Source organism: Dactylosporangium siamense, assembly GCF_016862795.1.
In the GTDB taxonomy this organism is placed as follows: domain Bacteria; phylum Actinomycetota; class Actinomycetes; order Mycobacteriales; family Micromonosporaceae; genus Dactylosporangium; species Dactylosporangium siamense.
Genome location: NZ_BONQ01000084.1, coordinates 1 through 113,935 on the forward strand (window position 1 = coordinate 1; position 113,935 = coordinate 113,935).

Consider the following 113,935-nt stretch of genomic DNA (forward strand, 5'->3'; position numbering starts at 1 on the left):
GACAGCCGTCCACACGACCATCCCACGCCTTCGATCACGAAGACCGCCCGCGTCCGGCAGTCCGGCCGACGCGACTCGTCAAAGCAAGGAACCTGCCAGCATCGAGCGGTCCAGAACAGCTCCGGGTGGATCACCGGATCTCGGCAGACCGCCCACAGGACTCGGCGCGACCGCAGCTGTACACCCGCCCGGCCCGCAGCCCGACCGCCAGCGACAAGCCTCGTCACGGAACGGCGGGTGCTGAAGGGCATCGGCTGCGCGCCGTCGACGGCCGAAGCGCCGAAGTTGCCACGGGCGGGACAGACGAAGGCGGGGCGCCCCAAGAGGAACGCCCCGCCAAGTGGCAGAACCAGAGAGCCGACCGGAAAGCGGCCGTCAGGCGACGGGCCGCACCACGATCCGCCGCGCCGGCTCGACGCCTTCCGACTCGCTCTCCACGCCCGGGAGCGCGTTGATCACGTCGTGGACGCACTTGCGCTCGAAGGCGCTCATCGGCTCGAGGCGGACGGCCTCGCCGTACTCCTTCACCTTCTCGGCGGCGTTCTTGGCGATCGCGCCGAGCTCCTTGCGGCGCAGTGCCCGGTAGCCGCCGACGTCGAGGAGCAGGCGGCTGGGGGAGCCCGTCTGCCGGAAGACCGCGAGGCGGCTCAGCTCCTGCAGCGCCTCAAGGGTGGCGCCGCGCTGGCCGACGAGCGCCTGGAGCCGGCGGCCGGAGCCGTCGCCGCCCTCGACGACCTCGACCACGGGACGACCGCTGACGACGAGCTCGTCGATGTCGCCGTCGTAGTCGAGGATGTCGAGGAGGCCCTCGACGTAGTCGGCCGCAATCTCGCTTTCCCGGAACAGGTCGGCCGCAGCTCGGCCGTTCCCGCCGGAGGCTGCCGGCGCGGCGTCGCCGTCGCTGCCTTCGCCTTCGCCGGCGTCGTCGCCGTCCTCGACCTCGTCGAGTTTGGCGTCCTGATCCAGAGCGTCGCCATCGGTGCCGCGCGCGTCGAGATCACTGGTGGTGTCGGTCACGAAACTCATCTCCGCTTGTTTGGGGCGCCGAGGCGCCGTCACAGGTCGTCGGTGAGGGGTGGTGGTGCACAGGGAGCGCCACTCGCCGGCCCGAGGTGAGGGGTGGGCCGGCGGGGTCGCATCAACCCGACTGCCGCTTCGCGGCGCCACCCTTCTTCGGGTTGATCGGCTTGGCGCCGGGCTTCGGGGCGAGCGCCCGGCCGTTCGCCTTGGCCGCGGCAGCTTCGGCGGCTGCCGCCTGCTGCGCCGCCGCCTCGTCCTTGGCCTTGCTCAGCAGTGCCCGGAACCCGCCGGCCGACTTGGCCGCGGGGGCGCCGCCCTTGGTCAGGGACGTGGTGCCCGGCTTGCCGCCCTTGTACGGGGTGGTGTTCGCGCTGGCGCTGGGCGGCGGCGGGTACTTGTGCAGGACCCAGTACTGCTGGCCGAGGGTGATCGCGTTGTTGGTGACCCAGTAGATGATGACGCCGATGGGGAAGTACCAGCCGGACGTCAGCGTGAAGAACGGGATGCCGTACAGCATGAACTTCTGGATCATGCGCTGCTGCGGGTCGCTGTTCCAGCCCGTCTTCATAATCATCTGACGCTGGGTCAGGTAGGTCGTCGTGATCATCAGCGCGACCAGGATGGCGGCGACAATCTTGACCGTGGTCGAGTTGGCGTCGATCTTGGCGAGGTCCGAGGCGCTGCTGCTGAACTTCGCGACGATCGGGGCGTCGAACAGCCGGGCGTCGACGGCACCCATGAACTCGGGGATGCTCCAGCCGTACAGCTCCATCTGGTGGTTGGAGGTGCCGGGCTTGAGGTGGCGCAGCACGTGCAGGAGGCCGATGAAGACCGGGATCTGCAGGAACATCGGAAGGCAGCCCATGAGCGGGTTGACCTTCTCCTCCTGGTAGAGCTTCATGACCTCCTTCTGGAGGGTCTCCCGGTCGCCCTTGTGCTTCTCCTGCAGCTCCTTCATCTTCGGCTGGATCGCCTGCATCGCACGCTGCGACTTGATCTGCTTCACGAAGATCGGGAACAGCACGACGCGGACCGTGATCACCAGGAAGACGATCGCGAGAACCCACTGCCAGTTGGTGCCGAGCGTGCGGTGGTCAGGCACGACCTTGTCCCACACGGTGTGCCAGAACAGCATCACCTGCGAGATCAGCCAGTAGATCCCGCCCATCAGCTTGCTAATCACGACACTGCTCCAGTCACGTCGACTCGGGCTCGGGCGAGGCTCCCCGGCGCGGTGGCACCGGATCGAACCCACCGGGGTGGAATGGGTGGCAGCGCAGCAGCCGCCAGATCGCGAGACCGATTCCCCGGATCGCGCCGTGAGTGCCGACCGCCTCCAGGGCATAAGCGCTGCACGACGGGTAGAACCGACAACGCGCCGGCAACGCCGGGCTTATCCAACGACGGTACGCGACGATGGGAGCGGCAACGACCCGGGCTCCGGCGTTCATCGACGTCCTTCCCGGCTCCTGGGACGGCGCGCGGCCGTCAGTGCTGCCTCGAGATCACGGCCGAGGTCGTCGAAGCCCGCGGTGGCCGACGTCGGCAGCGCCCTGACAACGACCATCGACGCCGGCGGGAGGTCCGCCAGGTGCGATCGGATCAGGTGCCGGAGGCGCCGCTTCACCATGTTACGAACGACGGCGTTGCCGACGGCCTTGGACACGACAAAACCGGCCCGCGCCGGTGCGGCTGAAACCACGTCGGCCGGCGCAGACACGACGAAGCCGGCGCGTGCAGATGGTTGATCTGCTGGCGCCGGCTCGATGGTCGACTGCAGGAAATGCACCACGAGGGCTCCGCGACCGGCTCGGCGGCCGCTGCGAATGGTGACGGCGAAGTCTTCACGCCGCCTCAGACGCTGAGCGGCCGCAAGCACGCTGCCTCCGAAGAGCCCGCGTCGGCTCAGGCCGAGCCGGCCGCCAGGCGGTCGCGCCCCTTGGCGCGGCGCGCCGACAGGATCGAACGGCCGGCACGGGTGCGCATGCGCAGCCGGAAACCGTGGGTCTTCGCGCGCCGGCGGTTGTTCGGCTGGAAGGTGCGCTTGCTCACGTCGGGCTCCGTCTTCGTAGCGGCGTAGGGCTGGTCACTGGAGTTTATCAGGGAAAGCTTCCCCAGCCGAACCAGGGTACGCGCGGCCCTACAGACCGTCAACGATGGCTGGGTACGCCCCGAAATCCACAGGTTACTTGTGGACAACGGTTGAGTGGTTGTGGACAACGCTGTTAACGTGCCCGGTTGCCGGTAGACACCGCGACGACCGGCGACGGGACACAAAGGACTTTCCGCAACTAATCGGATGCGCCACAGGGGGCACGGCACCACATCCGACCTGCAGAACCTCGCAAACTCGGTCGAAAACCGCCAGGCCGACACGGGGCGAGAGGGAATCAGGACGATCCGTCCACGGCACATGACTCGTTGATACACAGGTTGTGGAAAACCTGTGGACAATGGGGGCCGGGACGGGCGGAACTTCCGGCGCACGGTCCACTCGCGGTGGGGGGCGACGATGGGGGTGCGCGAACGGTGACTGACACCGACCTCGCAGCGGTATGGCATGCGGCAACGGACGAGCTCGCAGACGAGATCGTGTCGGCGCAGCAGCGTGCCTATCTGCGGCTGACGAGGCTACGGGCCATCGTCGAGGACACCGCGCTGCTCTCCGTGCCTGATGCGTTCACCCGCGACGTCATCGAGTCGCGACTCCGCCCGGTCATCACCGAGGCGCTGTCCCGGCTGCTCGGCCGGGCGATCCAGGTCGCCGTCACGGTCCGGCCGCCGGAGGACGCCCCGCCGCTGCCGGCCCCGTCCGCCTCGCACTGGTCCAACGGCACCGCCGGCCTGCTGGCCGAGCCGGCCGCATACCAGGACCAGCCGCAGTACCAACCGCAGCCGCAGTACCAGCAACCCCAGTACCAGCAGCCGCAGCAGTATCAACAGCCTCAGTACCAACCGCAGCCGCAGTCCGATCAGTCCAGCCAGAACAGCGGGCAGCAGGCGCCGACCGTCCGCGAGGGCAGCGACCGCCTGTTCGACCTGCCGACCGAGACGGGCTGGACGCCGGCGGGGCGCACGGAGCACTCCGGCACCGCGTTCGAGGCCGGCCGCGACGAACGGCTGCGCCGCTCACCGCAGCAGGACGAGGACCCGCTGCCGCCGCGGCCGCCGTCGAACCCCGGCACCGGTCGCGAGGACCGGCGCAGCGCGCAGACGCCCGCCGGCGACTCGGCCGGGAACCGGCTGAACCCGAAGTACACCTTTGAGACCTTCGTCATCGGTTCCTCGAACCGCTTCGCGCACGCCGCGTCGGTGGCCGTGGCCGAGTCGCCGGCCAAGGCCTACAACCCGCTGTTCATCTACGGCGGCTCGGGTCTGGGCAAGACGCACCTGCTGCACGCCATCGGCCAGTACGCCACGATGCTCGGCAACGCCCGGTTCGTCCGCTACGTGTCGACCGAAGAGTTCACCAACGACTTCATCAACTCGCTGCGGGACGACAAGACACAGGCGTTCCAGCGGCGCTACCGCGACGTCGACATCCTGCTGATCGACGACATCCAGTTCCTGGAGACGCGGGAGCGCACGCAGGAGGAGTTCTTCCACACGTTCAACACGCTCCACAACGCCAACAAGCAGATCGTGATCAGCTCCGACCGCTCGCCGCGGCAGCTCGCGACCCTCGAGGACCGCCTGCGCACCCGGTTCGAGTGGGGGCTGCTCGCCGACATCCAGCCGCCGGACCTCGAGACCCGTATCGCCATCCTGCAGAAGAAGGCGGCGCAGGAGCGGCTGTTCGCGCCGCCGGACGTGCTGGAGTTCATCGCGTCGCGGGTCGCGTCGTCGATCCGCGAGCTGGAGGGCGCGCTGATCCGCGTCACCGCGTTCGCGAACCTGACCCGCGCGCCGGTCGAGCTCGGGCTGGCCGAGGAGGTGCTCCGGGACTTCATCCCGGACGGTTCCGGGCCGGAGATCACCGCGGACCAGATCATGGCGTCGACCGCCGACTACTTCGGGGTCAGCCTGGAGGACCTGCGCGGGCACAGCCGGTCGCGGGTGCTGGTCAACGCGCGCCAGGTCGCCATGTACCTGTGCCGCGAGCTGACCGACCTGTCGCTGCCACGCATCGGGCAGGCGTTCGGCGGGCGGGACCACACCACGGTCATGCACGCCGACCGCAAGATCCGGCAGCAGATGGCGGAGCGCCGCTCGCTGTACAACCAGATCGCCGAGCTGACGAACCGCATCAAGCAGACCACGTAGGCGACCACAGCGCGCCCTGGAAGAGGGCCGGATCGGGGGTGTGACAGCCCCGGTCCGGCCCTCTTTTTCGCATCGGCGGCAGGTGTACGGACACCGCCGGCGGACCAAACGTGAGCAGATCTCAGCAATGGCTTGTGGATACCGCTGTGGGTAACTGCTCCCGGGTGCGCCGATATGCGAAGAATGTACTGTCCACCGGCGTTGCCCACAGCCTGTGGACTGCGGCGGTTATCCACTGTTTCCACAGGCCTCCGACCTGGGATCCAGGCGCTTATGGACATAAGATGTCCACAGCTCCGTCCCCAGGATGTCCACAACATGTGCGCATATACCCCCGTGGGGTTTGTCCAAGTTATACACAGACTTTGTCCACAGAACCTGTGGATAACTTCGATTGTGCCAACTCTTGGCCACGGACCGTGATCGACCGCTCACAAGTGACGAAACGGCTACGCGTTGCACACAGGCGTCGTCCACAGTCTGTGGATAACTCCTGGGGAGGACGTGTGGACGGCATGTGGAAACATCCGAAGAGTGATCGCCACGTGCACAGAACGTGAGGACGGCTCGGGACGAGTTATCCCCAGATCGTGGACGAACCCTGTGGATTGCCGGTGGATAGCCGGTGGACAACGCCTGTGGATGACCGCTTATCCACAATCCACAACCTTGTACACAGGGGGTTATACACACTCCATACCCAGAGACATAAGTGCTCTGAGCTGCTAAAACGAGGGTTGTCCACAGAATCCACAACACCTATGACTACGAAGTAAATCTCTTTAAAAGAGAGAAAAAAGCAATCATCAGCAAGTGGATAAGTTCTCGGCTCGAAATTTGGAGGGGTCGGTGCACGGCACCGCTGTGGAAGCCCTAAGGTTCGATGCAGCACCACGCTTGAGACGAGACGACGCGGGAGGACCGCGATGAAGTTCCGAGTCGAGCGCGACGCGCTCGCCGATGCCGTCGCCTGGACAGCCAAGAGTCTGCCCAGCCGCCCTTCTGTGCCGGTGCTTGCCGGTGTTCTGTTGAGAGTCGGTGACGGCCGCCTGCAGGTGTCCGGCTTCGACTACGAGGTGTCCAGCCAGGTGACCGTCGAGGTCCAGGCGGACGCCGACGGCGCGACGCTCGTCTCCGGGCGGCTGCTCGCCGAAATCACCAAGTCGTTGCCGGCCAAGCCGGTCGACGTCGCCGCGGTGGGGTCGCACGTCGAGATCACGTGCGGCAGTGCCCGGTTCACGCTGCCGACGATGCCTGTCGAGGACTATCCGACGCTGCCGGAGATGCCCGAGCTGGCCGGCACGGTCGACGCGGCCACGTTTGCCGGTGCCGTCTCGCAGGTGGCGATCGCCGCCGGCCGGGACGACACCCTGCCGATGCTGACCGGCGTGCGGATCGAGCTCGAGGGCAGCAAGCTGACCCTGCTCGCCACCGACCGCTACCGGCTGGCCGTGCGTGAGCTGGAGTGGCGCCCCGACGAGGACGACGTGAGCCTCGCCGCGCTCGTCCCGGCGCGCACCCTCGACGACACCGCGAAGACGCTCGGACCGGTCGGTGGTCTGGTGTCGGTCGCGCTGTCCCGGGGCAAGCTCGGCGAGGGGATGATCGGTTTCGCCGGTGGCACCCGGCGCACCACGTCCCGTCTGCTCGACGGCGACTTCCCGAAGGTGCGGGCGCTGCTGCCCGACACGCACAACGCCCAGGCCCGGATCCGGGTCTCCGCGCTCAACGAGGTGGTGCGGCGCGTCGGCCTGGTCGCCGAGCGGTCCACCCCGGTGCGACTGTCGTTCAGCGCCGACGGTCTCGTCGTCGAGGCCAGCGGCAGCGAGGACGCGCGGGCCAGCGAGGCGATGGACTGTGCCTACGAGGGCGAGCCGATGACGATCGCCTTCAACCACCAGTATCTGCTGGACGGCCTGAAGGCGCTCGACGCCCCGATCGCCGTGCTGTCGTTCACTGACCCGAAGAAGCCTGCGGTCATGTCCCCTGCCAAGGATGATGGAGAAATCGTCCCTGGATACTGGTACTTGATCATGCCGGTTCGCATCGGCAGCTGAGTTTCGGAGGCACCAGACATGCAGCTCGGTCTCATCGGCCTGGGCAGGATGGGCTTCAACATGCGCGAGCGGCTTCGGGCCGCCGGGCACGAGGTCATCGGCTACGACCACCACCCAGACGTCACCGACGTGGCGTCGCTCAACGAACTGGTCGAGAAGCTCGCCGCGCCCCGAGTGGTGTGGATCATGGTTCCGGTGCAGTACACGGAGCCGACCATCGACGAGCTGTCCGGCCTGCTGTCGGCCGGCGACATCGTCATCGACGGCGGCAACTCGCGCTTCAGCAACGACCGCCCGCGGGCCGAGCGGCTGGCGACGAAGGGCATCGGCTACCTCGACGTCGGCGTGTCCGGCGGGGTCTGGGGCCGGACCAACGGCTATGCGTTGATGGTCGGCGGCGACAAGAAGCACGTCGAGCACTGCAAGCCGATCTTCGAGGGCCTCAAGCCCGAGGGCGAGTTCGGTTTCGCGCACGCCGGCGGGGTCGGTGCCGGGCACTACGCGAAGATGGTCCACAACGGTATCGAGTACGGCATGATGCACGCCTATGCCGAGGGCTACGAGCTGCTCGAGGCCTCTGAATACGTCGAGAACATCCCCGAGGTGTTCAAGTCGTGGCGGGCCGGGTCCGTCGTGCAGTCTTGGTTGCTGGACCTGATGGACCGGGCCCTCGACGAGGACCCCAACCTCGACGGTCTGCGTGGCTACGCCGACGACACCGGCGAGGGCCGCTGGACGGTCGAGGAGGCCATCCGGCTGGCAGTGCCGATGAACGTGATCGCGGCGTCGCTGTTCGCCCGGTTCGCCTCGCGTCAGGACGACTCGCCGGCGATGAAGGCCGTGGCCGCGCTGCGCAACCAGTTCGGCGGCCACGCGGTCAAGAAGGGCTGAGTTTGTACGTCCGGGGTCTCGAGCTCGTCGACTTCCGCAGTTATGAGCGGGTGGTCGTCGAGTTCGGGCCCGGGGCGTGCGTGCTCGTCGGCCCGAACGGCGTCGGCAAGACCAACCTGGTCGAGGCGCTGGCCTACGTGGCCACCCTCGAGTCGCACCGGGTCGCGACGGACGCACCGCTGGTCCGGTTCGGTGCGACCCGCGCGGTGGTGCGGTGTGCCGTCGTCCACGAGGAGCGCGAGCTGCTCGTCGAGCTGTCGATCGAGCCCGGCAAGGCCAACAAGGCGCGGCTGGGCCGATCGCCGGTGACCCGTACCCGCGACATCCTGGGCGCACTGAAACTCGTGCTGTTCGCGCCGGAGGATCTTTCCCTGATCCGGGGCGACCCGAGCGAGCGCCGGCGGCTCCTTGACGAGTTGCTGGTGGCCAGGCAGCCACGCTTCGCCGGGGTGCGCTCCGACTACGACCGGGTGCTCAAGCAGCGCAACGCGTTGCTTCGCAGTGCGTATCTGGCCCGCAAGACGGGCGGCAACCGTGGTGGTGACCTGTCGACCCTCGACGTGTGGGACACCCACCTCGCGCAGCACGGCGCGCAGCTGGTCCGGGCCCGGCTCGACCTGGTCGCCGCGCTCGCCCCGCACGTCGCGAAGGCATATGCGGCGGTCAGCGCCAGCCGGTCCGACGCCCGGATCGCCTACAGCCCGTCGTTCCCCGTGCCGGACGCCTCGTCGGCGCAGGCGGACATCGAGCAGGCGCTCCTCACCGCGCTCGGTGAGGCCCGCAAGCAGGAGGTCGAGCGCGGCGTCACGCTGGTCGGCCCGCATCGCGACGAGTTGACGCTGACCCTCGGCGAGCTGCCGGCCAAGGGCTACGCGAGCCACGGCGAGTCCTGGTCGTATGCGCTGGCGCTGCGCCTGGCGGCCTACGATCTGCTGCGGGACGACGGCGTGGAGCCGGTGCTGGTGCTGGACGACGTGTTCGCCGAGCTCGATGTGGGCCGGCGGGAGCGGCTGGCCGAGCTCGTGAGCGGCGCCAGCCAGGTCATCGTGACCTGTGCCGTCGACGACGACGTGCCACGGGCGCTGCGCGGCGCACGGTACGAGGTGGGCGGAGGCGAGGTGCGACATGGCTGATGGCGATGACGGGGCGGCCGGCAACGAGAAGACCGGCCCCGAGCTGGCGCGGGCCGCGGTCGAGGCCGCGCTCGCGAAACGCAGGGCACAACCACGCCGCAAGGCCGTCACGGACCCGGCGACCGGGGAACCGCGACGGCGCCGGGGGTACACGGGACCCGGGCCCGACCCGAGGGATCCGCAGCCGTTCGGTTCACTGCTCGAACGGATGATGAAGGCGCGCGGCTGGCAGAAGCCGAAGGCCGAGGCGACCGTGTTCGGGGAGTGGGAGCGGGTCGTCGGCGCCGACATCGCCGCCCACTGCCGGCCGATCAAACTGGAGGACGGCGAGCTGACCGTCGAGGCGGAGTCGACCGCGTGGGCCACCCAGCTGCGGATGCTCGCCGGGCGGCTCATCGCCCGGATCGCGGGTGAGGTCGGTCACAACGTCGTCAAGAAGCTCCATATTCAGGGGCCGAGCACGCCGTCCTGGAGCCGCGGGCCGATGCGGGTGCGCGGGCGCGGGCCGCGCGACACCTACGGCTGATCGGGCCGGTCAGAAATCCGCGTAGACGGCGAAACCGCGGTTCGCGCAGCGGCGGTAGAACTTCGCGAGGACGTCCAGCTCGGCGATCGTGTAGCTCCACTGCGGAGCGTTGCCCGTGTCGTCGCTCAGCGCGTCGAGCCGGCTCTGCAGCCATCGCAGCTGCTGCTCGGCCAGGCGCGAGCCCTCCAGAGCGCGGCGCAGCACGGTGCTCACCGTCTCGAAGGTGATCTCGTCGCCGAACTCCTGGTGGCCGTTGACGAAGCGCTCGAGCCCGCCGGCGATCCAGGCGCAGTCGTCCGGGCTGATCACCGGATCCTCGTCCTCGGCGGCCGCATCGGTGGCGAAGAGCACGCCGTTGAGCCCGAAGAGCAGGTCGACCAGCTCCGTATATCCGGTCACGCGCACCGTGCCGGTCTTCGCCACGTGATCCGCCAGCGCCGCCGCCGGCCCGGCGTGCAGCGGCAGCTTCTCGGCCAGCCCGGCGAAGTCGACGAACTCGGCCGGCGCCACCGGGTCGTAAAACCGCCCGGTGCGCGGCCACTGCACGGCGACGTTGTCCAACCCCATCGCGGACCCCTCGCTCTCACACTTACCCCGCCCCGCGGCGGGGAACATACGGCACGAACGGTCGCTTGCGCGACCCCCGCAGGTGCCGAACCCGGGGACAGCATTCCAGCGCTCGCCGTGCCGCCCATCATCGCCCGCCTGACCCCCTCCCGCGTAGGGGGACCTTCAACCCGTACCGTTCGGGCCGCTACGGGGACTACAGCGCCGTCCCGATGCGAAAATGTCGCACGGGCACAGTAGGATTGCCGCAGGAGCGAAGGCTCTGAGAACCAGCCGACACAACCCGCGTGCACGCGTCCGCGGTGTCGGCCCGCCGGTGGTCGCGGCGCCCGCTCGGTGGGGCGCAGGACTCCGGCGTGCCTGCGCCGTGACCGTAGTGCTCGCACGACTCCGCACGAGACCCGGGGCGCCGAGCGGCGCGGCCGGCCAGTGTGAGAAAGCGACCGAGGGTGGCAGTAAACAAGGCCGAACCGTCGTCCTACGACTCCTCATCGATCACGGTCCTTGAGGGGCTCGACGCGGTCCGCAAGCGGCCAGGTATGTACATCGGCTCGACCGGCGAGCGCGGCCTGCACCACCTGGTGTGGGAGGTCGTGGACAACGCCGTCGACGAGGCCCTGGCGGGCTTCTGCGACACGATTGAGGTCACGCTCCTCGAAGGTGGCGGGGTGCGCGTCGTGGACAACGGCCGTGGCATCCCGGTCGACATGCACCCGAAGGAGAAGCGGCCGACCGTTGAGGTCGTCCTCACGATGCTGCACGCCGGCGGCAAGTTCGGCGGCGGGGCCTATGCGGTCTCCGGTGGTCTGCACGGCGTCGGCATCTCGGTCGTCAACGCGCTGTCCACGCGCATCGACCTGGAGATCCACAAGGACGGTTCCGTCTGGCGGCAGACCTATCGCAACACCGTGCCCGACCCGCTGCAGAAGGGTGAGGCGACCGACCGCTCCGGCACCAGCGTCACGTTCTGGCCCGACGGCGCGATCTTCGAGACCCTCGACTTCAACTACGAGACGGTCTACCGGCGCATCCAGGAATATGCCTTCCTCAACCGGGCTCTCAAGATCACGCTGCGCGACGAGCGTGCCGACACCCCGGAGGAGAAGAAGGAGGTCGTCTTCTGCTACGAGAACGGCATCGCCGACTTCGTGCGTCACCTCAACGCGACGAAGACGCCCATCCACCGCTCGGTCGTGGAGTTCGGTGCTGACGGCGACGGCATCTCGGTGGAGATCGCCATGCAGTGGAACGAGTCGTATGGCGAGAGCGTCTACACGTTCGCCAACACGATCAACACGCATGAGGGCGGCACCCACGAAGAGGGCTTCCGCAGCGCCCTGACCTCCGTGGTCAACAAGTACGGCGCGGACAAGAAGTTCCTCAAGGGTGACGAGAAGCTCACCGGTGAGGACATCCGTGAGGGCCTGGCCGCGATCATCTCGATCAAGCTGACCAACCCGCAGTTCGAGGGCCAGACGAAGACCAAGCTCGGCAACACCGAGGCGCGCAGCTTCGTGCAGAAGGTGTGCAACGAGTGGCTGGTCGACTGGTTCGACCGCAACCCGGCCGAGGTCAAAATGATCATTACCAAGGCCTCGCAGGCCGCGCGGGCCCGCCTCGCCGCCTCGCAGGCGCGCAAGCTGGCCCGGCGCAAGTCGCTGCTGGAGTCGGGCTCGATGCCCGGCAAGCTGGCCGACTGCCAGTCCAACGACCCCCGGGTCTCCGAGCTGTTCATCGTCGAGGGCGACTCCGCTGGCGGCTCGGCCAAGCAGGGCCGGGACCCGAGGGTCCAGGCGATCCTGCCGATCCGCGGCAAGATCCTCAACGTGGAGAAGGCGCGCATCGACCGCGTCCTGAAGAACAACGAGGTCCAGGCGCTGATCACCGCGCTCGGCACCGGCATCCACGACGAGTTCGACATCGAGAAGCTGCGCTATCACAAGCTGATCCTGATGGCCGACGCCGACGTCGACGGCCAGCACATCCAGACGCTGCTGCTGACGCTGGTGTTCCGGTTCATGCGTCCCTTGATCGAGCTCGGCCACGTGTATCTCGCAGCGCCCCCGCTGTACAAGATCAAGTGGAACAAGAAGGGCGACGACGCGCAGTACGCGTACACCGATCGCGAGCGCGACGGTCTGATCACGCTGCGCCAGCAGAGCAAGCCCAACGCCAAGCCGGACGACATCCAGCGGTTCAAGGGTCTTGGGGAGATGAACTACCCCGAGCTGTGGGAAACCACGATGAACCCGGAAACCCGCATGCTCCGTCAGGTGACATTGGATGACGCTGCAACCGCCGACGAGCTCTTCAGCGTCCTGATGGGCGAAGACGTGGAAGCACGCCGCTCGTTCATCCAGCGCAACGCCAAAGACGTTCGGTTCCTCGACATCTGACCTGCGGATACTGAGAAAAGGGATAAAGAGTGACGGAACCGACTTCCACCCCGGAGACTTCCGACGAGGGTGGTTCAGCGGTCGCGAGCAGGATCGAGCCGATCGGCATCGAAGTCGAGATGGCGCGGTCCTACCTCGACTACGCGATGAGCGTGATCGTCGGGCGTGCCCTGCCGGATGTTCGTGACGGTCTCAAGCCCGTGCACCGCAAGATCCTCTACGCCATGTTCGACGGCGGCTACCGCCCCGACCGCGGCTACGTGAAGTGCGCCCGCGTCGTCGGCGACGTGATGGGTAACTACCACCCGCACGGCGACGCCTCGATCTACGACGCGATGGTCCGCATGGCGCAGAGCTGGTCGTTGCGCTACCCCCTGATCGACGGCAACGGCAACTTCGGCTCGCCGGGCAACGACCCCGCCGCCGCCATGCGGTACACGGAAGCCCGGCTCGACCCGCTCGCCATGGAGATGCTGCGGGACATCGACGAGGACACCGTCGACTTCGTCCCCAACTACGACGGCCGGGCCCAGGAGCCCACGATCCTGCCGTCGCGCATCCCCAACCTGCTCGTCAACGGCAGCACCGGCATCGCCGTCGGCATGGCGACGAACATCCCGCCGCACAACCTGCGGGAGATCGCCCAGGCCGTCCAGTGGTGCCTGGACAACCCGGAGGCCGACGAGGCCGAGACGCTCGATGAGCTGATCAAGATCGTCAAGGGCCCCGACTTCCCGACCAAGGGCCTCATCGTCGGCACGTCGGCGATCATCGACGCCTACCGGACCGGCCGCGGCTCGATCCGCATGCGCGCCGTCGTCGAGGTCGAGGAGGACACCCGCGGGCGGACCATCCTCGTGGTGACCGAGCTGCCGTATGCGGTCAACCCCGACAACCTCGCCGAGCGCATCGCCGACCTCGTCAAGGAGGGCAAGCTCGCCGGCATCGCCGACATCCGCGAGGAGTCCTCGGGCCGCACCGGCATGCGCCTGGTGATCGTGCTCAAGCGCGACGCGGTCGCCAAGGTGGTGCTCAACAACCTCTACAAGCACACGCAGCTGCAGGAGACGTTCGGCGCCAACATGCTGGCGCTGGTCGACGGCGTGCCCCGCACGCTCAACCTCGCGCAGTTCGTGCGGCACTACGTCACGCACCAGATCGAGGTCATCGTCCGGCGGACCGCATACCGGTTGCGCAAGGCCGAGGAGCGCGCCCACATCCTGCGCGGTCTGGTCAAGGCCCTCGACATGCTCGACGAGGTCATCGCACTCATCCGGCGCTCCCCGAGCGCCGAGGAGTCGAAGAACGGCCTGATGAGCCTGCTCGACATCGACGACATCCAGGCCGTCGCCATCCTCGACATGCAGCTGCGCCGGCTCGCCGCACTGGAGCGCCAGCGCATCTTCGACGAGCTGGCGAAGATCGAGATCGAGATCGCCGACTACAAGGACATCCTGGCGACCCCGGCCCGGCAGCGGCAGATCGTCTCCGAGGAGCTCGCCGAGATCGTCGCCCGTCGCGGCGACGAACGGCGCACCCAGATCATCCCGTTCGACGGCGAGGTCTCCATGGAGGACCTCATCGCGCGCGAGGACGTCGTGGTCACAATCACCCGCACCGGATACGCGAAGCGCACCAAGGTCGACCTGTACCGCTCGCAGAAGCGCGGCGGAAAGGGGGTCTCCGGTGCGACACTGAGGCAGGACGACATCGTCAGCCACTTCTTCGTCTGCTCCACGCACGACTGGATGCTGTTCTTCACGAACAAGGGCCGCGTCTACCGGGCGAAGGCATATGAGCTGCCGGAGGCAAGCCGGGTCGCGAAGGGTCAGCATGTCGCCAACCTGCTGGCATTCCAGCCCGACGAGCACATCGCCCAGGTGATCGAGATCCCGAACTACCAGGTGTCGCCATACCTGGTCCTGGCCACCAAGGACGGCCTGGTCAAGAAGACCAAGCTGGAGGAGTTCGACTCCAACCGGTCCGGCGGGATCATCGGCATCAACCTGCGCGACGAGGACGAGCTGGTGGGCGCCGCGCTGCTCGGCCCGGAGGACGACCTTCTCCTGGTCAGCAAGCAGGCGCAGGCGATCCGCTTCACCGCCAACGACGACACGCTGCGCCCGATGGGCCGCGCAACGTCGGGGGTGATCGGGATGCGCTTTGCCGAAGGTGATGAACTGCTGGCGATGGAAGTGGTGCGCGAGGGGATGGACCTGGACGTGTTGGTGGCCACCGACGGTGGTTTTGCCAAGCGGACTCCCATCGAGGAATATCCGGTGCAAGGACGCGGCGGCAAGGGCGTCCTGACGGCTAAAATCACGTCTCGGCGCGGCGGCCTGGTTGGCGCAGTGGTGATCGATCCGGACGATGAGCTCTTCGCCATCACCTCAAATGGTGGCGTGATCCGGACTCCCGTGAAGCCTGTACGACGTACGAGGGATCGGAACACAATGGGGGTCAAGCTCATGGACCTGCCGGAGGGTGTGACCATCGTCGCGATCGCCCGCAACGCCGATGAGCCCGACGAACAGGACTAGTTGATGACAGACACACAGGCGAAGTCGGGGACCGCCTCGGCAGCAACCGATGAGGCCAAGCAGGCCGGAGAGGCTGCCATGACGGGACTTGACTCGGGGGCGCCTGCCGCCGGCGGGGACGCCGGCGCGGTCAACGGGACCAGCACGCCCGGTGAGACCACCATCGGCGGCACGCCGAAGTTCCAGCGTGCCCCCGGTATGGTGCCGCCGCCCGACTCGTTGACGGTGCCGATCCAGTCGCCACCGTCCGTCGGCGTGGCGAAGGGCAAGGCCGGGGTCGTGACGCCCCCGCCAGTGACGCTCGGTTCCGCGGCGCCCACCAGCGGCGCGGCGACCGGCACGGCGAGCGTCGCGGTGGCCCGTGCCTCCGTGCGCCCGACCAACGCCGGCGCCACTCAGGCGCTGAACGCGCCCGCGGCCGCGCCGGCGGCGAGCGGGTCCGCCCGCGTCACCGAGGCCGTCCGTGCGGCCCGGAAGACGGTCAGCTCCGCGGTGGGCCGCGGCCCACGCCGGGCCCGGCTGCACCTGAAGCGCATCGACCCGTGGTCTGTGATGAAGTTCGCGTTCGCGGTCTCGTTCGTGCTGTTCGTCGTCGTCATCGTCGCCACGTCGGTGCTCTACCTGGCCCTCGACGCGATGGACGTCTTCAACAGCGTCAACAAGGCCCTCGCCGACATCGTCAGCTCCACCGGTGGCCAGGCCGACAGCACCTTCCGCATCACCGCGAAGGGCGTCATCGGCGGCGCCGCCCTGCTCGGCGTGGTCAACGTGGTCCTCTTCACCGCGCTCGCCACCCTGGGCTCCTTCATCTACAACGTCTGCGCCGACCTGGTCGGCGGCATCGAGCTGACGCTGGCGGAGAAGGACTGACCTGCTGTTTTTCCCCACGGCGGGCCGTTCGGCTCGCCGTGGGGGGAACCGGTTTGAGGCTTCGGTGCCGGGTGCGGTAACCTTGGCCGTCGCGCTGATACGCCGCTTTTCGCGGGGATCGGTGTAACGGGGCTATAGCTCAGTCGGTTAGAGCGCAGAGCTGATAACTCTGAGGTCGCTGGTTCGATTCCAGCTAGCCCCACATGTGGAAAAAGGTGCTCCTGGTGGTCGCAGTCGTCGGTGCAGCTGCCTACGTCGCCAAGCGCGTGAAGACCGCGAGCGAAGAGCGCGCGCTCTGGCACGAGGCCACCACCGCCCCGGACCTGCGCTAGTCACACCGAGGGGTTCCCCTCGCCCGGGGGCGTAGCTCAACTGGCAGAGCACCGCCTTTGCAAGGCGGGGGTTAGGGGTTCGAGTCCCCTCGCTTCCACGTTCCGCCAACCGGCGCGGCCTGCTCATCGGCTGCGCCGATTCGCCGTTGTGGCTCCACTTGTCCCCGCGCGGCCTTTCGGCCGCTCCCCGGTGGGGGAGCTTCGCTCCACCCACACCCCCTCAAACCCTTCCGGGGCTGAGCCGGGTTCGGACGGGTGACGATGCGGGCCGGCGCCGGAAGTCCGCTCGACCGGGACGCCGCGTCCGGGCCGAGCAGAGGCACTTGAAACTGGTCAGCTGACAGTTGCCGCGACGTTCGTCGGGCAGCAGGCTGTAGCTCCTGCGGGCGCTTTCTCCGCATGTAGCTTGCCGATTTTGACCGGCTCGGGGTGATCCGCGGTGGAGGACAGCGCAAGGCGGGAGTGACGTCCGGATCAGGTCGCCGAGATCCTGCCGGTCGCCAACGCGCCGGTGTCGAGCCGGATGGCGAACGGAGCGTCCGTGGTCAGGATTTCGCCGTCACTCACAACCGCGTGCTTGACGTAGTGGCCGCCGTCAAGGCGCAACAGGTGCAGTTCCACCGAGGTCAGGGAGCCCTGCTCCACGAGCAGGTACCAGCCGATTCCCGCCTTGGCGTAGAACCCCATCTTCGAGACCCGGTCCGTACCCGCGTTGCTGGGCGACACGATCTCGCCGACCAGCGCCACGTCGACCGCGTCGATTGTCGAGCCCTCTTCAACATCAGTCACGACAAGGTCGGGGATAACGATCCGGCCGGTCTGCAAGCGGACGTTGACAGCCTCCAGAACTACCAGGCCGGCTGCTGACGCGCCGGGGTCGAGGGCGTTGGCGATGCGGCGGGACAGGATCTGGTGCCGGATGGCCGGCGCTGGACTTACCAGCAAGCTCCCATCAATCAGCTCAATCCGGGTTGGTGTCTCGCCGAGTGCGAAGTATTCGTCTTCGCTCCACGGCCCGACATGCTCCAGGACGTCAACCCTCACCGGCGACTCGCCTCCACACGCATGCTCTCACCAGGCTCCCACGCAAGCGCGCCCCATGACGACACCAATCCGGACGACGGCTCTGCCGGGCGGTCTTGTGGCTCGAAGTCATGGCGTGGACCAGTGTGGTTCACGGCGCTTGGACACCTGTTCGGCTGCGAACGCAACAACGGCGTTGAACTGTTCGACCTCCAACGGCGCGACCGCCAGGATCAGCTCTCCGATCGTCCAAAGCCACGGAACCGTTTTCCGCGCGGACGCGGACGGTGGCGGTCCCTCGGCCGGACGAGCTGCCATCGCCTCGAGGTCGTCGGGCCGGATGCAGAGTATTGCGGCGAGGAGCTCCAGGCGTTCCGGGCTCGGCAAGCGGCCGTTGCCCATCGCCATGGCAACCGTGCTGATCGACGAGCCCGTTGCGCAGGCCATTCCCTCGTGGCTGAGGTTCCGGACCTTCAACAGCCGTCTGAACACGGCTCCGAACGTCACCGTCTCCAGTGTCGGTAGGCCGGTCGGACCGCCCCTGATGGAGGTTCTGGGCAGCGACCGGGCGAAGTCTCGGGCCGCCGCGGCCTCGGAAGTCCGCAGGCCGTACCTGATCAGCGACTCGATCGGGCGGTCCAGGTCGGGAACGGTGGGCATGAACTCGGCCGGGATCTCACCGCCGGCGATCGCCAGCAGGTCGACGGCCCGTATCTCGAGCACCGGCGCGAGATCGAGCAGTCGTCCTGCCGGCGGCACCACGACGCCGCGATGTTCGCAGAGCCGCTCCAGCGGAGTGTCCGACATATTGACCAATCTAAGCGTCCGCGACGCCGTACCGGATTCAGACCGGCTGGTAGGTGAGGTGGACGACGCCGGTCGGGAAGGTTTCCGAGGCGGCGAGCCGCAACGGGGTCCGCTTGCCGTCGTCGTCGAAGAGGCGCTTGCCGCTGCCCACCACGATCGGGCAGACCATGAGGTGCAGCTCGTCGACCACGCCGGCGTGGACCAGTGACCGGACCAGCGTGGCGCTGCCCGTGATGGTGATGTTGTCGCCCGGCTCCTGCTTGAGCGCGGTGAGTGCGGCGGCCACGTCGCCGTCCAGGAGCGGCAGCAGCGTGGCGCCGGACCAGTCGACCGAGGTCAGGGTCGTGGACGCGACCAGCTTCGGGGTGTTGTTCATGAAGTCGGCGATCTCGCCGTTCTGACCCGGCCAGATCGCCGCGAACTCCTCGTACGTGCGGCGGCCGAGCAGCAGGGTGCCGGTGGCGTCGCGGCGAGACTTGATCGACTGGCCGACCTCGTCGCAGTAGAAGTCGAAGCTCCACTTCTCCGGCGACTCGATGACGCCGTCAAGGGACATGTGCAGGCCGGCGACGATCTTCCGCATGATGTTCTCCTCCAGGTCAAGGCGTTCTCTACCAACGCGTCGAACGGGCCGGCGGTCCTTCGACACGGGAGGCACGGGGAGGCAAAGAAATTTTCTGCACGCCTGTCGGTGGTGGCAGAAAATGCATCATGACCACGATCTACGTGCCGTACCACCTCGATGAGCGCCTCGACGGGCTGGTCGATGAGCCGGCGGACGTCACCGTCATCGCCGAGTTTCCCGAAGGGCCTGACATCTGGGGTCGGCTGGCGGTGCTGTACGACCGGGTCGCCGACGAGGTCAGTCGGGCCGAGTCACCCGTCGTGATCTCCGGGGACTGCACCACCGCGCTGGGGACGGTCGCCGGGCTGCAGCGGAAGGCGCTGGACCCGGCGATCGTGTGGTTCGACGCGCACGGGGACGTGCAGACCCTCGAGACGACCACCTCGGGATACATCGGTGGGATGCCGTTGCGGGTGTTGGTGGGGTACCGGCCGGAGCTCATCGCCGATCGTCTGGGCCTCCGGCCGTTGGCTGAGGAGCGGGCCGTGCTCGTCGACGCCCGGGATCTCGATCCGGCCGAGGCGGAGTATCTCCACGGGTCGGGGATCCGGCGGTACCAACTCCAAGATCTTGAGCTTCCCGACGGTCCGTTGCTGGTGCACGTGGACCTCGACGTCGTGGACGGGGCCGAGTTGCCGGGGCTGCTGTTCCCGGTGCCGGGTGGTCCGTCGATGCGCGACGTGTTGGCGAAGGTGGAGGAGATCATCGCCACCGGCCGGGTCGTCGCGGTGGACCTGGCGTGCACGTGGCGGCCAGGGAGCGGGGCCGAGGCGCGGGCGTTCGTCCAAACGGTTTGCAAAGCCTTCGGAAAGGAACCGAACAACTTTCGGACGCAACGTGATCATTGAAATGCGGAGTGTACTCGTGTCGCGCGAATCCGTGTGACGAATACCCGAACGCGGGACCCATTTACCTCGTATCTAGGGAATATTGGTACCCGTGAGAGGACGGCACGCAGCGGCGGACCTGAGGAGTAACGGGTTCGTCGCACTCGCCGCCGGCATGATCCTTCCCCTCGTTGTCATCGGTGCCGTCTACGGCGGCTACCAAGTGATGGCGTCGACGGGGTGCTCGGGCACGGTGCGGCTCTCAGTCGCGGCGAGTCCGGAGATCGCGCCGGCCATCAAGGACGCCGCGGCCCGGTGGATCAAGACCGAGCCGCGGGTCGACAACGAGTGTGTCGCGGTCGACGTCGTCGCCGTGGGCGCATCCGAGGTCGCCGCGGCGATCGCCGGTGAGCACGGCGTCACCATCAACACACTCGGCCAGGCCGACGGCAAGACGCAGGTGCCGCACGTGTGGATCCCGGACTCCTCGATCTGGCTGCAGCGCATGCGAGCCGCCCGCGAGGACCTGGTGCCACAGAACGCGCCGTCGCTGGCGCGCAGCCCGATAGTGCTGGCGGTGCCGGAGCCGACAGCGAAGTCACTCGGCTGGTTGGAGAACAAGCTCACCTGGAAGCAGGTGCTGCAGCAGATCGTCGGCGACACCCGGATCACGCCCGGCATCGTCGACCCCAACCGTGATGCCGTCGGCGTCTCCACGATGGTGGCGATGGCGTCGGTACGCGACCAGTTCGGCCCTGAGGGCGACGCGCTGACCGTCGGCGCGATCAAGGCGTTGACCACCGGCAAGTCGGAGCAGCAGTCGGGGCTGATGGCACGGTTCCCCCGAGACGCCGACCCGCGGACGCTGTCGACCGCGGTGACCCTGGCGCCGCTGTCGGAGCAGGCGCTGCACGCGTACAACGCGACCGGACCGGCGGTGCCGCTCATCGCGGTCTACCCGGATCCGGCGCCGATCGCGCTCGACTACCCGTTCGCCGCGATGCCCCGCCTGTCGCCGAACCGGGCCGCCGCCGCGGAGCAGTTCCGGGCCGTCCTGGCCGGGGCCGACTTCCGCAACCTGCTCTCCACGCACCAGCTGCGCGCCAACGACGGCACCGTCGGCACCGGCATGACACTCGGACCCAGCGCGGCGAGCAGCAGCGCCGTGACGCCGGTGCCGGATGCCAAGGTGATCAACACGGCGCTGCAGATGTGGATCGAGATCACCCAGCCGTCGCGGATGCTGGCGGTCGTCGACGTCTCCTCGGCGATGAAGCAGACCGTCCCGTCCGCAGGCGGCCTGAGCAAGGAACAGATCGCTGTCCAGGCCGCGTTGGGCGGCCTGGACATGTTCCCGGAGAGCTGGGCCGTCGGGCTCTGGTCGTTTTCGACCGGGCATCAGCAGTTGGTGCCGATCGGCCCGCTCAACGCGCAGCGCGACCAGCTCCGCGGAGCCCTGGGCGGCCTGAAGCCCAACCCCAAGGGCGGCAGCGGGCTGTATGACACGGTGTTCGCGGCGTACCAGTCGGTGCAGCAGGGCTGGGACGCCACCCGTGGCAACTCGGTCGTGGTGATCACCGGTGGACGCAACAACAATCCGGCCGGGATGTCGCTCGAAACGCTCGTCAGCTCGTTGAAAAAGGCGGAGAACAAGGACCAGCCGGTGCAGATCATCATCATCGGTGTCGGCTCCGAGGTGAACCAGGGCGAGATGCAGAAGATCGTCGACGCCACCGGCGGTGCGGTCTTCGTGGCCCAGGACCCGTCGAAGATCGGAGACATCTTCATGAAGGCGCTCGCACTGGACGACGGCCGTTGATCGGGAAGCTCGAGACGGTGCCCGCCCTGTCGGCCACCGACCTGCTCGCCGCACCGGTTTCCGCCGCTCTGCACGACCCGGACATTCTGGTCGCGCCGATCGACCCCACGCTCGCTGACACTGCGGAGTTCTGCGCCGCGTACGACGTCGGCCTCGAACAGTCGGCCAACTGCGTCGTGGTCGCCGGCAAACGCGAAGGCGAGCTCCGCTACGCGGCCTGCGTGATCCTCGCGACGACCCGGGCCGACGTCAACGGGGTCGTCCGCAAGCGGCTCGACGTGCGCAAACTGAGCTTCGCGCCGATGGACGACGCGGTGTCGCTGACCGGGATGGAGTACGGCGGGATCACCCCCATCGGCCTCCCCGCCGGCTGGCCCGTCCTCATCGACTCGCGCGTGGTCGACGTGCCCCAGGTCATCATCGGCAGCGGTCTGCGCCGCAGCAAGATCGTGCTGCCCGGCGCGGCCCTGGCCCGCCTCGCCTCGGCCGAGGTCATCCCGGATCTGGCCCGGTGACACAGCTTCCCAAGGGCGGCAACACCGCGATCCAGGCCGGCACCGTCCGGGTCGTCGTCGGCTGGCAACCGCGGCCCGGGGCGCCGGACGTCGACTGCACGGCGTTGCTGCTCGACGCGTCGGGCAAGGTCCGCGGCGACGCCGACATGGTCTTCTACAACCAGCCGAGGCACCCGGGTGGCGCCGTCGTCCACGACGGCAAGCAGCAGGCGGGCGGCTCGGGTTTCGACGCGGTCAGCGTCCACCTCAGCGCCGTGGAGCCGGGCGTCGACCGGGTCGTGATCGCGGCCTCCGCCGACGGCGGCACCTTCGGCGCGGTCGCCGGCCTGCACGCCGTGGTCTACGACAGCGCCGGGGTCGAGCTGGTCCGATTCACCGACATGCGGGCCGCTTCGGAGACCGCGTTCGTCATCGGCGAGTTGTACCGCCGGCAGGGCGGCTGGAAGTTCCGGGCCGTCGGCCAGGGCTGGGACACCGGCCTGGCCGGGCTGGCGACCGCGTTCGGGATCTCCGTCGACGAAACCCCGGCGCCGCAGCCTGCCCCGACGCCGCGGCCCGTGCCTGCGCCGCAGCCCGCACCCGCGCCGGCGTCCGCTCCGGCGGGGGTTCGCTTCACCAAGGGCGAGGATCGGTTGCCCGCCGCCGACCGGCACCGGCTCAACCTGCGCAAACAGCAGGTCCTGGTGTCCCTGTCGAAGCGCGGCGCCGCCGGAATCCAGGCCCGCGTCATCGTCGTGCTCGACGCGTCGGGCTCCATGCATGGGCTGTACAAGCGCGGCGTGGTCGCCCAGGCCGTGGAGCGGATGGCCGCCGTCGCCGCCCAGCTCGATGACGACGGCACGATGCAGGTGTGGTCGTTTGCGAGCCTTGCCCGCCAGCTGCCCGACCTGACGATCGCCGACCTGCCCAGGTGGCTGCACGCCAACGCCTCGGCCCGGCCCAAGGACGTGGGCGGCAGCAACAACGAGCCGGTCGTCATCGATCAGGTCCGTCGCTGGCTCGCCGCAAATCCCGCCGCGGACCCGACCCTGGTGCTGTTCTTCTCCGACGGTGGGGTCCATCGCAACGCCGAGATCGAACGCCAGCTGCGCGCCGCCGCCCAGGAGCCGACGTTCTGGCAGTTCATCGGGCTCGGCCGGGGCAACTACGGCATTCTTGAGCGCTTCGACCGGATGCCGGGCCGGGTCGTGGACAACGTCGGCTTCTTCGCCGTGGACGACATCTCGACGGTCAGCGACGCCGAGCTGTACGACCGGCTGCTTCAGGAGTTTCCGACCTGGATCCCGGAGGTCCGCCGCCTCGGCATCCTCCGGTGATCAGCAATCGGTGATCATGATGTTGCACGTGAAACAGTGGCCTCGCGGACCTGGCGCTGGAGCCGGTTGAGGACTGCCGTGCCGCCACGGACGCGCAGCGGGCTGATCGCCGTGGCGAGACCCATCCGCTGGTACAGGTCCGACGGCACCGCCAGGACCTCTTCGGTGCTGGCCCCTTCGAGCCCTTCGCTCAGGATGCCGGCGAAGGCGCGGGTGGTCGGCGCCTCGGGCGGGCAGTCGAAATACAGCTCCACCTGATCCTGCGGGGTGACGACCGCCTTGAGGAAGAACGGCGTCTGGCATTCGGGCACCTGCTCCATGCCCTCGTGCCCCTCGAGCGACGCGGGCAGCGGCTTCACCGCGTCGGCGAACTCGAGCATCATCTCCAGCACCACCTCGCGGGGCGCTGACGCGAACTCGTCCACGATGGCGGCAAGTTTGTCGGGCATCTCCACGAGTACCAACCTAGCCCCGGACACCCGAAACCGGCCGCTCGGAAGTAGCGGGCGGCCGGTTTCGCGGTGACTCAGTTGTTCGGTGCGGCCTTGCTGATGCCGCCGAGCACGGAGTCGGGGTCGATCTCCCCGGCCAGATCGCCGATCGACACGATGCCGACCAGCCCCTGGACGTCGTCGCAGACGAGGACGCGGCGCACGGCCTGGTCCCGCATCAGCAGCGCGGCCGCGTGGATCGAGTCCTCCGGCCGGATGGTGACGAGGTCGCGGGTGACGATCTCGCCGATGGTCGTCGCCGCGGGATCGCAGCGCTCCGCCACCGCACGCACGACGATGTCCCGGTCGGTGACCACACCGGTGAGCCCGGGACCATCGGCGACCACGACATCGCCGATGTCCTGCTCGCGCATGGTCCGGGCGGCTTCCGCGAGCGTGGTCTCACTCGGGAGGTACACCACATTGGTGGTCATCACATCGCGGACGGTCTGCATCGTCATGGTTGTCCTCCCAGATGTTTGCTGCCCGTTTGTTACCCCCGGGTGGAAAGGCTGAACCAGGTGTGGCGTGCGGCAAAGTCGCTTCCAACGCTCCGGGAGCCCTGAAAGGATGCGAAGCAGGGCAGCAGCAGACCATGGGGAGGTATGCGGTGGCGGGGTGGACCAGCTACGTGGCGGTCGGTGACAGCTTCACCGAAGGCATGGACGATCCGAGACCCGACGGCAAGGGCTACCGGGGTTGGGCCGACCTGGTCGCCGGTTGTCTCGCGGCGGACCAGCCAGATTTCCGCTACGCCAATCTCGCGGTGCGGGGACGCCTGTTCGACAACATCGTCGCCGAGCAGGTGCCACTCGCCACGGCGATGAAGCCCGACCTGATCAGTTTCGCCGGCGGCGGCAACGACGCGCTGCGGCGGGGATTCGAGCCCGAGGTGCTGGTCGCGCGGTTCGACAAGACGATCGAGCGGCTCAGGGCGACCGGTGCCGACGTGATCCTGTTCCGTTGGGCCGACCTGACCGGGCGGATGCCGGGCGGCAAGATCCTGCGGCCCCGGGTCGACGCGCTCAACACGGCGGTCGACGGCATCGGGGCGAAGCACGGCGCGCACGTGGTGGATTTGTGGGATGACTGCGAGTTCCTCAACCCGCGGCTGTGGGGGATCGACCGGCTGCACCTGTCGCCGGCCGGGCACCGCCGGGTCGCCGGCCACGTGCTGACCGCACTCGGCGTCACCTGTGACGCGTCGTGGCTGGCCGCGCCGCCGCCGCCGGAGGACCTGTCGTGGATGTCACGGAAGGCGGCCGACGCGCGCTGGGCGACTTCTCACCTGGCCCCGTGGGTGAAGCGGCGGCTGACCGGAAAGTCGTCCGGAGACATGGTGACCGCCAAGCGTCCGGAGCTCGCGCCGCTAGATTGAAAGGATGTCTGCGACAAAACTCGTCACCACGGAGTGGCTGGCGAAGCGACTGGAGTCCGGTGACACGCAAGGCCTCGTCGTCGTCGAATCCGACGAGGACGTGCTGCTGTACGGCACCGGCCACATCCCGAACGCGGTGAAGGTCGACTGGCACACCGAGCTCAACGACCAGGTCACCCGCGACTATCTCGACGCGGCGGGGTTCGCCGCGCTGTGTGAGGCCAAGGGCATCGGGCCCGACGACACGATCGTGTTCTACGGCGACAACTTCAACTGGTGGGCGACCTACGCGCTGTGGGTCTTCTCCCTGTTCGGCCACCGCGACCTGCGCATTCTCGACGGCGGCCGGGCGAAGTGGATCGCCGAGGGGCGGCCGGTCACCAAGGAGGTGCCGGACCGCGCGAAGACCAGATACCCGGTGCCGACCAGGGACGACGCCGGGATCCGGGCGTTCCGCGACGACGTGCGGGAGCACATCGCCGCCGACCGTCCACTCGTCGACGTGAGGTCGCCGGGTGAATACACGGGCGAGCTGCTGCACATGCCGGACTATCCGCAGGAGGGTGCGCTGCGCGGCGGGCACATCCCCGGCGCGGTCAGCAAGCCGTGGAAGCAGGCCACGCAGGAGGACGGCACGTTCAAGCCGGTCGACGAGCTGCGCAAGATCTACGCCGACGAGCTGGGTCTCGCGCCGGACGACGACATCATCGCCTACTGCCGCATCGGCGAGCGCTCCTCGCACACCTGGTTCGTGCTGACCCACCTGCTGGGCTACCAGCACGTGCGCAACTACGACGGCTCGTGGACCGAGTGGGGCAACCTCGTGCGGGTGCCGGTCGTTAAAGGCAGCAGCCCGAAGTAGTGACAAGAGAACGGCGGCCACTGCAGGGGCCGCCGTTCTCCATACCAACGTGTCACTCGTTTTCGGGTGGCAGGCTCACCAGGTAGTCGACCACCTCGGAGAAGCGGGCGCTCGCCATCGCGACGCACAGGTCGGCGGCGCCGTAGTACAGCCGCAGCTCGTCGCGCGCCTCGTCATGGACGAGACCGGTGGGGAAGACGACGTTGGGCACGTCGCCGACCCGCTCGTATTCGGCGTCCGGCCCAAGCACCCAGCTCGGTGTCCGACGGATGATCTTCGTGGGATCGTCCAGGTCGAGCATGATCAGGCCGACGCGGTACAGCGACGTCGCCACCATCTGCTTGACGCCGTGATACACGCACAGCCAGCCGTGCGGGGTCTCGATCGGCGGCGGGCCCATGCCGATCCGGGTGGCGTCCCACCAAGGGCCGGACCGTGACTGCATGACCGGCTCAGGGGTCGTCCACGCCTGCAGGTCGGCCGACTTCGACAGCCACACGTCGGCCCGCGCCGACAGCACCGACACCGGCCGGTGGAACAGCACGTAGTTGCCGTCGATCCGGCGGGGCAGCAGCGAGGCGTTCTTGTCCTCGGGCGGCATGACGATCCCGAGCGGCTCCACCGTCTCGAAATCCTCGGTGCGGGCGAGCGCCACACACGGGCCGCTCGGACCGTATGCGGTGTAGGCGATCACGTAACCGCCGAGTTCGTCGACGTACGTGACCCGCGGATCCTCGACCCCCCAGCAGCTGTGCTGGTCGGTCGGGTCGTCGGCGATGAGCGGTTTGGCGTCCACGACCCAGTTGGTGCGACCGTCCTTGCTGCGGGCGACGGTCAGGTGCGAGATGCCTCGACGGTCCTCGATCCTGCAGAGCAGGACCGTGTCACCGTTGTGCAGGCAGGCACCCGGGTTGAACACGCTGTTGATCGGATAGGGCCAGTCCCCCGCGGTGAGCAGGGGGTTCGTGGCTTCCCGGTGGAACAGCTCCGCGTCAAAGTGCATCGGAATGGCCCTCCGTGGTGCGCGAGCGGGGCGGCTGGGCGGTCGCGCTGAAGCCGGCTGAGGCCCGTCCGACGGCCCGGGTGCCCGTCGGTGCCTTGTTCGGCGTCGTCCGGGACGGACCGGTGACCGGCAGTGATGTCGGCACCGGGGTCGTGGCGACCACCGGATGGGGCAGAGCGGCCAAACCGGCCTTGAGCAGGCTGAGTAGCGCTTGGTAATAGGCTAGCGTGGACTCGGCGCCCTGGTTCCCATTTGGTTCAGTGGCAGACAAACCATCGTGGCAGGCGCCCGTCGCGTCGACGTAGAGCCGCGCGCCGGCCCGGTTCCGGCCCAGGAACCAGGAGTAGCCCCAACCGGCCAGCCGCGCCGAGGTCGGTTCCGCGGTGTGCTGCCAGGCGTCGACCATCGCCTCGGTGATCGCGGCCGCGTCCAGTGGCTGCTCGTCACCGTCGTCGGCGAGCCAGACCGCCGGCGACTCACCCCGCCGGTGCCACCGGTTCCCGACGCACCGCAGGGTGCCGTCGGCGAGTCCGACGTGCTGGGCGTACCAGTCGAGGGCCGCGATGGCACGCGCCGCCGCCGCGTCGTCCTCCAGCAGCGCGGCACCGAGCAGCATCGCCTGCGGCAACCGGGCGTTGTCGTAGGTGAGCTCCGGCTCGAACCAGCGCCACGACGGGTCCACCGCCGAGGTCGTCACCAGCGCCTCGTCCAGCCTGCGCATGAGCGGCGCGGCCTGGTCGGTGCGCCCCGCCCGGGCCAGGCCGATCAGCGCGTACGCGGCGGTCCGCAGCCCGATCTCGGGCAGCTGGTGGGTGCGCGGGCCCAGCTCGTCGAGCAGTGCGGCGGCCGGCCGCCGGATGTCGTCGGGCACGGCCGGCGTGCCGACCAGGACCCCGAGGGCCCAGACCGCCCGGCCGACGTGATCGCCGTGATGCGGCCAGTCCTGCCACGTGCCGCCGTAGCTCAGCACGTTGTGCATCGCTCCGGACGGGTCGTAGGCCGCGGTCAGGAACCGGATCGACTGGCGCAGCCAGCGGGTGGCCTGCGCGGTCTGCTTGGCGTCGGTGCCGACGGCGAGCAGGTCCGCCGCGACGATCGCGAGCCGGGCGACATCGTCGACGCAGTACCCCGATGCCAGCTCCGGGTTGGATCCGCGGGAGAACTGGATGATGCCGATCTCGTCGGTGAGCCGGTCCAGGTGCGCGAGGTTGAGCACCGGCGCGGCCGCGGTCGAGTGACCGGGGCGCGCCGTGGCCGCCTGGGTCTGGCGCACCACATCGGCGACGAGCTCGGCCTCCCGAGCGGCGACCACCGGCCAGGGCAGCCAGGCCGCGCACGCCTCCGCCACCGACTTCGCGGCCGCGAGCGCGCGGCCGTCGGTGAGCAGGTCGTTGATCTCGGTCGCGAGCGCCGCGTCGTCGCCGCAGGGCACCACCCGGCCGGCGCCGCCGGCGAGCATGTCCTCCGCGTAGCTGTAGGACGTCGACACGGCCGGCAGTCCGGCGCCGAGGGCGAACGTCAGGGCACCCGAGCAGATCTGCTCCGGTGACCGGTACGGGGTGACGAACAGCGTGCTGGCGTGCAGGATCGCCGACAGCTCGTCCTCCGCCAGGAAGGCGTCGACGAAGTGCACGTTGTCGGTGAGCCCGAGCAGCTCGACCCGGGCCTGCAGGCTCTCCCGGTAGACCTCGCCGTCCCGCCGCTTGATCTCCGGATGGGTCGCGCCCGCCACGATGTACTGCGTGTCCGGGTGCTCCTTGACCACCGCGGCCAGCGCGTCGATCGCGATGTCGATGCCCTTGCCCTCGCTGAGCAGGCCGAACGTCGTGAGCGTCGGCTTGTCCGCGACCGCTGCGAGCAGCTCGCGCAGGTCGGTGCGCAGCGTCGCCGGGTCCGGCGCCTGGCGCATCGCCTCGGGCGCGCCGTGCGGGACCACCACGAGCTGGTGACCGGCGGCCACGCCGGTGCGGATCGCCACCCGGCGGGCGGTCTCGGTGAAGACCGTGACCCGCGCCGCCCGGGCGCACAACGCGCGCAGCGTCGCCGCCTGACCGGAGGAGGGCCGCGACAGCACGGTGTGCAGCGTCAGCAGGTAAGGGATGCCGCACGCGTTGAGCGCGCGGGTCAACTCGAGCAGGTGAGAGCCGTCGGTGCCGCCGAAGATTCCGTACTCGTGCTGGATCAGCACGACCTGGACGCCGGCCTCACGCAGTGCGCGGGCGGCGGCAGAGTAGTCCTCGATGCGGTCCTGGTTGATGGTGACGACGACCTCGTCACCGAAGCTGTGCCCGTCACGGTCGATGGCCACGACGACTGTTTCCAGATCGTCGCTGGCGACACCAAGTGCCTCGCGCAGGTCCGCGGTGTACGTCGCGAGCCCGCAACGGCGAGGCAGATAGGTCGACACGATACCGAGGCGATAGGTCGCGGCAGGGTGTGACATGTGCACATTGTTACCCCGGGCCCCGCCAAAAAACCTTGATACGCCCGGATGGGTGTCTGGGGCGAATGTGCAGCTCAGTCCGGCTTTAAGGAAACCCTTTCGGGCATGATCGTTTGGGTGAAAACGGTTCGCTGATCACGTAGAGTACTTAGATCCAAGTGGGCAGCGGCTCACGGTGCTCGATCCACTGCGGCGGAACGCCGATCGTCCCGCGGGTGGCGTCGTCGCCGATGCCGGTGTGCGCCGCGATGATCCCGCCGGTGATCGCGCACATCGAGTCGGTGTCGCCGCCGGCCTGCACACAGGCCGCCATCGCGCTCGGGTAGTCGTCGAGGTGGGTCGCGGCCACCCACAGCGCGAAGGGCACGGTGTCCTGCGCCAACGCGTGGGAGCCGTTGCCGAGGTCCGCCGCCACGTCGCGTGGATCGGACTTCTCCGACATGCGCACGGCCCGGCCGATGCCGTCGCGGACGTCGGACGGCGGCAGCTGGTTGAGCACCATCCGGAGCAGTGACTCCCGCGGCGTGTGCCGGGCGGTCAGGGACGAGGCCAGGGCCACCGCCACGGCGCCGGACACCCCTTCCGGGTGGCGGTGGGTGACCTCCGCCGACAGCGCGGCCTGCCGGACCGCGACGTCCGGGTCGTCAGCGAAGAACGCACCGAGCGGTGCGACCCGCATCGCCGCGCCGTTGCCCGACGAGCCCCGGCCCGAGAACAGGGCACCGGCCGCGGTCTGCCACGGGACCCCGTCGCGGATGCTGGACAGCAGCGAGACCGAGCCGCGGCCGTAGCCCCGGTCGGCGCTCCACCGCTGCGCGAACGCGGTCGCCAGCCAGCTCTGATCGACCCGGCCGTCGCGGCGGAGCCCCTCGAACAGGGTGCAGGCCATCTCGGTGTCATCGGTCCAGCGCCACGGCGCCGGTGGCGGGGCGAACACCGCGCCGTCCTCGAACGGCGGGTGCATCTCGAACGGTGCGCCGAGCGCGTCACCAACGGAGAGTCCGGTCAGGCTGTCGACTGCGGCACGGAGATCCACCTGCCGAAAATAGTCGATGCCGGTCGGGAACGAGACCTGCGGATCGCGGCTCGTGCTGGACATGAAGCGTCGTGAACTGTTCGGCCTGGGCGGGGCCGTCCTCGTGGCCTCCTGCGGGTCGACACCACCCCGTCGGGCCGAGCCCGGTGAACTGCTCGCCGTTGCCGTCAACGACGGCCTGACCGTCGTGGAGTCCGGCACCGGGCGCCGGATCGTGGCACCCGCCGCGACGCTCGCGACGGCCGACCGCCGGCGGCTCGTCAGCGCCGTCGCCGAGTCGGGCGTGTCGCGGGTCGTGACCCGCGACGCACGCACCGGCGACCTGGTCACGCAGACCACGGTGCGGGGCGCCGGGCGGCTCGCGGCCGTCGCGCCGGACGCCGGCCTCGTCGCGCTCGTCGACGGCGACCCCGACGGGCGGCTGGAGACCACGATCATCGTCGCCGGGCCGGCGGGGGAGCGGCACCGGCTGAAACTGCCCGGGTTCGTCCAACCGGAGGCGTTCTCCTCGGGTGGAACGAGCCTCTTCGTGCTGGACATGCTGCCGCCCGAGCACCCCGACCACTACCGGGTGCGGGTCCTGGACCTGGCCGCGGGGCAGGTCAACGCCTTGAACCTGCCAGGGGAGAACGCGGGGGTGAAGGTCCTCGTGCCGGAGGGCGCGGAGGAGGAGATGCGGGGCGAAGGCCGGCAGGCGGTCTTCGACGCGAAGCGGGAGCGGCTCTTCACCCTGTACAGCCACCAGCCGGACCACCTGCACGTCCGGGACCTGCTGCACCCCGAGACCGGGGCGCGCGACGGCAAACCCGAGGTGCACGCGTTCGTGCACACGCTCAACGTCGCCGACGCGTGGGCGGTCTGCGTCGACCTGCCCTCGTCGTTCGGCACCGGGGCGGTCGAGGGTCTGACGATCGCGCAGCACAACGACGAGGTCTGGGTCGCCGACGCCGGCAAGGGGGTCCTGGCGGTCATCCACGCCGACGCCCTGGCGGTCATCCACGAGCAGGCGTTCCAGCCGGTGACCGGCCGGGCCCGGCTGGCGGTGACGGGGTCGGCGGCGTATCTCGCGGCCGGCCGGCAGGTCCAGGTGTTCGACGTCGGTGCCAAGACCGTCCGGGCCACGTGGGCCCTGCCCGGCGACGCGCGGGGCGTGGCGGTGTCGGGGACGCAGGTGTACGTGGGGCAGCCCGACGGCGTGCACCGGCTGGATCCGTCGACCGGCGCGACGACCGCGACCGTTTCAGTGCCGGGTCTCACCGCCGTGGAGGGCGTCATCGGGTGAGAACGGGGCGGAGAATGTCGGTGGGTCGCGGTAGCGTGCGCCCGTGGATCGGACGTTCCAGGTGGACCTGCGCGGGGTTGTGGACCTGCTCAGTCACCACCTCTATGCGAGCCCTCGCGTCTACGTGCGTGAGCTGCTCCAGAATGCCGTCGACGCGATCACCGCGCGGCGCGTTTCGGCCGTCGCCGGGGATCCACCCGTGCCGGCCCGGGTGCGCATCGAGCCGCCGGATGTGACCGGCGACGGCACCCTGCGCGTGTCCGACACCGGCATCGGGCTGACCGAGGAGCAGGTCCACCAGTTCCTGGCCACGATCGGGCGCAGCTCCAAACGCGACGACTTCGGCTTCGCCCGCCACGACTTCCTCGGACAGTTCGGCATCGGCCTGCTCTCCTGCTTCCTGGTCGCCGACGAGATCCGGGTCCTGACCAGGGCCGAAAACAGCCCGACGGTGCTGTGGCGCGGCTTCGCCGACGGTCGCTACAGCGTCGCGCTCGCCGGCGAGGACCGCCTGCAGGTCGGCACGACCGTGACGCTGGTGCCCCGCCGCGACGCCGACCAGTGGCTGGTGCGGCGGACCGTGGTCGAGCTCGCCACGCTCTATGGCTCGCTGCTCCCGGTGGCGGTCGAGGTCGGCGACGTCGAGGTCACCGGCGACGGGCTGCCGTGGCGCCTCGGCGGCGACGAGCGCCGGCAGCGGCTGGTCGCACACTGCCAGGACGTCTTCGGGTTCACCCCGTTCGACATCGTGGAGCTGGCCGTGCCGGAGGCCGGGCTGACCGGGGTGGCGTTCGTGCTGCCCACGCCGGCCAACCCCGCGGCGCGGGCCGGACACCGGGTCTATCTGAAGCGGATGCTGCTCGCCGAGGGCGCCGAAGGTGTCCTGCCCGAGTGGGCGTTCTTCGCCCGCTGTGTCTTCGACGCCGGTGAGCTGCGCCCGACCGCGAGCCGCGAGGCGTTGTATGAGGACCAGCTGCTCGAGTCGACCCGCGAGGCGCTCGGCGACCAGCTGCGTGGCTGGCTGGTCCGGCTCGCCACCCGCGACCCGCGGCGGCTCACGGAGTTCCTGGAGATCCATCACCTCGGGGTCAAGGCGCTCGCGGTCCACGACGACGAGATGCTGCGCCTGGTCGAGCGCTGGTGGCCGATGGAGACCAACACCGGCCGGATGACCCTCGCCGACTTCCGGGCCCAGCACGGCCTGGTGCGATACACGGTCCAGGTCGACGAGTTCCGCCAGATCGGCGCGGTCGCCGCAGCGCAGGGGATGCCGGTGGTCAACGCCGGCTATGTCTATGACGCTCAGCTCATCGAGCGGCTGCCGCTCATCGAGCCGGGCGCACTCATCGAGCGGGTCGAGCCCAGCGACCTGACCACCCACTTCGACGCGCTGGAGCCGGGGCTGGAGCTGGCCAGGCGGCCGTTCGTGGCCAGGGCGCAGCGGGCCATGGACCGGCTCGGCTGCGAGGTGGTCCTGCGCTCGTTCGACCCGGCCGGCATGCCGGCGATGTATCTGGTCAACCGCTCGGCGGCGTTCGCCGCGGAGCTGCGGGCGACCCGGGAACGGGTCGACGAGGTGTGGGCCGACGTCCTCGACGCGCTCGCCCGCACCGACGAGGAGGACCGGCCCCAGCTGGTGCTCAACCATCGCAACCCGCTGGTCCGGCGGGTCAGCGAGCTGGCGGACGAGGACCTGGTGCGGCTCGCCGTGGAAGGGTTGTATGGCCAGGCGCTGCTGCTCGGCCACCATCCGCTGCGACCGGCCGACGCGGCCCTGCTCAACAGTTCATTCCTGGGTCTGCTCAACAAGGCGGTCGCGCATGAAGACTGAAGACGAGCTGTGGGGTCTGCTGCGGGAGGCCGACCACATGCCCTATGGCAGCGGGCAGATCGCGCTGGTCGAGCAGATCGTGCAGCACGCCGACGCGGGCGGCTTCGACGAGCTGCGCTTCGCGGCCAGGATGCAGGCCACCACGGCATACGTGCACGGCGGGGAGACCGCGAAGTCGTTCGTGACGTTCTCGTGGTGCCGCGCGGAATATGACGCGCACCCGGATCGCTTCGACCGGCACGCCGAGAGCCTGCTGCTGTGGCAGTTCAAATACATGGTGTCGGGGCTGCTGAAGTTTCCCGAGGTGCCGCTCGGGCGCACCCGTGACGTCCTCGACGACATGGAGCGCCGCTTCCGGGCCGGCGGGCACAGTCTGCAGGCCGTCCATTCGTATCGGCATGCCGTGGCCGCGCACGTCGGCGACCCGGCCGCCGACGAGTGGTATGAGAAGTGGTGCGCGACGCCCCGCGACGAAAACTCCGACTGCGTCGGCTGCGACCCGACCTCGAAGGTGTATCACCTGGTGTCGGCCGGCGACGACGAGGCGGCGGTCGCGCTCGCCCAGCCGGTGCTCGCCGGCCAGCTCACCTGCGCCGAGCAGCCCCAGTCGATCCTGACGTCGTTGCTCCTGCCGTATCTGCGCACCGGCCGGCTCAGCGAGGCCGCCGACGCGCACCGCCGGGCCTATCGCAGCCTCCGTGGCAACCTGGCCGACCTGCAGCGCATCGGCGAGCACGTGGTGTTCTGCGCACGGACCGGCAACGAGACCCGCGGCCTGGAGATCGTCGAGCGGCACCTGAGCTGGCTGGACAAGGCGCCGCACCCGCAGGCCGACATGTGGTTCTCCGCCGCGGCGGCGCTGCTGCTCAGCCGCCTGGACGCCGACGTGCTGGTCGGCGACGTGCCGGCGCCCGAGCTCGCCGAGCGGCTCGCCACCCGGGCCCGGGCCCTGTCGGCACGGTTCGACGCGCGCAACGGCACCGCCAACATCGGCACGCTCATCGAGTCCCGGCTGCACGCGCAGCCGATAGTGGAGCACCTGCCGCTCAGCGCCGTCGCCCGCACGCTGCGGGCCGGCGCCACCGTCCCGGCGGCCGCCCGGGCCACGGCGGGCCCGTTGCCGAGCGACCCGGCCGGCCTGCTCGACCGTGCGGAGGAGCTGTTCGACGAATATCGCTTCACCGAGGCCCGCGCCGCGTGGCAGCGCTTCGACGAGTTGCACCCGGAGCCGCCGTTTGCGCTCGCGGTCCGGCGGGTCGAGGGGCGCGGCCGGATGGCCGGCGTCGACCAGGCGCCGGAGCAGGCCGAGGCCGCGTTCCGGGAGGCCGCCGCCGGCTACCGCACGCTCGGCGACGAGCTGGCCGCGCTGGTCGCCGAGGCCCGCGCGATCCTCGCCCCGGACGCGGAGGAGCGGCAGGAGGAGGTCCTGGCCGAGCTGACCACGGTCACCGAGCGGATCGTGGCGATCGGTGACGCCGACGCCCGTGCGGAGGCGCGGCTGCGGCTGGAGTATCCGCTGCTGGCGCTCGACCGGCTCGACGACGCGCTCGCCGCGGTCGATCGGGCGATCGCCGAGGAGCCGCCCCGACCGGCGCTGCGGGCGGAGCTGGCCGGTCGGCGCGCCCGGTGCCTGCTGGTGCTGGAGCGTTTCGAGGCGGCGGCGGCCGCCGCCGCCGACTGCCGGGAGCAGTATGGCCGGCTCGGTGACCCGCCGCCGGTCGCGCTCGCGGCGCTGATCCACGGTCACGCCCTGGCCAACCTCGAGCAGTTCGACGCGGCCGTGAAGGCGTTCGACGCGGCGCTCGGTGCCGCCGTCGAGCGCGACCCGCGGCTGTCGGCGCTGGTCGGCCGGGCCAGGGCCAGGCTTGCCGGTGGCCAGCCGGCCGAGGCCGTCGACGACCTCGTCGAGGCGATCGCCGACCACGTCGCGCACGGCGAGGACGCCCCCGCCGCGATCCTGCGGTTCGACCTGGCCAGCGCCTATGACCAGGCGGGTCAGCCGCTCGACGCGGCCGAGGCGGCGGAGAGCGCGATCGATGTGCTCGACCGGATCGGCGCGCAGGACCACGCCGACCAGACCCGGTATCTGCTGTCCCGGATCTACCGGGAGCTCGACGAGCCCGACCAGGCCCTTGCACTGCTGGAGACCCTCGCCGACAACCTGGACGGCTTCGACAACCTGCAGTCCCGGGGCAGGATGCTGCAGGAGGCGGCGCAGCTGCTCTACCGGGTCGACCGCGACGCACAGGCGGCCGGGAAGTTCGCCGCGGCGGCGGCGGCGTTCAAGGCGGCCGGGTCCAAGGCGTCGGGGGCAGTCCAGGCCGAGCTGTATTGCCGGCGGATGCGGGCGCTCGCGCTGCGCTGGGCCGGCAGCGTCGAGGACTCGCTCGCCGCGCTCGCCGAGGCCGACGCCCTCGTGGCGGAGCTGGCACTCACGGTCGAGGCGTCCGAGGCGTGGCTGGTGTGGCACCGTGCGATGCTCGACTGCGACGGGGCCCGCGTGCACCTCGGTGCCGGCCAGGGCGACGAGGCCCTGGTCAGGATCCAGGGGGCGGCCCGCGCGCTGCGCGGTATCGGTGCGTTCGGTGACGCCCTGGAGGCCGACCTGCTGCACGCCGAGCTGCTCATGCGCTCCGGTGAGCCGGCGACCGCGGAGCCGTTGCTGCGCTCGGTGCTCGGCACGGCACCCGCGGGCTCGCAGGCGGGACAGAACGCGGCCTGGATGCTGGCCGAGGCACTGGAGGCCCTGGACCGCCCGGCCGAGGCCGCCGAGATCCGACAACTCCACCTCGAGCAGTGATGAACTTAACGACCGTTCAGCACTTGCCTTGACACCCGGTTAGGCTTTGCCAATGACGCTGGAACAATCGGCCGTCCGCCCACCTGCACAGACTCGTGGCGCCGGCCCCGCCGGACAACGCCGCCGCTCACGGCGCGAGGAGATCCTCGAGATCGCCGTGGGCCTGTTCGCGACCCGTGGCTACCACGGCGTGTCGATGGACGACATCGGTGCGGCGGCCGGCGTGACCGGCCCGGCGCTCTACCACCACTTCGCCGGCAAGGAGGCGATGCTGGCGGCCGCCCTCATCCCGGTCAGTGAGCAGCTGCTCGCCGGCGGTCAGAAACGCATCGCCGAGTCGTCGGAGGACCCGGCCGCGGCGCTCGCCGCGCTGGTCGACTTCCACGTCGAGTTCGCCCTGGCCAACCCGGCGGTCATCGCCCTGCACCTGCACGAGCTCGACCGGCTGCCGGAGGAGCCGCGGCGGCAGATCCGCCGCCTCCAGCGGCTGTATGTCGAGGAGTGGGTCAACACGCTCACCGTCCTGCGCGAGGAGCTCAATGCCGGCGAGGCCCGCGTCCTGGCCCACGCCGCCTTCGGTCTCATGAACTCCACGCCGTTCCTCGGCGGTGAGGTCGATCGGGCCCGCCGCGCCGAGCTGCTCCGAGCCGCGACACTCTCCGCGCTGCAAGGGTGACCCTTCGGGGGTTATCCACAAGCCAGTTACGTGTAAACCCACAGAGTTATCCACAGGAGACGCTCCGCATGCTGAGTTCTCTGCTCGTCGCCAACCGCGGAGAGATCGCCCGACGGATCATCCGCACGGCACGCAGGCTGGGGATCCGCACCATCGCGGTCTATTCCGAGGCCGACGCCGGGCTGCCGTTCGTCAGCGAGGCGAACGAGGCGGTGCTGATCGGCCCGGCCAACCCGGCCCAGTCGTATCGCAGCGCCGAGGCGATCCTGGCCGCGGCCAAGTCGACCGGCGCGGAGGCGATCCACCCCGGCTACGGCTTCCTGTCGGAGAACGCGGCCTTCGCCGCCGCGGTCGTCGAGCACGGCCTCATCTGGGTCGGTCCCGGCCCCGAGGCGATCACCGCGATGGGCGACAAGATCAACGCGCGGAACCTCATGTCCGCCGCCGGGGTGCCGGTCGCGCCGGGCACCACCGACCCCGCCGCCACGGTCGAGGACGCCCTCGCCGCCGCGACCGGGATCGGCTACCCGGTGATGGTGAAGGCCGCCGCCGGCGGCGGTGGCATGGGCATGGCCGTCGCGACCGACGAGGCCGGCCTGCGCACCGAATATGAGAAGGTCCGTGGCTTCGCCGAGCGGATGTTCGGCGACGGTGCGGTGCTCATCGAGCGGTATTTCCCCCGGGTGCGCCACATCGAGGTGCAGATCCTCGGCCTCGCCGACGGCCGGGTCGTCGCCCTGGGCGAGCGTGAGTGCTCGGTGCAGCGCCGCAACCAGAAGCTGGTCGAGGAGACGCCGTCGCCGGCCCTCGACCCCCGGCAGCGGGCCGACCTGCTCGCCGCCGCCGTCCGGGCCGGTGAGGCGGTCGGCTACCGCAACGCCGGCACCGTCGAGTGCCTGTTCGACCCGACGTCCGGACAGTTCTTCTTCCTGGAGATGAACACCCGGCTCCAGGTCGAGCACCCGATCACCGAGGCCGTGTTCGGCATCGACCTGGTCGAGGAGCAGCTGCGGGTGGCCTCCGGCCTGGCGCCGACCTTCGACCCCGCCGCGCTGCGGGTCACCGGGCACGCCATCGAGGTCCGGGTCAACGCCGAGGACCCGAAGCGCTTCCTGCCCGGTCCCGGGGCGATCACGTCGTGGGTCGAGCCGACCGGTGCCGGCGTGCGCGTCGATGCCGGGTATGGCCCGGGCACTGTCGTCACGCCCAGCTACGACTCGCTGATGGCGAAGCTCGTCGTCCACGGTGCCGACCGGGCGGATGCCCTGGCCAGGCTGCGGACCGCGGTCGCCGGGTTCGAGGTCGTCGGGCCGAAGGTCAACCTGCCGTTCTTCGCCGAGCTGCTCGACAACACCGAGTTCCTCTCGGGCGACTACGACACCGGCATCGTGGGCCGCATGCGCAGCGGAGGTGTGCGTTGAGTCTTGTCTCCATCCGCGAGGTCGGTCCCCGTGACGGCCTGCAGAACGAGGACCCGGTCCCGGCCGCCGCCAAGGTCCGGCTGCTCGACGCGCTGTCGGCGACCGGGGTCGGCCGCATCGAGGCGGTCTCGTTCGTCCACCCCAAGGCGATTCCGCAGATGGCCGACGCCGACGAGGTGTGGGCGGCCGCGCGGAAGAACCCGGCGGTCCACTACTCGGCGCTGGTGCCCAACTCGAGGGGCGCCGAGCGGGCGCTCAAGGCCGGCTTCGGTGAGATCGAGGTCGTCGTCTCGGCGTCCGAGACGCACAACCAGCGCAACGTCAACCGGTCGACCGGCGAGTCGCTCGACGACATCGCCGGCCTGATCGACCTGCTGCACGGGGCCGGCGCCACCGCCGAGGTGATCATCTCGACGAGTTTCGGCTGCCCGTTCGAGGGCGACATCGACCCGGCGCGGGTGCTCGGGATCGTCGACCGGGTCGTCGCCGACGGCGCCGACCGGATCGCGTTCGGCGACACGACCGGTATGGCCACGCCCCGCCGGGTGCAGGACGTCGTCGGCCTGGTCCGGGACCGCCACCCCGACATCCCGTTGCTGCTGCACTTCCACAACACCCGCGGCGCGGCCCTCGCCAACATCCTCACCGCGATGCAGATGGGGATCACGGAGTTCGACGCGAGTGTCGGCGGGCTCGGCGGCTGCCCGTACGCACCGGGAGCCACGGGCAACGTCGCCACCGAGGAGGTCGTGCACCTGCTGCACGACATGGGTCACGAGACCGGCATCGACCTGCGGGCGTTGATCGAGGCGGCCGCGATGGCTCAGGAGATCGTCGGGCGGGAGCTGCCATCGGGCGTGCTCAAGGCCGGTCCGCGAATCCCTTTCTGACGCTCGCTGTCCCACTTGTGTCCGATTCGCCGGGATAGTGGCGTGTCCCCGGACGGGACGGTTCGTTGCTCAGTACGGAAACAGTCACATGTGGGGCGTCAAGCCCGACATTGAGCCCGTACTGAGAGGCGGCCATGGCCCAGAGGAGCGAGCGCAACCCGCGCACGACCCGCTGCGCCCGGTCTGCTGCCCGGATCGCCGTCAAGGGTCTGGTCGTCGCCGGTTTCGCCGGTGTGGCCTGGCTGCTGTCGGCGTCGGCGGCACACGCCTCCGACTCGTCGGGCTCCGACGGTTTCTCGTCCGGGGTCTCCCTGATCGCGCCGGTGACCAACCTGGTCACCGGGGCCGGCGGCTCAGGACTCGACCTGCTCGACCTCGGTGCCGTCGGCAACCGTCACGGCGCCTCCAGTCACATCTCCGGCGGTCACATCGGGTCCACCGGTGCGTCCTCCGGCGCGACGAAGCATGAGTCGAGAAGTGACCTGCTCACCGGGACGGTGCTGACCGTCCTGCAACCGGTGGCGGGCACCGTCCTGACGACGACCGACAGGGCTGGGGGTCCTCAGGACAAGGCGGCCAGCAAAGCCGTCACTCCGGCATCCGTCAAGATGTCCCGCTTGACGACGGTGAACGCGTCGAGCGCCACGAACTCACGCACCAAGAGGCCGGCAAAAGCCGGCATCAAGAACGCCCGCAGGACGCAGACGCAGGAGCCGGCCGTCCAGGCCGAGCCGGTCGGCGTCGGGTCGACAGGCGACGTCGTAGCCGCGGCGACCGGCACCTCCCGTGCCGGCGTCGACTCGACACGCGTCGTCATGTCACGTGCCCTGGACCAGTCCGACCGGCTCGACGCCGGCGGCGCCACGCACGTGAAGCCGGTCGCGGACCGGACTGAAGCGCAGGGTACGCGCCACGTACCGCTGCTGCCCCGCCCGGCGCCCGTTCCGGCGCCGGCGGTCGGTATCACCTCGGGAGCCCCGGGCAGTGGCTCGGGCCTCAACCACGACGGTGGCGCCGCCGCCACGCTGCCCGCCGCACCGGCCGGCACGAAGGTGCTCACCTTCCGGCTGGACGCGGTCGAAGACGCCGAGCTACGGCTGCTCGCAGCCGAGAGGCCGACAGTCTCACCCGACTGAGGCCGGCCGGCCAGCCGACGCGAAGCGAAGCGGGCCGAGCCGGAGCCAGCCAGGGTCCGTTGACCCGTATCGACCACATCGCGGCATCTCGCAACACCGAACACGCACCATCCGGGCGCACGTCGACAGGGGCGGAGCCGGGCAGAGCCTGCCCGCACGCAGGTTCACGGCTCTGATCCGCGCCCATCAAAGCAGCACTTCAAAAGCAGCACTTCAGCAGCACTGAAGAGAAACACCTACCGAAGGGTCTCACTTTCACCATGAAGACGTGGGTTCGTAAGTCGCTCAACGTGGGCGTGCTTTCCGCGGGCTTCCTGCTCATCTCGGGCGGGGCCGCGCACGCCGACTGGACGACTGGCTACAACGCCGGCCTGCTCAACGGCAATCAGTTCGACACCACCCTCCAGCTGCCGGTCAACGTCTGTGGCAACTCGATCGCGGTGCTCGGCTTCGCCGACGCGTCCTGCGGTGGCGGCGCCGCGGCGATCGACACCGAGAGCGCGACGACCGAGGACTGGACCACCGGGTACAACGCCGGTGTCGCCAACGGCAACCAGTTCGACACCACCATCCAGGCCCCGATCAACGTCAGCGGCAACGCCGTCAGCGTCCTGGGCTTCTCGCAGGCGTCCAGCCAGGGCGGCGCGTACGCCGTCAAGGGCGGCATGGCGTCGGACAACGGCCGGGGCAACGGGCACGGCCACGGCCGCGGTCACGGGCACGGCGGCGGCGGCAACGGTGGCGGCAACGGCAACAACAACGGCGGCTACAACGCCAACAACAACGGTGGCTACGCCGCCGACGCTGACGCCGACGGCGACTACACCGAGAGCGCCGGCAACCGCACCGAGGACTGGACCTCGGGCTACAACGCGGGCCTGCTCAACGGCAACCAGTTCGACACCACGCTGCAGCTGCCGGTCAACCTGAGCGGCAACGCGATCAGCCTGTTCGGCTTCTCCAGCGCCCAGAGCGCCGGCGGTGCCTGGGCGGTCAAGGGTGAGAGCGCCTCCACCGAGAGCGCGAACACCACCGAGGACTGGACCACCGGCTACAACGCGGGCCTGCTCAACGGCAACCAGTTCGACACCACCATCCAGGCCCCGATCAACGTGTGCGGCAACGCGATCGCGGTGCTCGGCTTCTCCAGCGCCTCCTGCGGCGGCGGCGCGGTTGCCGTCGACGGCGACGGCTGGGGCGGCGGCAACGGCAACGGCGGCGGGCACGGCCACGGTCACCACGGCAACGGCGGCGGCAACGGCGACTGGGACGACGACTGGGACGACAACGGCAACGGCAACGGTGGCAACAACGGCGGCTACGGTGACGACGACGCCGACACCAACGGTGGCTACGGTGACGACAACGCCGACACCAACGGTGGCTACGGCAACAGCAACCACCACGCCAACCCGAGCGCGTACGGCAACGCCGCGGGCAACGCCAGCAACATGAGCTCGAACGGCGCCTCGGCGTCGCACGGCAAGGCCAAGCCCAAGGCCAAGAAGGTCGCCAGCGAGCACGGCCGCGGCAACGGCCACGGCACCGGCACCGCGAACGACGACGGCTACGGCGGCCAGAACAACGGCGGCTACGACAACGGCAACGCCGACGACAACGGTGACGACGACGGCTACGGCGGCAACGGCAACGGCGGGGGCAACGGCGGGGGCAACGGCCACCACGGCAACGGCCACCACGGCCACGGCAACGGCAACGGTCACAACAACGGCGGCTGGGGCAACGGCAACGGCGGCGGCGGCGCCACCGCGGTCAAGAACTCCTGCAGCGACTGGACCACGGGTTACAACGCGGGCCTGCTGAACGGCAACCAGTTCGACACCACGCTCCAGGTGCCGATCAACATCAGCGGCAACGCGATCAGCCTGTTCGGCTTCTCGCAGGCGTCCAGCCAGGGCGGCGCGGTCGCGTACTCCTGCTGACAGCGGTACCGGGGTCCCTCTGATCCGCAGGGGGACCCAGGGCCCACGCCGGGTACACACCGACCCGTGCCCGACGAGCCATTGGTACTTGACCTCCGCTTCGGCTAACCTGAACGATCGTTAGGCATAACGATCGTTCAGGTTGCTGACGCGGAGGTCGCGCCATGGTGGAGGGTCTTCGGAAGCGGGTCGAGGCCGGCGGTGCCGAGAAGTATCACGCGGCCAATGCCGCCCGCGGGAAGCTCTTCGCCCGCGAGCGGGTCGCGCTGCTCGTCGACGAGGGCACCTTCGTCGAGGACGGGATGTTCGCCAACGTCATGGCAGAAGGCCTCCCGGCTGACGGCGTCATCACCGGCACCGCGACGGTCGACGGCCGGCCCGTCTGCCTGATGGCCAACGACTCGACGGTCAAGGCCGGCTCCTGGGGAGCCCGCACCGTCGAGAAGATCATCCGGATCATCGAGAAGGCGTACGACACCGGCGTCCCCATGGTCTACCTGGTCGACTCGGCCGGCGCCCGGATCACCGACCAGGTCGACCTCTTCCCCGGCCGCCGCGGCGCCGGGCGCATCTTCCACACCCAGGTCCGCGCCAGCGGCAGCATCCCGCAGGCCTGCGCCCTGTTCGGCCCGTCCGCCGCCGGCGGCGCCTACATCCCCGCCTTCTGCGACGTCGTCGCGATGGTCGAGGGCAACGCCTCGATGTACCTCGGCTCGGACCGCATGGTCGAGATGGTCACCGGCGAGAAGACCACCCTCGAGGCCATGGGTGGCGCACGGGTCCACTGCGCGGAGTCCGGCGTCGGGCACTTCCTGTGCAAGACCGAGGCCGAGGCGATCGAGACGGTCCGGCGCTATCTGTCCTACCTGCCGTCCAACTGGACGCAGCCGGCCCCGGTCGCCGCCGCCGCGGACGCCACCGGCCTGCCGGAGATCCCCGCGAGCGAGCGCCAGGCCTTCGACATGCGCCGGTTCGCCAAAGGGCTGGTCGACGAGGGCTCGTTCTTCGAGATCCAGGCGCTGTGGGCGCGCGAGCTCACCACCGGCTTCGCCCGCATCGACGGCAAGCCCGTCGGTGTCGTGGCCAACAACTCGATGTTCAAGGGCGGGGTGCTCTTCGTGGACTCCGCCGACAAGGCGACCCGGTTCGTCCAGCTCTGCGACGCCTTCAACGTGCCGCTGCTCTTCCTCGCCGACGTGCCCGGCTTCATGGTCGGCTCAGCGGTGGAGAAGCAGGGCATCATCCGGCACGGCGCCAAGATGATCACCGCGATCTCCGAGGCGACCGTGCCCAAGATCTGCGTCGTGGTCCGCAAGGCCTACGGCGCCGGTCTCTATGCGATGGCGGGACCCGGCTTCGAACCCGACGCCACCATCGCGCTGCCCACCGCCAAGATCGCCGTCATGGGGGCGGAAGCCGCCGTCAACGCGGTCTACGCCAACAAGATCGCCGCCCTGCCCGACGACGAAACGCGTGCGGCGTTCGTCGCCGAGAAGCGCGCCGAATATGAGCGCGACATCGACATCATGCGCCTGGCCAGCGAGCTGGTCATCGACACGGTCGTCGAGCCGGGCGCGCTGCGCGACGAACTGGTCCGCCGCTTCGCCGCCGCCACCGGGAAGAACCGTCAATTCTCGCGCCGTCGCCACGGCGTGACGCCCGTCTGAGAGGCATACCTGCCATGGTCGACTTCACCCTCGGCGAGGATCTCGAGGCGCTGCGATCCAGCGTCCGGGAGTTCGCCAACGACGTCGTCGCGCCCGTCATCGGCGACTACTACGAGCGGCACGCGTTCCCCTACGACATCGTGCGCCAGATGGGCAAGATGGGCCTCTTCGGCCTGCCCTTCCCCGAGGAGCACGGCGGCATGGGCGGCGACTACTTCGCCCTCTGCGTCGCGCTGGAGGAACTGGCCCGGGTCGACTCCTCGGTCGCCGTCACCCTCGAGGCCGGCATCTCCCTCGGCGCCATGCCGATCTACCGCTTCGGCACCGACGAGCAGCGGGCCCAGTGGCTGCCGCGGCTCGTGTCCGGCGAGGCCCTGGCCTCGTTCGGGCTCACCGAGCCGGGCGCCGGCTCCGACGCGGGCGGCACCCAGACCCGCGCCGTGCTGGACGAGGCCACCGGCGAGTGGGTGATCAACGGTACGAAGGCGTTCATCACCAACTCCGGCACCGACATCACCGCGCTGGTCACCGTCACGGCGGTCACCGGCGTCAACCCGGACGGCTCCAAGGAGCTGTCCGCGATCATCGTGCCGAACGGCACCCCCGGGTTCACCGTCCAGCCGAGCTACTCCAAGGTCGGCTGGTGCGCCTCCGACACGCACGAGCTGAGCTTCGACGACGTGCGCGTGCCGGCCGCGAACCTGCTCGGCGAGCGTGGCCGCGGCTATGCGCAGTTCCTGCGGATCCTCGACGAGGGCCGGGTCGCGTTCGCGGCGCTCGGCGTCGGCCTCGCCCAGGGCTGCGTCGACGAGTCGGTCGCCTACGCCAAGCAGCGCCGCGCCTTCGGTAAGGCGATCGGGGAGTATCAGGCCATCCAGTTCAAGCTCGCCGACATGGAGGCCAGGGCGCACACCGCCCGGCTGGCCTACTACGACGCCGCGTCGCGCCTGGTCAACGGCCGCGACTTCAAGCGGCAGGCGGCCATCGCGAAACTGCAGGCGAGCGACGCGGCGGTGACCAACGCCCGGGAGGCGACCCAGGTGCACGGCGGCTACGGCTTCATGAACGAGACCCCGGTGGCCCGCATGTGGCGCGACGCGAAGATCCTCGAGATCGGCGAAGGCACCTCGGAGGTCCAGCGCATGATCATTTCTCGTTCACTGGGTCTGTAGCGACATGGGGGATGTTGCCCCGCTTCGCCATCGTGCTTGCATACTCCGATGTTCGCGAAACTGGGCACGTTCATGGACCGCCACCGCTGGCCCGTCATCGGGGTGTGGCTGGCAGTGACCGTGGCGGGTGCGGTTTTCGGTGGTGGGCTGTTCGACCGGCTCACCACCACGACCACCAACCGCGCCGACAGCGAGTCGGCGATCGCCCAGCAGCGCATCGACGAGCTCGCCCCCAAGGGCTCGTTGGTGATCGCCGTCATCGAGGGCAAGGACGTCTACGACCCCGGGCTCAACGCCAGCGTCACCAAGGCGAGCCAGGAGATCAAGGGCATGGCCGGGGTGGTCGAGGTCAACGACCTCTACAACGGCCCCGGCGGGCAGATCGGCGCCGACAACATGAGCTCGACGGTGCGCGTCGAGCTCGACCCGAAGCTGGGCGAGGACGCCCGCGAGCGGCTCGAGGACAAGGTCAAGGCGCGCCTGAAGCTGATCGAGGCGCCGAAGGTCACGGTCGGCGGCACGAAGATCGCCGAGCGGGCGTTCGGTGAGCAGTCGGTGCGTGACCTGGCGATCGGCGAGAGCATCGCCCTGGTTGCCCTGCTCGTGGTGCTGGTGCTGATCTTCGGCGGGGTGATCGCCGCCGGGTTGCCGCTGGCGGTCGCGCTCGTCGGCGTGGCCGGCTCGCTGCTGCTCCTGCTCGGCCTGAGCTTCGCGACGAAGGTGAGCGAGTACTCCCTCAACGTCGTGACCCTGCTCGGCATCGGCCTCGCCGTGGACTACTCCCTGCTCATCGTCGCCCGGTTCCGTGAGGAGCGGCTGCTGCGCGAGCCGACCGAGGCGCTGGTCGAGGCGGTCGCCCGGTCCGGCCGGGCGGTCGCGATCTCCGGCATCGCGGTCGCGGCGACCCTCGCGGGGCTGACCGTGTTCGCCGAGCCGCTGCTCGCGGCGGTCGCGCTCGGCGGCGCCGCCGTCGTCGTCCTGGCGACGGTTGCCGCGTTGACATTGGTACCGGCGCTGCTGTCGCTCGCGAAGGACCGGATCCCGGCCGCCGGCGCCGGGCGGTTCACCTTCAAGACGGACCTGCTGGCGAAGCTCGCCGCGAAGGCGCAGCAGTCGCCCGGTCCGGTCGCGCTCGGCGTGATCGTCGGCCTGCTGGTGCTGGCCGCACCGCTGCTCGGCGCGAACTTCGCCAACTCCGACGCGCGGGCGCTGCCGCACAGCAACGAGGCGCGGCAGGCCTACGACGCGCTGCAGGCGAAGTTCAACAACGATCACCCCGAGGACGTCGTGGTGCTGCTGCAGGCCGGCCCCGAACGCGCCGACGTCCGCATGTTCATGAACCAGATCAACAGCCAGCTCAACGCGCAGGTGTTCCGCCAGGAGGTGCGGCCCGACGTGCCGAAGGGCTGGACGGTCCTGGACCTGACCCCGAAGGGTGAGGTCGGCGGGCCGGAAGGCCTGGACCTGGTGCGCAAACTGCGGGCCATGTCGACGCCGTTCCCGAAGTGGGTCACGGGCTCGAGCGCTGAGGTCGTCGACTATCAGGAATCCCTCGCCCGGCGGCTGCCGATCGCGGCGCTCGTCGTCCTCATCGTGACCGTCGTGGTGCTCTTCATGCTCACCGGCTCCGTGGTCATCCCGCTCAAGGCCGTCCTGATGAACCTGCTGACCCTGATCGCCACCCTCGGCGTCCTGGTCGTGGTGTTCCAGTGGGGTTGGGGGCAGCTGCCGCTCTTCTTCGACTCCTGGGGTGGCATCGACCTGACCACGCCGGTGCTGCTGTTCGTGTTCATCTTCGGCCTGTCGATGGACTACGAGGTCTTCCTCCTGGCCCGGATCAAGGAGGAGTACGACCAGCGCCCCGACACCAACCGGGCGGTCCTGCGCGGCATCACCAAGTCCGGGCCGGTCGTGACCGCGGCGGCGATCTGCATCGTCATCGTGTTCCTCGGCTTCGCGGTCGGCGGGCTGGTCGCGGTGAAGGAGATCGGCGTCGGCATGACGGTCGCGGTGATCATCGACGTGACGGTGGTCCGGGGGCTGCTGCTGCCGGCCTTGATGACGATGCTCGACAGCTGGAACTGGTGGGCGCCCGGGTTGCTCAGGTCGCTGCGCGTGGCTCCGGCCGTCGCGGCGCCGCAGCGGAAGAAGGCCGCGGTGCCCAAGCAGCCCGTCAAGGCACCCGCGGCCGTGGGCCCGGCCCCGGACGAACGGACCGTCGAGGTGCCCGCGTCCAGCCTTGCCGGGAAGTCGCCCGCCGACGCGCCGCCGGCGCCGTCCGACCCGCCGTCAGGTAACGCATAGATAACCGTCGTAGTTCCGACGCCCGCCTTCTTCGCAACGACTCCGATTAGTACTGTTCCTCAACATGTCTCCAGTTGCGGATCATGATCCGCGGGGCGCCGGGGCAGGGTTCGCCGCCGCGTTGCGGGCCCGCCGCCTGGCCCGGGGACTGACACAGGACGAGCTGGCCGCCCGGGCCGGCCTGGGCGTGCGCACCCTGCGCGAGCTGGAGCGCGGCCGGGTCGCCCGGCCGCAGCGGGGGACCCTCACCCTGCTCGCCGACGCGCTGGACCTCGTCGGCATGGACCGGGAGGACTTCCTCGCCGGGACCGTCACCTCCGCCCCGACGACCCTCCCGCTGCCCACCGTCCCGACGCTGATCGGCCGCGACGCCGACATCGCCGAACTGCTCGACCTGCTGGAGCGCGCCGACCTGGTCGTGCTCGTGGGCCTGGCCGGCGTCGGCAAGACCGGCCTCGCCCACGCCGTCGCGCACGCGGTCACGGGGACGGCGGTCTCGGTGACCGTCACCGACGTGTCGCAGCCCAACGACGTGTTCGCCGCGGTCGCGGCCGTCTTCGGGGTCGCCCGCGCCGAGGAGCTGGTCGACCGCCCGGCGCTGCTCGTCCTCGACGGGATCGACCGCTCGCACCGCAGCGCGGTCAAGGCGATCGCGTGGCTGCGCGCCAGGGTGCCCGCGGTGAAGATCCTCGCGACCAGCCGCCGCCCGCTCGCCGGCGTGGTGCCCGGCGCCGTCGACTGGCGGGTCGAGCCGCTGGACCTGCCGCACGCGCCGAGCCCGCCGAGTGAGGCGCGCCGCGCCCCGGCCGTAGCCCTGTTCCTCGACCGGCTCCGGCAGGTCCGCCGCGAGCCGGTGCCGGACGCGGAGATCGCCTCCGTCGCCGAGTTGGTCCGGCGGCTCGACGGCCTGCCGCTCGCGATCGAGCTCGCCGCCGCCCGGGGCCGCGTCCTGGAGCTGCCCGAGCTGTTGTCCCGGTACGGCAACCGGGTGCTCGACCTCGCCGCCACCGATGCGGACGGTCAACGGCTGCGCGACGCGGTCGCGGCCAGCTACCACCTGCTGGACGAGCCGGGGCAGACCGCCCTGCGCTCCCTCGCGATGTTCCGCGCCCGCTGGTCGCTCGAACTGGCGGAGTCGCTGCTCGGGTACAACGCCGAGGCGGTGCTCGACCGGCTCGTGGGGCTCGGCCTGGTCAGCGTCCGGGGCCCGGGCGACCTGCGGTTCCGCCTCCTCGACGTGGTCCGCGACTTCGCCACCGAACGCTGCGTCGAGCGGGGTGAGCTGCGCGGCGTCCGTCTCCGGCACGCCGAGGTCATCACCAGGCTGGCGGTCCGGCTCGCGGCGGACCTCACCGGTTCGGCCAGCGCGGCCGCCGTGTCCCGGCTCGACTACCTCAACAGCGACATCCGGGCGGCCCTGCGCTACGCCTCCGTCCGCGAACCGGTGATGGCGCTGCGCCTCGCCGGAGCGATCCCGCGGTGGTGCCGGCTGCGTGGCCGTGACGTCGAGGCGCACAAGCTGCTCCGGCGGCTGCTCGACGATCCTCGCACCAGCGGCTGCGACGTGTTGGTCCGGGCGAACGCCCAGGTCGCCGCCGGGATGCTGGCGATGGCGCACGGGCGTGGCGTGGCCGAGCTCTGGCCGACCGAGGCGGCGCTCGAGGTGCTCGTCGCCCGCGGCGACACGGTCGGGGAGCTGGCCGCCCGCGCGGTGCTCACCGGGGTCTGGCAGGCGGTCGGCGGCGCCGAGGAGTCGCGCCGGCACGGTGAGGCCACGCTCGGTCTGGCGATCCGTACCGGACGGGTCCGCGAGATCGCGGTCTCGCAGAACAACCTGGCGTGGCACGACATCCGCGCCGGCGATCTGGCCACGGCGGCACGCCGGCTGGTCGCCGCCGGTCGCCGCGCGCTCGAGGCCGGTGACGCCCGCATCCAGGCGTTGGCGCAGGCGAATCTGGCCGAGGTCGCCCGGCTGGACCGGCGCTTCGACGAGGCGGTCGACCTGGCCCGCCGGGCCGCCACCGCGTCCGCGGAGGTCGGGGACCCGACGCACCGCGTCCGTGCGCTCGGCACCCTGGGCCAGGCACTCGCCGAGTCGGGCCGGCTCCCGGAGGCGGCCGACGTCCTGGTCGAGCTGGCGGAGCTGCCCGGCAGCGCCGGCATGTCGGCGATGATCGGCGGCTACCTCGCGCTCGCCCGCGACGACCGTCCGGCGGCGGCGACCGCGTTCGAGGCGGCGGCCAACCTGCTCGCCGGTCGCGATGACATCCGGGACGTCCTGGAGGCGCTCACCGGGCTGGCCGCCAGTGCCGAGCCGGCCGATCGCGAGCGGGTGCTGGGCGAGCTGGACGGCATCTGTGCCCGGGGTGGGCTGGCGCTCCTACCGCGCGAGCGCGACCTGCTCGGGATTTAGGGCACGGACGAAGACCCCCCGGGCGCGTGTTGCCTTCCCACCTGCTTCGTCCGTGCCGGTCCCCGTAGTGGTGCCTCCCCGGGGCGGACAGTAACGAAGCCGTTCGTCCGGAATGCGGCTTTACCAGCTATTCACCGTGAAGAACCGGCAGAAGCTGCCGGTGATTCTGCCGGTCGCGTTCCAGGATTTTCATGGTTCGCGTCAGGCGGCCGCGGCGGTCGTCGCGGCGCCGGAGGTCGCGCCGGGGCGCACCGCGTCGCGGACCGTGCGGAGGCTGCACAGCAGGGCCTCGAGGGCCTCGGGAGACAACCGGCCGGTGAACCACTCCTCGATGAGGGCGAGGTGATCCGGAAGGACCTCATGCATCTTGGCCACGCCGGCGGCCGTCACCACGGTGAACGAACCGCGCCGGTCCGTCGGGCAGGCCCGGCGGGTCGCCAGGCCGTCGCGCTCGAGGCGGTCCACGACCCGGGTCACGCCGCTGGTCGACAGCCCGGTCTGTGCGGCGAGGTCGGTCATCCGCAGCTCGCCGCCGGGCGAGCGGGACAGCCTGACCAGCACCTCGAAGTCGACGTTGCCGAGGCCGTGCTCGGCCAACTGGACGTTGAGACGCGCGGTCACACCGGTGAAGGCCTCGACGAACAGGCCCATGGCGGTGATTCGCGGATCTTCCAGCATCTCGTCGGTCACAGTGGCAGTCTAACAGAAGAGCTTGACAAACGAGAGTCTGCTGAGCGTATATTTGCTCCAGCAAACATCTTCAACACCGCTCATCTGGAGGGCATCATGACCGCAGCGGTCAACACCCGCGAGTTCAACGGCGTCACCATCCCCACGCCGGGCAAGTTTGACCTCGACCCGGCCCACACGCGCGTCAGCTTCGTGGCCAAGCACCTCATGGTGAGCAAGGTGCGCGGGGGCTTCACCAAGGCCAGCGGCAACATCGTCATCGCCGAGGACCCGCTGCAGTCGCACGTCGAGGTCGACATCGACGCCGCCAGCATCGACACCGGCGTGGTCGACCGTGACGGTCACCTGAAGAGCCCCGACTTCCTGCACGTGGAGCAGTGGCCGTCGCTGACCTTCAAGAGCACCCGCGTGGTCGGCTTCTCCGGTGGCGAGTTCAAGCTCGTCGGCGACCTGACGATCCGCGACGTCACCCGCGAGGTCGAGCTCGATGTCGAGTTCGAGGGTCACGCGAAGAGCCCGTGGGGCCAGGAGGTCATCGGGTTCAGCGCGACCACCGAGATCGACCGCGAGGAATTCGGCATCACCTGGAACCAGGCGCTCGAGACCGGCGGCGTCCTGGTCGGCAAGAAGATCAAGATTGAGATCGGTGCCGAGGGTGTGCGCCAGGGCTGAGTCGGCCCAGGCCGGCGGCGCCAACTGTAAGACCTGCGGTGGGGCCGATTATGGCTTATGCCGGAGTTTGACCATCGTGCAGAGGGTGGGCGAAATCTCCCACCCTCCGCAAGGTTTCGATCACCCTAGGCTGAGGTTGCGCCCGTTTTGTCCCTAGCGGTACACCCCGCCCACTCTTAACGTGGAGGGTCCACGGGGTCGGCCGGGGATTTGGGGAACGCAATGGGGCAAGACGTCATTCGGGGGGCATTCTCGCGTGAGGACCGTGCCCGATATCGGTATAAAGTCCGCCGATGTCTTGATGTCTTCGCGCTGATGCTCAACGACTTCCGGTTCGATTCGGACCGGCCGATGACGGGGCTCGAGATCGAGCTCAACCTCATCGATCCCGACGCCCAGCCGGCCATGCGCAACGCCGAGGTGCTCGCCGACCTGGCGGACCCGTCGTTCCAGACCGAGCTCGGCCAGTTCAACCTCGAGATCAACGTCGCGCCGCGGGTCATCGAGGGCGACGGCCTCGACGTCTACGAGCGGGAGGTCCTCGCCAGCCTCGTCCACGCCGACGAGCGCGCCCGCAAGTCCGACGCCCAGCTGGTGCTCATCGGGATACTGCCCACGCTGCGCCAGGAGCACACGGTGCTGGCGAACCTGTCCAACAACCCGCGCTACCAGTTGCTCAACGAGCAGATCATCAACGCGCGGGGTGAGGACATCGCCCTGGACATCCGCGGCCAGGAGCGGCTGGAGGCGGAGTCCGACTCGATCGCCGCCGAGTCCGCGTGCACCAGCGTCCAGTTCCACCTGCAGGTCGCGCCCGAAGACTTCGCGATGCACTGGAACGCGTCCCAGGCGATCGCCGGCGTCCAGGTCGCGGTCGGTGCGAACTCGCCGTACCTGTTCGGCAAGCGGCTCTGGGCGGAGACCCGCATCGCCCTGTTCGAGCAGGCCACCGACACCCGGCCGGAGGAGCTCAAGGCGCAGGGCGTCCGGCCGCGGGTGTGGTTCGGCGAGCGCTGGATCACCTCGATCTTCGACCTGTTCGAGGAGAACGTCCGCTACTTCCCGCCGTTGCTGCCCATCACCGACGACGAGGATCCCGTCGCGGTCCTGGAGGCCGGCGGCGTTCCGCACCTCGGCGAGCTGCGGCTGCACAACGGCACGATCTACCGGTGGAACCGCCCGGTCTACGACATCATGAACGGCCGGCCGCACCTGCGCGTCGAGAACCGGGTCCTGCCCGCCGGCCCGACCGTCGTCGACCAGGTCGCCAACGCCGCGTTCTACTTCGGCCTGGTCGGCGAGCTGGTGCAGCAGGATCGCCCGATCTGGACCCAGATGACCTTCTCCGCGGCGGAGGAGAACTTCCACACCGCCGCCCGCGAGGGACTCGACGCGCAACTGTGGTGGCCCGACCGCGGCGAGGTGCAAGTTGCAGATCTGGTGCTGGACGAGCTGCTGCCGCTGGCATCCGCCGGCCTGGACCGCTTCGGTGTGCACCCCGGCACCCGCGACCGGCTGTTAGGCGTGATCGAGGGACGCTGCCGGACCGGCCGCAACGGGGCGGCCTGGCAGACCGAGACGGTCAACGACCTGCAGTCCAGGCATCACCTCGACCGTCGCTCGGCGCTGCGGGAGATGCTGCAGCGCTACAGCGTCGGGCTGCACGCCAACGAACCCGTCCATACCTGGCCGATCTAGCGCCGATCTGGGCGCCGAATCGGTTCAGCACTTCCCGGCGGCCGTCTTCCGCGGCAGCGGGCAGTACCGGGTGGGGCCGGGTGGCTACTCGCCGGACCGACCGCGACCGCGACCACGGCCGCGGCCCGGAGCGGGCTTGGGCTCGGTCGGGGCGCCCGTCCCGGTGTCCGACGGCCAGAGCGGCTCGACCGAGCCACGCGCCGCGGCCGGCTTCGCGGGCTCGGGGTCGTCGTCGGTCACGGTGTCCTCGGCGTACGCCCGGTTCGCGGACTCCGACGTGTACGTGCGGCCGGACGACTCGGTGCCGCCATAGGCGCGGGCCGGTGCGTACGCGTCGGATTCCAGGTCCTTGGCCGAGTCCAGGTCGGCGCTCTTCGTGCTGACGTTCGCCTTCGCGGCGGTGACGCTTGCCTTGCCGGCCGGCGCCGCGGTCTTGCTCGTGCTCTTGCTCGTGGTCGCGGCCTTGTTGCCGGTGGCGGCCGGGGACTTGCTGCCCGCGCCGATCGTGACCGGCTCGGCGGAGCGGTCCGGTGCGGCGGCCCACGGGTCGTCGCCGTCCGGCTGCTCGCCCGTCTCGGTGCGGCGGCGGGCCTCGGCGGCGTCCGCGTCGGCGAGCGCCTGGGTCCAGTCGGCGATGTCGGAGGCGGCCCGCGCATCCCGGTCCGCGGCGGCGGCCTTGCGGTCCGCCCGGGCCTGCGCGCGGGAGCCGCGCGGGCCGATCGCCGACACGATGACCGAGCCGGCCAGGCCGGCGAGCACCGCATACGGGGCGATGACGAACGCGGACAGCTGCTGGTTCTGCTCGCCGACGGCGGGCGCGGCGAGGAAGTAGGCGAGGGCGACGAGCAGCGGGCCGGCCGCGCCGGAGACCGCCACGCCGACCCGGTTGTCGCCGCGCCGGCTGGCGGGCCAGGCCGCGAGCGCGCCGATGACCAGTGCGATGGCGAGCATGAGCAGCGCCCCGGGCAGGTTGACCATGCCCCGGATCCAGGTCGCGTCGGTGAACTGCCAGGTGCCGAGCTGGGCGGCGGTGGCGAGGTTGCCGTCGGCGCGGACCACGTCGATGACCGCGACGACGGCGAGGATCCACAGCCACGCGGAGGAGGCGATGACGTTGGCGGCGATCGCCCGGGCCGCGAGGGCACCGACCGCGATCAGCAGCCCGACGATGATGCCGGCGATGGCATAGCCGCCGGCGGTGAAGTAGGGCGCGACGTTGTCGGGCCGGGGCGTGCGGGACGGCACGGCGACCAGCGGCACGATGATCAGGGCGCCGACCGCGGCGGACAACGCGATCACGATCCGCCAGGCGGCGGTCAGGGCGTGCTCCGCCGGGGTCGAGGCATCACCCAGGACCGGGGTGTCGGCCGGGCTGAGCCGGTCGGCGCACAGTGCGCCGATGACCGTCGAGGACGCCGCGAGCCACGCCACCCAGGCGAGGCTGCTGACCCAGACGGTCGCGCTGTTACCGGTCGGCTGCCAGGAGATGATCCCCAGGCCGTAGCCGAGACCGAGCTGCGCGGCACCCGCGCCCGCCGCGACACCGATCGCGGTGAATATTGAGGTTGCCCAGCTTCTTGCGGCCATGCCGCGCAGCGTACGCCCAGCAGTCCAGCCGGGCGAGTCGATGTCAGAGGAACGTCAGGCGGTGCCGCCGGCGGTCGCGGAGGGTGGACCTGAGGTGGGCAACCTGTGCACAAGCACGCGACATGTCGGACAAGGTGGTGAACTGGGAACCATGCCTGACGAGCCGGACGCCACCGCCCCGTTCGATCGACCGGGGCCCTCGGGAGAAGACCCGGACGCGACCAGGATCGGCCCGTCGGAGCCGGTCGACCCCTGGGCGAAGGACCCGGACGCGACCGGGACCGGGCCGTCGAACGCCGACCCGGACGCGACCAGGATCGGCGGCGGCACCTCGCCGCTTCGCCCGGACGACAGCGGTGCGACCAGGATCGGCGGCCCTCTCGGCCACGACGAGCCGCCCCGGTGGACGGCGCGCGCCAATGTCCCCCAACCGGGTGACCCTTCGCTGCGCCAGCCGACCCCGGAGGAATGGGTCGAGGAGGACCCGTATCAGGGCCGGTCCTGGTTCACCCCGGTGATCGTCGGCGTCGTCGCACTGGTTCTGGTCGGCGCGTTGAGCGTCGGGCTGTACCTCATCTATCAGGCGACCGCAGACGGCGACAACGCGCCGCCGAACCAGCTGCCGACCGCGGGCGGCAACACCAGCGCCGTCGTGCCGTCGCCGACGCCTACCCCGCCGCCGACGAGCGCGGCACCCTCGTCGGCGGCCCCGTCCGAGACGACGGCCGCACCGCCGACCGCCGTGGCGATCCCGCCGCTGCGTGGCAACACCCTCGCCCAGGCGACGGTCAAGCTGCAGCAGCTGGGCCTCGAGGTGAAGGTCGTCCGCCGGGCCGACGGCTCCGTGGAGCCCGGCGAGGTCCTGGAGTCGGACCCGGGCCCGGGTGAGATGGTCGCGACCGGCGAGACCGTCACGCTCTACGTGGCGACCGCCCCGACAGCCGCGCCGTCCAAGAGTTCGGTGTCCCCCTCCGCGAAGTCGACCTAGGCGGAGACCGGCACGCGGCTGGCCACCCGTTGCACGGCCTTGACGAATCCGGGCTGCAATCCCTGGAGCTGGACGAAGATCGACCGGCGCTCGATCGCATCGCCCGCGGCGTTGAGCTGGTATCCGTCCAGCCACGCCCATCCGTCATAGGTCTGCCAGTCGTGCACCCGGATCACCCGGAACAGCATCGGCTGCACGAACTGCACGCTAGCGGCCTTGGTCACGCGCAGCACGTCACCGGTCTTCGGTAACACAGTTGGGACTCCCGTCATCCGTCGGCATGGAGAAGGCCGGTTACGAGCTTGCCGTAACCGCCGATCGGCTCGATCGTTTGTCGCTGCGTCCGCGGTGGTGACCAGGTCGTCTCGATGGCTCGAAGATGAACGGACCGTGACCGCCGCCACACCCACAGATTGCCCGAGGACAGTGATCAATGCAACTTGCAGGGCGAAAATTCCATCCCACGCATGAGTGAACCGCTCCCAGGTGGCGGAGACTCCAGACGATGGCGAAAATGTCGTGCCGGAGCCGGGTTGCGCAGCTTCATGAGGTTGCGCTGATCTATACGTATCCGATTTACGTGGCTCGGCGGAGGTGCGACGCGTGGCAAGTCGACGAGGCAGCCCGACGCTTCGACGGAGACAGCTCGGTATGGAATTGCGACGCCTCCGCGAGGCGGCGCACGTCACCATTGATCATGTCGCCGAGCGGTTGGAGTGCTCCGGATCCAAGATCTCGCGGATCGAAACGGGACAGACCGGCGTCACTCCGCGGGACGTCCGGGACATGCTGGACATCTACAGCGTCGAGCCGGAATACGCCGACCAGCTGTTGAAGATCGCCAGGGAGGCGCGCCAGAAGGGTTGGTGGCAGCTCTACGGTGACGTGCTCACCGGCGCCTACGTCGGCCTCGAAGCGGCCGCTGATCACATCCGCTCCTATGAGGCACTCGTCGTGCCGGGTCTGCTCCAGACCGAGGAGTACGCACAGGCCATGATCCATGCGGCCCGCCCGGACATCAGCGTCACCGAGGTGGAGAAACGCGTGCGTGTCCGTATAGGCCGCCAGTCGTTGGTCACTCAGGATGACCCGATTGATCTCTGGGTGGTGCTGGACGAGGCTGTGCTGCGCCGCCCGGTCGGTGGAAGAGCGGTCATGCGCCGCCAGCTCGAGCATCTGAGCCTGGCGGCCGGGTGGCCGAATGTGACCCTTCAGGTCCTGCCCTTCTCCGCCGGTGCGCATGCCGGGATGGACGGGACATTCACGATGTTGCTGTACGACGAGTCCGCCGGGCAAAACTTCGTGTTCGCCTCGAACGCGGCTGGCGGTCTCTTTCTCGAGAAGGACGACGAGCTTCAGCGCTACGGATTCATCTTTGACTACTTGCGCGCCAACGCACTCCGTCCGGACGAGTCAGTGTCAATGATCGTGAAGCTGACAAAGGAGCTGTAGTGGAAATCGAAGCCAAGGGCTTCAGCGTGAATCTCGAGGGTGCCGCTTGGCGCAAGAGCACCCGCAGCGGTCCGTACTCGGACAACTGCGTCGAGGTCGCGTTCGTCGGCGGGGCTGTGGCGCTCCGTGACTCGAAGGACAAGGCCGGGGCCGTTCTGCTGTTCACTCCGGAGGAGTGGCTGGCCTTCGTCGGTGGGACCAAGGACGGGGAATTCGATCTCGCGTAAGTGAAACGCCAGGTCTTGAAATCGACCGGCCCGGCCCGCGACGGTGGCACCGCCGTTGCGGACCGGGCCGGTCATCGTTGTATTCGATGAGCGCTCAGGCACTTTCCACTGGAGACCCGAACACACCCGAGTCAGATAAGGCTTGTATCCGATGAACAATGGCCCCGACAACTTCGGCAACGGATCGTCGAAGACCGACGACCGTTTCTCCGGGCAGCTCGGAAGCTACCGCCCGGGCGGGCGCCGGGACGTCATCGGCGACGGGCCGATCGACGACCTGTCGCCGCGCAACGGCTCGCCGCTGGACCGTGCGTCGCTGCCGCTGGACAACTCACCGATCGCCGCGTCGTTGACGCCGCCGAAGCTGCCCGAGTCCTCGCTGGTGGCGGACCTCGGCCCGCTGACCGAGCCGATGTTCGGCCGCACGGGCGTGCTGCAGGACTCCTGGCTGGACGGCCCCGCTGTCTCGATGGCCGACCATCCGCTGCTGCGGGGTCTGCTGCTGGAACTGCCGCCCAAGGGCACGATGCCGCAGCAGGAATGGCTGGACCGGTGGTTCGAGGCGGCCCGCTCGATCCTGGAGCTCATCTACTCCCAGGAGGCGCGTGGGCTGAAATAGCGCCCACCAGTGCATGCCGGCGCACACCAGCGCACCAGCTCGCCTGTCGACAGGTCGAATCCCATGCCGTAGAAACGCAGGGAGACTCGACCTGGGGAGGTCGGATGGGCTCCGGTGCGCGCGTGCGTGCCGGGGCCCGTCGCTATTTTGAACGGATGAGCTTCCCCAAGATCGAGCTGCACGTGCACCTCGAGGGGGCGATCCCGCCCGCGACGCTGCTGGAGATCGCCCGCCGCAACGACCTGCCGCTGCCGGTCGACACCGTCGAAGGCATCCGGGAGCTCTACGAGTTCACCGACTTCAAGAAGTTCGTGGAGGTCTGGATCCTCACGACGAACTGCCTGCGCACCGCGGCCGACTTCCGGCAGATCGTGGTCGACTACGCCGGCGTGGCGGCGTCGCACGGCGCGGTGTACCTGGAAGCCATCTTCTCTCCCGGCGAGCGGGCGCAACGCGGTGTCGCCTGGGAGGACCTGTACGAGGGCTACACCGACGGCATCGTCGAGGCGCAGGAGCGGTACGGGGTGATCGTCCGGTTGACCCCGGACCTCTACCGCGGCATGCCGGCGGACCTGGCCGAGGACGTCGCGCGGTGGAGCGTGCGCTACGCCGACCGGGGCATCGTCGGTCTCGGTCTGGGCGGCAACGAGCAGGCCGGCCCCGCGGTGACCTACGCGAAGGCGTTCGAGCTGGCCCGTGACGGCGGACTGGCCATCGTGCCGCACGCCGGGGAGTCGGCCGGCGCCGAGTCGATCCGCGAGATCCTGACCTTCGCACCCGACCGATTGCGTCATGGCATCCGGGCCGTCGAGGATGCCGGTGTACTGGCGGAGATCGTCGATCGTGGCCTGGTCCTTGACGTGTGCCCGACCTCGAACGTCCGGACCCGTTCGGTGCCGTCGCTGGCCGAACACCCGCTTCCCGCGCTGCTGGCGGCCGGTGTGCCCTGCACGGTCAACACCGACGACCCGGCGATGTTCAACACGGATCTGGCTCAAGAGCACCGGGTCGCTGCCGATCTCGGTCTTGGTGCGAGGGAGGCCTACCTGGCCGGCGTCGCTGGCGCGGCCTGCGACGACGCCACCCGGACACTGCTGACAAGCAAGATCAGTGATATCGGCTGAATGTCCGATTGGCTAGCTACGTTCGGCTTAGGCCGGTGTCGCAAAGTTGATGGTCGATCTTGAAATGTCCGCTTAGCTTTGGGCAGGTTCGCTGGTGGTAACGGGGAGGCAAGGGTGAGTGACGTGTCTGATCTGATGTTCGCATTGATGAGTGGCGGCGGCCTCCTGGCCCTCAGCATCGGCGCGTTCGGCGTCCTTGACGCCTACCACAAGCGGGGAATCGGCGAGAAGCGTGTCGATTGGCTGATCGCGCTCTACGCGGCCGGTGTCGTCATGAACATCGTCGCGTACGTGATGCTCGACCGCTGGTACATCGCGGCGCCGCTGGCGCTCATGTTGGTGCCGGCCGAGCGCGCGCTGGAGAAGCGCGGCACCTTCAAGCGCCGGGCCGTCAAGGTCGACGCGATCACCGGTCGCTGAACCCGAATGATTGAAGCCGGCTCCCCGAACGGGGGCCGGCTTCAGACCGCGCTCAGACCGCGAACGTGACTTGTGCTCAGACCGCGAACGTGTTGAGCGGCTCGGTTGCCGGCGCCGGCGGCGTCGCCCGCCACAGGTGCGCCTTCTGCGCGCCGAGCCGGGCCAGATACGCCGGGTTGAGCAGCACGTAGCGGCGCCAGAGCCGCTTGGGCTCCAGTCCGAGCCGCCAGAGCCACTCCAACGCGTACTTCTGCATCCACGCGGGCGGGTTCTTCAACCCGCCGGCGTGATAGTCGAACGCCGCGCCCACGGCCAGCATCGGCGCGTCCACCAGGTGACGCATGCCGTAGACGAAGATCTCCTGGCGGGGGCAGCCGAGGCCGACCATGACCACGCGGGCCCCGGACTCCTTGATCCGAGCGGCGATCTCCTCGGGCTCGCCCGGCTGCGCCGGACGGAACTTCGAGGCCTCCATGCCGGCGATCTTCAGCGCCGGGAACCGCTCGTGCAGCTTGCGCACCAACTGCTCGAGCGTCTGCTCGGTCGAGCCGTACAGATACACCGGCACGCCCTGCTCGGCGCTGGCCCGCAGGACCCGCAGCGTGAGCTCCGGCCCGTAGACGCGGTCGGCGAGCCTGGCCCGGTGCAGCAGGTTGAGCGCCCAGCGCACCGGCTGCCCGTCGGGCGTGACCAGGTCGAACGCGTTGAGTCGCGCGCCGTGCGCCTTGTCCTGCACGCCGGTCATCACGCCGTGCACGGCCAGCGCGGTCACCGCGAGCGGCCGCCCGTCCCGCGCGGCGCTCATGACCTTGTCGACGGCGCTGTCGTAGTCGACGGCGCTGACCTGGACGCCGAGGACGTTCTGCTTACCCTGGTCGATCACGGTCAGGCTTCCGGGGTCCACTTGTCGACGTTGGCCTCGTAGATCTCCTGGCAGATCATCGGCACGTCGTAGACCTGCTTCCAGTCCGGGTAGTCCAGCTGGAAACGCTCGTTGGACCCGATCCACCACTGGTGGTCGCCGACCCGGTTGGCCTCGTGATACTCGGTCACCATCTCGTTGCCGGTGATCCGCTGGGCGAGCGAGAACACCTCCAGGTGCGAGGTGTTGGAATGCCGCCCGCCGCCGAGGTTGTAGACGGCGGCGCTGCGCGGCGCGCGGAAGAAGGCCTCGAACGCGGCGACCACATCGTGCGAGTGGATCGCGTCACGCACCATCTTGCCCTTGTACCCGAAGATCTTGTACGTGCGCCGCTCCATCGCGCAGCGCATGACATACCCAAGGAAGCCGTGCAGCTCGGTGGCCGAGTGCGCCGGCCCGGTCAGCGTCCCGCCCCGGAAGCACGCGGTCTTCATGTCGAAATAGCGACCGTACTCCTGCACCATCACGTCAGCGGCGACCTTCGACGCCCCGAAGACGGAGTGCAGACACGCGTCGATCGACATGTCCTCCTTGATGCCGTTCTCATATGGGTGACCGGTCTCGATCTCCCACCTGGTCTCCTGCTCGACCAGCGGCAGGCTGTTGGGCCGATCGCCGTAGACCTTGTTGGTCGAGCAGTGGATGAACGGCGCCTCGATGCAGTGCTCCCGCACGTTCTGCAGCATGTTGAGCGTGCCACCCGCGTTCACGTCGAAATCCGTGAACGGGTCCCGCACCGCCCAGTCATGGCTCGGCTGCGCCGCCGTGTGCACCACCAGCGCCACGTCGTCGGCGTAGCGCTTGAAGATGGCCGCGAGCGCGTCCCGGTCCCGGATGTCCACGTCATGGTGCTTGTACGAGTCCCCCAGATCACTGGTCAACCGCACAACGTTCCACGCGGTCGAGGCCTCAGCCCCGAAGAACTGCTTCCGCATGTCGTTGTCGATCCCAACGACATCCAGCCCCAGCGAGGCGAAGTGCCGAACAGCCTCGGACCCAATCAACCCGGCAGACCCGGTGACGATGACGACGCTCACGACACGCTCTCCTCGCGGCTCCAGCAGGACCGGCCGAGCATACCCCGCGGCCAAGAGTCACCTTTTTGACGCACAACCCAGCCAGCACACCCCGTACCAACGCCAAGAGGAAGAACACAGGGGCGGGACGAAGAGCCCAGCCACCGAGGTCTTGAGGGGGTGTGGGTGGAGCGCAGCTCCCCCACTGGGGAGCGAAGGCGCAGCCGAGCGCGAGGAATGACGGAACGAAAAGTGAGCGCACTCCGCGAACAGAGTGCGCTCATCGTTCTGTGGGGAAGGGGGGAGTTGAACCCCCACGCCCTTTCGGGCACACGGACCTGAACCGTGCGCGTCTGCCATTCCGCCACTTCCCCTGGCAGTGCTCAGAGTAGCGTGTCTCAACTCGGCGATTTCACCGGGTTAGTACTACGCTGCCCTGGGCGCCACGGAAGAGTAGCACGGGCTAGCCGGTGAGGTTGCGACCGGGCGTGCGGGGTCCGGATACCATCATGACCTCGGAACCCGAGGAGGAACCGGTGAGTGTGCTGCAGCGCTTCGAGAAGCGCCTAGAGGGCCTGGTCGAGGGGGCCTTCGCAAAGGTCTTCAAGGGGGTCGTCCACCCCGTGGAGATCCTCAACGCCATGCAACGGGAGGCGGAAGCCCACAAGGCGATCTTGGCTGGCGGGCGCACGCTCGTGCCGAATCGCTACGTGATCGACCTTTCGCCCTATGACCACAGTCGGTTGGCGCCGTATGCCGCCGCGCTCGCCCAGGAGCTCGCCCAGTCTCAGGCGGAGTTCATCGGCGAGCAGGGCTGGACGGTCTACGGCGACGTCATCGTCGAGATCGAGCGGGGTGACGGCCTCGACACCGGGATGTTCCGGGTGACTGCCGAGGTCTACACCGGCGGGGAGGTGGCACCGCAGGCCGCGCCCGATCCGTATGGCGGATACAACCAGGGTGGCGGCTACGGGCCAGGTGCCGGCGGCCCCGGTGGGCCCGCCCGCAACGTACGACTGGTGTCCGGCGACGGGCGCAGCTACCCTCTGTCGATCGGCTCGACCGTGATCGGCCGGGGCGACCAGGCCAACATGCGGCTGCCAGATGTCGGCATCTCGCGTCGTCACGCGCGACTCGACTTCGACGGTGCGCAGGTGGTGCTCACCGATCTCGGCTCGACGAACGGCACGATGGTCAACGGTCAACGCGTCTCTGCGGTCGCGTTGAATCCGGGTGACATGATCCAGCTCGGCACGACCACGCTCACCTACCGCGTGGATGGCTGAAGTTCCTGCACCACGTGGTCGACGTTAGGCGGATCTGGATGAGCGCACCTGCTCGACCGGGCCTTCACCGGGCCCCTGATAGGTCGTAGATGGAATTTGTCATTACGGTCGCCCGCTACGGGTTGCTCGTGCTGCTGTGGATCTTCGTGTTCACGGTCGTGGGAGTGATCCGGCGGGACCTGTTCGCGGGCTCGCAGTCGAGCCGGATCGTCGCCGCGCCCCGGGGGGTTGGTGCGGCGACGGCTCCTGGCCGTCCGGCGAAGGTGAAGCGCGGCAAGGCCGCTCACCAGCTGTTTGTCACCGCCGGTTCGCTGGCGGGCACCCGGATCACCCTCGGTGAGGCACCGATCACGATCGGCCGCGCCGAGGATTCGACGTTGGTGATCACCGATGACTACGCCTCGGCGAAGCACGCCCGCCTCGTGCCCCGAGCCGGCCAGTGGTATCTCGAGGATCTCGGCTCCACCAACGGCACCTACCTGGACAAGACCAAGGTCGGTGCGCCTACCCCCGTCCCCCTCGGCGTGCCGATTCGCATCGGCCGCACTTCTCTCGAGTTACGGCCATGACCCTCACCTTGCGCTATGCGGCCCGCAGTGACCGCGGTCTGATTCGGAGTGGCAACCAGGACTCCGTCTACGCCGGACCGCGGCTGCTCGCCGTGGCCGACGGCATGGGCGGCATGGCCGCCGGTGACGTCGCCAGCAACATTGTCATCGCCACCATGGCGCCACTCGACGAAGATGTGCCCGGCAACGCCATGATCGACACGCTTCGCGGCGCCGTCGACCTGGCCAACCAGCAGATCCGGGACGCGGTCGAGGAAAACCCCGCCATGGAAGGCATGGGCACCACCCTCACCGCCATGCTGTTCTCCGGCAGCAAGATGGGCATGGTCCACATCGGCGACTCCCGCGCGTACATCACGCGCGACGGGGAGTTCGCCCAGGTGACCAAGGACGACACCTACGTCCAGATGCTCGTCGACGAAGGCCGGATCAGCCTGGAGGAGGCCAACAGTCATCCCCAGCGTTCCCTGCTGACGCGGGCCCTCGACGGCCGCGACGCGGACCCCGAGTATTCGGTGCGTCAGGTCAAGACGGGGGACCGCTACCTGCTGTGCAGCGACGGGCTCTCCGGCGTGGTCAGCGCCGAGACCATCGAGTCGACGCTGCGCGAATACGTCGACCCCAACCAGTGCGCCGGCCGGCTCATCGAGCTGGCGCTGCGCGGTGGCGGTCCCGACAACATCACCGTGATCGTCGCCGACGTCACCGACGAGGACATCGTCGAGGAGCGGCCGATCGTCGGGGGAGCGGCCGCCCAGGACCGGGGCATGGCCACGTCCGCGGACCAGTCGATGTCCTCGGCCCGGGGTGCCGCGCTCGCCGCGCCACGCCCCCCGGTGCCGGAGCCCGAGGAAGAAGCGCGGAACCGGGCCGCGATCAACGCCCGCGACGAGGCCGCCCGCCCGAAGCGCCACCCGGTGCGCACCGTCCTCCTGCTCGTGGTGCTGCTCGGTCTGCTCGGCGGTGGACTCTGGTACGGGTGGAACGCCACCCAGTCGCGCTATTACGTCGGCGCGACCGACGACGGCACCGTCGCGATCTTCAAGGGCGTCCCCGGCAAGATCGCCTGGATCGAGCTCTCGGAGGTCTACGAGCCGAGCGCGCTCAAGCTCGACGATCTCACCCCGGCCGCGCAGGGTACCGTCAAACAGGGCATCCCGGCCGACAGCCTGGCCGAGGCCGAGGACAAGCTCGCCGCGCTGAACGACCCCGAGAACCCGTCGCGGAAGCAGGCCTGCCCGACCGGCGAGCCGACCACGAGCCCGACCCTGAGCTCGACCGGCGCGGCGGTGCCCGGCACGACGGTCAGCGGCTCCGCGGTCCCGACCACGGCGGCCACCACCGAGGCCCCACCGACCATGGCGTCGGAGACACCGACCCCGAGCGCCAGTTGCTGATCTGACGATGATCCTGACCGCGAGGCCAAGAGGAATCCTGCTGTGACCGCAACAGCCATCCCTTCCCCGTCGCCCACGAACCCGGGTGACGGGGCGGGCGCGCCGCGGCCCCGCACCCGACGCAACGTCGAACTGGGACTGCTGCTGTTCGTCGCGGCGATCCTGCTCGTCTACGCGGCGGTCGTCGAGGGCAACGCGATCGGTGAGGTCACCCCCGACTTCTGGGTGCAGGTCGCGATCCTCGCGGTCATCTTCGGGGCCGCGCACGTGGCGATCCGGTTCGTGGCGCCGTATGCCGACCCGGTCATCCTCCCGGCGGTCGCGCTCATCAACGGGATCGGCATCGGGTTCCTGCGGCGGCTGGACATCGGCCGCGCGAAGGCGCCGCTGCGCGCCGACCTGAGCGTGTTCGGCGGTGACGGCTTCCGGCAGCTCGGCTGGACGGCCGCCGCGATCGTCGGCGCGGTCATCCTGATGCTGATCGTGCGGGATCACCGGTCGCTGTCGCGATACGCGTACACGCTGGGACTCGCCGGCATCGTGCTGGTGCTCATCCCGGCGGTCCTGCCGGCCAGGTTCTCCTCGATCAACGGCGCCAAGCTGTGGATCAAGTTCCCCGGCTTCTCGATCCAGCCGGGTGAGTTCGCCAAGATCTGCCTGCTGGTCTTCTTCGCCTACTACCTGGTGCGCAAGCGTGAGGTGCTGTCGCGGGCGAGCAAGCGCATCCTTGGCATCGACTTCCCCCGCGGCCGGGACCTGGGCCCGGTCGTGCTCGTCTGGCTGCTGTCGCTGATGGTCCTCATCTTCGAGAAGGACCTCGGCACCTCGCTCATGTACTTCGGCATGTTTGTCGTGACGCTCTACATCGCGACGGTCCGGGTCAGCTGGCTGATCCTCGGTCTCGGGTTCTTCATCGGCGGCGCGTTCCTCGCGTACTTCCTCGGCAAGACCGTCGGCGGGCCGTTCCTCAACTTCTCCGAGCGCGCGACCACCTGGCTCGACCCGTTCGCCGACGCGGACAACAAGGGTTACCAGCTGGTCCAGTCGCTGCTCGGGCTGGGCACCGGTGGCCTGACCGGCACCGGTCCTGGGGCCGGGCAGCCGCTCAACGTCCCCGAGGTCCGCACCGACTTCATCTTCTCCGGCCTGGGCGAGGAAATCGGCCTGTTCGGCCTGACCGCCCTGCTGGTGATCTACCTGCTGCTGGTCGAGCGGGGCCTGCGGGCCGCGATCAACGTGCGGGACTCGTTCGGCAAGTTGTTCGCCGGTGGCCTTGCGTTCACGCTGGGGTTGCAGGTGTTCGTCATTGTGGGTGGCATCAGCCAGCTCATCCCGCTGACCGGGCAGACCACGCCGTTCCTTTCGGCGGGTGGCTCGTCGCTGGTGGCCAACTGGCTGCTGATCGGCCTGCTGCTGCGCATTTCCGACGCGTCGCGTCGCCCGGCCGGCGGTGCGCCGTCGATCGGGCTCGGCGGGGCGTCCAGCGGTGGTGGTGGCGGCGCGCCGGTCCAGATCCAAGAGCTTCCCACGGAGGTCGTGCGATGAACCCCCCGCTTCGCCGGGTCGGTGTCGTGGCGTTGGTGCTGTTCGCGATGCTGTTCGTCAACCTGAACTACCGCCAGGTCGTGAAGGCCGACGACTACCGGACCAACGCGCGCAACGGCCGGGTCCAGGCCAGCGAGTACGAGCGCGCCCGCGGCAAGATCATCAACGCCCAGGGCATCGCGGTCGCCGACTCGCAGGAGACCGGCGACACGCTGAAGTTCCTCCGCACGTATCCGGCCAAGGACAAGTACGCGCACGTGCTCGGCTTCAAGCCGGTCAACCTCGGCGCGACCGGCCTGGAGAAGCTCAACAACGACTTCCTGATCGGCACCTCCGACAAGCAGGCCGCCGACCGGATCGCCGGGCTGTTCACGGGCAAGGACCCGGCCGGCGGCAACGTGCTGCTGACGCTGTCGCAGGCGACGCAGGAGGCCGCGTACACCCAGCTCGGCAACAACAAGAAGGGCGTGAAGAGCGGCGCGGTCGTGGCGCTCGACCCGTCCACCGGTGCGGTGCTCGCCGAGGTGTCGCTGCCCAGCTACGACCCCAACCTGCTGACCGTGCACGACGGCAAGTCCGCCAGTGCCGCCTACAGCAAGTTGGACGGCGACCCGGCCAAGCCGATGCTCAACCGTGCCGTGCAGGAGATCTACCCGCCCGGCTCGACGTTCAAGGTCATTACTTCGGCGGCGGCGATGACCGCGGACTCGTCGCTGACGCCCGACTCGACCGTGCAGGGTGGCGAGTTCTACACGCCGCCGCAGGTGTCGGACTTCCGCATCAAGAACGCGCACGAGGGCATCTGCCCCGACCAGATCACGCTGAAGCAGGCGCTGACCGTCTCCTGCAACACCGTCTTCGCCCGCATGGGCGTCGAGCGGATCGGTGCGGAGAAGCTCAAGGCGATGGCCCAGGCCTTCGGCTTCGAGACCCAGCCCCGCTTCATCGAGGACCAGGAAAAGAACTACTGCAATGTCGCGGCCAGCCACACCGGCCCGATGACCGCGGGTGCGGACAACCGCGTCGACCCGCCGGCCGTTGCTCAGTCGAGCATCGGACAGCGGGAAGTGAAGATGTCTCCGTTGCAAGGCGCCATGATTGCGGCGACGGTCGCCAATGGGGGGCGCGAGATGCGTCCGTACATCGTCGACCGTCTGCAGAACGCCGACCTGTCCAACGCCGACCGGACCGACCCGAAGGAGCTGGGCCGTCCGATCAGCGGTGAGGTTGCCACCGCGCTGCAGCAGATGATGTTCAGCGTCGTCACCTCGCGTGACGGCACGGGCCGTAGTGCCAACATCGCCGGTTTGCAGGTGGGTGGTAAGACCGGAACGGCGGAAGACGGTGACGACGCCGGTGACCACGGCTGGTTCATCGGCTTCGCAATGAAGGACGGCAAGCCGATCGTCTCGGTCGCGGTCTTCCTCGAAAACGCTGGCAAGGGCGGCAGCGCCGAGGCGGCTCGCATCGCCGGCCTGGTCATGAAGGCATACGCGGACGAAAAGGGCATCAAATAATGAGGTGCGCGACATGTTGAGCGCCGGCACCACGTTGGGTGGGCGCTACCGCCTGGACGAGCGCATCGCCGGCGGTGGGATGGGTGACGTGTGGCGTGGCACCGACGAGGTGCTCGGCCGCACGGTCGCGATCAAGGTGCTGCTGCCCGCACTGTTGGAGGAGCCCGGCTTCGCCGAGCGCTTCCGCGGCGAGGCGCGCACGATGGCCACCATCAACCACCCCGGCGTGGTGGACATCTACGACTACGGCAGCGAGAACGGGACCGCCTTCCTGATCATGGAGTACGTGGAGGGCGACGCGCTCTCCCGCACCCTGTCCCGGGTCGGCCGGCTCACCCCGGCCAGGGCCATGGCGCTGGTCGCCCAGGCCGCCGACGCGCTGCACGCCGCGCACGAGAAGGGCATCGTCCACCGCGACGTGAAGCCCGGCAACCTGCTCGTGCGGCCCAACGGCACCCTGGTGCTCACCGACTTCGGCATCGCCCGGTCCGCCGCCATCGCGCAGCTGACCGCCGCCGGATCGGTCCTCGGCACCGCCTCCTACATCTCGCCCGAGCAGGCCTCCGGCGCGCAGGCGACCCCGCTGTCGGACGTCTACGCCCTGGGCGTGGTCGCCTACCAGTGCCTGTCCGGGCAGCGGCCGTTCGAGGGTGACAACCCGCTGCAGATCGCGATGCGGCACGTCCGCGACATGCCGCCGCCGCTGCCCGCGGACATCCCGCCGGCGATCGTGCAGCTCGTCGAGCGCGCGATGGCCAAGGACCCGGCGGCCCGGTGGCCCAGTGCCGCCGCGCTCGCGCAGGCCGCGCGGAGGGTCTCCGGCGGCGGCACCTCCGCCAGCCCCGGCATCCCGATGGCGGCGCCGCTCGGCCCGCCCGGGTCGCCGGTCGGCATGCCCGGCTCGCCCGTCGCGTACACCCCGGTCTCCGGCCCGCCGGTCTCCGGTGGTCCGATGTCAGGAGCGCTGGGCTCGCCGATCTCCGGCGGAGCGCCCGTGTCTCCCGGCGTCGGCGCCGGCGGCACGCGGATCATGCCCGGCGGTGCGGTCCCGCCGCCCCCCGGTGCCCCGACGTCCGGGCACGCCGCGCGCGGCGCGGCGGGCGTCCCGCCGCCGCCGAGCAACGAGACCGCCTACTTCGCCGGTGACACCGGTGGTTACCAGCCGCCTCCGGGCGGTGGCTACCAGCCCGCGCCGTCCCGCAACAACAAGCCGGGCGGCAACCGCAACCTGATGGTCGTCCTCGGTGCGGCCGCGGCGGTGCTGGTGCTGCTCATCGGCGTCGGCGGCATCTGGTATGCCACGAGCGGCGACAAGACCGAAGACCCGAAGGCCGAGAGCACGACGGGGGCCGCGACGAAGGCGCCGACGGCCAGCGTGAAGCCCACCGGCAAGATCGCGAAGGTCGACTGCGAGAAGATGATCGGCAAGTCGCGGGCGATCGTCACGCCGCAGTTGCGCAAGTTCAAGGTCAAGCTGGTCGAGCGGGACGACAACAAGCCGATCCCGGGCACCGTCCTCGATGTCAGCCCGTGCGGCGAGGTGGTCGAGGGCAGCGAGGTCACGCTGACCTACCAGTCGGGATCGAAGGGGCCGAGGACCACCGAACCCTCGACCGTCCCGGCGGAGCCCGAGGAGTCCGGAGGGGCTTCGACGCAGCCGAGCGCCGGGGCCAAGCCGTCGTGCACCCCACCGGCGATACTCGTCGGGAACCAGTGCGTGGGTTAGGCCGGAATGGGTTCTCGTCGCAAGACGTGGCAAGGTAAGAGTCGATGACCGAAGGACGACACGACATGACCGCCCAGCCTCGCCTCCTCGGCGGCCGATACCAGGTCGGGGAGCTGCTTGGCTATGGTGGCATGGCCGAGGTCCATCGGGGCCGTGACCTGCGCTTGGGCCGCGATGTTGCGATCAAGACCCTGCGCACCGACCTGGCCCGCGACGCGACCTTCCAGCTGAGGTTCCGCCGAGAGGCGCAGAATGCCGCCTCGCTCAACCACCCCGCGATCGTCGCCGTGTATGACACGGGCGACGAGCGGGGCCCGGCGGGCGAGGAGCTTCCCTACATCGTCATGGAGTTCGTCAACGGCCGCACGCTCAAAGAGGTGCTCGCGGCCGAGGGGCGGCTCATGCCCAGGCGGGCGCTGGAGATCACCGCCGACATCTGTGCGGCGCTGGAGTTCAGCCACCGGCACGGCATCATCCACCGCGACATCAAGCCCGGCAACGTGATGCTCACCCAGACCGGCCAGGTCAAGGTGATGGACTTCGGCATCGCGCGGGCCCTGGCCAGCGGCGCCACCACGATGACGCAGACGTCCGCGGTCATCGGCACCGCGCAGTACCTGTCGCCGGAGCAGGCCCGCGGCGAGCCCGTCGACGCCCGCAGCGACGTCTACGCGTCCGGCTGCGTGCTCTTCGAGCTGGTCTGCGGCCATCCGCCGTTTGTCGGGGACAACCCGGTGTCGGTGGCCTATCAGCATGTCCGGGAAGACCCGCGGCCGCCGAGCAGCAGCAACCGCGACGTGACCCCCGAGATCGACGCGGTCGTGCTCAAGGCCCTGGCCAAGAACCCGCTCAACCGCTACCAGAGCGCCGGCGAGATGCGTGCCGACGTCATGCGCGCGGCGGCCGGCCGGCCGGTCTCGGCGCCGCCGGTCATGACCGAGGACGAGATGGCGACCGTGATGGCGGCGCAGACCGCCTACCGTCCGCCGCCGGCCTCGCGTCAGCCTGCCCGCGCCGCGCAGCGGCAGAAGCGCAAGAGCTCCACCGGCATCGCGGTCGCGCTCACGGTGCTGAGCCTCCTCGCGGTCGCCGCCCTGTCGATCGGGCTCTACCTGGCCAACCAGGACCCGATGGTCCCGGTGCCGGACCTGGTCGGCAAGACCTCGACCGAGGCGGCCACCTCCCTGCGGCTGCTGAAGCTGGAGGGCGACCCGCGCACCGGCTCGAGCGAGAACTGCAAGGCCGGCACGGTCATCTCGCAGAACCCCGCCAAGGGCAAAGAGGTCAAGGAAGGCGCCCAGGTCGACTACGACATCTGCGGCGAGCCGGCGTTGATCGCCGTCCCGAACCTGGTGAAGTCCCAGGCGGACGCGGCGAAGCAGCAGCTGACCAACCTGAACCTGAAGGTCAACGTCGTCGAGAAGGACGGGGCGGCGCCGAAGAACGAGGTCATCGAGTCCGACCCGCCGGCGGGCAAGCAGGTGACGCCCAACACGGTGGTCACGCTGTATGTCTCGAAGTTCAACCAGGCGATCATGCCCGAGGTCACGAACAGGACGCTGGCGCAGGCGCAGGCGGCGCTCGAGCAGGCCGGCTTCACGTCGACGGCGAAGACCCAGGAGGTGCAGGTGACCGATCCGACCAAGGACGGTCTGGTCATCAGCGCGACGCAGCCGGTCGGCAAGGCGCTGCCGAAGACCGCCGAGATCACGTTGCGGATCGGGGTGCTGGCGGGGACGAACCCGTCGGGCTCCCCGAAACCGAGCGGGTCCACGTCGCCGAACAATTAGTCCGAGTTTAGGCCGGTATTACACCGGTCACCGTGCGTACCCTGTGGATAACACGGTAGTTATCCACAGGGTTGTGCACAGGAGCACCTAGGCGAACGCCGCGACGCGGCGCGCCTCCACCTCGGCGACGAGTTCCGGCGCCCGGTCGAGGGCGGCGGGAAGACCGCAGGCCGCCAGCCAGTTCGCCAGCATCAGATGCCCGCCCTGGGTCAGCACGGACTCGGGGTGGAACTGCACGCCCTCGATCGGCAGCTCACGGTGGCGCATCGCCATGATCACGCCGGACTCGGTGCGGCCCGTGACCTCGATCTGCGGGGGCAGCGTCGACTCGACCACCGCGAGCGAGTGGTAGCGGGTCGCGATGAAGGGGTCCGGCAGCCCCCTCAGGACGCCCTGGCCGCTGTGGCTGACGAGCGAGGTCTTCCCGTGCAGCAGCTCCGGCGCGCGGGTCACGGTGGCGCCGAAGGCCGCGCCGAACGCCTGATGGCCGAGGCACACGCCGAAGATCGGGATCTCGCCCGCATACCGCTCGATGACCGACATGCAGATCCCGGCGCGTTCCGGGGTGCCCGGGCCGGGGGAGAGCAGGATCCCGGCCGGCTTGGCCGCGCCGACCTCGTCCACGGAGATCTCGTCGTTGCGCCGCACGTCGCAGTCGACGCCGAGCTGGCCCAGGTACTGGACCAGGTTGAACACGAACGAGTCGTAGTTGTCGATGACAAGGACGCGCAAGCGGCTCACCTAGCTCGGTAGGACCTGGGGGGCGGAGGGTGTCTTCGTGGGCAGTTTGGACGGCAGCTTCGACGGCCCACTGGACGGCAGCTTCGACGGCCCGCTGGACGGTGCGGTCGACGGTGCCGTGCTGGGTGGCTCCATCTGCCCGCCGGCCGGGTCGGTGGTCTCCACCTGCACGTCGTCGAACGGCAGGATGGGCTCGACCGCCGGGAAGATCTGGTACCAGAGCAGCGCGCCGACGGCACCGATCAGGACCACCGAGACCAGCGACTTGAGCTGCCACTGCTTGAACGGGATGTGCCGCCAGATCCATGCGTACACCGCGGCTACCCCTTCAGCTCGGCGGGGTCGCCGTCGGCGACCGGTTGGGTCCGGTTCAGCTCGGCGTGCACGACCAGTCGCTGGTAGTTGTTGAACTTCGGGTTGCACGTCGTCATCGTCAGCAGCGCCTTCGTCGGCGCTACCCCGGGCTGGTCCGGCACCGGCGCGACGACCTGCACCGCGGTCGGCAGCACGATCTCATGACCGGTGACGCGGTAGACGTACCACGTGTCGGCGGTCTTGACGACCACCGGATCGTTGGGCTTGAGCTGGTCGAGGTCCCACCAGATCGCCGGCGTCCGGTGCCCCGCCATCGAGAAGTTGCCGATCTGACCCGGCAGCGCCGTGTCCGGGTAGTGCCCGGGTGCGTAGCGGATGTCCGCGGGGGTTACGCCCTGGACCACGGCCCACTTCTTCTTCAGCCGCGGGATGTGCACGGACGCGATCACGGCGCCGTTGGCGGGCTTGGCGACCGGGCTGGGCGGTCCGGACGGCGACACCGTGGGATCGGAGCCAGGTTGGGCCCACTGCTGCTCCAGCTGACGGTTGAGCTCGTCCTGGTGCGCATCGACGATCGCCGACTTGCCCCAGACCTCGTAACCGGCGAAGAGCAGCACGATGAGGCCGAACGTGATGAGCAGCTCGCCGGTGCCCCGGCTGACCGCCCGCACGACCGTGCCGAACGTGGTCCTCGTGTATTCGGAGTACACGCTGCGATAACCCTCCTGGGTGCGGACCGGCCGCAACGGCACGACCTTGACACCCTTTTCGGTGTCAGGGTCGGGAGTCGCTTCCGGTTCATCCTGGGGGGTGGCATTTATAGCGATTTCCGGGTCTGCGGGCAGTTTCGGCAGCACCGTGGTGGCATCCGCTTCCGGCTTCGCCGGGATCTTGGGCAGCACCGTGGTCGCGTCGGCCGGCTCCGCGGGGCGCTGCTCCGGAGATCTTTGTTCCGCGGGGCGCTGGTCCGTGGGTTGCTGCTCCGCGGGGCGTTGCTCGGTGAACCGCGGGATGTAGGCCGTGGCGTCGTCGGGGACGGCGATGGCGGCGGGGGCGGCGGAGAGAGCGATGCCCGGCTCGGCCTCCGCCGGTGGGTGGTCGTCCCGGATGCGAGGGATCAGCCGGGTCGCGATGTCGTCCTGGTCCAGCGCGCGGTGGCGTGGGCGGTGTGAATCGCTCATGTCAGGACCCGGTCGTCGCCGAGTGCAACGCGGTGGAGCCGTCGTAGGCCTTTGCCTGCACGTCTGCCTCCATCCGGACCTGATAGCCCAGGCCGAAATTGTCCGCGGCGTCCCTGAACAGGGCAACTCCCTCCGTCTCGTCGAGCGAGCGCTGGAGGCGCGCCTGGTCGCCGATCGCGGCGATCTCGAACGGGGGTGAATACACCTGACCGTCGAGCAGCAGCGTGTTGCCAACGCAGCGTACCGCGCTGGTGGAGATCACCCGGACGCCCATGAGCGTCATCGCCTCGGCCCCGCCGGCCCACAGGGCGTTGACCACGGCCTGGACGTCTTGCTGGTGGACCACCAGGTCGTCCGGGCGCGCGCCGGCGGGACGGCTGCCGTCCGGCCGCCTGGGGGCGTCGTTGAGCACGACCACGACACCTGGACCGTGCACCGCGGTCAGGCCCGCGGCGGCCAGCTGGCTCTCGCCGCGGCGGCGCTGCTCGTCAACGGCGCCGTCGGCGCCCGCCTGACCCTGCTGCTGCGCCTCGATCTCGGCGCGCAGCCGCCCGGCCCTGGCGCGGGACGTGGCGATCTCCTGTTTTCTTTCAGCGATCAAATTTGTCAGCTCGGGCCGGCGGTCGTCGCGAAGGTCCGTGCCGTGCGCCGCCGCGGCCGTCAGTGAGAAGAGCAGCCCGGCCGCCCCGAACACCACCGGAGTCGCCACTGACCAGCCAAAACGTCGGTCCTGGCGGCGGCGGGGCAGCATAGCGCGACCGAGCCTGCGCAGGGCGCGAGCCCACGAAGAGTCGCCCGATGTGTACTCCACCACGACCCCTCCCCGCAGACGCGTGCCGACTTGACTACGCTAGACGTAGAACATTATTCAGGCCGACGCTGGCGGAGGTGGCGGCGTCACGTGGATAGTGTTGGCCAGACGACCCCTCCAGGAGAGCGCCGTGCCGAAGTCGACAGTTCGTAAGAAGAAGGTGTACACGCCACCGGCGGAGTTGCGCCCACAGGAGACGGTGGCCGCCAAGCGCCGTCCGAGTCCGGTTTGGGTGCCGATCCTCGCGGTGAGTTTCATCGTGATCGGCATCGGGTGGTTGGTCGCCTACTACCTGACGCAGGGCTTCTTCGACGTGGATGCGTTCTCCGCCGTTGCCAAGCTGCAGTACTGGAACCTGGCCATCGGGTTCGGGTTCCTCGTGGCGTCGCTCGGCGTGCTGTCCAAGTGGCGTTGAGCTAGGGCCTGCTTCATAAGGGGGGTCGGTGCGAGGCGAGGTCCAGGCGTCGGCTGGGGCCGCGCCGGGCGCGTCCGGATACCGGGGTTGTATCCGGGCGTGACCGGGGTGGTTCCAGGCGGCGCCTGGGCCCGCCGCAGCCCGGCCATCCCTTATGAAGCAGGCCCTTAGGCTCAGCGTCGAACCTGCGGCCCCTTCGGCACACCAACGTGCTGAAGGGGCTTCTTGGCGTGCGTTCCGGTCGTATGGTGCGAATGTGTCACAACTTGCCGAGTCGACTGTTTGCCCTGCTGGCGGGTGTCTTAGCGTTTGCTGCGAGAAACTTCACGTTACTCGCGGGTAACGAGGGGGACTAAGGTCCTTCCAAGGACCAGCAGCGTTGGAGGCATCGGCATGGGCCCAGTGCAGATCATCGCGACGAGCGTCGCGGCGGCTATCACCGTCGTCGCCACCGTGCTCGTTGTGCGCACCGTGCGGCGCATGATCTCCGTGGTGCGGCTCGGCCAGCCCGATCCCGACCGCGGCGGCTCCCGTGGCCTGCGCCTCAAGACGATGCTCACCGAGACCCTGGGTCACACCAGGATGCTGCGCTGGACCGTCGTCGGCGCCGCGCACTGGTTCGTCATGATCGCGTTCATCGCGCTGTCGTCGCTGGTGCTCGAGGCCTACTTCGAGGTCGCCGTGCCCGACCACGGCCTGCCGCTGATCGGTTCCTGGAACGTCTACGGCCTGGTCACCGAGTGGATCGGCGTGCTCGGCTTCATCGGCATCCTGGTCCTGATCGGCATCCGGCTGCGCAACCTGCCCGGCAACCCGAACCGGCGCTCCCGGTTCGCCGGCTCGACGATGTGGCAGGCCTACTACGTCGAGTACACGATCCTCGCGGTGCTGCTCTGCGGCTTCTTCATCCGTGGCTTCAAGGCCGCCAACGACACGCTCGAGTGGCCGGTGTGGGCCGCGCCGGTCAGCCACGGGCTCGGGGCCGTGCTGCCCGCCAGCGCCGCCGCGGTCAGCCTCATCGCCATGGCGAAGATCATTGTCTCGATGACCTGGGTCATCGTGATCGCCAGCAACATCACGATGGGCGTCGCCTGGCACCGCTTCCTGGCATTCTTCAACATCTACTTCAAGCGCAACCCGGGCCGCGCCGGCTCCGGCCTCGGCGGGCTCCGGCCGATGATGAGCGAGGGCAAGCCGCTCGACTTCGAGGAGGCCGACCCGGAGAAGGACCAGTTCGGCGTCGCGCAGGTCGAGCAGTTCACGTGGAAGGGCATGCTCGACTTCTCCACCTGCACCGAGTGCGGGCGGTGCCAGTCGCAGTGCCCGGCCTGGAACACCGGCAAGCCGCTCTCCCCGAAGCTGCTGATCCTCAGCCTGCGCGACCACGCCTACGCGAAGGCGCCCTACCTGCTGGCCGGCGGTTCGTCGGCGAGCGAGGAGGCCCTGGCCAAGGTCGACGTCCTCGCCCTCGCGGAGAAGGACCGGCCGCTGATCGGCGGCGTCGACGAGCTCGGCGTGATCGACCCGGACGTGCTGTGGTCGTGCACCACCTGCGGCGCCTGCGTCGAGCAGTGCCCGGTCGACATCGAACACGTCGACCACATCGTCGACATGCGGCGCTACCAGGTGCTCATCGAGTCGAACTTCCCGACCGAGGCGGGCGTCATGCTCCGCAACCTCGAGAACAAGGGCAACCCGTGGGGTGCCGCCCAGTCGACCCGCGACGACTGGACCAAGGGCCTGGACTTCGCGGTGCCCAACGTCGCCGACGGTGGCGACTTCGAATACCTGTTCTGGGTCGGCTGCGCCGGCGCCTTCGAAGACCGCGCGAAGAAGACGACCCGCGCCGTCGCCACCCTGCTCAACGAGGCGGGCGTGTCGTTCGCGATCCTCGGCCAGGGCGAGACCTGCACCGGCGACCCGGCCCGCCGCATCGGCAACGAGTTCGTCTTCCAGATGCTCGCGCAGCAGAACGTCGAGACCCTCAACGAGGCCGGCGTCAAGAAGATCGTCGCGACCTGCCCGCACTGCTTCAACACCCTCGCCAACGAGTACGGCCAGCTCGGCGGTCACTTCGAGGTCATCCACCACACGCAGCTCCTCGCCCAGCTGGTCTCCGCCGGCAAGCTGACGCCGGTGCAGCCGCTCGACGGCGCCATCACCTACCACGACCCGTGCTACCTGGGCCGCCACAACCGGGTCTTCGCGCCGCCGCGCGAGGTGCTCGGCGCGGTCGCCTCCTCGTCGCCGTCCGACGACGCGGGCCTGGTCGAGATGGACCGCTTCGCGGAGCGTTCGTTCTGCTGTGGCGCCGGCGGCGCGCGCATGTGGATGGAGGAGCGCATCGGCAAGCGCATCAACGTCGAGCGCGTCGAGGAGGCGCTGTCGACCGGTGCGAAGACCGTCGCGGTGTCGTGCCCGTTCTGCCTGACGATGCTCGGCGACGGTGTCACCGGCAAGAAGGCGGCCGGTGCGGCGCCGGACGACGTCGAGGTCGTGGACGTGGCGTCGGTGTTGCTGCGGTCGCTGTCGTCGTCATGACTTCTATGGACAAAACGGACTTTTAACGGTACTTTCAGGCGTCGGAGTCAGCGCTGCCCGATGACGTTCATCGCCATCGCGAGCGCTACCAGTACCGCCGCCGCCGTCGCAATCACACGGAGGCCTTTGAGGCTCTCGGACCATGCGGCCTTCCGCGCCGATGGCACGAGCGCCTTGGTGCGGCTGTAGTCCAGCCTGGCCCGTCTGGCCTTGGTGTTCGCGCTGCCGGCGGCGAACCCGGCGATGACCGCTACGCAGACACCGATCAGTGCCGCTCCCATGTCGCCTCCTCATGTCGTTTCCACAGCATCCGCGCTGCCCGGGAAGGCGAGAAGTCCCCGAAAGAGGGAGGGTGATCTACGCCTCTCGATGCGGTGCCAGCCGCCGTCAGCGGTCCATGGGTTCACGTGGAACAATCGGCTGTCACCTTGAAGGGATCGTCGCGCGCGCGTGTTCACCACCCTGTTGCCCCTGTTGGCCTTCGCGCTGCTCACCGCGGCGAATGCGGGCTTCGTCGCGGCCGAGTTCGCCCTGGTCACAGTCGACCGGGCGGAGATCGAGCAGCAGGCCAGCGGGGGTGACCGCAAGGCGCGGACCGTCCGGCTCGCCCTGCGGGAGCTGTCGTTTCAGCTGTCCGGCGCGCAGCTCGGCATCACGATCACCGCGCTGCTCGCGGGCTACCTCGCCGAGCCGGCCCTGGCGCACATCTTCGAGCCGGTGTTCAAACCGGTGTTCGGCACCATGACCAAGGGCGCCGCGCACGTCGCCGCGCTGGTCCTGGCCACGCTGCTGTCGATGCTGTTCGGCGAGCTCGTCCCGAAGAACGCCGCGCTCGCCAAGCCGATGCCGGTCGCCCGCGCGACCGCCGGCCCGCAGCGCATGTTCTCCAAGCTGTTCTCGTGGCTGATCCGGCTGCTCAACGACTCCGCCAACTGGATCGTGCGCAGGTTCGGCGTCGAGCCGCAGGAGGAGCTGGCCAGCGCCCGGTCGCCGGAGGAGCTCGGCCTGCTCGCGGCGATCTCGGCCCGGGCCGGCGCCCTGCCGCGCGAGACCGCGGTGCTGTTGCAGCGCACCATCCGCTTCGGCGACAAGCGGGCCGCCGAGGCGATGACCCCGCGGGTCGACGTCATCTCGCTGCGCGCCGACGCCACCGTCGCCGATCTGCTGGCCACGTCGGTGCAGACCGGATACAGCCGCTTCCCGATCTACGTGCAGACGCTGGACCAGGTCACCGGCGTCGTGACGGTCACCGACGCGCTCGGGGTGCCCCCGGTGCGCCGGCCCACCACCAGGGTCGGCGCGGTCGCCCGGGAGCCGGTGTTCGTGCCGGAGAGCCTCGACCTCGACGGTGTCCTCCAGGCACTGCGCCGCAGCGGCTCCGACTTCGCGATCGTCGTGGACGAATACGGCGGCACCGACGGCGTCGTCACCGTCGAGGACCTGGTGGAGGAGCTGGTCGGCGAGATCGTCGACGAGCACGACATCGAGGAGGAGCCGACCACCGCGCACGGCATGCCTGACCTGACCGCCCCCGGCGATGAGCTCACCATGCTCGTCGACGGCGTGCTGCGGGAGGACGAGCTGGCCGAGGTGACCGGCTTCCGGATGCCCGAAGGACCCTACGAGACGCTTGCCGGCTTCCTGATGGCCCGCCTGGGCCGGATCCCGGCCGTCGGGGAGACGTGGAAAGAGGACGGCTGGGAGTTCACCGTGGTCGAGGTCGAGAAGCGCCGTATCGAGCAGGTCCGCGTCGTGCGCCCGGAGCCCTTCGATGAGTGACCTGCTGATCACCGTCGCGCTGTTGCTGAGCAACGGCTTCTTCGTCGCCAGCGAGTTCGCGCTGATCGCGTCGCGGCGCACCGTGATCGAGCCGATGGCCGCCACGTCCCGCCGGGCCCGCACCGCGCTGCGGGCGATGAACGAGATCCCGCTGATGATCGCGGGTGCCCAGCTCGGCGTCACGATCTGCTCCCTCGGCCTGGGCGCGCTGGCCGAGCCCGCGCTCGCGCACGGGCTTCAGGGGCCATTCCACGCGCTGCACGTGCCGGAGCAGCTGATCCATCCGGTGGCGTTCATCCTGGCGCTCGGCGTGGTCGTGTTCGCGCACACCGTCATCGGTGAGATGGTCCCGAAGAACCTGACCCTGGCCTCGCCGGAGAAGGCGGTGCTCTGGCTGGGCCCGCCGATGCTCGCGTTCTGCATGGCGCTGAAGCCGGTCCTGGTCGCCATGAAATGGGCGTCCCGCACGATCCTGTCGCTGTGGCGGATCGAGGCGACCGGCTCGGTCAAGACCGTCTTCACCGCCGAGGAGCTCGCCGGGCTCGCTGCCCAGGCCACCACGGAGGGGCTGCTCGCGCCCGAGGAGCACGCCCGCATCACCGGCGCCCTCGCGCTGAGCCGGCGCACCGCCCGGGACGCGCTGCGCCTCTGGTCCGAGATCACCACGGTGGCGGAGGACGTCTCGCCGGCCTCGCTCGAGGTCCTCGCGACCCGCACCAACCGGTCCCGGTTTCCCGTCGTGGAGCGCTCGTCCCGGCGCGTGCTGGGCTTCGTCCACGTGAAGGACGTCATCGGGTTCGTCGGCCCGCAGCGGCGCGCCCCGATCCCGCTCGACCTGATCCGCCCGCTCGGCATCGTGCCGCCGACGCGGACCCTTGCCGAGCTGCTGCTGGCGATGCGCCGCGAGCGGCAGCACATCGTGCTCGTCAGCGACGGCCGGGTGCCGATCGGCGTGGTCACGCTGGACGACGTGCTCACCGCGGTCGTCGGGCAGCCGGTCTCGCTCTAACGTGTGGTTCCGCTGCGGTGCGCCGGCTCTTGGTGTCCGTTCCTCGGCATAATGTCCGGCTATGCGTACGTGGCCCCGCCGGCGACGGCTCATGATTCTTGTTGCGCTCGCATCGGTGGTCGCGGTTCTTTTCGCGCTCGCGCTTCGCGGGGGCCCTTCGGGGCAGGCTGAGTCTCTGCCGTCCGCCCCGGCCTCCTCGCCGCCGCCGTCTCCTGCCGCCCCTGGGGTCGAGGCCGTGCATCCGTCCGCCCCACCGCCCGTGACGCATGCGGTGCCCGGTGTGCGGTACACCTTCGACGGCGGGATCGCCGGGCAGGTCCAGGACGGCTCGGGCCGGCTGCCGCTGCGGGTCCGCAAGTCCGGCGGCGAGCTGTCCACCGTGCCGCACGGCGCCGGACTGGCGGTCCGATTCCCGCAGCGGTGTGAGCATTACGGTGCGGAGAGTTGTGCGCGTGCCATCCTGCAGAGCGGCCCGGCGGAATTTCTCAATCCGGGCCAGGGTGCGTTCACCTATGGCGCGAGTGTGCTCGTCACGCCCGATGAGACTTCCAAGGGCGCCAATGTCATCCAAAAAGGGTTCTCGGTCGGTGACAGTCAGTTCAAGTTGCAGGTGGACGGTGCCGCCGGACATCCGAGTTGTGTGATTGTCGGCACTGCCGGACCTGCCATTTACGTAGCTCTCGCATCGCTGACGGTGGCCGACGGGCGGTGGCACCGGGTGGAGTGTTCGCGCAGTGACGCCCTGCTCACGGTGGCTGTGGACGGCAAGCTCAAGGGGCGATCGGCAATTCCTTCGTCACTGTCCATAGTGAACGCGGATCCGCTCTGTATTGGCGGCAAGGGGACCAGCGCGAACAACGATCAGTTCGCCGGCGCAATTGATGACGTGTTCGTCACTTTACCCTCGTGACTTTTCGCCCAATTCGGACAACAATCGTTCGTTGACTTGCCGGTTGGGAGCGCTCGCCATACCGTAATTTCCGGTCGGATGGATGTCCGCGCCCAGCACGGGTGCGCCAGACGGCACCGCCGAGTCGAATTTTTTGAGCCGGGGACCCAACTGCGCCATCGGGGTGAATCCGCGACCAGGTCGCGGTAGGACGACCTTCTCCGTCCGAACCCGTCAGCTAACCCGGTAGGCGGCTGGAAGAAGGAGCCTCTCCTCCGTGGAGACCCATACGAGGCGTTTGTTGCGACTCGTCGTTGCCACGCTCAGCGGTCTGTCGCTCGCCGTCGGGATCACCGGTGCCGCCCACGCGGAGCCGACCCCGGCCGAGCTCGAAGCGCAGATCGACAAGAAGTGGAACGAAGTCGAGCCCATCATCGAGCAGCACAACCAGCTCAAGGGCGAGCTGAAGGCCAACCTGGCCAAGCAGGCCCAGCTGAAGAACCAGATCGACCCGCTGCAGGCGCAGGTCGACACGGCGCTGATGCGGGTGAGCGCGTTCTCGGTGCTGCAGTACAAGACCGGCCGCGTCTCCACCTTCAACGCCCTCATGACCACCGGCTCGCCGGACACGTTCGCCGAGCAGTTGGTCATGCTCAACATGATCGCCAAGGACGAGGCCGCCGGCATCAAGGACGTCCTGGACAGCAAGAAGGTCCTGGACGAGCAGAAGAAGCCGCTCGACGAGCTGATCGCCACCCAGAAGGCCGCCGAGGCCGAGATGGCGGCCAAGGAAACGACGATCAACGCCGAGATCAAGACGCTCAACGACCTGCGCACCAAGGCGTACGGAACCAGCGGCGCCACCGGCGAGCTGCGCCCCGTCGCCTGCCCGGTCGAATACTCCGGCGGCGACGCCGCGAAGGCCGCACAGGTCGCCTGCCAGCAGATCGGCAAGAAGTACGTGTGGGCGGCCGAAGGCCCCAACACCTTCGACTGCTCCGGGCTGACGCTCTACGCCTGGAAGCAGGCCGGCCACACGCTGCGGCACTACACCAAGTGGCAGTACTCGGACACGAAGCGCGTCTCACGCGCCGACCTGAAGGCCGGTGACCTGGTCTTCTTCTACAGCGACCTGCACCACGTCGGTCTCTACGTCGGCGGAGGCTGGATGGTCCACGCACCGACCTCCGGCGACGTGGTCAGGATGAAGAAGATCGACTCCGCACCGATCGCGGGGTACGGCCGGGTGGCGTGACGCCCGTGCTCATGTCGCGGTGGGCCAGGTCCGCCAGTTCTGGTAGGACCGGCTCGCCGTCGGGCCGCGCTGTCCCTGATACCGGGAGCCGTACACCGCGGCCCCGTACGGGTGCTCCGACGGGCTCGACAGCCGGAAGATGCACAGCTGCCCGATCTTCATGCCCGGCCAGAGCATGATCGGCAGGTTGGCCACGTTGGACAGCTCGAGCGTCACGTGCCCGGAGAACCCCGGGTCGATGAACCCCGCGGTCGAGTGCGTCAGCAACCCGAGTCGCCCGAGGCTGGACTTGCCCTCCAGCCGGCCGGCCAGCTGATCGCCGAGGCTGATCACTTCGAGCGTCGAGGCGAGCACGAACTCGCCCGGGTGCAGCACGAACGGCTGACCGTCCTCGACCTCCACCATCGCGGTGAGATCGTCCTGCTGCGTCGCCGGATCGATGTGGGTGTACAGGTGGTTGTTGAACACCCGGAACCACCGGTCGAGCCGCACGTCAATGCTCGACGGCTGAACCAGGTCCTTCTCGAACGGCTCCAGCCGCAACTGGCCGTCGGCGAGTTCTTTGGTCAGGTCACGATCGGAGAGCAGCACGTCCCTGACCCTATTACGCCGTGCTTCTTGCTTCGTCGGCGGCTTTTGCGGTTGCCTTGTTGACCCTGATCAGCACCCTGGTCGCGGCGTCCAGTGCCTCGTCGTCGAACTCGTCGAACGCCGCCCGCAGATGCTGCCCCAGCGGCGTGAAGAACGCCTGCGCCAAGGCCCGTGCCGATGGCTGCATTTCGAGGTGCACCCGACGCCGATCCGCCGTGTCGTGCCGCCGCTCGACATGCCCCGCCCTCGTGAGCCGGTCGAGCAGCGCGGTCGTCGCCGCCGGGCTCAGCCTGAGCTTCCGGGCGAGCTCGCCCGGCGTGAGGGGCTTGTCCTCCTCGGCCGCCCGCCAGATGTACGCCACCGCGTTGAGATCCGTCCGATGCAGCCCGTGCGCCCGCGTGAACACCTCGACGAACCGATCCGCCTCGAGGTTGAACGTCCGCAGGAGGTCGATCAACTCACCCGCATCACCCACAACGTCATTGTCCTCCATTCGAGGAATCACACACTCTTCGTACACGTGTACGAGTAACTTGGAGGCATGGCGACGTGGGCTGAATTCTCCGCGGCCGAGCCCCTCCTGGCGACGGCCATCCGCACCTTGATCTGCCAGTACGGGCCCGGCATGGGCTACCTGGCCACCATCCGCCCCGACGGAGGACCCCGCGTCCACCCCGTGATGCCCGTCATCACCGACGAGGGCCTCTACTGCTTCATCCTGCCCTCCCCGAAGCGCCACGACCTGGACCGCGACGGCCGCTACGCGCTGCACAGCTTCCCCGCCGAGGACACCTCCGACGAGGCATACCTCTCCGGCCGCGCCGCCCCAGTCATGGATCCCCTGGTCGTGGCCTCTCTGGCCCTCCAGATGCGAGCCGCCCAACGGGTCGACTGGAAGCTCTACGCCCTCACCATCGAGGTAGCGATGATCGTCCAACGCGACTCCCCGCTCACCTCCACGAAGACCCTCTGGCGCGACCGCTTAGCCCGAGTTCCGCGAGCCCGCCGGAATGGTCCGTGCACGGCGGCCGCGGATTCGGTACAGTAGGCGTCGCTCGCGGGTGTAGTTCAATGGCAGAACATCAGCTTCCCAAGCTGACAGTGAGGGTTCGATTCCCTTCACCCGCTCAATCCCGGGGTCCCCCTGGTTCGCGGAGAGCGCGAACCAGGGGGATTTCGCATAATCCCTGGGGCCCGAGCCCCAGACCCCGCGATCTGTGGTCGCCCTTCGCGGTGGTCGGTCGTACTTCGTCTCCTTCACGTGGACTACCGTGAACGTGGGGCTTGTGGCGATGGAGGTGCTGGGATGAGCGAGGACGGTCGGCGCGCTCCGGTCGGGTCGCGCTACGCGGACCAGCGTCCGTACGTCGTCGTGACCGACCTGGGCGAGTTGCGCGGGCCGACGACCGGCGAGGCTCAGCTTGACCGGCGGTTGAACTGGTCTGGGCGGGCCGTTTACGACCTCGGCAACCCGCGCCGGCTGGCGAGCATGTACGAGACCGTGCTTCGTGAGGCCACGCATGTTGAGGAACTGCAGACGTGGCTTGACGGGCCGACGTTGCTGAGGCTGTGGCCTGATCTCGTGCTGCCACCCCAGGTTCGGCAACTCTGGGAAGCTCAGTTCCCCCATCTCGCCGCCCTGCGGCGGCCTGCTGCCTAGTGATGCTCGACAAGGCGTCGACGCATCGACGGCTCGCAGAGATCGGGCTGCGTGCCGGAGGCGAGCACGGGTTCGCGTTGGCCGGCGGTCACGCCGTTGCCGCCCACGGCATCCTGCAGCGTCCGAGCGAGGACGTCGATCTCTTCGCCGACTGGCAACGACGGGCCGACTTTCCCGCCGCGGTCGAGGTCGTCATCGCCGCCTACGTGGCAGCCGGCTACGAGGTGGAGGTCGACCACCGCACGGAGACATTTTCCCGGCTCTATCTCACGGACCCAGCGGAGCGAAGCGAGCACCACCGCGTCGAGCTGGTCGCTAACTGGCGCTCGCAGCCGCCGGTGCAGATGGACATCGGCCCGGTACTGCATGCAGACGACGTCATGGCCGGCAAGATAGATGCGCTGTACAACCGTGCTGCCGCCCGCGACTTCCTTGACATCGATGCCGCGATCGCTAGCGAGCGTTACACGCTGGAGCGGTTGTGCGAGCTTGCCGAGGCGGTCGACGCAGGCTTTGACCGAGCAGTATTCGAACAGATGCTGCGGTCAATCGTGCGCTTCGATGACGAAGACTTCGCGGAGTACGGCGTCGAGCCCGCCGCGGTTTCGGCGCTACGGAAGCGCGTCGACGGATGGCGGCGACAGTTGTTGAACGTTCGGGACGCGCCGGGCCGTTAGCGGGCTACGAGTCCACGCAAACCCTGGCCGCTCCACGCCGTTAGGCTGCAGAGCGCGGAACGATGTCGGCTCGGAGGGACGTTCTCAGAGCTTCGCTGGGCTGATTTTGGTCGTGCTGGTCGCCTGCAGCGGCAGGTGGTTCTGGCAGGCCAGTCGGCCTAGTGTTAGGCAACAAGATCGACGAGCTCTGTCCAGCCTTGGCCGATTGGTCTGCCGCCTTCTGCATGTTACGCGTCAGGCGTAACCACGTCTCTTATGCTGGTTGCGCATCAGTGACGAACTGATTCCAGGTAAATCAGTTTGGTCGCTTCGGGGTAACTGGAGGGGAACTCGAAATGGTATTGAACAAGAATCGGCGGATGGAGCGCGCCGCCGTGAATGCTCTTAGAACTCTCTTGGAGGCTCATGATCACATCGTTCAGGAAATCGATGGCGGGAACGATCACGGTGAGGATCTATACGTTACTTTGACCGAGGGTGCCCGTCGAACCGGCGATACGATTGCAATTCAAGCTAAAGGAGGAAGGTCGTTCGCGGCGAAGGGTGGGTACAGGGTGCCGGCCGGAGATCATGCGGAGTTTTGGCTAAAATCTAACGTCCCAATAGTCTGCGTGGTTTTTGATCCGGATTCTGGCGCTCTGCACTGGGGAAATGCTAGCCAGCAGCTTCGACAAGCGGCGCGTGACGGTGTTGCGCGCAAAAGCATCTCTATCCTCTCAAGTGACGTGCTCAGTGATGTTGGCGTTGGCAAATTTGTGAGACAAATGCGTGGCTATATATCCGAGACGGCGGAGTTGCACAGATTTCTGACGAAGATTTCTGGGAGTGTTTTCGACACCACGGACTTTCTATCCTACTTCGAGAACGAGGACGGCGAGCGGCTCATATTTCAACAACGCCGAGGGGTGTCGTCTGCGTCCCTGCTGCACAGTGATTTGGATTGGCAAGCGGAAGATGTGACGTTAGAAAACTTTCACCTTGGAGTGCCCGGTATGACTAAGGAGCGCAAGATGGATGCATTCTCCAACGTCTTCACCGCAGGGAACGCAATACTTGATCCGAGCGAGGGGTTCTGGCTAATGGCTTGCCTCCTTGCCAGCGTCTGGCATCGTCAACAGCCGCCCATGAGGCATTAGTGATCTACTCGAAGAGCTGCGGTTTCATGTGGAGCGTGACGCCGTGCGGATCACGTACTGGATCGTGTCGGCGGACCGGATCATTCTCATGGTGTTCCTGACGACCGGCCGCCATGACGCAGTCCGCGATCGCACGCTTCGAGGCGGGTGGCACCGTGCCGACGCTGCCGGTTCTCGAACGCCTCGCACGCGCGCTCGACGTCGAGCTGGCGGTTGGCTTTCAGGCCAGGCCTGACGCGGCATGACCAACTCGGCGTGCCATTAGCGTGCCATTACGGCAGGCGACATGAGGTCGCTCCAGGCCACTCAGAACACTCGCGCCAACCAGTGGGCAGCGACTTCGCCGCAACCTTGTCCAGTTCCCAAGCTGACAGTGAGGGTTCGATTCGCTTCACCCGCTCCACGACGAAGGCCCTGGTCAGGACATAAGTCCAGCCAGGGCCTCTTGCATGTCCGGTCACTCGAAACCCGCTGCGGGCCATTGGCGTGCCATTAGCCCGACTGTCAGCTGTCCTGATGCGACTCAGGCGGCAGCGTCGCGGTGGGGCTTGAAGGTGATGTCGAGCTCCGCGTCGAGTGCTGCTGCGAGTCTGGCCAGCAGTGGCACGGTGGGTGTGGCGCCACCTGATTCCAGGCGTGACAGCTGCGGTTGGGTCATGCCGGCGCGTTCGGCGAGTTCGCCTTGGGTGAGTCCGAGTTCGGTGCGGCGGTCGTAGACCATCTGGCCGAGCAGGAGCGCTGCTCGTGCCTCTTCGTAGGCGGAGTTGTGCTGCTCGGCGCCGGTGCGCTCCCAGCGAGAGTGACGTGCCGTCATGGTCCTTCCGCCCTTCCGTTGTGCTTCATTGCCATTTTCGCTCGAAGATCTCGGTCGCTGGCGCATGGTCCTCGTGTCCCAGTTCGCACGTCTGCTGAGCGGCGATAGCTCGCATGACCTCGGCGCGTTCGACCTGGCGGGACTTGCGGAACACCGTCAGTAACACCACCCGGGTTTGGGGTGCGAGCCAGTAGCTAATGCGGACGGCCGACCTGTCGAGGTGGAACCGCAGTTCACGTGTCTTGCCGCCGAGATGACGTGAGTAGGGCTCGCTAAGCGTCTCGGCGCGCTCGGCGAGGATGTCGGCCATCGCCTCTACCTTGGCGTACTCCGTGAGGCGCAAGGTTTCGAGCCAGTCGCGCACCTCTGGCTCCAGCTCGATGACGTAGCGTCTCACCTGCTGACGGTATACCGTTTTTGGTATATCGACAAGCGGTGTCCGGGCCATTAGCGGGCCATTAGCCCAGGCGACGTCTGGCCGCTCCAGGCCGCTCGCCGCAGGCGCGTCCTGGAGGTTTACACATCTGGTGAGGGCCACCTGTCTGGTTCCCAAGCTGACAGTGAGGGTTCGATTCCCTTCACCCGCTCAGACAGAGAAACGCCAGGCCAGGGCATCCGCCCGGACCTGGCGTTTCTGATCTCTACGGCTCCGCAACGGGCCGTGGGCCATGAGCCTGGGGTAGCGACCGACATCTCGAAGCAGCAGGTCAGCCGATTCCGTCGAACCAAGGTTCCCGCCTGGCCCACCCGAGAAGCGAACTGCGCTCCGAGTCCTGCCATGCTCGAAGGATCTCGGCCAGCCTGGCGCGGCCCCTCTGGTCCATCACTGAGCGGCCGGGACCGCACGCGGCTAGCCCAAAGCCAGCGTTACCGCACCGAACACCTGATCGCCGCGAGGTCGCATGGTGAACAGGTCGGCGAGGATGCGGCACTCGAAGCCGGCATCAGCCTGTCCAGCGAGTTCGCAGAGGCGTTCGCGGCTGTAGCGTCCGGATGTGACGGCAACGTCGACGTCGAGGAAATCTCTGGGTTCGGCCCTGGTGTAGAGGGCGGACACCTTGCCGGCTACAACATCGTCAACGTGCAGGACCGAGCCGATGTCCATCTGGACGGGCGGTTTGGGTATGCCAGTTCGACCTTGTACGAGTGCCCGAACTGCGTGGGGTGGGCAACTGCGAGCACTGAACACTCCAATTCGGCGACCTGGCGGGCGTGGGCTGAGGGTCGCAGTAGGCCACACGGTTGGGCCAGTGTCGGGTTTCGGGCGATCATGGCCGAGGGCGAGGCCTTCACAAATCTCGGCTCGTCATGGAGCATTTACTCATTGTCGACCTCGAATGAGATCGGAGCGGGGACAAATGGGGGCGCCGGATCTGCTTGGCCATGGGATCGAACTGCGGGCCGAGGACCCTGACGATCTCGACTATGTCTACGGCGAGCTTCGTGGCGCACCGGGGGTCAGTGTCGAGGCGAAGCATTCTCCGGCCGAGGCCGGAGATCAGGGGTGGGAGCTCGAGCTGCTTCTGGTCGCCTGCTCCAGCGGGGCGGTGGCCTCGTTGTTGCAACTGCTGCGGGCGCTTGTCGAGTCGCGCGGGCCGAAGTTCGTTCTGAAGGTTCAGGGCCGAGGGCAGCAGCTCGAGATCAAGGCGGACACGGTCGAGGAGGCCTTGCCCTTGCTGCGGGAGATGCTGGGTGAGCCGTGATCTCTCCCAGTCTCGCGCGATCCTGATCGGTGCCTCGGAGTATCGCGACGACCGAATACCGGATCTACCGGCTGCGGGCGCCAGCCTTAGGGCGATGGAGGCGTTGCTTACCGGCCAGTGGTGCGGGTGGCCTGGCGACCGGGTGACGGTTATCGCCGAGCCAGGTTCTCCCTCCGAGTTGGCCAGTCAGCTTGTCGCCACCGTCCGCAATATCCGCGATACCGTGCTGCTCTACTACGTCGGGCACGGACTGCGGACGTCTGAGGGGCAGCTCGCGCTCGCGGTGCGGAACACCGAGGCCGCGGCCGAGTCGTTGCCATACACCGCGCTGCTCTACGAAGCGGTGGCCAAGATCCTGCGCGGCTGCCCGGCGCTCACCAAGCTCATCATTCTGGATTGCTGCCATGCCGAGCTCGGGACGCGGTCCAACTTCCATTTCCAGTCCGGTGACCTCCTCGAGGCGTATCCAGTCGACGGGCTCTACTTCGTCGGCGCGAGCCGGATCCACATGAAGGCAAAGGCGCCACTCAACGCCGAGCCGACCCACTTCACCCGCGCGCTCGTCGACGTGGTCAACGAGGGCATCCCAGGGCGGCCGGCGACGCTGCGGCTGGACCAGGTCTTCGTTGAGCTGCGCTCGCGGCTACTGCGAGCCGACCTTCCCGAGCCGGTTGAGAGCGGTCTTCGCAGCGCCCATCGGTTCCCGTTCGCGATCAACGCGGCACCGCCAATCAGCTATGTCGACCCGGAACGAGACATGGAGCGAGTCACGGCGCTCGTTGACGGCGGCGCGGCCGGGCTGGCTGGCGTGTCCGTTCAGGACCTGGTCCAGGAGTATCTCAACGACCTGATCCGATCGACTTCGACGCTCGCGTTCGGCGACCCGGTCGCATCCACCGGCGACGACGGCGGGGTGGTCACGCTCGAGCAGGTCTGGACGCCACTGCGAGTGGTCGACTCCCAGGCCTTGTCCGCCGACGGACCCATGGTCGGGCTTACCGACGGGACTGACCTCGGCGAGCTGCTCGACGCCACGTCGGACTCGGTCGTCATCCTCAGTGATCCCGGCGGCGGCAAGTCAACGTCCGTGTCCGCCATCGCGTTGAAGCAGGCGCGCCGTCACCTCACCACCGGGGGGACGCTGCCGATCCGGGTCCGGCTCGGCAGCGTCGTGGCCAGCGAGACCGGCGACCCGACGCTCCTGCTGTTGTCCGGGGTGCCAGAGGTCCAGCTCTGCATCGCCCGCGACGGCCGCGGGGCCGGGGCCGCGTTGGTCGCGTACCTGCGCTCGAAGGTTCAGCGGGGCGCCGCGCTGCTGCTACTTGATGGGCTGGACGAGGTCGGCGAGGCGTTGATCGGAAGCGTGCGGCGGGCCATCTCGCAGATCGTGCTGCCCGCAAACGGCATCCGCGTGATTGTCACCTGCCGCAAATTCGACTACCGGCAGAATCGGCCCCCACGCAAAGTAGCCATCTCGCGGGAGTTGGAGCTCCTGCCGTACACCAGAATCGAACGTAATAGGTATGTGCAGCAGTGGTATCGTGCGGCCGTCCAGGTCGGCCGGTTCGAATCGGCCGAGGGTGACCGGCTGGCCGCCGGGCTGAAGCAGGAGTTGCTCAATCCGGAGCTGGCCGAGCTGGCCGGGCTGCCGCTGCTGCTGACATTGCTGACGCTGATCCATTCCGAGGCGGGGCGGCTACCTGAGGTCCGGGCGGTCGTATGCGACACCGCGATCCGGCATCTGCTGGCCGGAAAGGCCAAGTGGCGCACCGTCGGCGACAACGACACAGCGGTCGCGGCCAGCGCGCTCTTTGCACTGGCCCAGCGCTGCGCCCACTTCATCCACAGCGCTGAGGAGAACGTCGAGGGCACCCTCGAGATCGGGCTTACCCGGCTGGACATCGCCGCAGAGGCCGAGGCGCTGTGCACGGAGTTCGCCCGGCTGGGAGGTCGTCCAACCGACCCCGAGCAGCTCACCAGCCAGTTGCTGCGCAGTCATGGCCTGTTGGCCGAGATCGCGCCCGGGCGATACCGCTTCGCCCATCGGTACTTTCAGGAGTTCTTGGCCGGGCACTACTACGCGAATGGCGCACGGGCCGACGACGCCTTGCGCGTCGCCCGGGAGCCGCACTGGCGCGAGCCCTTCCGCCTGATGGCGGGCTTCGCCGGGCACGAGGGCGCAGACATCTTCTACGTGCTGACCCTGGTCGGCGACCTACTCGACATAGGCAGGCCAGATGCGGCGTCTGTGGCCAGCTCACAGCTCGCGGCCGAGATGCTCACCGAGATCGGCGTTGAGCGCCTCACCACCCTGGGATTCGGCCGCGTGCTCGCCCCGGATGCCGACGGCCGTGGCATGGAGGGCCTCTGGCGGCGGGCGGAGGACACCGTCGCCCGGCAGGTCGAGAACGAGCGGCTGACACTCGCCGAGCGCTTCCGCGCTGCCTCGGTCGTGGCGCACCTCGGCGATCGCCGGTTCGTCACGGTGGGTGGCGATACTCGCCCACCGTGGAAAGATCTCGTCGTCATCCCGGCAGGCCCGGCGGCGATGGGCAGTCGGCGGTTGGACAGCGAGCGGACCCTGGCTGCCGGCACTCGCGAGGTGGTGTTTCCGGCCTTCGGCATCGGCCGCTATCTCGTGACGAACAGTCAGTACGCGCGGTTCCTGGAGGACGGTGGATACGCCGAACCCGCCTACTGGCCGGGCCGGTACGCAACCGGGTGGGTTGGCGGCGACCCCGGTGTGCTCGCCGAACTCGGCGAGCACTGGCTGGAGACGGTCCACGAACACCACGCAAAAGAATTGCGCGATGGCGAGATCCTTGTCGACGACCTGCGGGCCGAGGCGGTCATCCGGATCGGGACCCGCCTGCGACCCTTCTACTGGGGTGATCGGCGATTCAACCAGCCCAACCAGCCGGTGGTGGGCATCAACTACTGGGAGGCGTCGGCGTACTGCGCCTGGGCCACAGAGAACGGCCACCGCACCGGCACGCTGCCCGAGGACGCCATCATCAGCGTCCCGACGGAGTTCGAGTGGGAGCGGGCCTGCCGGCCTTCCGAGGACGACCGCATTTATCCCTGGGGCGACGACGAGGCAGACGAGAAGAGCCATTTGCGCTCCAACGTGCTCAACATCCGCCAGCCCAGCCCTGTCGGCATCTACCTGCCGTCGTGGGATGGGGGGCCCTTCGACCTCGGCGGCAACGTGTGGGAGTGGACCAGCAGCCTGAACCGCCCCTACGCCGCTGTGCACGACGTCACGCGTGACGCCTTCGACAGCCTCGACGAGCACATTGTGCGGGGCAGCTCCTGGTACAACACCTTCGAATTCGCCGCCTGTAGCTCCCGCGCCGTGGACCGGTCCTACAACCTCTTCTATGACGTGGGCTGCCGAATTGTTGTCGTATCGGCTTCGGCTGATCGGCCGGGTGCACCGCCGACGGAGTGAGGGGTCTTGGCTGAGATCACGCCAGGTCTGGAGAAGCGCCTGATCGGCGCGTTGCAGCCCATCCGTGGGTTCGTGCTCGCGCAGGCGCTGCATCAGTTCATGGACACCGGCATCCACGACGCGCTGACCAAGCACGGCGCGCTGCCCGTCGACCGCTTGGCACAGCTCTGCGGACTGTCGGCCGATCGGCTCGGTGGGTTCCTGCTGTACCTCGCGAACGAGGACTTCGTCGTCATCGCGGTGGACGGGACGGTGGGGCTCACGTCGGCGGGGGCCGAGATCGGCGTGTTCCAACCCTGGTACGCGCTGCTCGTCGGCGGTTATACGCCGGCCTTCGCTGGCCTGCGCGAGGCGTTGGCCGACCCTGCCGCCTACGCGTCTCGCAACGCCGCGCAGGTGGGCGTCGGCAGTTGCGGGATCAGCGAGTACGACGCGCTTCCGATAGCAGAGCGGCTCTTCCAGCAGATCCCGGGGCGAGTCGGCACAGTCGTCGACCTTGGCTGTGGCGACGGCCGCTACCTCGCCGAACTGTGTGACCGCAACCCCGGCCTGCGCGGCGTCGGCGTCGAGCTGGCCGAGCAGTCGGTGACCAACGCGCGGCGGCTGATGCAGCAGCGAGGGCTCGCCGAGCGAGTCGCGGTCGTGGCCGGCCGCGCCGACGACCCACCGGACCTCGCCGACCGGCCGGGACCGCTGTGTTTCATCACCGCCTTCGTACTGCAGGAAATCCTGGAGCAGCGTGACCGTGCCGCCATCCTTGAGCTGCTGTGCAAAGTCTTTGCGCGCCATCCCGACGCAAGCTGGATTGTGATCGAGGTGGACCACCGCCCAGCCGACCCGGACGTCATGGGCCACGATCTCGGGCTTGCGTACTACAACCCGTACTACCTGATCCACCGGATCACCGAACAGCGGCTGGAGACCCGGCGGTTCTGGGAGGACCTCTTCGCCGAGGCTGGGCTGAGCGTTGTCGGACCAGAGGTGCCCGACCCGGTGTACGACTCGCTCGGGCTGAAACTTGGCTACCTGCTCCGCGCGGCCGGTGCGCCCGCCATCCGGGCCGATCTGTAGATCAGAGGCGGACGTGAGCGACGTTGCAGCGATCCCCGGCCCGGCCCGGGACGTGCGCGAATCGATGCTGGTGCTGCCCACCTGGCTCCAGCCAGTGCTCACCTGGGTCACCGGCAAGCCAACGGTCACGGAGAATAGCTGGCGGCTGCGGCCCGTCGACCATCTTCTCGCCTCGATCGCTCCACTGCTTTTCGGCGTCGCCGTCGGCTGGGCCGCGGTCCTGGCTGGCGGCTGGTGGCTGCTGGTCTTGCCGGTCTCGTGGCTGTCCAGCGTGCACGGCATGCGCAAGCTGGGGTCAGTGATCCTGCACCAGTGCACCCATGCGACCTATTCCCGGCGGAAATGGGTCAACCGCCTGCTTGGCGGCGCGATCGCGGCCGGGCTCGGCGTGCAGGAGTACGAAGACTACTCTCGCGAGCACGTGTCGGATCACCACTCGCTGAGTCACATGACGATGGCCGATCCTACTGCCCGCTTCATTGTGGAGACCATGCGGTGTGAGCCGCTGATGAGTGGCCGGCAGATGTGGCTGGCGATGTTCCGCACGATGCTTTCGCCAGCGTTCCAAGTGCGGCAGATGTTCTGGCGGCTGTCCACGCACCGCACCGCCGTCCGTGCGGCGTTGCTGATGCTCACGCTGGCGGCCGAAATCGCGCTGTTCGCGGGCGTTGGGTCGTGGTGGATCGCGCTGCTGGTCTGGGTAATTCCGTTGACGGTTCTCTACAACTGGGCCGCCGTGCTGCGGGTCTCGTGCCGGCACCTGTTCCCCGCGGCAGGGCACCCGCTTGAGGGGCGGGCCGCCATTGCCCTGGGGACGCATGGCATCTTTCTGGGCGAGGCGGTGCCCGACCCGGCCCTACGCGGGATGCGCCGTGCCCGGGGCTGGGCGTCCTGGTGGCTGCGGATGCTTTTCGTCCACCTGTTCAACCGGCTGTTCGTGCTGGTCGGCGACGGGCCCTGTCACGACTACCACCACCGTTTCCCCCGATCGGCGCAGTGGGTGAATTATCCATTCGCCCGGCGAGACGACATCGCCGCCGGTCATCCGATGTGGTTGGCCTACACCGAGGTGTGGGGCCTGCGGGCGGCGATCGACGAGGTCTTCTCATCCCTGCGACAGGCAGACCCGGCCATTTACCGTCGGGAACCTGTCGTGGTACGACTGCCGAGCCGGCCGCCGCCCCATCTCACCGATTAGGCGACGTGAACCACCATTTCGATCTCAACCGCCCAGTTGTACGGCAGCACCATGCCCACTGCCGAACGGGCGTGCCGACCGCGGTCGCCGAGAGCGTCGAGCAGGAATCGGCTGGCCCCGTCGATGACCTTAGGCGTGGAGTCGAACCCATCGGCCACGTTGACCATGCCGAGCACCTTCACGATGCCCTGGATCGATTCGATGTCCGCGACCGCGCCGACCGCGCGCAGGCAGTTGTACGCCGAGAGTTCGGCCGCCTTGGCCGCCTCGTCGATGTCGAGATCTTTGCCGACCTTGCCCTTGATTTCCACGCCGTCGTGAGTGGAGATCTGACCGGACGTGAAAACCAGATCGCCGACCCGTCGAGCTTGTTGGAAAGGCGGAAACTCCAGGTGGGCAGGTTCGAAGCTGTAACCCATCTCGGCAAGCTTCTCGATGATCGACATGGAATGGTCCCTTCTGGTCGAAACCGTTGGAGGCATTGCCCGTCGATGAATGGCCATAAGGTTTCCGACGATGCAACCCGCCGCAATGTTACCACCGATCGGTGGGGTCTCATCGGCACTAACAACGAGTATCGCGGCGGGCCGGCATGAAACTTATTCGCCGGACGCTTGGCCTGCCGGTTTCGCCGATCGATGCGATTCGCGAACTGTTCGCCGAGCAGCGATCCGCTAAGGCGATGATCAATCTGTCAGAGGGTGTCCCGGCCTACGGGCCGCCGCCGGTCATCACCGAGCGGTTGCAGCAGGCCGTGAGAAATTCGCAAACCGCCCGATATGCTCCCCGTGCTGGGCTGCCGGAACTCCGCAACCTCTTTGCCGGGGAGCTCTCGGCGGCCTACGCCGCGACCGTGCGGGAAGGCGAGGTGCTCATCACGGCCGGTTGCAACCAGGCATTCTGTGTGGCAGTGTCGGCTCTCGCGGCGGCCGGCGACGAGGTGATCCTGCCGGCCCCCTACTACTTCAACCATGAGATGTGGCTGCGGCTCGACCAGCTGACACCGGTGTTGCTGCCCACCGGCGACACCTTTATTCCCGATCCCGTGGCGGCTGGAAAACTCATCACGCCGCGGACGAGGGCCATTCTTCTGGTTACCCCTGGAAATCCGACCGGAGTCACCGTTCCGCCAGCCGTCATACGAGATTTCGCCATGCTGGCGATACGTCATGGAATTGCGCTCATTCTTGATGAGACGTATCGAAACTTCCGCCCGACGTCCGAGCCGGCCCATGATCTCTATCGGCTGCCGAAATGGCAGGAAAACGTCATTACCTTACACAGCTTCTCGAAAGAGTATGCGATTCCGGGATATCGGGTCGGTGCGATGGTTGGGCACCCCGACCTGCTGGCGGAGGCGGGCAAGCTGGTGGAGTGCATGGTCGTGTGTGCGCCCCGGATCGGGCAGGAGGCCGCGATTGCCGGACTGCGCGGCGCCCGCGAATGGCGCACGCGCCGAGTCGGCGAAGCCGCGCACCGGCTCGAGCGGTTCCGGCAACTCTTGGCCGACGCGCCCGGTGGCTTCCGGCTGCGCGCGTCCGGCGCATTCTTCGCGTGGGTGCAACTGCCGGGCTGGCCGGAGCCCGCCGAGGAATTGGTGCGGCGGCTGGCCACCGAGCAGGCAGTGCTGGCGCTGCCCGGCACGCTGTTCGAGCCGATCGATGACCGGCATCTGCGCTTCAGCGTCGCGGCCCTTGCCGACGAGCAGTTCGACGACCTGCGGGCGAGGCTCACGGCGTTCGGAGGCAGCCGCACCAAGCCGTGACGGTTCAGCTCGGCCGGGCTAGTGGGCGATCTCGCGGCGAACGTGGGGTGCTCCACCGCGAACGACGACTGGGAGATGGACCACGTTGGCGCGCTTGGTGAGTCGGATTTGTACTATTCTGAGCTGACAGTGAAGTTCAATTCCTTCACCCGCTCAATCGGGGACTCGCATTCCCCAGAGGACATGGCCCAGGCCGCATGATCGATGCTTGCCCGCCGCCGCTACCCTTCCGCCGGGCCGGTCGGGTCGCTGGTGGAGATTCTGTGTGCGGGGTCGACGCGGTCGGTGATGTCTCGGCAGGATGCCACCATGGCAGACCCTGCGGGGCGGGCACGGGACGAACGCCTTGCGGCGCTGGTGCGGGCCGAGCGGACTGAACACGTCGTGGTGCAGGAGCGTCGCGGGTCTGCGCCCGGGCTCATCTGGGCTTTCCATCTGGTTGCCGGGGCGGTGGCGGGCTGCGTGCTGTGGTCGCGGAGCTACCCGGGTTCGGACTCCTTCCTGCTGGCGGCCGGCGGAGTCGCGGCGCTGGCCATGGCAGGGGTCTGGCTCGGGTGGACCATCGTCGTCGCGAACCGCACCGGGAGGCGGTGGTGGTTCGTGGTCGCGCCGGTCATCGCTGTGCTCACCCTGGTGCTGCTTGCCGTCGGTGCACCGCTGCGGATGCGGTGGTCGGCCGGCCGGCAGGCGTTCGCCGCCGTCGTGGCGGGGCATCCGATTCCGCCGGCGGGCAGCGAGTGGACCCAGTTCGACGTGCCCGAACGGTTGGGTTCCTACCGGGTTGTCGTTGCGTACTGGGTTCCTGGCGGCGCGGTCTTCTACGAAGGGCATGGCAACCTCTTCGACGACGCCGGATTCGCCTACCTGCCGGCCGGGCCGACCGCGGAGTTGAACACGGGGCTGTTCGAAGGGCCCAGGTTCCGATCGCTCGGCGGCGGCTGGTACCAGTGGACCGCGAGCTGGTAGCCGTGGTGCGTCCGGGCTACTTGGCGTACTTCCACACGGTGTAGTCCTTGGCGCCGGGGCAGATGAGGCTGGTCGAGTTCCACCAGCAGCCGGATGCGCGGATGGTCGGGGTGCCGAGGCTGGTCTGGAGTTCGTTGTCGAGGTCCAGGCCGAGGAGGGTGACCGGCGAGGGTTTCGTGCCCAGGGCGCCGGTGAAGACGAAGGCGCGGTTGATGTTGATGCCGACCAGGGCGCCCTTGTGGGTGGCCACGGTGGCGCCGCGGGTGTTGTAGACGGTGCCGCCCTTGGTGGTGTTGACGATCAGGTAGCGGTCGTCGTAGTCGCCGCCCAGGGACTGCATGGGGCGGTCGAGGTCTGCGTCGGGGGCGGCGACGCGCCAGACCTGCTCGGCGGAGGAGCCGGAGCGGTAGCGGGCGAACTCGCGGGAGGACTCGTCGGTGCCGACCTGGTCGATGACGCACACGTCGCTGCCCTTGGAGCAGCCGCTGATCCAGACCGGGGATCGGTTGGCCGGGCCGCGGAAGGCGGGCTGTGGGTTGCTGTTCGAAGCGCTGACGGTGCTGACCTGGTACTCGGTCTTCTGGCTGGCGTACACGAGACCGTCGAAGCCGACCCGGCCGACCGGGGCGGTGTCGGGGATGTCGGCGACCTTCTTGGGGTCCTTGGAGCCGATGTCCCAGACCGCGCCGCCGGCGGCCACCAGGACGACGTTCGTCGGGGTGCTGGGGTTGGTGCGGCCGAGCAGTCGCCAGCCGGCGGGGAGGCCGATCGTTGTGGTGCCGAGGCCGGAGGCGACCTTGCCGGTGACCGAGGAGATGCGCGACATCTGATTGGTCTTGCGGTCCAGCCACAGCAGGGGCATCGCGTTGCCGGTCGTCGGGTGGACGTCGCCGACCATCAGGATGCCGTCGACGCCCACGGCGGAGGTCCACTCGGTGCCGTCGATGTTGTTGACGCCGACGAGCTGGCGTTTGCCGTTCTCGGGTTCGGCCAGGGCCACGATGTAGTCGCCGATCATCAGCGCCTGGCTCCACTTGGCCGCGTCGCCGATCTTCTTGCCCTTGGTGGTCGAGGTGCTCAGGTCCAGGGTCGTCACGTCGACCGCGCGGCCGACCTGGGTGACCGTGTGGGCCTTCTTCTCGGTGAGGAACGCGGTGGCGAAGTCCGTCTCGGTCATGCCCTCGACCTTGATCGAGGCCGTCTGGGACAGCTTCTGGAAGGTGGGCTTCGGCTTGATCACCTGCCAGAGCGTGTAGACGCCGCCGCCCATGCACCCGAAGACGAGGGTGAGGATCAGCAGGACGCGCAGCGCGGTCTTGCCGCCGCTGCGCCGGCGCGGAGGTGGCGGCACCGGCATCGGCATCGGGCGCTGATAAGGAAATGCGGGCGGCGGCAGGACCGGCGCGGGCCGCGGGGACACCGGTGACACGGGCGTGGCCGAGACCGGTGCCGGCGCGGGGTGAGCGGACACCGGCATGGCCGGCATCGGTGGGCGTTGCAGCGGTACCGGGTGCGGCACGCCCGACGTGGGAATGCCGGTGCGGGTGTCGAACATGCCCGTGGTCGGCGCCGGTGCGGGCACCTGCCGGGGCGGCGGCGGTTGCTGCGGTGGTGCGCTCTGGGCGATCAGATCGGCGAGCGCCCCCTCCGCGACCGGCAGCTCCGGCTGCTCCAGCATCGTCGGCGCCACCCCGAGCTCGGTGTGCAGGGTGTGCGCGACCAGGGGGATCCGGCTTGCCCCACCGACCAGGAACACCACCGACAGGTCGGCCGGGGTCAACCGGCTGCGCTCGGCGGTGGCGACCAGTTCGGCGACGCCGCGGCGTATCAGCGGCCGGGCCAGCGTCTCCAGCTCGTCGCGGGTCACGTGCAGCGAGCCGCTCACGCCGGGCACCGCAACCGACGCCGTGGTCGCGCGGGACAGCATCTCCTTCGCGGACCGGACCTCGTCCCAGAACTGCCGGCGGTGCCGCCGGTCCAGTTCGGTGGCCGGTTGCGAGATCTGCTGCCAGGCCGCCGGCTCGGTGCGTTCGAGCTGCTGCCCGAGGTGCGCGACGAGCGCCGCATCGATGTCCAGCCCGCCCAGGTCCTCGGCGCCACCCCAGCCCAGGACGGTGAATCCGGTCGCCTCCCGGCGCACCATCGCCACGTCGAGCGTGCCGCCACCGAAGTCGAACACCGCGATGGTCCCGCCGAACGGAACCGGCCGGCGCATGACGTCGGTGAAGTACCGCGCCGCCGCGACCGGCTCCGGCATCAGCCTGACCTGCGGCCAGCCGGCCCGGGTGGCCGCGTCCTGCAGCGTCTGCCGGCGCAGGCTGCCCCACGCGGCCGGGTAGGTGAGCACCGCCGGCGGCAGGAACCCGACCGCCTCGCCGGCCGCCCGGGCCACCGCGCGCAGGACCGCGGCGAGCAGGTCCGCGACCGGCACCTCCCGCCCGGCCAGCAGCACCGCGCCGTCGTCGATGCGTTGTTTGGGGTTGGGCTCGTAACCGCCCGGGTCGACCTGCGCCATCCGCTCGGCGTCCCGGCCGGCGTGGATGGTGCCGGTGCTGTCCACGTAGACCCCGGACGGCAGCACGGGCCGTCCGTCCACGAGCAGCGGCCGGGTCCGGCCATCCGGCCAGCGGAGGATCGCCACGGTATTCGAAGTCCCGAGGTCGATGCCGATCGCATGCCCCGACCCCGCCAACGGAGCTGTCACGGCCAGGATCGTACGCGGTGCGGCCATCACCGGGCGGCCCGTGAGTTCCGGCACGGTTACCCTGTGCGCCCGGTCACGGCTTGCGGCAAGGACGCCAGGAGGCCGCGGCTGGTAGAGCCAGGTCTACCGAGGTGACGGGCCCGTGCACCCTCGTGCCGGGGCCCGGCGATTCCTACCGTTGGCTGGTGAGATATCGAAGCGCATTCATCGCCGCGCTGGTGCTCGGCGGCGTCCTGACCACGAGTCCGGCGTCGGCCGAGCCGGGCCGGCAGCGGGCGGTGTCCTGGCACAGTTGCGTCATCGGGGCGGACGACGTGCTGGGGGCGGCGCTCGAGCAGGCCGGTGCCCGGTGCGGCGAGGTGAGCGTGCCGCTCGACTACGGCCGGCCCCGCGGCCGCACCATCCAGGTCGCGATGGCACGCGTCGCGGCGACCGACCCCGCTCGCCGTCGCGGCATCCTCATGCTCAACCCCGGCGGGCCGGGCGGCAGCGGCATGGAGCTGGTGCTGGCCGGCGCGCAGATGCCCGCCGTCGCGGCGAGATATGACCTCATCGGGATGGACCCGCGGTTCGTGGGGCGCAGCAGCCCGCTCGAGTGCCGGTGGGAGACGGACACGTTCGTGCGGTCGGCGGGGCCCGACCGGCGCACGTTCAACGAGAGCGTCGCGCTCGCGAACGAGCTGGCCGCCGGGTGTACGCGCGGCAACCGCGACCTGCTGCCCTACGCCTCGACACGGAACACGGCTCGGGACATGGACCTCATCCGGCAGGCACTCGGCGAGCGGCAGCTGTCCTACCTCGGCTACTCGTACGGCACCTACCTCGGCGCCGTCTACCTGCAGATGTTCGGTGCGCACGCCGACCGGGTGGTGCTGGACAGCGCCGTGGATCCCGACGTCTACGGGCCGGGGCTGCTGTCCCGCAACGCCCCGGCGATCCAGGCGGCGCTGGAGCACTGGGCCGGGTGGGCCGCCGGCGGGCACGGTCTCGGCACGACGCGGCGCGAGGTGCTGGAGCGGGTCTACCGGCTCGCCGCCCGGACGGTCCACACCGGACCGTACACAGTGGACCCGCACGTGCTGCCGTACCTGCTGTTCGCCCGGCTCTACGACGACAGCGCCGGGACCTATGAGGAACTGGCCGAGGAGATCCGGGTGCTCGAACGGGAGGGGCCGCCCACGCCGGCGCTGGAGGCGTTCCTCGCCGGGCTGTCCACGGGCGCGGGCTACTCCTCCGACCGGGCCGGGACCGCGGTCCTCTGCGCCGACCGTGCCGCCGGGACGAACCCGGACTCGTACTACCGCGACATCCAGGCGCACCGGGGCGACGAGCCGCTTTTCGGCCCGATGACCCGAAACATCACGCCGTGCGCGTTCTGGCCGGTTCGGCCGGAGGAGGCGGCCACGACGATCCGGAACACCGTGCCGGCGCTGATCGTCGGCGCCGACGGTGACCCGGCCACCCCGTTCGCCGGGCAGCTTGCGATGCATCGGGCCCTGCAAGGCTCGCGCATGCTCACGGTGCGCGGCCGGTACGCGCATGGGCAGTATCTCGTCGCGGGCAGCGCCTGCGTCGACGGCACCGTGGAGCGGTACCTCGTCGACGGGGTGCTGCCGGTCCGCGACACCGGCTGCCGGCTCAGCGGACCGGGGCGAGCAGCCGTTCGCGGATGAGGGTGCTCGGCTCGTCGAACCACTCGTCGTAGTGCGTGGCGGGGCCGAGCGCGTCGATGGCGGCGACATAGGCCGCGCCGTCGACGGGCCGCCCGCCCAGCATGCCGGTCATCGCGTGCAGGTAGTGGAAGTCGCTGTGGTCGGGGAACGCCTCCACCCCGCCGCTCACGACCGAGGCCGCCTGCTCGTCGGAGCCCAGCTCCAGCAGGGTGAGGATGATCCACCGGCTGGCCGACGGGCGGTCCGCGCTGCTGCCGTGCCGGTAGACGTCGAGGAACCCGGACAGCGCCGTGTCGAAGCGGCCGGCGGCGAACTCGCGCAACGCGCCCGCGTACGGCAGGTCGTCCGGGATCACGTCGCCGTGCGCGGGCAGGTAGGCGCGGCTGACCCCGGACCCGCCGCCGGTGCGCCGCCCGACGACCCGCCACCGGACCGCGCGGTGCCCCTCGAACACCGGGAACGTGACCGGCACCGCGATGGCGCCGGCGGCCGAGGCGGCGGCGCGCTGCCGGAGTCGCGGCTCGGCGTCGGCGTCGACGAAGCGCAGCCCGCCCAGATCGAAGCGCCAGCCGTCACCCGCCGACGGAGATCCGGCCTGCGGAGATCCGGTCGGCGGGGACCAGGCCGGCGGAGACCAGGCCGCGGCCACGTCGCGGTACGTGTCCTCGACCTTGGTGATGATCGTGTCCCACGAGTAGCCGGCCGCGGTCTTCAGGCCGCCCTCGCGCAGCCGCGCCGCCAGGTCCGGCTCGTCCAGCACCCGCCGCACCTGTGCGACCAGCCCGTCGACGTCGCGGATCTCGGCGAGCAGCGCGTTCACGCCGTCCCGCGCGTATTCGAGGACGCCGGTGTTCCTGGTCGTCACCACCGGCGTGCCGGATGCCATCGCCTCCAGCACCGGCAGGGAGAACGTCTCGTAGTGCGAGCAGCAGACGTAGGCGGCCGCCCCGCGGAACAGCGCGCCGAGCGTCGCCTGGTCCGGCGCCACGACCACCCGGCCGAGCGGCTCTTTGGGCGGCCGAGGCGTGACCCAGACCAGGTCGGCCGCGGGGCCTTGATCGGCCAGCGCCTGCCACACCCGGCGCATCTCGGCCATGCCCTTGAAGACGGTGCCGTCCCAGCCCACGAACAGCAGGTACGGCCGCTGCCCGGGCTGGGCGCCGGTCGCGGGGTGGAACACCGCGCCGGTCGCGGGGTGGAACACGGTGGGGTCGACGGCGTTGGAGACCACCGTCGCCGGCACGCCGTAGCGGGTGCGGAGCACCTCGGCGACGGTGCCGGTCACGATGATCGTCGCGTCGGCGGCCTCGACGTTTCTGGCCACGACCGCCCGGGTCTCCTCGTCGATGTCCTCGAACAGGTGGAAGTCGCCCTGCTCGAAGTGCACGACGGGGGCGACGCCGACGGTACGGGCGGCGAGCACCTGATCCCAGTACCCGGCGACGATCACGTCGCACGCGGGCACCGCCTCGGCCAGCTCGATCCCGAACGGCACCTGCCGGAAGCCGGCCCGCAGGTCGAACCACACCGGTGGTGGGAAGTGGCTGAGCACCGTCACGTCATGACCCCGGTCGAGGAGCCGGTTCGCATGCTCGAACAGCACCCGCGCGCCGCCGCCGACGTCCGTGCGCGGCACGAGGTACACCAGCCGCAGCCGGACGGGCACGGCACGTCGGGTGGACCCGCGCGCCACCGGTGGTGCCGCCGGTATCTCACGGCGGGCCACGAACTCCGCGTTCCGGGCGGCGGCGATCGCCGCGGCCAGGTCGGGGCGCAGCGCCAGGGACGGAGCACCGGACGGATCAGGCGAGATGTCATTCGGCCGCACACCTGCTTATCGGCCGACCGGGCCGGTGCGTTGAGGGATTTCGGGGCACTTGACGGCAAAACCCGCTAGTCACGCACCGCAGTCGTGCGGGTATCGTCGCCGAAGGTCTGTTTGAGAAGTAAGGCGGAGCCCTGATGGTGCTGAAGATGTCCACGCTGTTCGTGCGGACGCTGCGCGAGGATCCCGCGGATGCCGAGGTGACGAGCCACCGGCTGCTCGTGCGCGCCGGCTATGTCCGACGGGTCGCGCCGGGCATCTTCACGATGCTGCCGTTGGGCCTGCGCCTGCTGCGCAACGTCGAGCGGATCGTCCGCGAGGAGATGGACGCCATCGGCGGCCAGGAGCTGACGTTCCCCGCGCTGCTGCCCCGCGAGCCCTACGAGGCGACGGGCCGCTGGACGGAGTATGGCGCCAACCTGTTCCGGCTGAAGGACCGCCGCGGGGGTGACTACCTGCTCGGCCCCACCCACGAGGAGATGTTCACGCTCGCCGTGAAGGACTTCTACTCCTCCTACAAGGACCTGCCGCTCACGCTGTACCAGATCCAGACGAAGTACCGCGACGAGGCGCGGCCCCGGGCCGGCATCCTGCGCGGGCGGGAGTTCCTGATGAAGGACTCCTACTCCTTCGACGTCGACGACGACGGGCTGGCCGCGGCGTACCAGCGGCACCGGGTCGCCTACGGCAGGATCTTCGACCGGTTCGGCCTGGACTACGTCATCTGCTCCGCGACGAGCGGTGCGATGGGCGGCAGCGCCTCCGAGGAGTTCCTCGCGGTCTGTGACATCGGCGAGGACACCTTCGTCCGCTGCACCAACGGTGACTACGCCGCCAACGTCGAGGCGGTCACCACCGCGTCGATCGCGGCGCTGCCCATCGACGGGCTGCCCGCCGCGAAGGTCGTCGACACCCCGGAGACGCCCACGATCGAGACGCTGGTCGCGCTGTTCAACGACCGCGAGGACCTGCGCCGCGACGACCGGGCCTGGGTCGCCGGCGACACGCTGAAGAACGTCATGCTGGTGCTGACGCTGCCCGACGGCAAGCGCGAGCCCCTGGCCGTCGGCGTGCCCGGCGACCGCGAGGTCGACCTGCGCCGGCTCGAGGCCCAGGTCGCCCCCGCCGAGGTGGCGCCGATGTCGGAGGCCGAGTTCCAGCAGCACCCCGCGCTCGTGAAGGGCTACATCGGCCCCGGCGTCCTGGGCGAGAAGGGCTCATCCGGGATCCGGTACCTGGTCGACCCCCGGGTCGTGGACGGCACCAGCTGGATCACCGGCGCCGACCAGCCCGGCAAGCACGTGATGCACCTGGTCGCCGGGCGTGACTTCACCCCCGACGGCACGGTCGAGGCGGTCCGCATCCAGGACGGCGACCTGTGCCCCGTCGACGGTGGCACGCTCGAACTGGCCCGCGGCATCGAGATCGGCCACATCTTCCAGCTCGGCCGCAAGTATGCGAAGGCCCTCGGGCTCACCGTGCTCGACCAGAACGGCAAGGCCGTCACGGTCACGATGGGCTCCTACGGCGTCGGCGTGACCCGCGCGATCGCCGTGATCGCCGAGCAGACCGCCGACGACCGCGGCCTGTGCTGGCCCCGTGAGCTGGCCCCGGCCGACGTGCACGTGGTCGCCGCGGGCAAGACCGAGGAGATCAAGGCCGGCGCCGCGCAGCTCGCCGACGCGCTCGGCGCGACCGGGCTCGAGGTGCTGCTCGACGACCGCAAGGATGTCTCGCCGGGGGTCAAGTTCAACGACTCGGAGCTGCTCGGCGTCCCCACGATCGTGGTGGTCGGCAAGCGGCTGGCCGACGGCATGGTCGAGATCCGCGACCGCAGGACCGGGGAGAAAGAGGAGATTCCGGTCGAGGGTGCTGCGGAGCGTATCGCCGCAATCGTCCGCGCCGGGTGACAGCGCGGGAAGGGTCGGCCGTTCGGCTCCTTGTCGGATCAGCCGTTCGGCCGGACCTATCCCGCCAAATCCCCACGCACGCGGCACTTCGGTTTGACTGACGCCTGGGAGGGGCCGATACGTTCGGTCACGGCCATGCTGTCAACGAAGGGTGCTGACGTTGTCCGGCCGACATACCGCAATGTCCCGACGGCATCTCGCTCCATTGATCGCCGGTGTTGTCGCGGCGATCGCTCTCATCGGCGGTGCAGTTGCGACTGTCAATATGGGCTCGGATGATGCGGAGCCGACCGCAGCGAGCGACCTGATCGACGGCAGCCGCAGCCCGGCCGACCGGGCGGACCGCGGCGAGCGGCCGTCGAGCTCGGCATCGGCGTCGGTCGCGCCCTCACCGGCGGCCTCCGCGTCGGCGTCGCCGCAGGTCAGCAAGGTGCCAGAGGCGACCAAGACGCCGACCAGGAAGCCGTCGACGACCAGGACGCCCGGTGCCACCGGTGGTGCCGTGACGAGCACCGGCACCTGCAACGCCTCCTACTACGACACCGGATCGCGCACCGCCAACGGCGAGAGCTTCGATCCCAACGGGCTGACGGCCGCGCACAAAGAGCTGCCGTTCAACACCCGGGTCCGGGTGACCAACCTGGCCAACGGGAAATCCGTCGTCGTGCGGATCAATGACCGTGGACCGTTCGTCAGCGGGCGCTGTCTCGATCTCGCCCGTGGTGCGTTCGTGACGATCGCTTCGGTGAGTGCCGGAGTGATCAACGCACGGTACGAGGTACTCAAGTAACGACGATCCCGGCCGTTTGTTTGAGCGGTTCGGCGGTCCTTTGGTGGCATGCTGTCGATCGGACCTATGAAACGACCGTTGCTTCCCGAAGCCCGCGCCGGAGTCGGCGCGGCCTTCGTGCTGCTCTGCCTGGTTCTGGCCGCTGAGGTCGCCGACGGCGTCGACGCCAACTACGTCGGACTGCTCGCCGCCGCACCGTTCCTCGCGGCCGCGTTCGCGTCCTGGCCCGAGGTCCTCGCGGTCGGCAGCGCCTCGACGGTGCTCGCCCTGGTGTTCTGCACCATCGAGCTCATGCACAGCCGCGAGCGCACCCTGGTGATGCTGCTGAACCTCGGCGCGGTCATCCTCGCCGCCGGCATCGCCTCCGCGGTGGGCGCCATCCGGCAGCGGCAGATCGCCAGGTACGCGGAGCTGTCCAAGCTCGCCTCCGTGGCGCAGCAGGCCGTCCTGCGTCCGCTGGGGCCGCAGTTGGGCCCGTTGACCATCGCGGCCCGGTACATCTCGGCCAGCGCCGCGGCCGACATCGGTGGCGACCTGTACGAGGCGCTGGACACCCCGTACGGCGTCCGCATGATCATCGGTGACGTGCGGGGGAAGGGCCTGGACGCGGTCCGGCTGGCCAGCATCGTTCTCGGCTCGTATCGGCACGTGGCCTTCGAGCGGGCCGACCTGCGGGCGATCGTCGCCGACCTGGACCGGGCCGTGGCGCGGTCGGTGGGCGACGAGGACTTCGTGACCGCGGCGCTGATCGAGGAGCGCGGTGGCACCCTGACGATCGTCAACTGCGGTCACCCGGCGCCGCTGCTGCTGCGCCGCGGGCAGGTCATCCCGCTCGACCCGCCGTCCAACGCGCCGCCGCTGGGCTTCATGCCGGTGGTCAAGCCGCGCGTCGAGCGGCTGGAGCCGGGCGACCGGCTGCTGTTCTTCACCGACGGGCTGGCGGAGGCGCGCCGCGACGGGCAGTTCTTCCCGACGGCGGAGCGGGCACAGCGGCTGCTGGGGCACGGCACCGTCGGCGACGGGCTGGCCTCGCTGGAGAGCGCGCTGCTGGAGTGGGTGCGCGGCCGGCTCGACGACGACATCGCGCTGGTGCTGGTGGAGTATCAGGGTGTCAAGGCTCCGGCGACGGTCCCCAGCTGGGAGATCGGCGGCGCCGGAGCGACGACCGTGGGCTGACGCCCCGGTGCGTTATTCGGTGACGGCGCGCGGGCGGGGCACGAAGCGCCGCATCGGGGCGCGGTGCCGGCCCGTGTAGAACCGCGGGTACTTGGGAGCGAACAGAGAGCCCATCATCCGGACGATCATCGCGGTGCCCTCCTTCTGACTGCGAGTAACCGCTCAACGATCACATCACCCGCCGGTGACGGCGTGTCGGGCGTGCCTGCTCCCATCGGGCTACTCATCTGCCACCCTCCGCTACTCATCGGTCACCCTGACCTGCCGACATAGGTGAGACCTGGGCGTGCGCAGGTGTGACTGCTGTCACCCGTCCGGGCGGGTTGCCGGAAGTTACTAGCGAGTAATAAGATTCCTGTTACCGACTGGTAACCTCGGTCGTCCATGCTCGATCTACAAAAGCGACCCAGAGACGGGGGCCACTCCGCGATGAGCCATTACAAGAGCAACCTGCGGGACCTCGAGTTCAACCTCTTCGAGGTGCTCGGTGCTGACAAGGTCTTCGGTGAGGGTCCCTACGGCGACCTGGACGTCGACACCGCCCGCAGCATCCTCGCCGAGGTCGACCGGCTCGCCCGCGAGGACCTCGCGGCCAGCTACGCGGACGCCGACCGGAACCCGCCCGTCTACGACCCCGCGACCCACTCGGTGACGATGCCCGAGTCGTTCCGCAAGTCGTACGAGGCGTTCATGGCCGCCGAGTTCTGGCGGCTCGACCTCCCGGCCGAGCTCGACGGCACCGCCGCGCCGCGGGCCCTGTGGTGGGCCCTGGCCGAAATGGTGCTCGGCTCCAACGCCCCGATCTGGATGTACGCCTCGGGCCCCTCCTTCGCGAACACGCTGCGGATCGAGGGCACCGAGGAGCAGAAGAAGTGGGCCAAGCTCTTCGTCGACCGCCAGTGGGGCTCGACGATGGTGCTGACCGAGCCCGACGCCGGCTCCGACGTCGGCGCCGGCCGCACCAAGGCCATCCCGCAGGCCGACGGCTCCTGGCACATCGAGGGCGTCAAGCGCTTCATCACCAGCGCTGAGCACGACCTGGCCGAGAACATCGTGCACTACGTGCTGGCCCGCCCGGTCGACACGCCCGGCCAGGGCGGCCCGGGCACCAAGGGCCTCTCGCTCTTCGTCGTGCCGAAGTTCCACTTCGACGGCGAGACCGGCGAGCTCAAGGACCGCAACGGCGCCTTCGTGACCAACGTCGAGCACAAGATGGGCCTCAAGGTCTCCACGACCTGCGAGGTCACCTTCGGCGGCCACGGCGTCCCGGCCAAGGGCTGGCTGCTGGGCGACGTCCACGAGGGCATCCGGCAGATGTTCCTCATCATCGAGTACGCCCGGATGATGGTCGGCACGAAGGCGATCGCGACCCTCTCCACCGGCTACCTCAACGCGCTGGACTACGCCAAGAGCCGGGTCCAGGGTGCCGACCTGGCCAGCACCGACAAGGCCGCGCCGCGGGTCACGATCATGCACCACCCCGACGTGCGCCGCTCCCTGCTGCTGCAGAAGTCCTACGCCGAGGGTCTGCGCGCGCTCGTGCTGTACACCGCCTCCTGGCAGGACAAGGTCGCCCTGGCCGAGGCCTCCGGCGACGAGAAGGCCGCGAAGATCGCGAAGCGGGTCAACGACCTGCTGCTCCCGCTGGTCAAGGGCGTCGGCTCCGAGCGGGCCTACGAGCTGCTCGGACACGAGTCGCTGCAGACCTTCGGCGGGTCCGGCTTCCTGCAGGACTACCCGCTGGAGCAGTACGTCCGCGACTCGAAGATCGACACCCTGTACGAGGGCACCACCGCGATCCAGAGCCTCGACCTGGTCTTCCGCAAGATCGTGAAGGACCAGGGCAAGGCGCTGCTCACCGTCGCCGCCGAGATCCAGCAGTTCCTGGAGGCCGAGGGCGGCAACGGCCAGCTCAAGGTCGAGCGGGTCGCGCTGGGCAAGGCCCTCAGCGAGGTGCAGAACATCCTGGGCATCTTCACCGGCTGGCTCGGTGAGGCCCACGGCGGCGACCCGCAGGCGCTGTACAAGGTCGGCCTCAACAGCCGCCGCTTCCTGCTCGCCCTCGGCGACGTCGTCGTCGGCTGGCTCCTGCAGCGGCAGGCCGAGGTGGCGCTGAAGGCCCTGGCCGGCGGCACCACCGAGACCGCCTTCTACGAGGGCAAGATCGCGGCGGCGAAGTTCTTCGCCCGCGAGGTGCTGCCGCGGACCGGCTCGGACCGCCGGATCATCGAGGCCACCACCCTGGACGCGATGGACCTGTCCGAGGACGCGTTCTAAGAGCACCGACACAGAAGCTGGCGGGAGGGCAATGGCGCCCTCCCGCTTTCTGTGCCTTATCCCCTGGCCGTATGGTGCGCCTTCAGGCCGGCGGTCTCCAGGTCGCGCCAGGTGCCGGGCACGACGTGGACCGCGATCCCGCTGGTTGCCAGCCCCTCGTCGGGCAGCGCATCCGGGTCCAACAGGTCCGACAGCATCGACAGCGTCGGGTTGTGGCCGATGACCAGCAGCGTCGACACGTCCGGTGCGCCGTCGCGCAGCAGGTCGAGGGTGTCGTGGGCGGGCCCCAGATACAGGCGGTGCTCGAACACCACGGGCGCCGCCGCCGCACTCAGCGCCAGCCCCGCAAGGGTCTCCCGGGTCCGCACCGCGGTCGAGCAGAGCACCAGGTCGGGTTCGAGGCCCTGCGCCCGCAGCCACTCACCGGCCGCGACGGCGTCCCGGCGGCCGCGCGGGCTCAGCGGCCGTTCGAGGTCGGTCGGGTACGGATCCGGGTCCACGGACTTCGCGTGCCGGAGCAGAATCAGCGTGCGCTCGGTCATGCCGTCAAGGGTGCCCGATTGAGCCGCGTCGTAGGTGGGTAACCCCGACATACAGACGGTTACCAACCCAACGCCCTGGAGGCCCTCGATGGGAATCGGCGGCAGCATTCTTCTGATCGTCGTCGGAGCGATCCTGACGTTCGGCCTGGATGACACCGACCTCGGACCGTTCAACCTCGACACCATCGGCTGGATCTTCCAGCTGGCGGGGCTGTTCGGCCTGCTCCTGACCCTGTACTTCTGGAACACCCGCCGGCGCACCGTCGTGCGTCAGGTCCCGCCGCCGCCCCCGGCCGGTGGCACGATGATCCCGCCGTCCGCGGACGAGGTCATCGAGCGTCGCCGCACCTACTGAGCTGGATCCACGAACGACGCGGCCGTCTCCTTCGCATACAAGGCGAAGTGGACGGCCGTGTCATGGGCACATCGCCATCTACTTCGCAAAAAGCGCGAAGTAGATGGCGATGTGGTGCAAAATCGCCGCCACCAGCGTGCACGCGTGGAAGAACTCGTGATGGCCGAACACCGTCGGCCACGGGTTCGGCCGGCGCAGCGCGTAGAAGACCGCGCCGATCGTGTAGAACGCGCCACCGACGATCGTCAGCACCAGCGCCGTGACCCCGCCCGAGTGCAGGATGTCCGGCAGCACCACGACGGCGACCCATCCCAGCGCGATGTACAGCGGCGCCGACAGCCATCGCGGCGCGTGCGGCCAGATCATCTTCATGCCGACGCCGAGCAGGGCCCCGCCCCAGACCACGGCCAGGATGATGTCGCCCGTGCGCCCTTCGAGCAGCAGGACGCTGAACGGGGTGTACGTGCCCGCGATGAACACGAAGATCATCGAGTGGTCCAGGCGTCGCATCAGCTTGTAGCCCTTGGGCGACCAGACGCGGCGGTGATAGAGGGCGCTCGTGCCGAACAACGCGCACACCGTGAGGCTGTACACCAGGCAGCTCACGAACGGCGACCAACCCGGACGCGCGGCGGCGATGGAACACAGCACGATGCCGCAGACGATGGCGACACCGAACGCGTAGGTGTGCAGCCAGCCACGCATCCTGGGTTTGCCGAGGTCGACCGGGCGCAGGCGGGTCTCGGTGTTCACTGTCACGCCCTCCAGGTTACGGTACCGTAGGTTACTCGCAAGTATTGTTGCGTCGTCGAGTTGGTGTTCCTTGACTATGGTGACGGTCATGCAGATCCGCACCGTCGGGACATCGGCACTGCTGATCGAGGTCGATGACCCGCTGGCGTGGTTCGCCGCACTGGACGCCGAGCGGGCCGCCGGTCGACTCGACGTCACCGACATCGTCCCCGGTGCCCGCACCGTGCTGCTCGACGGGGTGGCATCGGTCACCTCCCTCGCAGCGACCCTGCGCGACCGGCCACCACCCGCGCCCACGTTCGTGGCGGACGACGACCTGGACATTCCGGTCACCTTCGACGGGCCGGACCTCGGCGGCGTAGCCGCGCACGTCGGCCTCTCCACCGAAGCTGTGGTCGAGGCCCTGACCAGCGCCACGTTCAGGGTGGCGTTCGGCGGGTTCGCGCCCGGGTTCGCCTACCTGAGCGGCCTGCCCTGGTCCGTGCCGCGCCTCGACAGCCCACGCCCGCGCGTCCCGGCCGGCTCGGTCGCGCTCGCCGCGGAGTTCGCCGGGATCTACCCGACCGCGTCGCCCGGCGGGTGGCAGCTCGTCGGCCGCACCGACACCGTCCTGTTCGACATCGACCGGACCCCACCGGCACTGCTCACCCCGGGCCGCACGGTCCGGTTCGTGGCCGTCGCATGACCGTCCCGCAGGGCAGCGGAGGTGGCGGCATGACCGGCCCGCAGCGGAGCGAGGAGCTGGTCATCATGGGTGCAGCCCTTGGGTCAGGCCGGTGCCGGAGCGCAGCGGAGGTGGCGGCATGACCGGCACGATGCTCGTCGAGGTCGCCGGACCGCTGACCACCCTGCAGGACCTCGGCCGGCCCGGCTTCGCGCACCTCGGCGTGCCCCGCTCCGGTGCCCTCGACCAGCCCGCCCTCCTGCTCGGCAACCGGCTGGTCGGCAACCCCGCCACCAGTGCCGGCCTGGAGATCACGTTCGGCCCGTTCACCGCGACGCTGCCCTTCGCCGGCACTCTCGCGTTCACCGGGGCCGCGGCGCCGCTGCGCGTCGGTGGGCGGCCCGCGCCGATCAACGCCCCCGTCGCCTTCCGCCCCGGCGACCGCGTCGAGATCGGGCCGGCCGTCGCGGGCCTGCGTGGCTACCTCACCGTTGCCGGTGGTTTCGTTGCGCCACCGGTGCTGGGAAGCCTCGCCACCGACACCCTTTCGGCGCTCGGTCCACCCGTCGTCCGGGCCGGTGCCGTCCTCGCCCTGGGCATCCCGGCCGGCGACCCATCCACTGTGGACGTGGCACCCCGCCCCGCGATCGGCGGCCCCATCACCCTCGGCCTCACCTGGGGTCCCCGCGACGACTACTTCAGCGGCACGGCGGGGCTGCTCGCCGGTTCGTACACCATCGGCAATGACAGCAACAGGGTCGGTGCCCGCCTGGTCGGCCCCGCTCTCACCCGTGCCCACCAGCGCGAACTCCCCAGCGAAGGGATCGTCCTCGGCGCCGTGCAGGTCCCCGCCTCCGGCCAGCCGCTGATCTTCCTCGCCGATCACCCCACCACCGGCGGCTACCCGGTCGTCGCCGTCGTCGACCCCGGCGATCTGCCACTGCTCGCGCAGGCCCGCCCGGGCGATACCGTTCGTTTCCGTGGACCTCAACAGTGACCTCGGCGAAGGCTTCGGCATCTGGACCCTCGGCGACGACGACGCCCTCCTTCCGATCGTCACCAGCGCCAACGTGGCCTGCGGCTTCCACGCCGGCGACCCGATCACGATGCGCCGGGTCTGCGCCCGCGCTTCTGCCCTCGGCGTCCGGATCGGCGCCCAGGTCAGCTACCGCGACCTGGCCGGCTTCGGCCGCCGGCGGATCGACGTCGACCCCGCGACCCTGACCGACGAGCTGCGCTACCAGATCGGCGCCCTGTCGGCGTTCGGCCCGATCGCCTACGTCAAGCCGCACGGCGCCCTGTACAACACCGCCGCCGTCGACGCGGACCACGCCTCGGCCGTCGTCGCCGCCGCGGCCGCCTGGGAGCTGCCGGTGCTGTGCCAACCGGGGTCGGTCCTTGCCGGGCTCGCGGCGGAGGCCGGCCTGCGGGTGGTCGGCGAGGGCTTCGTCGACCGCGGTTACCTGTCCGACGGCCGCCTCGTCCCGCGCGGCGCCGAGGGCGCGGTCCTCACGGACGTCGACGCGGTGGCCTCGCGGGCCGTCCGGATGGCCCGCGACGGGGAGGTCGTCGCGGTCGACGGGTCGGTGCTGTCGGTGCCCTTCGAGTCGCTGTGCGTCCACGGCGACACCCCGGGCGCGGTGGCCATGGCCTCCGCGGTCCGCGCGGCACTGCTGGCCGCCGGCCTGCCCCTGACCCCGTTCGCCTGACCCGCGTTCGCCTGACCCGCGTTCGCCTGACCCGCGTTCGCCTGACCCGCGTTCGCCTGACCCGCGTTC

101 protein-coding genes, 4 tRNA genes, 1 pseudogene and 1 riboswitch are annotated in these 113,935 nt (G+C 69.3%); of the genes and pseudogenes, 71 read left to right on the plus strand and 35 right to left on the minus strand.

The features are described 5' to 3' along the window. Positions 1-375: 375 nt before the first annotated feature. The 5 genes and pseudogenes from Dsi01nite_RS28335 to rpmH form a co-directional block, all read right to left on the minus strand. Positions 376-1,026, minus strand: a complete 651-nt coding sequence (locus tag Dsi01nite_RS28335; RefSeq protein ID WP_203849336.1) for a Jag family protein — start codon at positions 1,024-1,026, stop codon at positions 376-378. 112 nt (positions 1,027-1,138) lie between these two features. Beyond that, the gene (gene yidC / locus Dsi01nite_RS28340; protein WP_203849420.1) at positions 1,139-2,188 is read right to left on the minus strand and encodes a membrane protein insertase YidC; all 1,050 of its coding nucleotides are present in this window, start codon (positions 2,186-2,188) and stop codon (positions 1,139-1,141) included. A gap of 11 nt (positions 2,189-2,199) precedes the next feature. Then, positions 2,200-2,471 (minus strand): annotated as a pseudogene (gene yidD, locus Dsi01nite_RS28345) (membrane protein insertion efficiency factor YidD). Next, positions 2,468-2,899: a ribonuclease P protein component gene (rnpA, locus tag Dsi01nite_RS28350; RefSeq protein WP_203849338.1), complete on the minus strand. Its 432-nt coding sequence runs from the start codon at positions 2,897-2,899 to the stop codon at positions 2,468-2,470. Before rnpA ends, yidD begins: the two are co-directional and overlap by 4 nt. A gap of 26 nt (positions 2,900-2,925) precedes the next feature. Beyond that, positions 2,926-3,072 carry a 50S ribosomal protein L34 gene (gene rpmH / locus Dsi01nite_RS28355; protein WP_203849339.1) on the minus strand — a complete coding sequence of 49 codons (147 nt, stop codon included), beginning with the start codon at positions 3,070-3,072 and terminating at the stop codon, positions 2,926-2,928. A 540-nt stretch (positions 3,073-3,612) separates the two neighbouring features. Between rpmH and dnaA the strand changes: the two genes are divergently transcribed. The 5 genes from dnaA to Dsi01nite_RS28380 all read left to right on the plus strand — a co-directional run bounded on the left by dnaA (position 3,613) and on the right by Dsi01nite_RS28380 (position 9,890). After that, on the plus strand, positions 3,613-5,283 hold the full coding sequence (gene dnaA / locus Dsi01nite_RS28360; protein WP_373318857.1) for a chromosomal replication initiator protein DnaA: 1,671 nt from the start codon (positions 3,613-3,615) through the stop codon (positions 5,281-5,283). Between the two features lie 926 nt (positions 5,284-6,209). Next, on the plus strand, positions 6,210-7,340 hold the full coding sequence (gene dnaN, locus Dsi01nite_RS28365; RefSeq protein ID WP_203849341.1) for a DNA polymerase III subunit beta: 1,131 nt from the start codon (positions 6,210-6,212) through the stop codon (positions 7,338-7,340). An 18-nt stretch (positions 7,341-7,358) separates the two neighbouring features. Next, on the plus strand, positions 7,359-8,231 hold the full coding sequence (gene gnd / locus Dsi01nite_RS28370; RefSeq protein ID WP_203849342.1) for a phosphogluconate dehydrogenase (NAD(+)-dependent, decarboxylating): 873 nt from the start codon (positions 7,359-7,361) through the stop codon (positions 8,229-8,231). 2 nt (positions 8,232-8,233) lie between these two features. Continuing rightward, positions 8,234-9,364: a DNA replication/repair protein RecF gene (gene recF / locus Dsi01nite_RS28375; protein ID WP_203849343.1), complete on the plus strand. Its 1,131-nt coding sequence runs from the start codon at positions 8,234-8,236 to the stop codon at positions 9,362-9,364. Continuing rightward, entirely contained in the window at positions 9,357-9,890 is a 534-nt protein-coding gene (locus Dsi01nite_RS28380; RefSeq protein ID WP_203849344.1) for a DciA family protein, read from the plus strand. The genes recF and Dsi01nite_RS28380 overlap by 8 nt, the downstream gene beginning before the upstream one ends. 9 nt (positions 9,891-9,899) lie before the next feature. On the opposite strand, the gene Dsi01nite_RS28385 is transcribed toward Dsi01nite_RS28380, so the two are convergent. Further along, entirely contained in the window at positions 9,900-10,457 is a 558-nt protein-coding gene (locus tag Dsi01nite_RS28385) for a hypothetical protein (protein ID WP_203849345.1), read from the minus strand. A gap of 449 nt (positions 10,458-10,906) precedes the next feature. On the opposite strand from Dsi01nite_RS28385, the gene gyrB reads away from it, so the two are divergent. The 6 genes from gyrB to Dsi01nite_RS28410 all read left to right on the plus strand — a co-directional run bounded on the left by gyrB (position 10,907) and on the right by Dsi01nite_RS28410 (position 16,693). Beyond that, positions 10,907-12,853 (plus strand): DNA topoisomerase (ATP-hydrolyzing) subunit B, encoded by a 1,947-nt coding sequence (gene gyrB, locus Dsi01nite_RS28390; RefSeq protein ID WP_203849346.1) that lies wholly within the window; start codon positions 10,907-10,909, stop codon positions 12,851-12,853. 29 nt (positions 12,854-12,882) lie between these two features. Continuing rightward, entirely contained in the window at positions 12,883-15,393 is a 2,511-nt protein-coding gene (gene gyrA / locus Dsi01nite_RS28395; protein WP_203849347.1) for a DNA gyrase subunit A, read from the plus strand. Positions 15,394-15,396: 3 nt separating this feature from the next. Beyond that, a complete protein-coding gene (locus Dsi01nite_RS28400; protein ID WP_203849348.1) occupies positions 15,397-16,263 on the plus strand; it encodes a DUF3566 domain-containing protein in 867 nt (288 codons plus the stop codon). A 128-nt stretch (positions 16,264-16,391) separates the two neighbouring features. After that, positions 16,392-16,465: transfer RNA gene (locus Dsi01nite_RS28405), tRNA-Ile, on the plus strand. Between the two features lies 1 nt (position 16,466). After that, positions 16,467-16,595 carry a DLW-39 family protein gene (locus tag Dsi01nite_RS57560; RefSeq protein ID WP_239136238.1) on the plus strand — a complete coding sequence of 43 codons (129 nt, stop codon included), beginning with the start codon at positions 16,467-16,469 and terminating at the stop codon, positions 16,593-16,595. A 25-nt stretch (positions 16,596-16,620) separates the two neighbouring features. Then, positions 16,621-16,693, plus strand: a tRNA-Ala gene (locus tag Dsi01nite_RS28410). A 376-nt stretch (positions 16,694-17,069) separates the two neighbouring features. Here Dsi01nite_RS28410 and Dsi01nite_RS28415 read toward each other — a convergent pair. The 3 genes from Dsi01nite_RS28415 to Dsi01nite_RS28425 form a co-directional block, all read right to left on the minus strand. Then, positions 17,070-17,639: a Uma2 family endonuclease gene (locus Dsi01nite_RS28415; protein WP_203849349.1), complete on the minus strand. Its 570-nt coding sequence runs from the start codon at positions 17,637-17,639 to the stop codon at positions 17,070-17,072. A gap of 108 nt (positions 17,640-17,747) precedes the next feature. Beyond that, positions 17,748-18,380 (minus strand): helix-turn-helix domain-containing protein, encoded by a 633-nt coding sequence (locus Dsi01nite_RS28420; RefSeq protein WP_203849350.1) that lies wholly within the window; start codon positions 18,378-18,380, stop codon positions 17,748-17,750. A gap of 82 nt (positions 18,381-18,462) precedes the next feature. Further along, positions 18,463-19,008, minus strand: a complete 546-nt coding sequence (locus tag Dsi01nite_RS28425; RefSeq protein ID WP_203849351.1) for a dihydrofolate reductase family protein — start codon at positions 19,006-19,008, stop codon at positions 18,463-18,465. A 128-nt stretch (positions 19,009-19,136) separates the two neighbouring features. Here Dsi01nite_RS28425 and Dsi01nite_RS28430 point away from each other — a divergent pair, with 128 nt between their 5' ends. The 4 genes from Dsi01nite_RS28430 (at position 19,137) to Dsi01nite_RS28445 (ending at position 23,527) form a co-directional block, all read left to right on the plus strand. Next, positions 19,137-19,898, plus strand: a complete 762-nt coding sequence (locus Dsi01nite_RS28430; protein WP_203849352.1) for an arginase family protein — start codon at positions 19,137-19,139, stop codon at positions 19,896-19,898. Positions 19,899-19,989: 91 nt separating this feature from the next. Beyond that, positions 19,990-21,696, plus strand: a complete 1,707-nt coding sequence (locus tag Dsi01nite_RS28435) for a substrate-binding domain-containing protein (protein WP_203849353.1) — start codon at positions 19,990-19,992, stop codon at positions 21,694-21,696. After that, positions 21,696-22,211 (plus strand): YbaK/EbsC family protein, encoded by a 516-nt coding sequence (locus Dsi01nite_RS28440; RefSeq protein WP_203849421.1) that lies wholly within the window; start codon positions 21,696-21,698, stop codon positions 22,209-22,211. Before Dsi01nite_RS28435 ends, Dsi01nite_RS28440 begins: the two co-directional genes overlap by 1 nt. Further along, positions 22,208-23,527: a VWA domain-containing protein gene (locus tag Dsi01nite_RS28445; protein ID WP_203849354.1), complete on the plus strand. Its 1,320-nt coding sequence runs from the start codon at positions 22,208-22,210 to the stop codon at positions 23,525-23,527. Before Dsi01nite_RS28440 ends, Dsi01nite_RS28445 begins: the two co-directional genes overlap by 4 nt. A gap of 14 nt (positions 23,528-23,541) precedes the next feature. Here Dsi01nite_RS28445 and Dsi01nite_RS28450 read toward each other — a convergent pair whose 3' ends face one another. Both Dsi01nite_RS28450 and Dsi01nite_RS28455 read right to left on the minus strand, forming a co-directional pair. Then, a complete protein-coding gene (locus Dsi01nite_RS28450) occupies positions 23,542-23,976 on the minus strand; it encodes a SufE family protein (protein ID WP_203849422.1) in 435 nt (144 codons plus the stop codon). Positions 23,977-24,053: 77 nt separating this feature from the next. Beyond that, positions 24,054-24,479, minus strand: a complete 426-nt coding sequence (locus Dsi01nite_RS28455) for a CBS domain-containing protein (protein ID WP_203849355.1) — start codon at positions 24,477-24,479, stop codon at positions 24,054-24,056. A 134-nt stretch (positions 24,480-24,613) separates the two neighbouring features. Here Dsi01nite_RS28455 and Dsi01nite_RS28460 point away from each other — a divergent pair, with 134 nt between their 5' ends. Together Dsi01nite_RS28460 and Dsi01nite_RS28465 are read left to right on the plus strand one after the other, a co-directional pair. Continuing rightward, a complete protein-coding gene (locus tag Dsi01nite_RS28460) occupies positions 24,614-25,396 on the plus strand; it encodes an SGNH/GDSL hydrolase family protein (protein WP_203849423.1) in 783 nt (260 codons plus the stop codon). A 4-nt stretch (positions 25,397-25,400) separates the two neighbouring features. Continuing rightward, positions 25,401-26,258, plus strand: a complete 858-nt coding sequence (locus Dsi01nite_RS28465) for a sulfurtransferase (protein ID WP_203849356.1) — start codon at positions 25,401-25,403, stop codon at positions 26,256-26,258. Positions 26,259-26,310: 52 nt separating this feature from the next. Here the strand turns inward: Dsi01nite_RS28465 and Dsi01nite_RS28470 are convergent, their stop codons facing one another. The 3 genes from Dsi01nite_RS28470 to Dsi01nite_RS28480 form a co-directional block, all read right to left on the minus strand. Beyond that, positions 26,311-27,261, minus strand: coding sequence for a glycoside hydrolase family 130 protein (locus Dsi01nite_RS28470; protein WP_203849357.1), 951 nt, complete (start codon positions 27,259-27,261; stop codon positions 26,311-26,313). After that, positions 27,251-29,704 (minus strand): glycosyltransferase, encoded by a 2,454-nt coding sequence (locus Dsi01nite_RS28475; RefSeq protein WP_203849358.1) that lies wholly within the window; start codon positions 29,702-29,704, stop codon positions 27,251-27,253. Before Dsi01nite_RS28475 ends, Dsi01nite_RS28470 begins: the two co-directional genes overlap by 11 nt. Before the next feature lie 148 nt (positions 29,705-29,852). After that, a complete protein-coding gene (locus tag Dsi01nite_RS28480; RefSeq protein ID WP_203849359.1) occupies positions 29,853-30,803 on the minus strand; it encodes an ADP-ribosylglycohydrolase family protein in 951 nt (316 codons plus the stop codon). Here Dsi01nite_RS28480 and Dsi01nite_RS28485 point away from each other — a divergent pair. From Dsi01nite_RS28485 to Dsi01nite_RS28540, 12 genes are all read left to right on the plus strand, one after another. Next, the gene (locus tag Dsi01nite_RS28485; protein WP_203849360.1) at positions 30,802-32,022 is read left to right on the plus strand and encodes a YncE family protein; all 1,221 of its coding nucleotides are present in this window, start codon (positions 30,802-30,804) and stop codon (positions 32,020-32,022) included. The two genes, Dsi01nite_RS28480 and Dsi01nite_RS28485, sit on opposite strands and share 2 nt — an antisense overlap. 43 nt (positions 32,023-32,065) lie before the next feature. Then, positions 32,066-33,853, plus strand: a complete 1,788-nt coding sequence (locus Dsi01nite_RS28490) for an HSP90 family protein (RefSeq protein WP_203849361.1) — start codon at positions 32,066-32,068, stop codon at positions 33,851-33,853. Continuing rightward, on the plus strand, positions 33,843-36,653 hold the full coding sequence (locus Dsi01nite_RS28495) for a tetratricopeptide repeat protein (protein WP_203849362.1): 2,811 nt from the start codon (positions 33,843-33,845) through the stop codon (positions 36,651-36,653). Before Dsi01nite_RS28490 ends, Dsi01nite_RS28495 begins: the two co-directional genes overlap by 11 nt. Positions 36,654-36,705: 52 nt before the next feature. Then, a complete protein-coding gene (locus Dsi01nite_RS28500) occupies positions 36,706-37,329 on the plus strand; it encodes a TetR/AcrR family transcriptional regulator (protein WP_203849363.1) in 624 nt (207 codons plus the stop codon). A 68-nt stretch (positions 37,330-37,397) separates the two neighbouring features. Beyond that, positions 37,398-38,750 carry an acetyl-CoA carboxylase biotin carboxylase subunit gene (locus Dsi01nite_RS28505; protein ID WP_203849364.1) on the plus strand — a complete coding sequence of 451 codons (1,353 nt, stop codon included), beginning with the start codon at positions 37,398-37,400 and terminating at the stop codon, positions 38,748-38,750. Next, entirely contained in the window at positions 38,747-39,640 is an 894-nt protein-coding gene (locus Dsi01nite_RS28510) for a hydroxymethylglutaryl-CoA lyase (RefSeq protein WP_203849365.1), read from the plus strand. Before Dsi01nite_RS28505 ends, Dsi01nite_RS28510 begins: the two co-directional genes overlap by 4 nt. Positions 39,641-39,774: 134 nt before the next feature. Further along, positions 39,775-40,776: a hypothetical protein gene (locus Dsi01nite_RS28515; protein ID WP_203849366.1), complete on the plus strand. Its 1,002-nt coding sequence runs from the start codon at positions 39,775-39,777 to the stop codon at positions 40,774-40,776. Positions 40,777-41,036: 260 nt separating this feature from the next. Further along, positions 41,037-42,719 (plus strand): chaplin family protein, encoded by a 1,683-nt coding sequence (locus tag Dsi01nite_RS28520; protein WP_203849367.1) that lies wholly within the window; start codon positions 41,037-41,039, stop codon positions 42,717-42,719. 164 nt (positions 42,720-42,883) lie between these two features. Continuing rightward, positions 42,884-44,386, plus strand: coding sequence for an acyl-CoA carboxylase subunit beta (locus tag Dsi01nite_RS28525; RefSeq protein ID WP_203849368.1), 1,503 nt, complete (start codon positions 42,884-42,886; stop codon positions 44,384-44,386). Between the two features lie 14 nt (positions 44,387-44,400). Then, the gene (locus Dsi01nite_RS28530) at positions 44,401-45,558 is read left to right on the plus strand and encodes an acyl-CoA dehydrogenase family protein (protein WP_203849369.1); all 1,158 of its coding nucleotides are present in this window, start codon (positions 44,401-44,403) and stop codon (positions 45,556-45,558) included. 48 nt (positions 45,559-45,606) lie between these two features. Next, positions 45,607-47,862: an MMPL family transporter gene (locus tag Dsi01nite_RS28535; RefSeq protein ID WP_239136240.1), complete on the plus strand. Its 2,256-nt coding sequence runs from the start codon at positions 45,607-45,609 to the stop codon at positions 47,860-47,862. Positions 47,863-47,926: 64 nt separating this feature from the next. Further along, positions 47,927-50,275 carry an ATP-binding protein gene (locus Dsi01nite_RS28540; RefSeq protein WP_203849370.1) on the plus strand — a complete coding sequence of 783 codons (2,349 nt, stop codon included), beginning with the start codon at positions 47,927-47,929 and terminating at the stop codon, positions 50,273-50,275. A gap of 201 nt (positions 50,276-50,476) precedes the next feature. On the opposite strand, the gene Dsi01nite_RS28545 is transcribed toward Dsi01nite_RS28540, so the two are convergent. Next, positions 50,477-50,965 (minus strand): MarR family winged helix-turn-helix transcriptional regulator, encoded by a 489-nt coding sequence (locus Dsi01nite_RS28545; protein WP_373318854.1) that lies wholly within the window; start codon positions 50,963-50,965, stop codon positions 50,477-50,479. A 96-nt stretch (positions 50,966-51,061) separates the two neighbouring features. Here Dsi01nite_RS28545 and Dsi01nite_RS28550 point away from each other — a divergent pair, with 96 nt between their 5' ends. After that, positions 51,062-51,637 (plus strand): YceI family protein, encoded by a 576-nt coding sequence (locus tag Dsi01nite_RS28550; RefSeq protein ID WP_203849371.1) that lies wholly within the window; start codon positions 51,062-51,064, stop codon positions 51,635-51,637. A 222-nt stretch (positions 51,638-51,859) separates the two neighbouring features. Beyond that, on the plus strand, positions 51,860-53,335 hold the full coding sequence (locus Dsi01nite_RS28555) for a glutamate-cysteine ligase family protein (protein WP_203849372.1): 1,476 nt from the start codon (positions 51,860-51,862) through the stop codon (positions 53,333-53,335). An 84-nt stretch (positions 53,336-53,419) separates the two neighbouring features. Here the strand turns inward: Dsi01nite_RS28555 and Dsi01nite_RS28560 are convergent, their stop codons facing one another. Further along, positions 53,420-54,922: a hypothetical protein gene (locus tag Dsi01nite_RS28560; protein WP_203849373.1), complete on the minus strand. Its 1,503-nt coding sequence runs from the start codon at positions 54,920-54,922 to the stop codon at positions 53,420-53,422. 151 nt (positions 54,923-55,073) lie between these two features. Here Dsi01nite_RS28560 and Dsi01nite_RS28565 point away from each other — a divergent pair, with 151 nt between their 5' ends. Further along, a complete protein-coding gene (locus tag Dsi01nite_RS28565) occupies positions 55,074-55,910 on the plus strand; it encodes a PASTA domain-containing protein (protein ID WP_203849374.1) in 837 nt (278 codons plus the stop codon). Here Dsi01nite_RS28565 and Dsi01nite_RS28570 read toward each other — a convergent pair. After that, positions 55,907-56,164 (minus strand): hypothetical protein, encoded by a 258-nt coding sequence (locus tag Dsi01nite_RS28570; RefSeq protein WP_203849375.1) that lies wholly within the window; start codon positions 56,162-56,164, stop codon positions 55,907-55,909. The two genes, Dsi01nite_RS28565 and Dsi01nite_RS28570, sit on opposite strands and share 4 nt — an antisense overlap. 397 nt (positions 56,165-56,561) lie before the next feature. Here Dsi01nite_RS28570 and Dsi01nite_RS28575 point away from each other — a divergent pair, with 397 nt between their 5' ends. The 5 genes from Dsi01nite_RS28575 (at position 56,562) to Dsi01nite_RS28595 (ending at position 59,752) form a co-directional block, all read left to right on the plus strand. Continuing rightward, positions 56,562-57,362 carry a helix-turn-helix domain-containing protein gene (locus tag Dsi01nite_RS28575; protein WP_373318855.1) on the plus strand — a complete coding sequence of 267 codons (801 nt, stop codon included), beginning with the start codon at positions 56,562-56,564 and terminating at the stop codon, positions 57,360-57,362. Further along, on the plus strand, positions 57,362-57,589 hold the full coding sequence (locus tag Dsi01nite_RS28580; RefSeq protein ID WP_203849377.1) for a DUF397 domain-containing protein: 228 nt from the start codon (positions 57,362-57,364) through the stop codon (positions 57,587-57,589). The genes Dsi01nite_RS28575 and Dsi01nite_RS28580 overlap by 1 nt, the downstream gene beginning before the upstream one ends. Positions 57,590-57,740: 151 nt before the next feature. Then, positions 57,741-58,208, plus strand: a complete 468-nt coding sequence (locus Dsi01nite_RS28585; protein WP_203849378.1) for a hypothetical protein — start codon at positions 57,741-57,743, stop codon at positions 58,206-58,208. A 155-nt stretch (positions 58,209-58,363) separates the two neighbouring features. Beyond that, a complete protein-coding gene (add, locus tag Dsi01nite_RS28590; RefSeq protein WP_203849379.1) occupies positions 58,364-59,332 on the plus strand; it encodes an adenosine deaminase in 969 nt (322 codons plus the stop codon). A gap of 123 nt (positions 59,333-59,455) precedes the next feature. Then, complete coding sequence (locus Dsi01nite_RS28595) at positions 59,456-59,752, plus strand: hypothetical protein (protein WP_203849380.1); 297 nt, start codon at positions 59,456-59,458, stop codon at positions 59,750-59,752. A 76-nt stretch (positions 59,753-59,828) separates the two neighbouring features. Here Dsi01nite_RS28595 and Dsi01nite_RS28600 read toward each other — a convergent pair whose 3' ends face one another. The 3 genes from Dsi01nite_RS28600 to Dsi01nite_RS28610 all read right to left on the minus strand — a co-directional run bounded on the left by Dsi01nite_RS28600 (position 59,829) and on the right by Dsi01nite_RS28610 (position 62,064). Beyond that, positions 59,829-60,656: a WecB/TagA/CpsF family glycosyltransferase gene (locus Dsi01nite_RS28600; RefSeq protein ID WP_373318856.1), complete on the minus strand. Its 828-nt coding sequence runs from the start codon at positions 60,654-60,656 to the stop codon at positions 59,829-59,831. Further along, positions 60,638-61,711 (minus strand): NAD-dependent epimerase/dehydratase family protein, encoded by a 1,074-nt coding sequence (locus Dsi01nite_RS28605; protein WP_203849381.1) that lies wholly within the window; start codon positions 61,709-61,711, stop codon positions 60,638-60,640. The genes Dsi01nite_RS28600 and Dsi01nite_RS28605 overlap by 19 nt, the downstream gene beginning before the upstream one ends. Before the next feature lie 270 nt (positions 61,712-61,981). Then, positions 61,982-62,064, minus strand: a tRNA-Leu gene (locus Dsi01nite_RS28610). 135 nt (positions 62,065-62,199) lie between these two features. Between Dsi01nite_RS28610 and Dsi01nite_RS28615 the strand changes: the two genes are divergently transcribed. The 7 genes from Dsi01nite_RS28615 (at position 62,200) to pknB (ending at position 71,520) form a co-directional block, all read left to right on the plus strand. Then, positions 62,200-62,976: an FHA domain-containing protein gene (locus Dsi01nite_RS28615; protein ID WP_033359881.1), complete on the plus strand. Its 777-nt coding sequence runs from the start codon at positions 62,200-62,202 to the stop codon at positions 62,974-62,976. 89 nt (positions 62,977-63,065) lie between these two features. Beyond that, positions 63,066-63,545: an FHA domain-containing protein FhaB/FipA gene (locus Dsi01nite_RS28620; RefSeq protein WP_203849382.1), complete on the plus strand. Its 480-nt coding sequence runs from the start codon at positions 63,066-63,068 to the stop codon at positions 63,543-63,545. Further along, positions 63,542-64,942: a PP2C family protein-serine/threonine phosphatase gene (locus Dsi01nite_RS28625; protein WP_203849383.1), complete on the plus strand. Its 1,401-nt coding sequence runs from the start codon at positions 63,542-63,544 to the stop codon at positions 64,940-64,942. Before Dsi01nite_RS28620 ends, Dsi01nite_RS28625 begins: the two co-directional genes overlap by 4 nt. A gap of 42 nt (positions 64,943-64,984) precedes the next feature. Beyond that, positions 64,985-66,487, plus strand: coding sequence for an FtsW/RodA/SpoVE family cell cycle protein (locus tag Dsi01nite_RS28630; RefSeq protein ID WP_203849384.1), 1,503 nt, complete (start codon positions 64,985-64,987; stop codon positions 66,485-66,487). Next, positions 66,484-68,004 (plus strand): peptidoglycan D,D-transpeptidase FtsI family protein, encoded by a 1,521-nt coding sequence (locus Dsi01nite_RS28635; RefSeq protein ID WP_203849385.1) that lies wholly within the window; start codon positions 66,484-66,486, stop codon positions 68,002-68,004. The genes Dsi01nite_RS28630 and Dsi01nite_RS28635 overlap by 4 nt, the downstream gene beginning before the upstream one ends. 13 nt (positions 68,005-68,017) lie before the next feature. Further along, positions 68,018-69,730 (plus strand): serine/threonine-protein kinase, encoded by a 1,713-nt coding sequence (locus Dsi01nite_RS57565; RefSeq protein WP_239136251.1) that lies wholly within the window; start codon positions 68,018-68,020, stop codon positions 69,728-69,730. 65 nt (positions 69,731-69,795) lie between these two features. Continuing rightward, a complete protein-coding gene (gene pknB / locus Dsi01nite_RS28645; protein WP_203849427.1) occupies positions 69,796-71,520 on the plus strand; it encodes a Stk1 family PASTA domain-containing Ser/Thr kinase in 1,725 nt (574 codons plus the stop codon). Positions 71,521-71,607: 87 nt separating this feature from the next. Here the strand turns inward: pknB and Dsi01nite_RS28650 are convergent, their stop codons facing one another. The 4 genes from Dsi01nite_RS28650 to Dsi01nite_RS28665 are packed head-to-tail and all read right to left on the minus strand — an operon-like array spanning position 71,608 to position 74,568. Then, the gene (locus Dsi01nite_RS28650; RefSeq protein ID WP_203849386.1) at positions 71,608-72,252 is read right to left on the minus strand and encodes an aminodeoxychorismate/anthranilate synthase component II; all 645 of its coding nucleotides are present in this window, start codon (positions 72,250-72,252) and stop codon (positions 71,608-71,610) included. Between the two features lie 9 nt (positions 72,253-72,261). Continuing rightward, positions 72,262-72,576 carry a hypothetical protein gene (locus Dsi01nite_RS28655; RefSeq protein WP_203849387.1) on the minus strand — a complete coding sequence of 105 codons (315 nt, stop codon included), beginning with the start codon at positions 72,574-72,576 and terminating at the stop codon, positions 72,262-72,264. Between the two features lie 5 nt (positions 72,577-72,581). Further along, on the minus strand, positions 72,582-73,757 hold the full coding sequence (locus Dsi01nite_RS28660; RefSeq protein WP_239136241.1) for a class E sortase: 1,176 nt from the start codon (positions 73,755-73,757) through the stop codon (positions 72,582-72,584). A 1-nt stretch (position 73,758) separates the two neighbouring features. Then, positions 73,759-74,568 (minus strand): DUF881 domain-containing protein, encoded by an 810-nt coding sequence (locus tag Dsi01nite_RS28665; protein WP_203849429.1) that lies wholly within the window; start codon positions 74,566-74,568, stop codon positions 73,759-73,761. 130 nt (positions 74,569-74,698) lie between these two features. Here Dsi01nite_RS28665 and Dsi01nite_RS28670 point away from each other — a divergent pair, with 130 nt between their 5' ends. After that, complete coding sequence (locus Dsi01nite_RS28670) at positions 74,699-74,983, plus strand: cell division protein CrgA (protein ID WP_203849388.1); 285 nt, start codon at positions 74,699-74,701, stop codon at positions 74,981-74,983. A 393-nt stretch (positions 74,984-75,376) separates the two neighbouring features. Continuing rightward, complete coding sequence (locus Dsi01nite_RS28675) at positions 75,377-77,524, plus strand: (Fe-S)-binding protein (RefSeq protein WP_203849389.1); 2,148 nt, start codon at positions 75,377-75,379, stop codon at positions 77,522-77,524. A 47-nt stretch (positions 77,525-77,571) separates the two neighbouring features. Here the strand turns inward: Dsi01nite_RS28675 and Dsi01nite_RS28680 are convergent, their stop codons facing one another. Then, entirely contained in the window at positions 77,572-77,805 is a 234-nt protein-coding gene (locus tag Dsi01nite_RS28680) for a hypothetical protein (RefSeq protein WP_203849390.1), read from the minus strand. A 169-nt stretch (positions 77,806-77,974) separates the two neighbouring features. Here Dsi01nite_RS28680 and Dsi01nite_RS28685 point away from each other — a divergent pair, with 169 nt between their 5' ends. The 4 genes from Dsi01nite_RS28685 (at position 77,975) to Dsi01nite_RS28700 (ending at position 82,456) form a co-directional block, all read left to right on the plus strand. Beyond that, positions 77,975-79,303: a hemolysin family protein gene (locus tag Dsi01nite_RS28685; protein ID WP_239136242.1), complete on the plus strand. Its 1,329-nt coding sequence runs from the start codon at positions 77,975-77,977 to the stop codon at positions 79,301-79,303. Next, entirely contained in the window at positions 79,296-80,312 is a 1,017-nt protein-coding gene (locus tag Dsi01nite_RS28690; protein ID WP_203849391.1) for a hemolysin family protein, read from the plus strand. The genes Dsi01nite_RS28685 and Dsi01nite_RS28690 overlap by 8 nt, the downstream gene beginning before the upstream one ends. A 280-nt stretch (positions 80,313-80,592) precedes the next feature. Further along, positions 80,593-81,222, plus strand: coding sequence for a LamG-like jellyroll fold domain-containing protein (locus Dsi01nite_RS28695; RefSeq protein ID WP_203849392.1), 630 nt, complete (start codon positions 80,593-80,595; stop codon positions 81,220-81,222). Positions 81,223-81,329: 107 nt separating this feature from the next. After that, a riboswitch (cyclic di-AMP (ydaO/yuaA leader) is annotated at positions 81,330-81,469 on the plus strand. A 33-nt stretch (positions 81,470-81,502) separates the two neighbouring features. Beyond that, positions 81,503-82,456: a C40 family peptidase gene (locus Dsi01nite_RS28700; RefSeq protein WP_203849393.1), complete on the plus strand. Its 954-nt coding sequence runs from the start codon at positions 81,503-81,505 to the stop codon at positions 82,454-82,456. Between the two features lie 9 nt (positions 82,457-82,465). Here Dsi01nite_RS28700 and dcd read toward each other — a convergent pair whose 3' ends face one another. Both dcd and Dsi01nite_RS28710 read right to left on the minus strand, forming a co-directional pair. Then, the gene (gene dcd / locus Dsi01nite_RS28705; protein ID WP_203849394.1) at positions 82,466-83,047 is read right to left on the minus strand and encodes a dCTP deaminase; all 582 of its coding nucleotides are present in this window, start codon (positions 83,045-83,047) and stop codon (positions 82,466-82,468) included. 13 nt (positions 83,048-83,060) lie between these two features. Next, positions 83,061-83,522 (minus strand): MarR family winged helix-turn-helix transcriptional regulator, encoded by a 462-nt coding sequence (locus tag Dsi01nite_RS28710; protein WP_203849395.1) that lies wholly within the window; start codon positions 83,520-83,522, stop codon positions 83,061-83,063. A gap of 66 nt (positions 83,523-83,588) precedes the next feature. On the opposite strand from Dsi01nite_RS28710, the gene Dsi01nite_RS28715 reads away from it, so the two are divergent. From Dsi01nite_RS28715 to Dsi01nite_RS28740, 6 genes are all read left to right on the plus strand, one after another. Then, positions 83,589-84,095: a pyridoxamine 5'-phosphate oxidase family protein gene (locus Dsi01nite_RS28715; RefSeq protein WP_203849396.1), complete on the plus strand. Its 507-nt coding sequence runs from the start codon at positions 83,589-83,591 to the stop codon at positions 84,093-84,095. 9 nt (positions 84,096-84,104) lie between these two features. Then, a tRNA-Gly gene (locus Dsi01nite_RS28720) sits at positions 84,105-84,175 on the plus strand. Between the two features lie 178 nt (positions 84,176-84,353). Further along, the gene (locus Dsi01nite_RS28725) at positions 84,354-84,707 is read left to right on the plus strand and encodes a hypothetical protein (RefSeq protein ID WP_203849397.1); all 354 of its coding nucleotides are present in this window, start codon (positions 84,354-84,356) and stop codon (positions 84,705-84,707) included. Positions 84,708-84,709: 2 nt separating this feature from the next. Beyond that, on the plus strand, positions 84,710-85,384 hold the full coding sequence (locus Dsi01nite_RS28730; RefSeq protein ID WP_203849398.1) for a nucleotidyl transferase AbiEii/AbiGii toxin family protein: 675 nt from the start codon (positions 84,710-84,712) through the stop codon (positions 85,382-85,384). Between the two features lie 359 nt (positions 85,385-85,743). Beyond that, positions 85,744-86,520, plus strand: coding sequence for a DUF4365 domain-containing protein (locus Dsi01nite_RS28735; protein ID WP_203849399.1), 777 nt, complete (start codon positions 85,744-85,746; stop codon positions 86,518-86,520). A 113-nt stretch (positions 86,521-86,633) separates the two neighbouring features. Continuing rightward, on the plus strand, positions 86,634-86,765 hold the full coding sequence (locus Dsi01nite_RS28740) for a helix-turn-helix domain-containing protein (RefSeq protein WP_203849400.1): 132 nt from the start codon (positions 86,634-86,636) through the stop codon (positions 86,763-86,765). A gap of 278 nt (positions 86,766-87,043) precedes the next feature. On the opposite strand, the gene Dsi01nite_RS28745 is transcribed toward Dsi01nite_RS28740, so the two are convergent. The 3 genes from Dsi01nite_RS28745 to Dsi01nite_RS28755 form a co-directional block, all read right to left on the minus strand. After that, positions 87,044-87,334 (minus strand): helix-turn-helix domain-containing protein, encoded by a 291-nt coding sequence (locus Dsi01nite_RS28745; protein WP_203849401.1) that lies wholly within the window; start codon positions 87,332-87,334, stop codon positions 87,044-87,046. Positions 87,335-87,359: 25 nt separating this feature from the next. Next, positions 87,360-87,731 carry a type II toxin-antitoxin system RelE/ParE family toxin gene (locus Dsi01nite_RS28750; protein WP_239136243.1) on the minus strand — a complete coding sequence of 124 codons (372 nt, stop codon included), beginning with the start codon at positions 87,729-87,731 and terminating at the stop codon, positions 87,360-87,362. Between the two features lie 453 nt (positions 87,732-88,184). Next, positions 88,185-88,439, minus strand: a complete 255-nt coding sequence (locus Dsi01nite_RS28755; RefSeq protein WP_203849402.1) for a nucleotidyl transferase AbiEii/AbiGii toxin family protein — start codon at positions 88,437-88,439, stop codon at positions 88,185-88,187. 253 nt (positions 88,440-88,692) lie between these two features. Between Dsi01nite_RS28755 and Dsi01nite_RS28760 the strand changes: the two genes are divergently transcribed. From Dsi01nite_RS28760 to Dsi01nite_RS28775, 4 genes are read left to right on the plus strand one after another with little or no spacing between them, the layout of a single operon-like run. Continuing rightward, positions 88,693-89,037, plus strand: coding sequence for an effector-associated constant component EACC1 (locus Dsi01nite_RS28760; protein ID WP_203849403.1), 345 nt, complete (start codon positions 88,693-88,695; stop codon positions 89,035-89,037). Next, entirely contained in the window at positions 89,027-92,488 is a 3,462-nt protein-coding gene (locus Dsi01nite_RS28765) for a caspase, EACC1-associated type (protein ID WP_239136244.1), read from the plus strand. The genes Dsi01nite_RS28760 and Dsi01nite_RS28765 overlap by 11 nt, the downstream gene beginning before the upstream one ends. A 6-nt stretch (positions 92,489-92,494) precedes the next feature. Beyond that, positions 92,495-93,559, plus strand: coding sequence for a methyltransferase domain-containing protein (locus Dsi01nite_RS28770; protein ID WP_203849405.1), 1,065 nt, complete (start codon positions 92,495-92,497; stop codon positions 93,557-93,559). 13 nt (positions 93,560-93,572) lie between these two features. Next, a complete protein-coding gene (locus Dsi01nite_RS28775) occupies positions 93,573-94,757 on the plus strand; it encodes a fatty acid desaturase (RefSeq protein ID WP_203849406.1) in 1,185 nt (394 codons plus the stop codon). Here Dsi01nite_RS28775 and Dsi01nite_RS28780 read toward each other — a convergent pair. Further along, positions 94,754-95,203 (minus strand): RidA family protein, encoded by a 450-nt coding sequence (locus Dsi01nite_RS28780; protein WP_203849407.1) that lies wholly within the window; start codon positions 95,201-95,203, stop codon positions 94,754-94,756. The genes Dsi01nite_RS28775 and Dsi01nite_RS28780 overlap by 4 nt on opposite strands. Positions 95,204-95,349: 146 nt before the next feature. Between Dsi01nite_RS28780 and Dsi01nite_RS28785 the strand changes: the two genes are divergently transcribed. Together Dsi01nite_RS28785 and Dsi01nite_RS28790 are read left to right on the plus strand one after the other, a co-directional pair. Next, the gene (locus Dsi01nite_RS28785; protein WP_203849408.1) at positions 95,350-96,522 is read left to right on the plus strand and encodes an aminotransferase; all 1,173 of its coding nucleotides are present in this window, start codon (positions 95,350-95,352) and stop codon (positions 96,520-96,522) included. A 309-nt stretch (positions 96,523-96,831) separates the two neighbouring features. Next, positions 96,832-97,488 (plus strand): hypothetical protein, encoded by a 657-nt coding sequence (locus tag Dsi01nite_RS28790; protein WP_203849409.1) that lies wholly within the window; start codon positions 96,832-96,834, stop codon positions 97,486-97,488. 16 nt (positions 97,489-97,504) lie between these two features. Here the strand turns inward: Dsi01nite_RS28790 and Dsi01nite_RS28795 are convergent, their stop codons facing one another. Further along, positions 97,505-100,192: an Hsp70 family protein gene (locus tag Dsi01nite_RS28795; protein WP_239136245.1), complete on the minus strand. Its 2,688-nt coding sequence runs from the start codon at positions 100,190-100,192 to the stop codon at positions 97,505-97,507. 185 nt (positions 100,193-100,377) lie between these two features. On the opposite strand from Dsi01nite_RS28795, the gene Dsi01nite_RS28800 reads away from it, so the two are divergent. Next, positions 100,378-101,865 (plus strand): alpha/beta hydrolase, encoded by a 1,488-nt coding sequence (locus Dsi01nite_RS28800; RefSeq protein WP_203849410.1) that lies wholly within the window; start codon positions 100,378-100,380, stop codon positions 101,863-101,865. Here Dsi01nite_RS28800 and Dsi01nite_RS28805 read toward each other — a convergent pair. Beyond that, entirely contained in the window at positions 101,831-103,693 is a 1,863-nt protein-coding gene (locus Dsi01nite_RS28805) for a glycosyltransferase family 4 protein (protein WP_203849411.1), read from the minus strand. The genes Dsi01nite_RS28800 and Dsi01nite_RS28805 overlap by 35 nt on opposite strands. A gap of 134 nt (positions 103,694-103,827) precedes the next feature. On the opposite strand from Dsi01nite_RS28805, the gene Dsi01nite_RS28810 reads away from it, so the two are divergent. From Dsi01nite_RS28810 to Dsi01nite_RS28825, 4 genes are all read left to right on the plus strand, one after another. After that, positions 103,828-105,600 carry a proline--tRNA ligase gene (locus Dsi01nite_RS28810; protein WP_203849412.1) on the plus strand — a complete coding sequence of 591 codons (1,773 nt, stop codon included), beginning with the start codon at positions 103,828-103,830 and terminating at the stop codon, positions 105,598-105,600. A gap of 205 nt (positions 105,601-105,805) precedes the next feature. Beyond that, complete coding sequence (locus Dsi01nite_RS28815) at positions 105,806-106,390, plus strand: septal ring lytic transglycosylase RlpA family protein (protein WP_239136246.1); 585 nt, start codon at positions 105,806-105,808, stop codon at positions 106,388-106,390. A gap of 66 nt (positions 106,391-106,456) precedes the next feature. Further along, positions 106,457-107,566, plus strand: coding sequence for a PP2C family protein-serine/threonine phosphatase (locus Dsi01nite_RS28820; protein WP_239136247.1), 1,110 nt, complete (start codon positions 106,457-106,459; stop codon positions 107,564-107,566). Positions 107,567-107,995: 429 nt separating this feature from the next. Further along, on the plus strand, positions 107,996-109,843 hold the full coding sequence (locus tag Dsi01nite_RS28825) for an acyl-CoA dehydrogenase (RefSeq protein WP_203849414.1): 1,848 nt from the start codon (positions 107,996-107,998) through the stop codon (positions 109,841-109,843). A 56-nt stretch (positions 109,844-109,899) separates the two neighbouring features. Here Dsi01nite_RS28825 and Dsi01nite_RS28830 read toward each other — a convergent pair whose 3' ends face one another. Continuing rightward, a complete protein-coding gene (locus Dsi01nite_RS28830) occupies positions 109,900-110,385 on the minus strand; it encodes a SixA phosphatase family protein (protein ID WP_203849415.1) in 486 nt (161 codons plus the stop codon). Between the two features lie 88 nt (positions 110,386-110,473). On the opposite strand from Dsi01nite_RS28830, the gene Dsi01nite_RS28835 reads away from it, so the two are divergent. After that, entirely contained in the window at positions 110,474-110,740 is a 267-nt protein-coding gene (locus Dsi01nite_RS28835; RefSeq protein WP_203849416.1) for a DUF6458 family protein, read from the plus strand. Between the two features lie 78 nt (positions 110,741-110,818). Here the strand turns inward: Dsi01nite_RS28835 and trhA are convergent, their stop codons facing one another. After that, complete coding sequence (gene trhA / locus Dsi01nite_RS28840; RefSeq protein ID WP_373318858.1) at positions 110,819-111,445, minus strand: PAQR family membrane homeostasis protein TrhA; 627 nt, start codon at positions 111,443-111,445, stop codon at positions 110,819-110,821. Positions 111,446-111,581: 136 nt separating this feature from the next. Between trhA and Dsi01nite_RS28845 the strand changes: the two genes are divergently transcribed. The 3 genes from Dsi01nite_RS28845 to Dsi01nite_RS28855 all read left to right on the plus strand — a co-directional run bounded on the left by Dsi01nite_RS28845 (position 111,582) and on the right by Dsi01nite_RS28855 (position 113,866). Then, the gene (locus tag Dsi01nite_RS28845) at positions 111,582-112,178 is read left to right on the plus strand and encodes a 5-oxoprolinase subunit B family protein (protein ID WP_203849417.1); all 597 of its coding nucleotides are present in this window, start codon (positions 111,582-111,584) and stop codon (positions 112,176-112,178) included. 118 nt (positions 112,179-112,296) lie between these two features. Then, positions 112,297-113,154 (plus strand): 5-oxoprolinase subunit C family protein, encoded by an 858-nt coding sequence (locus tag Dsi01nite_RS28850; RefSeq protein ID WP_203849418.1) that lies wholly within the window; start codon positions 112,297-112,299, stop codon positions 113,152-113,154. Then, positions 113,138-113,866: a LamB/YcsF family protein gene (locus tag Dsi01nite_RS28855; RefSeq protein ID WP_203849419.1), complete on the plus strand. Its 729-nt coding sequence runs from the start codon at positions 113,138-113,140 to the stop codon at positions 113,864-113,866. The genes Dsi01nite_RS28850 and Dsi01nite_RS28855 overlap by 17 nt, the downstream gene beginning before the upstream one ends. Positions 113,867-113,935: the final 69 nt, after the last annotated feature.

Excerpts from the sequence above, each read along its gene's own strand:
- Dsi01nite_RS28735 (WP_203849399.1), top strand. The coding sequence starts at position 85,744 with ATGGAGCGCGCCGCCGTGAATGCTCTTAGAACTCTCTTGGAGGCTCAT.
- Dsi01nite_RS28385 (WP_203849345.1), bottom strand. The coding sequence starts at position 10,457 with ATGGGGTTGGACAACGTCGCCGTGCAGTGGCCGCGCACCGGGCGGTTT.
- Dsi01nite_RS28555 (WP_203849372.1), top strand. The coding sequence starts at position 51,860 with ATGGGGCAAGACGTCATTCGGGGGGCATTCTCGCGTGAGGACCGTGCC.
- Dsi01nite_RS28820 (WP_239136247.1), top strand. The coding sequence starts at position 106,457 with ATGAAACGACCGTTGCTTCCCGAAGCCCGCGCCGGAGTCGGCGCGGCC.
- trhA (WP_373318858.1), bottom strand. The coding sequence starts at position 111,445 with ATGCGTGGCTGGCTGCACACCTACGCGTTCGGTGTCGCCATCGTCTGC.
- Dsi01nite_RS28755 (WP_203849402.1), bottom strand. The coding sequence starts at position 88,439 with ATGGACATCGGCTCGGTCCTGCACGTTGACGATGTTGTAGCCGGCAAG.
- Dsi01nite_RS57565 (WP_239136251.1), top strand. The coding sequence starts at position 68,018 with ATGTTGAGCGCCGGCACCACGTTGGGTGGGCGCTACCGCCTGGACGAG.
- Dsi01nite_RS28680 (WP_203849390.1), bottom strand. The coding sequence starts at position 77,805 with ATGGGAGCGGCACTGATCGGTGTCTGCGTAGCGGTCATCGCCGGGTTC.
- Dsi01nite_RS28455 (WP_203849355.1), bottom strand. The coding sequence starts at position 24,479 with ATGACGATGCAGACCGTCCGCGATGTGATGACCACCAATGTGGTGTAC.
- Dsi01nite_RS28475 (WP_203849358.1), bottom strand. The coding sequence starts at position 29,704 with ATGTCACACCCTGCCGCGACCTATCGCCTCGGTATCGTGTCGACCTAT.
- Dsi01nite_RS28530 (WP_203849369.1), top strand. The coding sequence starts at position 44,401 with ATGGTCGACTTCACCCTCGGCGAGGATCTCGAGGCGCTGCGATCCAGC.
- Dsi01nite_RS28850 (WP_203849418.1), top strand. The coding sequence starts at position 112,297 with ATGACCGGCACGATGCTCGTCGAGGTCGCCGGACCGCTGACCACCCTG.
- Dsi01nite_RS28830 (WP_203849415.1), bottom strand. The coding sequence starts at position 110,385 with ATGACCGAGCGCACGCTGATTCTGCTCCGGCACGCGAAGTCCGTGGAC.
- Dsi01nite_RS28460 (WP_203849423.1), top strand. The coding sequence starts at position 24,614 with ATGGGGAGGTATGCGGTGGCGGGGTGGACCAGCTACGTGGCGGTCGGT.
- Dsi01nite_RS28615 (WP_033359881.1), top strand. The coding sequence starts at position 62,200 with ATGACCTCGGAACCCGAGGAGGAACCGGTGAGTGTGCTGCAGCGCTTC.
- Dsi01nite_RS28380 (WP_203849344.1), top strand. The coding sequence starts at position 9,357 with ATGGCTGATGGCGATGACGGGGCGGCCGGCAACGAGAAGACCGGCCCC.
- Dsi01nite_RS28400 (WP_203849348.1), top strand. The coding sequence starts at position 15,397 with ATGACAGACACACAGGCGAAGTCGGGGACCGCCTCGGCAGCAACCGAT.
- yidC (WP_203849420.1), bottom strand. The coding sequence starts at position 2,188 with ATGGGCGGGATCTACTGGCTGATCTCGCAGGTGATGCTGTTCTGGCAC.
- Dsi01nite_RS28525 (WP_203849368.1), top strand. The coding sequence starts at position 42,884 with ATGGTGGAGGGTCTTCGGAAGCGGGTCGAGGCCGGCGGTGCCGAGAAG.
- Dsi01nite_RS28785 (WP_203849408.1), top strand. The coding sequence starts at position 95,350 with ATGAAACTTATTCGCCGGACGCTTGGCCTGCCGGTTTCGCCGATCGAT.
- Dsi01nite_RS28660 (WP_239136241.1), bottom strand. The coding sequence starts at position 73,757 with ATGAGCGATTCACACCGCCCACGCCACCGCGCGCTGGACCAGGACGAC.
- Dsi01nite_RS28495 (WP_203849362.1), top strand. The coding sequence starts at position 33,843 with ATGAAGACTGAAGACGAGCTGTGGGGTCTGCTGCGGGAGGCCGACCAC.
- Dsi01nite_RS28745 (WP_203849401.1), bottom strand. The coding sequence starts at position 87,334 with ATGACGGCACGTCACTCTCGCTGGGAGCGCACCGGCGCCGAGCAGCAC.
- Dsi01nite_RS28335 (WP_203849336.1), bottom strand. The coding sequence starts at position 1,026 with ATGAGTTTCGTGACCGACACCACCAGTGATCTCGACGCGCGCGGCACC.
- Dsi01nite_RS28465 (WP_203849356.1), top strand. The coding sequence starts at position 25,401 with ATGTCTGCGACAAAACTCGTCACCACGGAGTGGCTGGCGAAGCGACTG.
- Dsi01nite_RS28675 (WP_203849389.1), top strand. The coding sequence starts at position 75,377 with ATGGGCCCAGTGCAGATCATCGCGACGAGCGTCGCGGCGGCTATCACC.
- dnaN (WP_203849341.1), top strand. The coding sequence starts at position 6,210 with ATGAAGTTCCGAGTCGAGCGCGACGCGCTCGCCGATGCCGTCGCCTGG.
- Dsi01nite_RS28585 (WP_203849378.1), top strand. The coding sequence starts at position 57,741 with ATGAACAATGGCCCCGACAACTTCGGCAACGGATCGTCGAAGACCGAC.
- Dsi01nite_RS28620 (WP_203849382.1), top strand. The coding sequence starts at position 63,066 with ATGGAATTTGTCATTACGGTCGCCCGCTACGGGTTGCTCGTGCTGCTG.
- Dsi01nite_RS28470 (WP_203849357.1), bottom strand. The coding sequence starts at position 27,261 with ATGCACTTTGACGCGGAGCTGTTCCACCGGGAAGCCACGAACCCCCTG.
- Dsi01nite_RS28515 (WP_203849366.1), top strand. The coding sequence starts at position 39,775 with ATGGCCCAGAGGAGCGAGCGCAACCCGCGCACGACCCGCTGCGCCCGG.
- Dsi01nite_RS28450 (WP_203849422.1), bottom strand. The coding sequence starts at position 23,976 with ATGCCCGACAAACTTGCCGCCATCGTGGACGAGTTCGCGTCAGCGCCC.
- Dsi01nite_RS28480 (WP_203849359.1), bottom strand. The coding sequence starts at position 30,803 with ATGTCCAGCACGAGCCGCGATCCGCAGGTCTCGTTCCCGACCGGCATC.
- Dsi01nite_RS28500 (WP_203849363.1), top strand. The coding sequence starts at position 36,706 with ATGACGCTGGAACAATCGGCCGTCCGCCCACCTGCACAGACTCGTGGC.
- gnd (WP_203849342.1), top strand. The coding sequence starts at position 7,359 with ATGCAGCTCGGTCTCATCGGCCTGGGCAGGATGGGCTTCAACATGCGC.
- Dsi01nite_RS57560 (WP_239136238.1), top strand. The coding sequence starts at position 16,467 with ATGTGGAAAAAGGTGCTCCTGGTGGTCGCAGTCGTCGGTGCAGCTGCC.
- Dsi01nite_RS28740 (WP_203849400.1), top strand. The coding sequence starts at position 86,634 with ATGACGCAGTCCGCGATCGCACGCTTCGAGGCGGGTGGCACCGTGCCG.
- Dsi01nite_RS28565 (WP_203849374.1), top strand. The coding sequence starts at position 55,074 with ATGCCTGACGAGCCGGACGCCACCGCCCCGTTCGATCGACCGGGGCCC.
- Dsi01nite_RS28430 (WP_203849352.1), top strand. The coding sequence starts at position 19,137 with ATGACCACGATCTACGTGCCGTACCACCTCGATGAGCGCCTCGACGGG.
- Dsi01nite_RS28780 (WP_203849407.1), bottom strand. The coding sequence starts at position 95,203 with ATGTCGATCATCGAGAAGCTTGCCGAGATGGGTTACAGCTTCGAACCT.
- Dsi01nite_RS28520 (WP_203849367.1), top strand. The coding sequence starts at position 41,037 with ATGAAGACGTGGGTTCGTAAGTCGCTCAACGTGGGCGTGCTTTCCGCG.
- Dsi01nite_RS28825 (WP_203849414.1), top strand. The coding sequence starts at position 107,996 with ATGAGCCATTACAAGAGCAACCTGCGGGACCTCGAGTTCAACCTCTTC.
- Dsi01nite_RS28540 (WP_203849370.1), top strand. The coding sequence starts at position 47,927 with ATGTCTCCAGTTGCGGATCATGATCCGCGGGGCGCCGGGGCAGGGTTC.
- Dsi01nite_RS28550 (WP_203849371.1), top strand. The coding sequence starts at position 51,062 with ATGACCGCAGCGGTCAACACCCGCGAGTTCAACGGCGTCACCATCCCC.
- Dsi01nite_RS28505 (WP_203849364.1), top strand. The coding sequence starts at position 37,398 with ATGCTGAGTTCTCTGCTCGTCGCCAACCGCGGAGAGATCGCCCGACGG.
- Dsi01nite_RS28760 (WP_203849403.1), top strand. The coding sequence starts at position 88,693 with ATGGGGGCGCCGGATCTGCTTGGCCATGGGATCGAACTGCGGGCCGAG.
- add (WP_203849379.1), top strand. The coding sequence starts at position 58,364 with ATGAGCTTCCCCAAGATCGAGCTGCACGTGCACCTCGAGGGGGCGATC.
- Dsi01nite_RS28425 (WP_203849351.1), bottom strand. The coding sequence starts at position 19,008 with ATGCGGAAGATCGTCGCCGGCCTGCACATGTCCCTTGACGGCGTCATC.
- Dsi01nite_RS28575 (WP_373318855.1), top strand. The coding sequence starts at position 56,562 with ATGGAATTGCGACGCCTCCGCGAGGCGGCGCACGTCACCATTGATCAT.
- Dsi01nite_RS28535 (WP_239136240.1), top strand. The coding sequence starts at position 45,607 with ATGTTCGCGAAACTGGGCACGTTCATGGACCGCCACCGCTGGCCCGTC.
- Dsi01nite_RS28835 (WP_203849416.1), top strand. The coding sequence starts at position 110,474 with ATGGGAATCGGCGGCAGCATTCTTCTGATCGTCGTCGGAGCGATCCTG.
- Dsi01nite_RS28635 (WP_203849385.1), top strand. The coding sequence starts at position 66,484 with ATGAACCCCCCGCTTCGCCGGGTCGGTGTCGTGGCGTTGGTGCTGTTC.
- Dsi01nite_RS28725 (WP_203849397.1), top strand. The coding sequence starts at position 84,354 with ATGAGCGAGGACGGTCGGCGCGCTCCGGTCGGGTCGCGCTACGCGGAC.
- Dsi01nite_RS28730 (WP_203849398.1), top strand. The coding sequence starts at position 84,710 with ATGCTCGACAAGGCGTCGACGCATCGACGGCTCGCAGAGATCGGGCTG.
- Dsi01nite_RS28810 (WP_203849412.1), top strand. The coding sequence starts at position 103,828 with ATGGTGCTGAAGATGTCCACGCTGTTCGTGCGGACGCTGCGCGAGGAT.
- Dsi01nite_RS28690 (WP_203849391.1), top strand. The coding sequence starts at position 79,296 with ATGAGTGACCTGCTGATCACCGTCGCGCTGTTGCTGAGCAACGGCTTC.
- Dsi01nite_RS28485 (WP_203849360.1), top strand. The coding sequence starts at position 30,802 with ATGAAGCGTCGTGAACTGTTCGGCCTGGGCGGGGCCGTCCTCGTGGCC.
- Dsi01nite_RS28625 (WP_203849383.1), top strand. The coding sequence starts at position 63,542 with ATGACCCTCACCTTGCGCTATGCGGCCCGCAGTGACCGCGGTCTGATT.
- pknB (WP_203849427.1), top strand. The coding sequence starts at position 69,796 with ATGACCGCCCAGCCTCGCCTCCTCGGCGGCCGATACCAGGTCGGGGAG.
- Dsi01nite_RS28560 (WP_203849373.1), bottom strand. The coding sequence starts at position 54,922 with ATGGCCGCAAGAAGCTGGGCAACCTCAATATTCACCGCGATCGGTGTC.
- Dsi01nite_RS28790 (WP_203849409.1), top strand. The coding sequence starts at position 96,832 with ATGGCAGACCCTGCGGGGCGGGCACGGGACGAACGCCTTGCGGCGCTG.
- Dsi01nite_RS28845 (WP_203849417.1), top strand. The coding sequence starts at position 111,582 with ATGCAGATCCGCACCGTCGGGACATCGGCACTGCTGATCGAGGTCGAT.
- Dsi01nite_RS28715 (WP_203849396.1), top strand. The coding sequence starts at position 83,589 with ATGGCGACGTGGGCTGAATTCTCCGCGGCCGAGCCCCTCCTGGCGACG.